The sequence below is a fragment of the Cytobacillus oceanisediminis genome, assembly GCF_022811925.1.
GTDB classification, from domain to species: domain Bacteria; phylum Bacillota; class Bacilli; order Bacillales; family Cytobacillaceae; genus Cytobacillus; species Cytobacillus oceanisediminis_D.
On the sequence record NZ_CP065511.1, the window covers coordinates 5,060,331 to 5,175,673 of the forward strand.

Annotated in this window: 99 protein-coding genes, 2 pseudogenes and 1 riboswitch (2 of these 102 cut by a window edge); of the genes and pseudogenes, 24 read left to right on the plus strand and 77 right to left on the minus strand. The window is 39.8% G+C overall.

The window, feature by feature from the left end:
- The 9 genes from IRB79_RS25535 to IRB79_RS25575 all read right to left on the minus strand — a co-directional run.
- A protein-coding gene (locus IRB79_RS25535; RefSeq protein WP_243505933.1) for a glycosyltransferase family 2 protein crosses the window boundary here: on the minus strand, positions 1 to 159 show its beginning. Its footprint begins 555 nt before the window's first position; only the first 159 of its 714 coding nucleotides appear in the window; the start codon lies at positions 157 to 159; its stop codon lies beyond the left edge, outside the window.
- Positions 66 to 1,532 carry a sugar phosphate nucleotidyltransferase gene (locus tag IRB79_RS25540; protein WP_243505934.1) on the minus strand — a complete coding sequence of 489 codons (1,467 nt, stop codon included), beginning with the start codon at positions 1,530 to 1,532 and terminating at the stop codon, positions 66 to 68. Before IRB79_RS25540 ends, IRB79_RS25535 begins: the two co-directional genes overlap by 94 nt.
- A gap of 706 nt (positions 1,533 to 2,238) precedes the next feature.
- Positions 2,239 to 3,432, minus strand: coding sequence for a PDZ domain-containing protein (locus IRB79_RS25545; protein WP_243505935.1), 1,194 nt, complete (start codon positions 3,430 to 3,432; stop codon positions 2,239 to 2,241).
- Positions 3,433 to 3,608: 176 nt separating this feature from the next.
- The gene (locus IRB79_RS25550) at positions 3,609 to 5,060 is read right to left on the minus strand and encodes a S41 family peptidase (RefSeq protein WP_243505936.1); all 1,452 of its coding nucleotides are present in this window, start codon (positions 5,058 to 5,060) and stop codon (positions 3,609 to 3,611) included.
- A 271-nt stretch (positions 5,061 to 5,331) separates the two neighbouring features.
- Positions 5,332 to 6,672 (minus strand): murein hydrolase activator EnvC family protein, encoded by a 1,341-nt coding sequence (locus tag IRB79_RS25555; RefSeq protein WP_243505937.1) that lies wholly within the window; start codon positions 6,670 to 6,672, stop codon positions 5,332 to 5,334.
- 157 nt (positions 6,673 to 6,829) lie between these two features.
- On the minus strand, positions 6,830 to 7,723 hold the full coding sequence (gene ftsX / locus IRB79_RS25560) for a permease-like cell division protein FtsX (RefSeq protein WP_243505938.1): 894 nt from the start codon (positions 7,721 to 7,723) through the stop codon (positions 6,830 to 6,832).
- Positions 7,713 to 8,399, minus strand: coding sequence for a cell division ATP-binding protein FtsE (gene ftsE, locus IRB79_RS25565; protein ID WP_009331896.1), 687 nt, complete (start codon positions 8,397 to 8,399; stop codon positions 7,713 to 7,715). Before ftsE ends, ftsX begins: the two co-directional genes overlap by 11 nt.
- Positions 8,400 to 9,009: 610 nt before the next feature.
- A complete protein-coding gene (gene cccB, locus IRB79_RS25570) occupies positions 9,010 to 9,363 on the minus strand; it encodes a cytochrome c551 (RefSeq protein WP_019383351.1) in 354 nt (117 codons plus the stop codon).
- Between the two features lie 52 nt (positions 9,364 to 9,415).
- Entirely contained in the window at positions 9,416 to 10,282 is an 867-nt protein-coding gene (locus IRB79_RS25575; protein WP_243505939.1) for a YitT family protein, read from the minus strand.
- 294 nt (positions 10,283 to 10,576) lie between these two features.
- On the opposite strand from IRB79_RS25575, the gene IRB79_RS25580 reads away from it, so the two are divergent.
- Positions 10,577 to 11,011, plus strand: a complete 435-nt coding sequence (locus tag IRB79_RS25580) for a hypothetical protein (RefSeq protein WP_243505940.1) — start codon at positions 10,577 to 10,579, stop codon at positions 11,009 to 11,011.
- Between the two features lie 93 nt (positions 11,012 to 11,104).
- Here IRB79_RS25580 and prfB read toward each other — a convergent pair.
- The 7 genes from prfB to IRB79_RS25615 form a co-directional block, all read right to left on the minus strand.
- Positions 11,105 to 12,218, minus strand: a protein-coding gene (gene prfB, locus IRB79_RS25585; RefSeq protein ID WP_243505941.1) for a peptide chain release factor 2 whose coding sequence is annotated in 2 segments (ribosomal slippage) — positions 11,105 to 12,145 and positions 12,147 to 12,218 — 1,113 coding nt in all. Because the reading frame shifts where the segments join, the coding sequence is not laid out codon by codon here.
- Positions 12,219 to 12,343: 125 nt separating this feature from the next.
- The gene (gene secA, locus IRB79_RS25590; protein ID WP_243505942.1) at positions 12,344 to 14,857 is read right to left on the minus strand and encodes a preprotein translocase subunit SecA; all 2,514 of its coding nucleotides are present in this window, start codon (positions 14,855 to 14,857) and stop codon (positions 12,344 to 12,346) included.
- A gap of 212 nt (positions 14,858 to 15,069) precedes the next feature.
- On the minus strand, positions 15,070 to 16,062 hold the full coding sequence (locus IRB79_RS25595) for a nuclease-related domain-containing protein (protein ID WP_243505943.1): 993 nt from the start codon (positions 16,060 to 16,062) through the stop codon (positions 15,070 to 15,072).
- Between the two features lie 261 nt (positions 16,063 to 16,323).
- Positions 16,324 to 17,379 (minus strand): YecA family protein, encoded by a 1,056-nt coding sequence (locus IRB79_RS25600; protein WP_243505944.1) that lies wholly within the window; start codon positions 17,377 to 17,379, stop codon positions 16,324 to 16,326.
- A gap of 252 nt (positions 17,380 to 17,631) precedes the next feature.
- Positions 17,632 to 18,162 (minus strand): chromate transporter, encoded by a 531-nt coding sequence (locus IRB79_RS25605; protein WP_243505945.1) that lies wholly within the window; start codon positions 18,160 to 18,162, stop codon positions 17,632 to 17,634.
- Positions 18,159 to 18,734 (minus strand): chromate transporter, encoded by a 576-nt coding sequence (locus IRB79_RS25610; protein WP_243509662.1) that lies wholly within the window; start codon positions 18,732 to 18,734, stop codon positions 18,159 to 18,161. Before IRB79_RS25610 ends, IRB79_RS25605 begins: the two co-directional genes overlap by 4 nt.
- 137 nt (positions 18,735 to 18,871) lie before the next feature.
- A complete protein-coding gene (locus IRB79_RS25615; RefSeq protein ID WP_243505946.1) occupies positions 18,872 to 20,482 on the minus strand; it encodes a gamma-glutamyltransferase family protein in 1,611 nt (536 codons plus the stop codon).
- Between the two features lie 487 nt (positions 20,483 to 20,969).
- Between IRB79_RS25615 and IRB79_RS25620 the strand changes: the two genes are divergently transcribed.
- Both IRB79_RS25620 and IRB79_RS25625 read left to right on the plus strand, forming a co-directional pair.
- Positions 20,970 to 21,359: a sporulation protein gene (locus IRB79_RS25620; protein WP_197205092.1), complete on the plus strand. Its 390-nt coding sequence runs from the start codon at positions 20,970 to 20,972 to the stop codon at positions 21,357 to 21,359.
- Positions 21,360 to 21,593: 234 nt separating this feature from the next.
- Positions 21,594 to 21,872 carry a YkvA family protein gene (locus IRB79_RS25625; protein ID WP_243505947.1) on the plus strand — a complete coding sequence of 93 codons (279 nt, stop codon included), beginning with the start codon at positions 21,594 to 21,596 and terminating at the stop codon, positions 21,870 to 21,872.
- Between the two features lie 175 nt (positions 21,873 to 22,047).
- Here the strand turns inward: IRB79_RS25625 and IRB79_RS25630 are convergent, their stop codons facing one another.
- Both IRB79_RS25630 and IRB79_RS25635 read right to left on the minus strand, forming a co-directional pair.
- A complete protein-coding gene (locus IRB79_RS25630) occupies positions 22,048 to 22,983 on the minus strand; it encodes a response regulator (RefSeq protein WP_243505948.1) in 936 nt (311 codons plus the stop codon).
- Between the two features lie 5 nt (positions 22,984 to 22,988).
- Positions 22,989 to 24,242 (minus strand): sensor histidine kinase, encoded by a 1,254-nt coding sequence (locus IRB79_RS25635; RefSeq protein WP_279401067.1) that lies wholly within the window; start codon positions 24,240 to 24,242, stop codon positions 22,989 to 22,991.
- A gap of 420 nt (positions 24,243 to 24,662) precedes the next feature.
- Here IRB79_RS25635 and IRB79_RS25640 point away from each other — a divergent pair, with 420 nt between their 5' ends.
- From IRB79_RS25640 to IRB79_RS25655, 5 genes are all read left to right on the plus strand, one after another.
- Positions 24,663 to 25,640: a glutaminase gene (locus tag IRB79_RS25640; protein ID WP_431833454.1), complete on the plus strand. Its 978-nt coding sequence runs from the start codon at positions 24,663 to 24,665 to the stop codon at positions 25,638 to 25,640.
- A 137-nt stretch (positions 25,641 to 25,777) separates the two neighbouring features.
- Positions 25,778 to 27,205 carry an alanine/glycine:cation symporter family protein gene (locus IRB79_RS25645; protein ID WP_243505949.1) on the plus strand — a complete coding sequence of 476 codons (1,428 nt, stop codon included), beginning with the start codon at positions 25,778 to 25,780 and terminating at the stop codon, positions 27,203 to 27,205.
- Between the two features lie 72 nt (positions 27,206 to 27,277).
- Entirely contained in the window at positions 27,278 to 27,400 is a 123-nt protein-coding gene (locus IRB79_RS28100; protein WP_279401041.1) for a hypothetical protein, read from the plus strand.
- A gap of 302 nt (positions 27,401 to 27,702) precedes the next feature.
- Positions 27,703 to 28,677 carry a BMP family lipoprotein gene (locus IRB79_RS25650; RefSeq protein ID WP_243505950.1) on the plus strand — a complete coding sequence of 325 codons (975 nt, stop codon included), beginning with the start codon at positions 27,703 to 27,705 and terminating at the stop codon, positions 28,675 to 28,677.
- Between the two features lie 13 nt (positions 28,678 to 28,690).
- Positions 28,691 to 30,352, plus strand: a complete 1,662-nt coding sequence (locus IRB79_RS25655) for a methyl-accepting chemotaxis protein (RefSeq protein WP_243505951.1) — start codon at positions 28,691 to 28,693, stop codon at positions 30,350 to 30,352.
- 60 nt (positions 30,353 to 30,412) lie between these two features.
- On the opposite strand, the gene hpf is transcribed toward IRB79_RS25655, so the two are convergent.
- The 22 genes and pseudogenes from hpf to IRB79_RS25760 all read right to left on the minus strand — a co-directional run bounded on the left by hpf (position 30,413) and on the right by IRB79_RS25760 (position 48,579).
- On the minus strand, positions 30,413 to 30,970 hold the full coding sequence (hpf, locus tag IRB79_RS25660) for a ribosome hibernation-promoting factor, HPF/YfiA family (protein ID WP_243505952.1): 558 nt from the start codon (positions 30,968 to 30,970) through the stop codon (positions 30,413 to 30,415).
- A 240-nt stretch (positions 30,971 to 31,210) separates the two neighbouring features.
- On the minus strand, positions 31,211 to 31,399 hold the full coding sequence (locus IRB79_RS25665) for a YjfB family protein (protein WP_243505953.1): 189 nt from the start codon (positions 31,397 to 31,399) through the stop codon (positions 31,211 to 31,213).
- Positions 31,400 to 31,434: 35 nt separating this feature from the next.
- A complete protein-coding gene (locus IRB79_RS25670) occupies positions 31,435 to 31,821 on the minus strand; it encodes a DUF8042 domain-containing protein (protein WP_243505954.1) in 387 nt (128 codons plus the stop codon).
- A 10-nt stretch (positions 31,822 to 31,831) separates the two neighbouring features.
- Positions 31,832 to 32,176 (minus strand): flagellar protein FliT, encoded by a 345-nt coding sequence (locus tag IRB79_RS25675; protein WP_243505955.1) that lies wholly within the window; start codon positions 32,174 to 32,176, stop codon positions 31,832 to 31,834.
- Complete coding sequence (fliS, locus tag IRB79_RS25680; protein WP_243505956.1) at positions 32,176 to 32,577, minus strand: flagellar export chaperone FliS; 402 nt, start codon at positions 32,575 to 32,577, stop codon at positions 32,176 to 32,178. The genes IRB79_RS25675 and fliS overlap by 1 nt, the downstream gene beginning before the upstream one ends.
- Before the next feature lie 18 nt (positions 32,578 to 32,595).
- On the minus strand, positions 32,596 to 34,716 hold the full coding sequence (fliD, locus tag IRB79_RS25685) for a flagellar filament capping protein FliD (protein ID WP_243505957.1): 2,121 nt from the start codon (positions 34,714 to 34,716) through the stop codon (positions 32,596 to 32,598).
- A 14-nt stretch (positions 34,717 to 34,730) separates the two neighbouring features.
- A complete protein-coding gene (flaG, locus tag IRB79_RS25690) occupies positions 34,731 to 35,090 on the minus strand; it encodes a flagellar protein FlaG (RefSeq protein ID WP_243505958.1) in 360 nt (119 codons plus the stop codon).
- Between the two features lie 310 nt (positions 35,091 to 35,400).
- Positions 35,401 to 35,631 carry a hypothetical protein gene (locus tag IRB79_RS25695; RefSeq protein ID WP_243505959.1) on the minus strand — a complete coding sequence of 77 codons (231 nt, stop codon included), beginning with the start codon at positions 35,629 to 35,631 and terminating at the stop codon, positions 35,401 to 35,403.
- A gap of 468 nt (positions 35,632 to 36,099) precedes the next feature.
- Positions 36,100 to 37,233 (minus strand): flagellin N-terminal helical domain-containing protein, encoded by a 1,134-nt coding sequence (locus IRB79_RS25700; RefSeq protein ID WP_243505960.1) that lies wholly within the window; start codon positions 37,231 to 37,233, stop codon positions 36,100 to 36,102.
- A 146-nt stretch (positions 37,234 to 37,379) separates the two neighbouring features.
- Positions 37,380 to 37,610, minus strand: a complete 231-nt coding sequence (csrA, locus tag IRB79_RS25705; protein WP_243505961.1) for a carbon storage regulator CsrA — start codon at positions 37,608 to 37,610, stop codon at positions 37,380 to 37,382.
- A complete protein-coding gene (gene fliW / locus IRB79_RS25710) occupies positions 37,610 to 38,050 on the minus strand; it encodes a flagellar assembly protein FliW (protein WP_243505962.1) in 441 nt (146 codons plus the stop codon). The genes csrA and fliW overlap by 1 nt, the downstream gene beginning before the upstream one ends.
- A 15-nt stretch (positions 38,051 to 38,065) precedes the next feature.
- Complete coding sequence (locus tag IRB79_RS25715) at positions 38,066 to 38,629, minus strand: DUF6470 family protein (RefSeq protein ID WP_243505963.1); 564 nt, start codon at positions 38,627 to 38,629, stop codon at positions 38,066 to 38,068.
- Positions 38,630 to 38,684: 55 nt separating this feature from the next.
- Complete coding sequence (gene flgL / locus IRB79_RS25720) at positions 38,685 to 39,545, minus strand: flagellar hook-associated protein FlgL (protein ID WP_243505964.1); 861 nt, start codon at positions 39,543 to 39,545, stop codon at positions 38,685 to 38,687.
- A 13-nt stretch (positions 39,546 to 39,558) separates the two neighbouring features.
- Positions 39,559 to 41,121, minus strand: a complete 1,563-nt coding sequence (flgK, locus tag IRB79_RS25725) for a flagellar hook-associated protein FlgK (protein ID WP_243505965.1) — start codon at positions 41,119 to 41,121, stop codon at positions 39,559 to 39,561.
- Positions 41,122 to 41,139: 18 nt separating this feature from the next.
- Positions 41,140 to 41,619, minus strand: coding sequence for a flagellar protein FlgN (locus IRB79_RS25730; protein WP_243505966.1), 480 nt, complete (start codon positions 41,617 to 41,619; stop codon positions 41,140 to 41,142).
- Positions 41,620 to 41,634: 15 nt separating this feature from the next.
- The gene (gene flgM, locus IRB79_RS25735) at positions 41,635 to 41,901 is read right to left on the minus strand and encodes a flagellar biosynthesis anti-sigma factor FlgM (RefSeq protein WP_243505967.1); all 267 of its coding nucleotides are present in this window, start codon (positions 41,899 to 41,901) and stop codon (positions 41,635 to 41,637) included.
- 143 nt (positions 41,902 to 42,044) lie between these two features.
- Positions 42,045 to 42,476: a TIGR03826 family flagellar region protein gene (locus IRB79_RS25740; protein WP_243505968.1), complete on the minus strand. Its 432-nt coding sequence runs from the start codon at positions 42,474 to 42,476 to the stop codon at positions 42,045 to 42,047.
- 70 nt (positions 42,477 to 42,546) lie between these two features.
- Complete coding sequence (locus IRB79_RS25745) at positions 42,547 to 45,132, minus strand: EAL domain-containing protein (protein ID WP_243505969.1); 2,586 nt, start codon at positions 45,130 to 45,132, stop codon at positions 42,547 to 42,549.
- Positions 45,133 to 45,181: 49 nt separating this feature from the next.
- A riboswitch (cyclic di-GMP riboswitch) is annotated at positions 45,182 to 45,268 on the minus strand.
- A gap of 73 nt (positions 45,269 to 45,341) precedes the next feature.
- Complete coding sequence (locus IRB79_RS28190; protein ID WP_347815343.1) at positions 45,342 to 45,572, minus strand: ComF family protein; 231 nt, start codon at positions 45,570 to 45,572, stop codon at positions 45,342 to 45,344.
- A gap of 324 nt (positions 45,573 to 45,896) precedes the next feature.
- Positions 45,897 to 46,040: pseudogene (locus IRB79_RS28195) on the minus strand (ComF family protein); the annotation flags it as partial.
- Positions 46,036 to 47,508: an ATP-dependent helicase ComFA gene (locus IRB79_RS25755; RefSeq protein ID WP_243509670.1), complete on the minus strand. Its 1,473-nt coding sequence runs from the start codon at positions 47,506 to 47,508 to the stop codon at positions 46,036 to 46,038. The gene IRB79_RS25755 and the pseudogene IRB79_RS28195, both read right to left, overlap by 5 nt.
- A 231-nt stretch (positions 47,509 to 47,739) precedes the next feature.
- A complete protein-coding gene (locus tag IRB79_RS25760; RefSeq protein ID WP_243505970.1) occupies positions 47,740 to 48,579 on the minus strand; it encodes a DegV family protein in 840 nt (279 codons plus the stop codon).
- Between the two features lie 221 nt (positions 48,580 to 48,800).
- Here IRB79_RS25760 and IRB79_RS25765 point away from each other — a divergent pair, with 221 nt between their 5' ends.
- On the plus strand, positions 48,801 to 49,079 hold the full coding sequence (locus IRB79_RS25765; protein WP_243505971.1) for a hypothetical protein: 279 nt from the start codon (positions 48,801 to 48,803) through the stop codon (positions 49,077 to 49,079).
- Positions 49,080 to 49,365: 286 nt separating this feature from the next.
- Here IRB79_RS25765 and IRB79_RS25770 read toward each other — a convergent pair whose 3' ends face one another.
- Together IRB79_RS25770 and IRB79_RS25775 are read right to left on the minus strand one after the other, a co-directional pair.
- A complete protein-coding gene (locus IRB79_RS25770; protein ID WP_221879617.1) occupies positions 49,366 to 50,046 on the minus strand; it encodes a response regulator in 681 nt (226 codons plus the stop codon).
- A gap of 56 nt (positions 50,047 to 50,102) precedes the next feature.
- Complete coding sequence (locus tag IRB79_RS25775) at positions 50,103 to 51,242, minus strand: sensor histidine kinase (RefSeq protein WP_221879618.1); 1,140 nt, start codon at positions 51,240 to 51,242, stop codon at positions 50,103 to 50,105.
- Between the two features lie 412 nt (positions 51,243 to 51,654).
- Here IRB79_RS25775 and IRB79_RS25780 point away from each other — a divergent pair, with 412 nt between their 5' ends.
- From IRB79_RS25780 to IRB79_RS25800, 5 genes are all read left to right on the plus strand, one after another.
- The gene (locus tag IRB79_RS25780) at positions 51,655 to 52,287 is read left to right on the plus strand and encodes a YigZ family protein (protein WP_243505972.1); all 633 of its coding nucleotides are present in this window, start codon (positions 51,655 to 51,657) and stop codon (positions 52,285 to 52,287) included.
- A 77-nt stretch (positions 52,288 to 52,364) separates the two neighbouring features.
- Positions 52,365 to 53,504: an LCP family protein gene (locus IRB79_RS25785; RefSeq protein ID WP_243505973.1), complete on the plus strand. Its 1,140-nt coding sequence runs from the start codon at positions 52,365 to 52,367 to the stop codon at positions 53,502 to 53,504.
- Between the two features lie 152 nt (positions 53,505 to 53,656).
- Entirely contained in the window at positions 53,657 to 56,512 is a 2,856-nt protein-coding gene (locus tag IRB79_RS25790; protein WP_243505974.1) for an N-acetylmuramoyl-L-alanine amidase family protein, read from the plus strand.
- Between the two features lie 92 nt (positions 56,513 to 56,604).
- Positions 56,605 to 57,306: an SH3 domain-containing protein gene (locus IRB79_RS25795; protein WP_243505975.1), complete on the plus strand. Its 702-nt coding sequence runs from the start codon at positions 56,605 to 56,607 to the stop codon at positions 57,304 to 57,306.
- A gap of 1 nt (position 57,307) precedes the next feature.
- Complete coding sequence (locus tag IRB79_RS25800; RefSeq protein WP_243505976.1) at positions 57,308 to 58,840, plus strand: SpoIID/LytB domain-containing protein; 1,533 nt, start codon at positions 57,308 to 57,310, stop codon at positions 58,838 to 58,840.
- 27 nt (positions 58,841 to 58,867) lie between these two features.
- On the opposite strand, the gene IRB79_RS25805 is transcribed toward IRB79_RS25800, so the two are convergent.
- From IRB79_RS25805 to IRB79_RS25845, 9 genes are all read right to left on the minus strand, one after another.
- On the minus strand, positions 58,868 to 60,112 hold the full coding sequence (locus tag IRB79_RS25805) for a glycosyltransferase family 4 protein (RefSeq protein WP_243505977.1): 1,245 nt from the start codon (positions 60,110 to 60,112) through the stop codon (positions 58,868 to 58,870).
- A 35-nt stretch (positions 60,113 to 60,147) separates the two neighbouring features.
- The gene (locus IRB79_RS25810) at positions 60,148 to 61,230 is read right to left on the minus strand and encodes a glycosyltransferase (protein ID WP_243505978.1); all 1,083 of its coding nucleotides are present in this window, start codon (positions 61,228 to 61,230) and stop codon (positions 60,148 to 60,150) included.
- Entirely contained in the window at positions 61,227 to 62,339 is a 1,113-nt protein-coding gene (locus IRB79_RS25815) for a glycosyltransferase (RefSeq protein ID WP_243505979.1), read from the minus strand. Before IRB79_RS25815 ends, IRB79_RS25810 begins: the two co-directional genes overlap by 4 nt.
- Before the next feature lie 104 nt (positions 62,340 to 62,443).
- Positions 62,444 to 63,511, minus strand: coding sequence for a non-hydrolyzing UDP-N-acetylglucosamine 2-epimerase (wecB, locus tag IRB79_RS25820; RefSeq protein WP_243505980.1), 1,068 nt, complete (start codon positions 63,509 to 63,511; stop codon positions 62,444 to 62,446).
- A 103-nt stretch (positions 63,512 to 63,614) separates the two neighbouring features.
- Positions 63,615 to 64,346, minus strand: coding sequence for an N-acetyltransferase (locus IRB79_RS25825; protein ID WP_243505981.1), 732 nt, complete (start codon positions 64,344 to 64,346; stop codon positions 63,615 to 63,617).
- A gap of 24 nt (positions 64,347 to 64,370) precedes the next feature.
- On the minus strand, positions 64,371 to 65,684 hold the full coding sequence (locus IRB79_RS25830; RefSeq protein WP_243505982.1) for a nucleotide sugar dehydrogenase: 1,314 nt from the start codon (positions 65,682 to 65,684) through the stop codon (positions 64,371 to 64,373).
- 14 nt (positions 65,685 to 65,698) lie between these two features.
- Positions 65,699 to 66,712: a Gfo/Idh/MocA family protein gene (locus tag IRB79_RS25835; protein ID WP_243505983.1), complete on the minus strand. Its 1,014-nt coding sequence runs from the start codon at positions 66,710 to 66,712 to the stop codon at positions 65,699 to 65,701.
- A 113-nt stretch (positions 66,713 to 66,825) separates the two neighbouring features.
- Positions 66,826 to 67,938 (minus strand): DegT/DnrJ/EryC1/StrS family aminotransferase, encoded by a 1,113-nt coding sequence (locus tag IRB79_RS25840; protein ID WP_243505984.1) that lies wholly within the window; start codon positions 67,936 to 67,938, stop codon positions 66,826 to 66,828.
- 270 nt (positions 67,939 to 68,208) lie between these two features.
- Positions 68,209 to 69,291, minus strand: coding sequence for a glycosyltransferase family 4 protein (locus IRB79_RS25845; RefSeq protein WP_243505985.1), 1,083 nt, complete (start codon positions 69,289 to 69,291; stop codon positions 68,209 to 68,211).
- A 493-nt stretch (positions 69,292 to 69,784) separates the two neighbouring features.
- Here IRB79_RS25845 and IRB79_RS25850 point away from each other — a divergent pair, with 493 nt between their 5' ends.
- Positions 69,785 to 71,656 carry an LTA synthase family protein gene (locus IRB79_RS25850; RefSeq protein WP_243505986.1) on the plus strand — a complete coding sequence of 624 codons (1,872 nt, stop codon included), beginning with the start codon at positions 69,785 to 69,787 and terminating at the stop codon, positions 71,654 to 71,656.
- Between the two features lie 56 nt (positions 71,657 to 71,712).
- Here IRB79_RS25850 and IRB79_RS25855 read toward each other — a convergent pair whose 3' ends face one another.
- Positions 71,713 to 73,110 carry a DUF4179 domain-containing protein gene (locus IRB79_RS25855; protein ID WP_243505987.1) on the minus strand — a complete coding sequence of 466 codons (1,398 nt, stop codon included), beginning with the start codon at positions 73,108 to 73,110 and terminating at the stop codon, positions 71,713 to 71,715.
- Positions 73,103 to 73,654, minus strand: a complete 552-nt coding sequence (locus IRB79_RS25860) for a sigma-70 family RNA polymerase sigma factor (protein WP_243505988.1) — start codon at positions 73,652 to 73,654, stop codon at positions 73,103 to 73,105. Before IRB79_RS25860 ends, IRB79_RS25855 begins: the two co-directional genes overlap by 8 nt.
- Positions 73,655 to 73,892: 238 nt before the next feature.
- Between IRB79_RS25860 and IRB79_RS25865 the strand changes: the two genes are divergently transcribed.
- The 4 genes from IRB79_RS25865 (at position 73,893) to IRB79_RS25880 (ending at position 78,465) form a co-directional block, all read left to right on the plus strand.
- Complete coding sequence (locus IRB79_RS25865) at positions 73,893 to 74,636, plus strand: Wzz/FepE/Etk N-terminal domain-containing protein (RefSeq protein WP_243505989.1); 744 nt, start codon at positions 73,893 to 73,895, stop codon at positions 74,634 to 74,636.
- An 84-nt stretch (positions 74,637 to 74,720) separates the two neighbouring features.
- Positions 74,721 to 76,040 carry a flippase gene (locus IRB79_RS25870; RefSeq protein WP_243505990.1) on the plus strand — a complete coding sequence of 440 codons (1,320 nt, stop codon included), beginning with the start codon at positions 74,721 to 74,723 and terminating at the stop codon, positions 76,038 to 76,040.
- A complete protein-coding gene (locus tag IRB79_RS25875; RefSeq protein ID WP_243505991.1) occupies positions 76,037 to 77,185 on the plus strand; it encodes a glycosyltransferase in 1,149 nt (382 codons plus the stop codon). The genes IRB79_RS25870 and IRB79_RS25875 overlap by 4 nt, the downstream gene beginning before the upstream one ends.
- A gap of 11 nt (positions 77,186 to 77,196) precedes the next feature.
- Positions 77,197 to 78,465, plus strand: coding sequence for an O-antigen ligase family protein (locus IRB79_RS25880; RefSeq protein WP_243505992.1), 1,269 nt, complete (start codon positions 77,197 to 77,199; stop codon positions 78,463 to 78,465).
- Between the two features lie 28 nt (positions 78,466 to 78,493).
- Here IRB79_RS25880 and IRB79_RS25885 read toward each other — a convergent pair whose 3' ends face one another.
- Both IRB79_RS25885 and IRB79_RS25890 read right to left on the minus strand, forming a co-directional pair.
- Positions 78,494 to 83,131 (minus strand): cell wall-binding repeat-containing protein, encoded by a 4,638-nt coding sequence (locus IRB79_RS25885; RefSeq protein WP_243505993.1) that lies wholly within the window; start codon positions 83,129 to 83,131, stop codon positions 78,494 to 78,496.
- 246 nt (positions 83,132 to 83,377) lie between these two features.
- Positions 83,378 to 84,490: a heparan-alpha-glucosaminide N-acetyltransferase domain-containing protein gene (locus IRB79_RS25890; protein ID WP_243505994.1), complete on the minus strand. Its 1,113-nt coding sequence runs from the start codon at positions 84,488 to 84,490 to the stop codon at positions 83,378 to 83,380.
- 83 nt (positions 84,491 to 84,573) lie between these two features.
- Between IRB79_RS25890 and IRB79_RS25895 the strand changes: the two genes are divergently transcribed.
- Positions 84,574 to 85,302: a PIG-L deacetylase family protein gene (locus IRB79_RS25895; protein ID WP_243505995.1), complete on the plus strand. Its 729-nt coding sequence runs from the start codon at positions 84,574 to 84,576 to the stop codon at positions 85,300 to 85,302.
- An 87-nt stretch (positions 85,303 to 85,389) separates the two neighbouring features.
- Positions 85,390 to 87,207 carry a cell wall-binding repeat-containing protein gene (locus tag IRB79_RS25900; RefSeq protein ID WP_243505996.1) on the plus strand — a complete coding sequence of 606 codons (1,818 nt, stop codon included), beginning with the start codon at positions 85,390 to 85,392 and terminating at the stop codon, positions 87,205 to 87,207.
- Positions 87,208 to 87,368: 161 nt separating this feature from the next.
- On the opposite strand, the gene IRB79_RS25905 is transcribed toward IRB79_RS25900, so the two are convergent.
- Positions 87,369 to 88,541, minus strand: a complete 1,173-nt coding sequence (locus IRB79_RS25905; protein ID WP_243505997.1) for an FAD-dependent monooxygenase — start codon at positions 88,539 to 88,541, stop codon at positions 87,369 to 87,371.
- A 1,275-nt stretch (positions 88,542 to 89,816) separates the two neighbouring features.
- Here IRB79_RS25905 and IRB79_RS25910 point away from each other — a divergent pair.
- Positions 89,817 to 90,746, plus strand: a complete 930-nt coding sequence (locus IRB79_RS25910; protein ID WP_243505998.1) for a polyisoprenyl-teichoic acid--peptidoglycan teichoic acid transferase TagU — start codon at positions 89,817 to 89,819, stop codon at positions 90,744 to 90,746.
- Between the two features lie 632 nt (positions 90,747 to 91,378).
- Here IRB79_RS25910 and IRB79_RS25915 read toward each other — a convergent pair.
- Entirely contained in the window at positions 91,379 to 96,112 is a 4,734-nt protein-coding gene (locus IRB79_RS25915; RefSeq protein ID WP_243505999.1) for an Ig-like domain-containing protein, read from the minus strand.
- A 174-nt stretch (positions 96,113 to 96,286) separates the two neighbouring features.
- Positions 96,287 to 97,024, minus strand: a complete 738-nt coding sequence (locus tag IRB79_RS25920) for a hypothetical protein (RefSeq protein ID WP_243506000.1) — start codon at positions 97,022 to 97,024, stop codon at positions 96,287 to 96,289.
- A gap of 253 nt (positions 97,025 to 97,277) precedes the next feature.
- On the opposite strand from IRB79_RS25920, the gene IRB79_RS25925 reads away from it, so the two are divergent.
- Both IRB79_RS25925 and IRB79_RS25930 read left to right on the plus strand, forming a co-directional pair.
- Positions 97,278 to 97,835: a sigma-70 family RNA polymerase sigma factor gene (locus tag IRB79_RS25925; RefSeq protein ID WP_243506001.1), complete on the plus strand. Its 558-nt coding sequence runs from the start codon at positions 97,278 to 97,280 to the stop codon at positions 97,833 to 97,835.
- On the plus strand, positions 97,825 to 98,643 hold the full coding sequence (locus IRB79_RS25930) for a hypothetical protein (RefSeq protein ID WP_243506002.1): 819 nt from the start codon (positions 97,825 to 97,827) through the stop codon (positions 98,641 to 98,643). Before IRB79_RS25925 ends, IRB79_RS25930 begins: the two co-directional genes overlap by 11 nt.
- 454 nt (positions 98,644 to 99,097) lie before the next feature.
- Here the strand turns inward: IRB79_RS25930 and IRB79_RS25935 are convergent, their stop codons facing one another.
- From IRB79_RS25935 to pseC, 19 genes and pseudogenes are all read right to left on the minus strand, one after another.
- Entirely contained in the window at positions 99,098 to 99,712 is a 615-nt protein-coding gene (locus IRB79_RS25935; RefSeq protein WP_243506003.1) for a hypothetical protein, read from the minus strand.
- Positions 99,713 to 100,320: 608 nt separating this feature from the next.
- Positions 100,321 to 100,707: an SMU1112c/YaeR family gloxylase I-like metalloprotein gene (gene gloA2 / locus IRB79_RS25940; RefSeq protein ID WP_243506004.1), complete on the minus strand. Its 387-nt coding sequence runs from the start codon at positions 100,705 to 100,707 to the stop codon at positions 100,321 to 100,323.
- A 52-nt stretch (positions 100,708 to 100,759) separates the two neighbouring features.
- Positions 100,760 to 101,731: a UDP-glucose 4-epimerase GalE gene (galE, locus tag IRB79_RS25945; RefSeq protein ID WP_243506005.1), complete on the minus strand. Its 972-nt coding sequence runs from the start codon at positions 101,729 to 101,731 to the stop codon at positions 100,760 to 100,762.
- 73 nt (positions 101,732 to 101,804) lie between these two features.
- Entirely contained in the window at positions 101,805 to 102,716 is a 912-nt protein-coding gene (locus tag IRB79_RS25950; RefSeq protein WP_243506006.1) for a glycosyltransferase family 2 protein, read from the minus strand.
- Positions 102,713 to 103,564, minus strand: coding sequence for a dTDP-4-dehydrorhamnose reductase (gene rfbD / locus IRB79_RS25955; RefSeq protein ID WP_243506007.1), 852 nt, complete (start codon positions 103,562 to 103,564; stop codon positions 102,713 to 102,715). The genes IRB79_RS25950 and rfbD overlap by 4 nt, the downstream gene beginning before the upstream one ends.
- On the minus strand, positions 103,561 to 104,574 hold the full coding sequence (rfbB, locus tag IRB79_RS25960; RefSeq protein WP_243506008.1) for a dTDP-glucose 4,6-dehydratase: 1,014 nt from the start codon (positions 104,572 to 104,574) through the stop codon (positions 103,561 to 103,563). Before rfbB ends, rfbD begins: the two co-directional genes overlap by 4 nt.
- Entirely contained in the window at positions 104,571 to 105,134 is a 564-nt protein-coding gene (rfbC, locus tag IRB79_RS25965; RefSeq protein ID WP_243506009.1) for a dTDP-4-dehydrorhamnose 3,5-epimerase, read from the minus strand. The genes rfbB and rfbC overlap by 4 nt, the downstream gene beginning before the upstream one ends.
- Before the next feature lie 15 nt (positions 105,135 to 105,149).
- Complete coding sequence (rfbA, locus tag IRB79_RS25970; protein ID WP_243506010.1) at positions 105,150 to 106,037, minus strand: glucose-1-phosphate thymidylyltransferase RfbA; 888 nt, start codon at positions 106,035 to 106,037, stop codon at positions 105,150 to 105,152.
- Between the two features lie 27 nt (positions 106,038 to 106,064).
- The gene (locus tag IRB79_RS25975; RefSeq protein WP_243506011.1) at positions 106,065 to 107,165 is read right to left on the minus strand and encodes a glycosyltransferase WbsX family protein; all 1,101 of its coding nucleotides are present in this window, start codon (positions 107,163 to 107,165) and stop codon (positions 106,065 to 106,067) included.
- A gap of 404 nt (positions 107,166 to 107,569) precedes the next feature.
- Complete coding sequence (locus IRB79_RS25980) at positions 107,570 to 108,058, minus strand: hypothetical protein (RefSeq protein ID WP_243506012.1); 489 nt, start codon at positions 108,056 to 108,058, stop codon at positions 107,570 to 107,572.
- Positions 108,059 to 108,786: 728 nt separating this feature from the next.
- Positions 108,787 to 109,481: pseudogene (locus IRB79_RS28260) on the minus strand (DUF6418 domain-containing protein).
- A gap of 651 nt (positions 109,482 to 110,132) precedes the next feature.
- Entirely contained in the window at positions 110,133 to 110,384 is a 252-nt protein-coding gene (locus tag IRB79_RS28265) for a polysaccharide biosynthesis C-terminal domain-containing protein (RefSeq protein ID WP_431833455.1), read from the minus strand.
- Between the two features lie 46 nt (positions 110,385 to 110,430).
- Positions 110,431 to 110,958: a lipopolysaccharide biosynthesis protein gene (locus tag IRB79_RS25990; protein WP_243506014.1), complete on the minus strand. Its 528-nt coding sequence runs from the start codon at positions 110,956 to 110,958 to the stop codon at positions 110,431 to 110,433.
- 1 nt (position 110,959) lies between these two features.
- Complete coding sequence (locus IRB79_RS25995) at positions 110,960 to 111,391, minus strand: hypothetical protein (protein ID WP_243506015.1); 432 nt, start codon at positions 111,389 to 111,391, stop codon at positions 110,960 to 110,962.
- A 21-nt stretch (positions 111,392 to 111,412) separates the two neighbouring features.
- The gene (gene pseI, locus IRB79_RS26000; RefSeq protein WP_243506016.1) at positions 111,413 to 112,465 is read right to left on the minus strand and encodes a pseudaminic acid synthase; all 1,053 of its coding nucleotides are present in this window, start codon (positions 112,463 to 112,465) and stop codon (positions 111,413 to 111,415) included.
- Positions 112,462 to 113,022 (minus strand): UDP-4-amino-4,6-dideoxy-N-acetyl-beta-L-altrosamine N-acetyltransferase, encoded by a 561-nt coding sequence (gene pseH, locus IRB79_RS26005; protein WP_243506017.1) that lies wholly within the window; start codon positions 113,020 to 113,022, stop codon positions 112,462 to 112,464. The genes pseI and pseH overlap by 4 nt, the downstream gene beginning before the upstream one ends.
- Complete coding sequence (gene pseG, locus IRB79_RS26010; RefSeq protein WP_243506018.1) at positions 112,982 to 114,100, minus strand: UDP-2,4-diacetamido-2,4,6-trideoxy-beta-L-altropyranose hydrolase; 1,119 nt, start codon at positions 114,098 to 114,100, stop codon at positions 112,982 to 112,984. Before pseG ends, pseH begins: the two co-directional genes overlap by 41 nt.
- Before the next feature lie 12 nt (positions 114,101 to 114,112).
- Positions 114,113 to 114,844, minus strand: coding sequence for a cytidylyltransferase domain-containing protein (locus IRB79_RS26015; RefSeq protein ID WP_243506019.1), 732 nt, complete (start codon positions 114,842 to 114,844; stop codon positions 114,113 to 114,115).
- A gap of 19 nt (positions 114,845 to 114,863) precedes the next feature.
- A protein-coding gene (gene pseC, locus IRB79_RS26020; RefSeq protein ID WP_243506020.1) for a UDP-4-amino-4,6-dideoxy-N-acetyl-beta-L-altrosamine transaminase crosses the window boundary here: on the minus strand, positions 114,864 to 115,343 show its final stretch. It continues 705 nt past the right edge of the window; 480 of the gene's 1,185 nt are visible here — the last part of the coding sequence; its start codon lies beyond the right edge, outside the window; the stop codon is at positions 114,864 to 114,866.

The window sequence follows — 115,343 nt, forward strand, 5'->3', positions numbered from 1 at the left end:
ATGAGACTCCTTTGCCCTCTTCTGCCATGCGGCTTTATCCATCTCATCATTATTTAAGATAATGATTAATTCTTTTTCCTTCCAAACCTGATTTTCATAGTTTTCAAACACGTTTTCCATATAGTCCTGACGCATTGTACAGCAGATGATAGAGACCATCTTTCCCGCTCCTTTATGATATGCTTAACCGTCTCTTCCCAGGAAGCAGCAATACGAATAATATCCTCTTCCTGCAGTTTTTCGCCCCATTGGACTTCTATAATTTCCAGAGGTGTAATGGCCTTTACAGCATGTTTTGCACCGACCGGAATTTGAAGGACATCTCCTGCTTTAATATAGACAAGGCGGCCATCCAAAATAAACTCCCCTTCTCCAGAGATGATTGTCCAAGTCTCCTGTCTGAACTGATGAGTCTGGTAGCTGATATTTCTGTCTGGTAATATTTTAAGCAGCTTGGAAAGGGACTCCATTCCTTCGCTAGTATAAGAAAAATCTAAAACTTTATAGATGCCCCATCTTTTTTCTTCATACATAAGCCGGGCTGTTTCAGCCATATCCTTTATAGCATTGCTCTTCTGCTTATCGGCAACCAGAATCCCCTCCGGGCTGGCAGCTATGATGCTATTAGAGATTGAAATGGCATGAATCGGAATGGAAAGTTCATTGACAATCTGGGTATTTTTAGAGTCCTTTGATAGCGAACCTTTGCCGGAAACTGGACTCTCAAGCTGGCCGCTTAATGTCTCCCAGCTTCCGAGGTCCTTCCATAAACCAGAATAGGGAATTACAATCGACCTGCTGTTTTTCTCAGCGATCTTATAATCAAAGCTGATTTCAGGCAGAAGATCATAGTTTTTCAGCAGCTGGCTATAAGAAGTGGAAAGACCCATTTTATTTAAATACTCAATAATAAAATTCAGAGAAAATCCAAATACGCCGCAATTCCAGAAAGCATTCTTTTCTATGAGCCGCCGGGCTGTTTCTGTATCTGGTTTTTCTATGAATTGATCTATTGGAAGGCAGCCTATTTCCTCTTTTTGACCCGGCTTAGGGAGGATATATCCAAACTGGTCTGACGGAAACTGCGGCACAGCACCCAGCAGAGCAAGCTCAGCCTGCGATATATGCAGAATATCCGGAATGCTTTGCAGCAGCTTATAAAACAGGGGTTCCACATAGGAATCCACCGGCACCACACAAATGGTTTCCTCAGGACCGGCATAGTAATTGGAATGAAGGTACGCACAAGCTAAAGCAATAGAAGGAAATGTACCTCTTTGACTCGGCTCGCAGATGACGGGGATCTGAGTGTCTATTTGGTTTTTTATAATCTCCAATTGATTCTCACAGGTAATAATATATGTTGATGATAGAAGCCTAGCGTCATCCAGCTGTCCGCAGACCCGCTGAATCATGGATTCAGGCTTCCCATGCTGTGTAGGCAGCAGCTTTAAAAACTGCTTGGCCCTAACTGAATTAGATAAAGGCCAAAGTCTTCGCCCTGAACCTCCTGATAGCAATAGAATTTTCATATCTCAACCCCATTTTTAATTAAATATAAAGCTGGTACTTGTATTCTATGGGGCCTATCCAATAGCGGTATGGTCATATGAATCAAATTATCTTACTTTTTAAGGTTCGTCAGAGCTTTTTATAAATAATACTTTGTTAAATTTGGCTGTTGATTTCAGCACGAGGCATTCAGCGAACGCGGGCCTACCGGGATCCTCCTCGACGCTTTGCACCTGCGGGGTCTCCCTTGGGATGCTACTCCCGCAGGACTTTGATAAGCATCTCCTGAGTAAACACCGCACGAAGGAAACGCGATAGCATTTTCGAGAAGCTCGAGCCTTCCACTCCAATCAACAGGTGCTAAAACAACAATGAGATTTTAACAGAGCTATAAATAAAAAAAATACCTGCATTAATCGCAGGTATTCAGACCAAAGCAGCTCTTTTTTCAATTCCGGGTCTATATTTTTAGTTAATATCCATTCCAGCTAGCTGCATCTGCTAATTTAAGGGCTCTGTTTAAGCCGGATTTCGCGCAGCATGTTTATCTAATAAATCAGGAAGATTATACGAGGAAAATGTGAGCTTTTCTAGCTATAAAACTCCCTGGCAAAAACCAGGATTCAACTTTGCTCTTTCTGGAAAATTACTTCGCAAAAAAGCCGCCTGTATGGTATTGGCGGCTTTTTTCAAAGGTCACTATATTGATTTTTTGTTATACAGAAATCATACCGCTTCACTGTCCCACTTTTTCTCGTCCTGCACAAACAGCAGTCCAAGCTCGTGGTGATCGCCTTCGTACAGAGCCCGCTGGACAAAGCGGACCTGGCTGTTCACATCAAGAACCTCAAGTTTGCAGTGAGCCCCGTTCTTTTGCAGCGCTTCATAGAAGCCTTTTTCATCATGGATCTTCACACCATTGACTTTTGTAACAACCTCTCCCACTTGTAGAGACATTTTATCAGCTGGTGAATCCGGAACTACTCCAAGTACCATGATTCCCTGATTGCGCTTGGAAAAGTAAAACGGTGCCTGATCCTCTGCCATTCTCTGGCGGAGAGAGATGAATTCACGGCCAATTATAGCAAGTGCGGCTGCACCCACAGCAGCAAGCGGATACCAGTAGCCTGCAGATGAAATCAGCAAAAGAAGTACGCCAAACACGCTGATTCTTTGTCCATGCAGTGCTGTTGCCTCTTTAGGAAGCGTGCCCTGGATTCGCTGGTAAAAACCTATCGAAAAAGGGACCAGAATGAGCGAATACGTTTCCCCGCCAATCGGGATCGCTGGCCACCAATCAAATGGCAGCTGCAGTGCCTGACCAGGAATAAGCAGAAACACAGGCACCATCCAGAGTCTTTTTGATTCATGAATGCCGATGGTCTGGCCCCGTTTACTCTTTACAAGCCTGGGAGTTGTGCCTTTCCGTCCGTTTCTTATAATCAGGAAGCCTTCTGCTATAACAAGGAGAGCAAGGAGAACAGCGATGGATGGAAAGATGGAAGAGTCAAGATCTGCTGCCGTCTGGGCGAATGATGGCAATGGCCATTTCTGTTCAGCAGCAAACATTGTTGCGAAAAATGCAAAGCCCAGCGTATAAACAGGCGCCATCCATCTCACTTTTGCCGTAAAGCTCCACAGGAACGTAAGAGCAGCAGTAAAAACAATCGTTTCCACTGGTACGACAAGTCCTGCTCCAACCATCACAACACTCACTAATAGACCTGCCAAGATACCCAGAGGAAGAAGCTGCCTCAGCTCAAAATAAGCATTTTCCGCACGAACTGAAAAGTCTTTGCGCTCACGCTTTACACGGGAAACCCCCAAAAATGCAGCCACAAAAAACAGGTAATAAAATACCGGGTTCAGCAGCAGCTTTCCCGTTCCTTTTAAAAACTCAAAAATCCACTCCTCTATCAAACTTGCCACCAGCCTCTATTAATAAATTCTCATGAATTATGTAACAAACAGAAAACTCTATTACTCTATATTCTACCAAAAGCGCCTGCCAAAACCTATCACAATCTGGCTCAAATACAAAAATAGCAGAAGGAAAATCCCTCCTGCTAATGAAAGTTTACTTTCGACAAAATCCGCTATTTTGCAATATATCTCAGAGCCGTTTGCAGTTGAAGATCATTCTGCTCTTTTTTCATTTCTTCAATGGCGGCTTGTTCGAGCGCTGCTGCTGTTTTCTTGTCTATCCGGCCGGTTGTTTCAAGCTCTTTTTGCTTCTGAAATGCTTTTACAGCCGCTGCAGTGGAATCATTGAAGTAGCCATCTGTCCGTCCTGGAGCATATCCAAGGCCCGCCAGAATTTCCTGTGCATTCTTCACCATTTCATTATTCATATCGGTTGCCAAAGGCTTCTCCACCTGCAAAGGATGTGTTTGGTAGATGTCTGGCTGTTTGACCGCGAGGGTTGGCTTAATTCCCTTGTTATGAATCCAGTTTCCGTCTGGTGTCAGCCATTTAAACAGAGTAAGCTTTATATTGCTGCCATCTCCCATCGGAACTGGCTGCTGAACAGTGCCCTTTCCAAATGAATTTTCACCGATTATGGCATAACCCTGCGCTTCCTTTAAAGCGCCGGCAAGAATCTCCGATGCAGAGGCACTCCCTTTATCTACAAGAACAGCAATCGGATAGCTTTTTGGCTTTTCAAGTGTGGAGAAGTACCTCATTTTTTCCCCATCCCGTTTCTCTATCTGCAAATATGGCTTATCACCCGTAACCAATTCTTTCAGGATTTCCTGTACTGATGTCAGGAGACCTCCGGGATTTCCGCGCACATCAATTACAAGCCCTTCGATTCCTTCTTTCTCCATTTCACTCAGCTGTTTTGCAAATTCCTTCGATGTATCTTCGGAAAAAGAGGTGATTTCCAAATACCCTACATTTTTTCCTCTTTGCTTTTTGATTTCCGAGTAAACTGTAATCTGCGGAATTTCATCTCTTTTTACTTCTACCTTTAAAGGTTCCTTAAGTCCCTGGCGGGCAATTTCAAGTTCTACTTTTGTTCCTTTTTTGCCGCGGATCTTCATGGTAGCTTTATATAAATCAAGACCCTTCACACTTTCCCCATCCACTTTTAAAATTTCATCCTTCGGCTTCAGCCCTGCTTGTTCAGCTGGTGAATCTTTAAATGGTGCAACAATGATTATTTTACCTTCCACCATGCTGACTTCTGCCCCGATTCCTTCAAAAGAAGATTCCAGTGTATCACTGAATTGTTTTGCTGTTTCTTCATCCATATAAACAGAGTATGGGTCTTCTAGGGTTGCAAGCATGCCCTGGATGGCTCCCTCCACGAGCTGCTTTTCCTCTACTTTTTCCACATAGCTATTTAAAATTAGCTGATAGGCCGTTTCCATCTTTTCGATTTTCTCTTTTTCAATTTGTGTTCCGTTCTCCTTAAAATCTATTAATTGATTTCCTGCTCCTGTCTGCGGAGTTTCCTTTGCCAGCCACTGCATGCCTGCATATGTACCGCCAGCTCCTGTCAGCAATGATCCCGTCATCAGCACGGCGATCCATTTTCTGCTCATCTTCATCTCCCTTTCTATTTTGCCGGGATCCTTGTTATATTCAGCGAATACTGTATTATCAGCTGCCTTTTCTCAGTTTTAAATAAATAAAAACAACCCGCAAAGGGACGCGGGTGTCTTCGCTTATTCCATCCTATGTGGGGAATGGACGAGTTATGATTTCTTTTGCTTGAGACGATTTCAAAAACAAATTGTTTTATAGGATTAAAGACCCTCTTCAAGGGTAAAAGAAAAGTGGAAGAAGCTGAGCTCCTTCCACTTTCACTATTTTTTATAGAGGCACAATGCCTACTGGATTTATCGCATTTGATTTTGCTGCATTCCAAGAACCTCTGTGAAGTTCAAAGTGCAGATGCTGGCCATAAGATTGTCCAGTATTACCCATGATACCGATTTGCTGGCCTTTAGAAACAGTCTGGCCAGAGCCTACAGAACGGCTTCTCATATGAGCGTATACGGTTGTGTAAGTTTGTCCGCCAATAGAATGGGCAATAAAAATGGCATTTCCGTAGCTGCTTGAATAGTATGAACGAATTACAACACCATCTGCTGCTGCCACGATCGGTACTGTACCGCCTGATGCAATATCAACACCATAGTGCTCGCCTAATGAACGGCCGCCAAATCCTGAAGAAAGTCTTCCTGCAGCTGGTTTTGTCCAGGCACCGCTTGATACTGAAGGTGCAGAAACCTGCGGGCTGCTTGATGATCCGCTATCAGATGATGAGCTGCTTCCTGCTGATGAAGAGCTGCTCTTTTGAGCTGCTTTCTGTTTTGCCAATTCAGCTTGTCTTGCTGCCTCAGCCTGTCTTGCTGCCTCAGCCTGTCTTTCCTGCTCAAGCTTGATTGCTTTTTGAAGCGCTGCTTCCTGGGCTGCAAGGATTTCATTTTCTTCAGCTAATTCAAGCTTATGAGCATGCATTTCCTCTTCTTCATGCTTTAGGGATGCAAGCAGTTTATCCTTTTCTGCCTTTTGGGCATTTAAGCTCTTTTTCATGCTTTCAAGCTCGGCAAGCATTTTTTCTAAAGATGCAAGCTCTTCTTTTACCTGAGCCTGTTTTTTCTCCAGCTCGTCTTTATCCGCCTGATGCGCTTTTAAAATGTCCTGGTCAGCTTCTACGATCGTAGCAACTGCTCCAACGCGTTCAACAAAATCTCCAAAGCTTTGCGCACCCATTAAAACATCAATATAGCTCACCATTCCGCCAGTTTCCTGGTAGTTGCGCGCACGGTCCTTTAATAGTTCGTTGCGCTTTTTGATGCGCTCTACTAATACTTTAATTTCGCCTTCAAGTTTTTCTATTTCCTTTTTAGTTTCAGAAATTTCGTTGTTCTTTTCTTCAATTTTCGCTAAAGCATCACTGATCGCTTTATCCAGGCGCTCAATTTCACTTTGAACGGACTGCTGCTCGCCCTGGTTTTCGGTAAGCCTCTTATCTGTATCGTTAATCTTTGATTCTACTCCAGAACGCTGTTCATTAATCTTATCTTTTTGGCTGTTTAAATCATTTAATTTATTTGCTGCAGACGCCTTTTCTAGAGGCAGTCCAACTGTTAGGCTGCCAAAACCTAAAACAGCAGCTAATGATAATGTGATGATGGATTTCTTCAATTTTCCGATTTCTCCTTTCAATGAACACCATATGTACAGGTCAATCGTTCTATTTTTTCATCTAAGTCTGAAACATTTAACTCTGCTTAATCGTCTAATATTATGAGGCTTGAAGGCGCCTGGACAGGTTCCCCCCGCAGGGCCTTCTAAGCTGGTTTTATACTTTCAGGAACTTTCTGACTGACATCAAGCTTCCCCATACACCAATGAGTGCACCCATCAGGATAATAAGTCCGGAAATCTGATAGACAAACGGACTAAATTCCAGCAGCTTGACAAAGTGTCCTTCAAGCTTTGGCGCCAAATAATCATAGGCATAATAGTAGGCTGTTGAAACAAGTGCAATCGGAATAATGGATCCAAGCAATCCAAGCCATAAACCTTCCAGGAAGAATGGCCATCTGATGAAGGCGTTGGTCGCTCCTACCAATCTCATAATCTCGATTTCTTTTCTTCGTGACATGATCGTAATTTTAATCGTATTGGAAATCAGGAACATGGCAGTAAATAATAGGCCGATAATCAGCACAAGGCCAACGTTTCTGCCGGCATTGATAAAGTTGAATAGCTTTTCAACCTGCCCCTGCCCATATTTTACTTTTGCCGCATATTCCATTTTTTCAATCTGCTTAGCGGCTTTCATTGTGTCTGTCGGGTTTTTCGTCTTTACGATAAATACATCGTTCAGCGGATTATCCTGTTCGAACAGTTTGAAGGCTTCTCCTTCTTCACCAAGGCTGTCTATTAAACTATCAAGCTCTTTTTCCTTAGTTGAATATTCAACTGTTTTGATTTCGGGTATTCCTTCGATTTTTTGCCGTAAAACTTCCTGATCCTGCTCATTTGCAGCAACATCGATGTGAACGCGGATTTCCACGTCCTCTTCAATGGTAGTAGCCACCTTGTTGAGATTCATCATAATGACGAAAAATACGCCAACTAAAATGAGTGTTACTGTCACAGCACTTGCCGAAGCAAACGTCATCCAGCCGTTTCGCCCGAGGCTCTTGAAGCTTTCGCGGAAGTGCCGGCCCAATGTTCTAGCTTTCATAGCCGTAATCACCTCTTTGCTCGTCACGCACAATCCTTCCGCCTTCTATGGCAATAACGCGGTGCTTAATCGTGTTAACAATTTCTTTATTATGAGTTGCCATGACCACAGTCGTTCCTCTCGTGTTGATTTCATCGAAAATGTTCATGATTTCCCATGAAGTATCCGGGTCAAGGTTTCCTGTAGGCTCGTCCGCTATCACGACCTTTGGAGAATTTACGATGGATCTGGCGATGGAAACACGCTGCTGCTCCCCGCCTGATAATTCGGTCGGAAGCATCCTAGCCTTATGCTTTAAACCTACAAGGTCCAAAGTTTCCATGACTTGTTTTTTAATATTCTTCGGATGCTCTTCAATAACCTCAAGAGCAAAAGCTACATTCTCATAGACAGTTAGTGTCTGAAGAAGCTTAAAGTCCTGGAAAACGACACCGATTTTACGGCGCATAAGCGGCACCTTTGCATTTTTTAATGTAGCCAGATTCACTCCGTCAATGGTTATCGTTCCGCTCGAAGGCTTTTCTTCCCGGTACATCATTTTGATAAAAGTGGATTTACCGGCCCCACTCGGTCCTACTACATAAACAAACTCACCTTGTTTAATATGGACATCAATCCCGCTGGCAGCTGTAACGCCATTGGGGTATCTCTTATATACGTCTTTCATATCGATCATATATATCACCTAGCATCTAGTGTGTATTAAGAATTAAAAAACAGACGGCCTTTTTCGCTAAAAAACGACATCCTTTCGACACAGAGGATGACAAAATACTTGTAAATACTGCCTATTTAGCCATCTAAAATTCTCACACAACCCATTATAACATCATAAGTTGTCAAAATAACGGAAAAAATTATTACAGTTTCTTTTCAATCCCTTAACTATTGTTACTTTTTTCCTGAGTTTCATTAATATTCTAGGGTTTTTAGTCACTTAATCTGCGGATTTTTCCTTCTTTTTGCATATTGCATTCACTCGATATTTGTCATAAATTGTCTTGCCTCAGCACAATCTGTTTTAAAAAATAGCCTCGCATATATTGTTGTTTTTTCACCTTAATGCAGTCCGTTGATTTGCGCTCCAGGATGCCCGCTTTCCGCGGGGCGGGCGCTGAGCCTCCTCGGCACTTCTCGCCTGGGGTCTCATCTGTCCCGCTGCTCCCTGGAGTCTCGCACCTTCCGCTCCAATCAACTCAGCGGTTATTAAACAAATAGCAGAATACCTTACGAAAACAGAAAAAATAAAAACGTCCTGCCGAACAGAACGTTTTCATTTAATCCTATTATTTCTTGCCTGCTAGCCAGGATGCTACAGCAGAAGCTTCTTCTCCCTGAAGCAAGCCTTTAGGCATAGCTCCTTTACCGTTAGCAATTGTGTTTTCAATATCTTCCTGCGATAGGCTGGCACCAATTTTATCTAGTGCAGGCCCTACACCGCCTTCAAGGTTTGCACCGTGGCAGCTTGAACATTTCTGTTCATAAAGCTTTTGTGCGTCACCAGCGTCAGCAGTATCAGTCGTTGTTTCACCGCCGCCGTTTGTAGCAGTGTCCTTGTCTTCAGCAGCATCGTCTCCGCCGCCGCAGGCTGCAAGAACTAAAGATGTACCCATCAGTAATGCCAGTAGCTTCTTTTTCACCTATAATTCCCCCTCAGGAAAAAATACTAAGTACAGCTATATTATACCAACACTATGCTCGTTTGAAACCCTCGCCCAACACCTCGGAAGCATCCGTAACAATGATAAATGCAGTAGGATCAATGGTTTGAACCAGTTGTTTCAATTTTGTGAACTCCGTCTGGTCCACCACACACATAAGAACTGGACGTTCATGGTCGGTATAACCACCGTATGCTGATAGTTTTGTCACACCGCGGTCAATTTTATTCAAAATTCCTTCACGAACTTCACTTTGTTTTTCAGTAATGATTAAAGCCATCTTTGTCCGGCTGAATCCAAGCTGAATAAGATCGATTGTTTTGCTTGTCACATATAAGGCAATTAAGGCATACAGCCCCTGCTCTATGTCAAAAATAATCGCAGCCGACAGTACGATTAATCCATCGATTATCGCTACACAAGTTCCAAGAGACAAACCTGTATACTTGTTAATAATCTGTGCTGCAAGGTCTGTCCCTCCTGTTGATGCTTTACCCCGGAAAACAATACCTAAACCCAGGCCAACGCCAATTCCGCCAAACAGAGAAGCCAGCAGCGGATCTGATGTCCATGGCTCATAATCTTTTGTAAGAAAAACAACAAACGGCAGAAATATTGTCCCAGCCAGAGTTTTCGCCCCAAATTGTTTGCCGAGCAAAAGCACACCTGCAATAAAAAGCGGTATATTAAATGCCCACTGTACATATGCCGGCTCCCAGCCAGCAACCGCATCCAGGATCGTACTGATTCCGCTTACTCCTCCTGACGCAATTCGGTTGGGAAGCAAAAACATATTAAACGCGATAGCCACAATTCCAGAACCTATTAAAACATATAAGTACTCCAGCAATCTCTCCGCTTTTGTACTATAAGTATATCCTCTTCTATTCTTGCCCATTTCTTCTCCCTCCGGTGTCCCGATCTATGCAGAATTAAGTTCATATTCCATTTTTACCGTCAGTGAGTATAGCATGGAGTCTGGAGCATGTAAATGCCATTAAACTGCCGTATTAAAGGACTGTTGTCCCTCGCCTCTGCTTTTCATTATATTGTGATAAAAACAGTCAATTTATCATGCGGATTATATGTGTGAAATGTTTATGAACATTGTCCCAGAATGCTCCGGGGGTACATTATCTTCAGCATGAAATTCAGTGGCATGTGATATAATGTCGAAAAGGAGGTGAGAAAAATGGAGAAGATTCTTAATGAAATTTTAAGTACACTGAAAGAACATTCCAAGAGGTTTGATGAAATTGATGAGAAGTTCGTTTCGATTGATAAGAGATTCGATTCGATTGATCAGAGGTTTGATTCGATTGATCATGAATTTGCTGATGTTAAACACAGGCTCGGGAATGTTGAGAACAGGATTGAAAAAGTTGATAGCAGACTTGGGAATGTTGAAAATAGCGTTGAAAGACTTTCTGAACAGATTGAGAACAATGCCACCGAATTCAGAAGCCATTTTAAGCATATTGAAACGAAGTTAGATCAGCATGAAGAGACTTTCCATGTTATTTCGGATGCTTTGAGGGGTACAAAAATTGATATTGAACACCTTAGTAAAAAAAGCGGAGTCCACGAAACAGAAATTAACCAGCTCAAAAAGCGTATCCACTCCTAGAGCAATCCCCATTCACCGGCTAGCTCAGTTAAAATTCCATTAATAAAAAACAAGCCTATGCCGGTTATATGCCAGCATAGGCTATTTTACGTATTAATCCTGAGGCAAAATCAATTTTGAGCGCAAATATGCATTAATAAACAAATCCAGATCACCGTCCATAACTCCCTGGACGTTACCGACTTCCGTGTTGGTGCGGTGGTCTTTTACCATGGAATATGGATGGAAGACATAGGAGCGGATCTGGCTTCCCCACCCGATGTCTTTTTGTTCACCTCGGATTTCGGCCAATTCTGCTTCCTGCTCTTCGATTTTCTTTTGGTAGAGCTTAGCTTGCAGCATTTTCATGGCACGTTCGCGGTTTTTGATCTGGGAACGCTCTGTCTGGCACGTTACCACGACATTTGTCGGCAAGTGGGTGATACGGACAGCAGAGTCAGTCGTGTTGATATGCTGACCGCCGGCGCCGCTTGCACGGTATGTGTCGATTTTCAGATCTTCTGTACGGATGTCGATTTCAATTTCATCATTGAATTCCGGCATCACTTCACAGGATACGAATGATGTATGACGGCGGCCCGAAGAGTCGAATGGAGAAATCCTTACTAGACGGTGCACGCCTTTTTCAGCCTTCAAGTAGCCGTATGCGTTATGGCCCTTAATGCTAAGGGTAACACTCTTGATACCCGCTTCATCTCCAGGCAGGTAATCAAGTGTTTCAACCTTGAAGCCTTTCTTTTCCGCCCAGCGTGTATACATACGAAGCAGCATGCTGCCCCAGTCCTGTGACTCGGTTCCGCCTGCACCCGGATGCAGTTCAAGAATGGCATTGTTCTTATCATATTCTTCGCTTAAAAGAAGCTGCAGTTCGAAATCGTTCAGGCGCTTCACTAAGTCCTTGAGCTCTTCCTCAAGCTCGGCCTGCAATTCTGCGTCGCTCTCTTCTTTTACTAGCTCATAAGTTAATTCCAGATTCTCAAACGTTTCGTATAAGTTGTGGAATTCAACTACCTGATCTTTCAGTGAGTTTGATTCGCTGATAACAACCTGTGCCGCCTGCTGGTCATCCCAAAATCCAGGCTGCAGCATGACATCATCAAGCTCAGCTATGCGCGCCTCTTTGTTTTCTAAGTCAAAGAGACCCCCTAAAGTCCGCTAAAATCTTAGCTGTTTTTTCAAGTTCATTGCGAATATCTGCTAATTCCATTATGGTCACCTCGTAAATTATTTTCCTGTTATTGTGTGGTTATTTGTAAAAACATATTTCCTATTGAGATTTTTACAACTTATCCCAAAGAGAGAAGCCGGCAAAGCTGTTGCCGGCTCGGGTGTTTATTTCTCTGCACCACAGCAGTTTTTATATTTCTTGCCGCTGCCGCAGATGCATGGGTCGTTTCTTCCAACGTCCATCTGCTTGACGACAGGTTTCTTCTTAACCTTTTCACCGTCTTCTTTCGGGTTGACGGCCTGTCCCTTGGCCACTTCCTGGCGCTCGAGGTTGTTGCGGATTTCGGCCTTCATGATGTACTTCGCAACATCTTCTTCGATGGAAGCGATCATGTTTTCAAACATCGCAAAGCCTTCTCCCTGGTACTCGCGGAGCGGATCTGTCTGGCCATACGCACGCAGGTGGATTCCCTGGCGAAGCTGATCCATTGCGTCAATGTGATCCATCCATTTGGAGTCAACCGCACGAAGCACGATGACTTTTTCAAATTCACGCATTTGCTCAGGGCTAAGCATTTCCTCTTTTTCATTGTAGCGTTCTTTAACCTTGGCAAAAATGGTTTCGGCGATTTCCTCCGTATCCTTGCCGCGGATATCATTTACGGTTAGGTCACCTTCATTTAGAAGGTTTCCATTCACATAGTCAATGATGCCCTGCAGGTTCCAGTTTTCCTCGTCTTCATGTCCAGGTGCATACCCTTCCACATTACGCTGAATGCTGGTCATGATCATCTTTTCAACGATCTCTCTCAAGTTCTCAGACTCCAGAACTTCATTACGCTGACCATAAAGAATCTCACGCTGCTGACGGAGAACATCGTCGTAAGAAAGAAGCTGCTTACGTGCATCAAAGTTATTGCCTTCAACGCGCTTCTGCGCAGATTCAACAGCTCTTGAAACCATTTTACTTTGGATTGGCTGAGTGTCATCCATTCCAAGGCGCTCCATCATCGATTTCATATTGTCAGAACCGAAACGGCGCATTAATTCATCTTCCATGGAAAGATAGAATTGCGTGACACCCGGGTCTCCCTGACGTCCGGAACGTCCGCGGAGCTGGTTATCGATACGTCTGCTTTCATGACGCTCTGTACCAACAACGCATAAGCCGCCAAGCTCCTTTACGCCTTCCCCAAGCTTGATATCCGTACCGCGTCCAGCCATGTTAGTGGCAATTGTCACAGCACCCTGCTTACCGGCATCCAAGATGATTTCCGCTTCACGGCCATGATTTTTCGCGTTTAGAACGTTATGCGGAACGCCTTTTTTGCTCAGGTATTTAGAGATAATTTCAGATGTTTCGATAGCAACAGTACCGACAAGCACAGGCTGTCCTTTTTGGTGGCGATCAGCAATATCTTCTACAACTGCACGGAATTTACCATCCATTGTTGCATAAATTAAATCCGGACGGTCATCACGGGCGATCGGACGGTTTGTCGGAATCACAACAACGTTCATATTGTAGATGTTTCGGAATTCTTCTTCTTCCGTTTTCGCCGTACCGGTCATACCGGCAAGCTTTTCGTACATACGGAAATAGTTCTGGAATGTGATCGTTGCAAGTGTCATGCTTTCGTTCTGGATTTCCAGGCCTTCCTTAGCTTCGATAGCCTGGTGAAGTCCATCGCTGTAGCGGCGGCCCTTCATCAGACGCCCAGTAAATTGGTCAACGATTACAATCTCATCGTCCTGAACGACATAATCTACATCAAGGTGCATACTGGAATGTGCTTTTAATGCCTGTGTAATATGGTGGTTAAGTGCAACATGCGAGATGTCGAAAAGGTTATCGATCCCAAAAGCCTTTTCTGCTTTTGTCATCCCCTCTTCTGTCAGCTGCACACCTTTTGTCTTTTCATCATATGTGAAGTCTTCATCTTTTTTCAGGCGGCTGACAAAGGCATTGGCCTGAATATAAAGCTGAGTGGACTTTTGAGCAGATCCGGAAATGATCAGCGGTGTACGTGCTTCGTCAATGAGGATGGAGTCCACTTCATCAATTACGGCATAGTGCAGCGGGCGCTGAACCTTCTGCTCTTTGTAGAGAACCATGTTATCGCGAAGGTAATCGAACCCAAGCTCGTTGTTTGTGCTGTATGTGATATCAGCAGCATATGCCGCCTGTTTTTCTTCTTTCGAAAGCCCATTTAAGTTTAAGCCGACAGACAGGCCAAGGAATTCGTAAAGCTGGCCCATTTCAGTGGCGTCACGGCTCGCAAGGTATTCGTTGACTGTAACTACGTGGACACCTTTGCCTGTAAGGGCATTGAGATACACTGGCATGGTTGCAGTCAGGGTTTTACCTTCTCCGGTTTTCATCTCTGAAATATTTCCGTCATGAAGGGAAATACCCCCCATTAACTGAACCGGATAAGGATATAAGCCAAGAACGCGCTTTGCTGCTTCGCGGACAACCGCAAAAGCTTCAGTCAGCATATCATCGACGGTTTCGCCCTTTTGGTAGCGGGCTTTGAATTCTTCCGTTTTCTCGCGCAGCTGCTGGTCCGATAATTTTTCCATATCAGATGCAAGTACTTCAATTTGTTCTGCCATTTTGGTGAGACGTTTTATTTCGCGTTTATTTTGATCAAACACTTTATTTAAAATCCCAAGCATAAAAACGCTCCTTTATGTTGGATATGACAGCACAAGTGCCTTGTTGATAGCTCAAGGCGCAGGAACTATGCATATCTAATTTCAAAGTCTATTTAAGCATAGGTAGTTAAAGATTCGCTTCTTTTCGGCGGAATCCTCCCATGAAAATTCACATTATTTCTTATTTATATTACCACTTTGGGAGGGGGGTGACAACTTATGCCACATGCGAGCTATTCCAGATCTTTAATTTGCTGATAGTCTGGTTTCGGTAAATATACTCTACCTTTTTTTGAACCGGAAGTCGGCAGTTTACTTGCTGAGAGAAGTTTTTTTGCTATATCTCCTGAAGAAATGTGAAAAAAACTGCAGATTTGTCCATTATTCAATGGAGAATCATTGTTTAGGAGGAATAAGTCCATAAGGGCTGGAATGTGAGCATTCTTATCTTTGGTTTGGCAATTAGTGCAAAACCATGTTCCATAATGGCGTTTCATTGGATAAAAAGAGCAAACTTTGCAGATAACCCCTGTTTGTATATCAGATTTTGAGATTTCATAATGTTTTAGGATATCAAAATTTTTTTGGGTATGTTCTTTTAGAAGAGAGCGGGAGATTTTCTTCATATCTTTTGGAGATAGGACTTCTTTTTTATGGGCGGACTTTATTTTCTCAATACTTTTCAGAAGGAATTGAACATGAAGAACTCTTTGGAGCATTTTCGCGTGGCCTGGAGCGGTTTTAAGAATGGTAGAGGGTTTGCTGATGATGATGAAAAACTCAATCGGGATATTGATATTGCATTTCAATAGCCATTTTTTCATTTCAGAACATTGTACTCTGGCTTGCTCTATCGGATTTGGATAGCCTTTGACTTCACCCTTGCTATTTGTTTGGATTAGTTGATTGAAGTCAGGATCGAAATATAAGGTTCCGCCATAGTTTTTCACTTCTAAAATTAATGCAAATGCTGAATTTAAGATAAGCGTGTCAATCTGGAAAAAATGTTTTCCGCTTGAGAGACGAAGATCATGGAAGATTAAGAACTCTTTTTCCGGCAGTTTGCTTAAGTGGAAGTCAATTGCCTGCTCACCTTTATAACCTGCTAATCTCCTGGTTTGATCTGATTCGATAACTAACCGCTTTGGATGATTTTTCGCAATTCTCTTCAGCAATGCGTGATTTTTTTGTATTCGGATGGGTATAAATCGTTCTTTTTCAATCAAAAGCAGCACCCCTTTTTAAATTTAAAGATAGAATTCGTTTGCGGATGCAAATTTTCCTGCTTTCTTGATTCATTTTCATTGTCGAAAAGATATATCAGTCACTTTGCCAGGTTTATCGGTCAAAATTTTAATTTATCGGTTACTTTCTTGATATATCGGTCAGTTTTCCGTTTTATCGGTCAGTTTTACAATATATCGGTTAGTCCGCGCCAGATCGACATTCACGCAAAATAAAAATAGAGAGCAAAAATGCTCTCCGTTTTATGAATTCGACGATTCAATCAGTTCACTAATGGTTTTCTCAACTGCGTCATAAATTTCACCATAATAAGTAGAGACACGGTTCGCATTGATGCCGTATATCTCTCCGAATTCCTTCTGAGTGAGATTTTCCTTTGTTGGCGCTATTGTGCTCACAAGGTATCGGAGACCCGCAACATAGTTATCAGGCTTTTTGACCTGTTTGCCGGTTTTCGTCAGATACTCCATCCAGAGTGAGATCCCCATGCCGATCAGCCATGGTTCTTCCCCAGCTTTGATCATGTCGACACGGAACATATCCGCAACCAGCTCTGCACCCTTGCTTGGCCAATCGAAATTATCAATAGTTGGCACTGCTAATGATTTGGGTGTGTCATTCATGAGGTCAACAAAGTATTCAGCCAGGTATTCTTCAGGATCATCGTATTTTGCATCTTCGAAGGAATACTGAATATAGTCTGAAAACTGCGCAGCATTTTCTCCTGGCAGATCGAAAATGGCCGGAAACGCTACATACTCTTCCCCATAAGGAAGAAGCATGGCAAAGGCAAAGTTTCCTTCATTAACCTCCATATTACCAAATAGGGAGATATGGTAAACCTTCCCGGTCAGGCAATCTTTAATGGCTGCTTTATCTTCAGTCACTTCGGTCAGTATTCCAGCTGCCGCTTTGCTGTCTTCCCACGATTTTAAAATGTTTTTTAAGCGCGGACGAGCAACGGCCGGTAATTTCGCATGAATGAACTCATCCATAATGGAGTCCATATCTTCCAGCGTTCCAAAAAGAATGTACCAAAAAGAGTGCACAAATTCATAGAACTCTTTTTCCTCTGGTTCAATGTCTTCAAGGATATCCAGAAGATCCATGAAATCTTCTTTCATGTCATCTGCAAAATGAGTAAGCGCATAGGCCCTTACTTCCTTTTGAAGCTCAAGAACTTCGTGATTTAAAACATCCTTAATTGAAACAGCATCTTTGCTGCCGCAGCACTTTTTATATTTTTTTCCGCTCCCGCATGGGCACGGTTCGTTTCTGCTTACTTTTACTGTTGACATCTTATAAATCTCTCCTACCAAATTCGTTTAACTCTATTATCCTAACATTTATCAGCAGTTTAGGCATTAATCAAGCGGATTTTAACATTGGGCAGGTTAAGGAAGCTGAAATTGCGTGCTTTTTTGAATTGGGTTAGCTGATTTCGGTCACTTCATCAGTTTTATCGGTCAGTTCGCGTACTATCAGCTTCCTGCGGTCTCATAGAAAAAAAAAACGGATAGCCCAATCCCCTCTCCGTTTTTTTCGTTTATTTAACCTAAAACAAGCCCCCCGTAAACGAGCGCTCCTGCGATAACATAAGCCGGATGAACTTTAAGCCTTTCCATTAGGAAAAAGCTAAGCAGTCCGATGAAAAGTGTCTGCCATATTCCGACGCCTTCATAAGCTGAGAAAAAGAAATCATACGTCATGATGCCAAGCAATACGGCGATGACTGGGCGGATATAGGTAGTCATCCGCTTGACGCGCGGTGATTCCTTATACTTCATAAGAAATCCGAGCAGTGTAATCATCAGTATCAGTGATGGAGCTACGGTTGCAAATACCCCCACGATTGCTCCGAGGATTCCTCCCTGTTCATAGCCAATATAGCCGGCCATTTTCGTTGCAATCGGGCCGGGCAGCGCATTGCCCATTGCCAGCATTTCACTGAATTCGTTTGTTGTGAGCCATCCATAATGATCGACCACTTCATTCTCAACTAACGGAATGGATGCTGGTCCCCCGCCGTATCCAAGAATCCCCGGAATGAAGAATGCCAAGAATATCTGAGCGTAGATCATGCGAGATTCCTCTCCTTTTTCGCTTCGTTTTTTTCAGATTTATCCTTTTTCAGGAGAGCGGCTGCCAGCAAAACAAAAATGATGATAGCCGGATGGATATTCACAAATTCCAGAAGTACCAGGCTTGCCGCAACAAAAAGCAATGTCCAGCCCCAGCCGAGTGATGATTTCGTAGACTTTTTAACGAAGTCCCAAGTCAATGTTGCCAGCATCACTGCCACAACTGGAATAACTGCCTGGGTCATGCCTGTTACCCAAGGCTGGTCTTTAAATGTATTTAACGCTGTAAGAAGAATAATCATAATAACAATAGTTGGAACCATCGTTGCCACTAACGCATTAACCATGCCCAGAATGCCGCCAACACGATAGCCGATATAGCCGGCCATTTTTGTTGCAATCGGGCCAGGGAGTGCGTTGCCCAGCGCAAGAACATCACCGAATTCATCCGTATCCATCCATTTATATTTATCAACAACTTCTTTATGGACAAGCGGAATGGATGACGGGCCGCCTCCATATCCCAGAATGCCCACTCGGAAAAAAGCCATAAAGATGTCAGCCTGCTTCATGATGCCATCACCTCTTTTCAATTTAAACGTACTCCACTCTGGCAAAAGCAGGTGAAGGAGCGGCCATTTTTTCCGCTCCTCAGTACCTTTTATATGGTTATTTTACTCTTATATGCGTGCTGCTTCCTCATTTTTTATTACCAGGCGGCGATTGATCCGTCTGTGCGTGCTTCCGTTCCGCCCATAAGCACGCCTGTTTTTGGGTCTCGCCAGATAATCTGACCGCGGCCGAATCCGCCGGTATCAACAGTTACCTCGATTTGATGGCCTTTGCGCACCAAAGCCTGGGCAATATGATTAGGGAAGTGCGGCTCCACCTGGACCTTTTTTCCTTCAATCCATTGCCATCTTGGCGCATCAAGGGCTGCCTGCGGATTCAAATGGAAATCCACTGTATTCATGACCACTTGCATATGCCCCTGCGGCTGCATATAGCCTCCCATCACACCGAACGGTCCAACTGCTTTGCCGTCTTTTGTCAGGAATCCTGGGATAATTGTGTGGTATGTTTTCTTGCCGGGCTTCAGTGCATTATGGTGCTCCGGATCAAGAGAGAAGTCGTGCCCGCGATTCTGAAGGGCAATTCCTGTTCCAGGAACGACGAGACCAGATCCAAAGCCCATATAGTTGCTTTGGATGAAGGAAACCATATTGCCTTCGCTGTCGGCTGTCGCCAGATAAACAGTACCTCCGCGCGGCAGCTGGTAAGGCTCAGGTGTCAGAGCTTCGCCCGCAATCTCGCTGCGGCGGGATTCGCCGTACTCCTCCGAGAGCAATTCTTCAACTGTCACTCTCATTTCCGCAGGATCCGTAATAAATGCCTTGCCATCAGTAAAAGCTAACTTCATCGCTTCAATTTGTTTGTGATATGTATCCACCGTGTCTTTATCGCGGAATTCAAAGCCTTTTGCGATATTTAAGCCTAAAAGAGCGACTAGACCCTGGCCATTCGGCGGGATTTCCCAGACATCATATCCGCGGTAATGAACTTTGATGGGGTCAACCCATTCCGCCTTGTAATCTGCGAGGTCTTCTTTGGATAGAAATGCATTGTATTTTTTTGAAAAAGCATCGATTTTTTCAGCAATTTCCCCGCGGTAAAAGCTTTCGCCGTCTGTTTCGCCAATTCCTCTTAAAGTGGCAGCATGCCCTTCAGAGCGCCAGATCTCGCCAATTTCAGGAGCCTTTCCATCCGGAGCAAAGGTTTCAAACCAATGCTGGAATTCGTCATCCGCCAGACTCTGCTTAAACTTTTTATAAGCATACTGCCAGTACTTGCCGAGTATCGGTGTTAAAGGATATCCTTTTTCAGCGTAATCAATTGCGGGCTGAAGGACATCTTTTAACGGAAGTCTGCCGAAACGTTTGGAAAGCTCAGCCCACGCAGATGGAGCACCAGGCACCGTAACCGGCATCCAGCCGTGCGTTGGCATTTTTTCGATGCCTCTTTCCTTTAATGCTTCTATGGAAATGGACTTGGGAGCAGGGCCGCTTGCATTCAATCCATGCAGTTCCCCTTTCGTCCAGACGAGTGCAAATGCATCGCCGCCGATTCCGTTTGATGTTGGTTCAACCACGGTAAGAGCAGCTGCTGTGGCAATCGCTGCATCAATGGCATTCCCGCCTTTTTTCATCATATCTAATCCAGCCTGTGCTGCAAGCGGCTGGGAAGTAGCCACCATGCCGTTATTCGCCATGACGGTCGTTCTCTGTGATGTGTATGGGTGGTTGTGGAAATCAATGTTCATGAAGTTCACCTCTGTAGTAAAGTGTTAAAATAGTTAATTCTGATTATAACAAATTATTTAAAAATTATGTTAGTGTTTATTTCGGAAAACTAAATGAATGCAAAAATGAATCTTATTGACAAAATCCGAAACATACCATATGATTTACCTATAAATTGAATAGTTTCTCCTAAAGGGGAGTAGCTTTTACAGCAGAGTCGTCATTACGGAGCAAATGCTCTCGGCTTTGTTGGCAATCTAAACAATTGTTAGCAAGACCTTTACCAAATTCGGTAGAGGTTTTTATTTATGGGCCTTTACCACCGCGGTAAAGGCCCTTTTTGTATACAGGCCCGCACCGCCACACGTTTTACTTTATAAAATGGAGGAATAGGTAGAAGGAAAATTACTTGAAACTTTATCATAATTAGCACGTAAAGAAGGAAACAGCAAAACTATGGTGTGAGCGAGCAGCTCCCCCCTATAAAAATTAGAGGAGAGATTTTTGTTGATTTTACGAAAATATATGTCAATGCTTGGAATTGGTTCTGCGAAAATTGATCTGCAGCTGCCAAAGCTTCAATATACGCCGGGAGAAAATGTGAGCGGAATCTTCCTGATTGAAGGAGGAACGATTGATCAGCAGATTAAGCGGATTGAGTGTGACCTGGTCATGGCGTCGCCTGACGAAGAAAAGGAGGAAGTGATCGGAACATCGACCATTCTGTCCACTAAAGTCATTGAATCAGAAGAGACCAACAAAATGGACTTTAACTTCCAATTGCCTGAAGACATTCCCTGCTCTGCACCTGACCGGATTTTTCAATTTAAAACAAGGCTGATTTTTAACGAAGGCGTCAAAAGCGCCGACCTGGATAAAATCACGATTATCCGATAACCAATCCTAAGGAGGAAGAAACGAGTGTAACTATCCCCTCTTAACCTATAAAAATTTTAATAAGAGGAGATTCATACCTAATTGAACACTTTGCAAAAGTGGCTAATTCTATTTACTTTTTGAAGCATACTTGAAACAAGCTATCTATCAGCTGCCACACTTGAGGTGAAAAATCCGCCGCGTATTCAGGTGTCAGCTCCCATTCAACGAATGAACTAGAAAAAGGTGAACTAAATGAAGTTTCTCAAACGCATCAAATTTGTATTAAAATTTTGGAAGTTCCTGCCCTTCCTGAGGGATTACTTTCTCTCACGGGAAGTATCAGCCGGCAAAAAGCTGTTCCCTGTTGCGGCCGGATTTCTTTATATCCTTCTGCCGCTCGACCTTGTGCCAGACTTCCTGTCGATCTTCGGATTTACGGATGATATTGTGATTACATCGTTTGTCCTTCAGCAGATGGTGAAGATGGCTCCGGAGTCATTGAAGGAAAAGTATAAGGTGCTGGAGGAATGAATGGATGACTGCTGCTGCCCGGACTGCGCTTAAGATTGAGAAACCTATTAAAAATTCAAAAACAGTTTGTTTAAAATAAATTCAGTCGAAACCCCCGTCCGCTAAATCGAACGGGGGTTTCTGGTTCATGTCGGCCACCCTGCTTCCAGAGCTTTTCCTGTTTCTGAAAGGGTCCTTAATGCGGCTCCAAATATAGAATTTTTGCTTCAAAATAGAGAACTTGAATGAATTTTTTTGTATTGATTCGAGTTGGGGAGTGTGATGGTTTTGAATCATGCTTTAAATCTGTCATCTTTTGCCTGACACTTGTAAAATCAAAGAATTTGGACGCGTAGCTTTCAAACTTCAGGTTTGAAAAATCGGTAAGACCAAGTGAAGCCAAATGATTCAAGGAGTGGTAAATCGCTCTGCGCACCCGTTGTTCAGATGCTTTGATCTCTTTTTTTAATTCCTGCTCTGTCAGTGATGCGCCTAGTTTTTGTTTTGCAAGATTCAGAAAGATCTCTTTAAGGGGTGGAAATCCTTTTTCAAGCATATGATCCTGTTCATATTGATCTAAAAAATCAAGCATATCCAGTAAATCTTTACTCCCGTTTTCACCCGCTATTCCCAGTTCGGACAAAAGAAACTGACCGGAAACTCTTATATTTTTTTTGTTATGCGGCAGGTCATGCTGCTCCTGAACCTGATCGAAAGACAACACATTATGCAGTGATTTTTGAATATCTTGAATCGATCTTTCTAATCGTATACGTTCAATCACCTTCCTGATGACTGTAATGACCTCAATCCTGTTGATCGGTTTTGTTATATAGTATTCAATGCCCAGTGCATAGGCTTCACCTATTAATTCTTTTGATTCCACTTGTGAAATCATGATCATTTTCCCCTTGAATGTCGGCTTAATTTGACGTATCGTCTCGATTCCGTCCCGAATCGGCATTAACAAATCAATTAATAAAATATCGACGTTTTTCAATGACAGCATCGGCCCATTCAGCAATGACCCGTCTTCAGCTTCCCCGGCTACCTCGCCAAGATCCTCATCTTCAATGATTTGGGAGAGTATTGATCGAACTGCTTCATCATCGTCTGTTATATAAAAAAGCATCACAATCACCCTTTATCAACTAATTGAATAACTGGTAAGCGGATAATAAAAATCAGCCCTCTTCCTCCTGGCCCTTCATGGAAGGTGATGTCCCCATCAAGCTGTTCGACAATTTCCTTTACATAGGAGAGCCCAATCCCCGTTGATGGGTTGCCGGCATGATCATATTTGGTTGTAAATCCTGGCTTGAATAATAAAGATTTATGCTTAGGTGAAATTCCTGGGCCATCATCGCTAATCCAGAATTCAACCGAATGACCATGCCTGCCGATACCAATAGCGATCCTTCCCTTATTTTCAATCGCTTCCGCCGCGTTTGCGACGACATTATTGATAATCGATAGGACGGTGAAAACATGGTAATGAGGATGCGCCTGTTTAACCGTTTTCACGAAAAGAATTTCTTTTCCTAATAAATCAGCATATTTCTCATTTGCCCGCACGATGATATTCACCAGTTCATGCACGTCCATATAATCGGCGATGCTTTTATCCGAAATGAGTTTTGAAAGGCCAGAAAAAATACGCTGGTTATCTTTTTTCACTTCATGTACTTCACCAGCGATTTCCAAAGCTTTTTGGCGATATTCCCCAACCGGGACAGAAACCTGTTTATCAATCCAGTGGTTTAAACTTTTGTATAAATCATATGATTTTTTCGTGATATTCTCAGTATTTTTCAGTGTCTTTTTTAAATAGACCGATTCCTCATAGAGATTGGATATGAGCATCAGCATTTGTTCATTCTGCTTCCGGATTTCCCTTTCCCTAGACTGTGCCTCATACAGACTCAGCATATTGAAAAAGCTTATAACAATAAAGCTGTGCGACACCGCGATGACCATAATTCCGTTAAGCGCCGCTGCTGTTATAGTTGTTTCCAATAGATAATATTGCGCGATCAGTTCCGCCAAGTCGGCCAAGACTTCAATTGGAATACCCAGTAATCCGATGATCAGGGGCCGATTGTAAAAACGTCTGATTTTTGCTGCATAAACGAGACAAGAAAAAATGAAATAAAAGAAAAAACTGGCGATATGGGCTTGAAAGGAGGAGATCCAATCAAAATGATCGAGGACAGTCAAGTCTATTAATATACGAAATCCAACAACCGCGGCAGCAGTCAAAAAACCCGGCAGAACCGCTGGCATTTTTCGGAACAGCAATAAAAAAAAGAAGAAAGCAGGTGCTCCAAAGCTGATCCGAAATGTTTGATTAAAAGGATAAAAGTTCAATTCACCTGCCAATGGCACGATCATCACCATGAGGGCCAGCATATATATTTCATTTTTTACAATAAAACGGCTATTCAAAAATCAACACTTCCCCTTTTCGCTGAAAATCAGTATACATTCCCATCGGCATCTATACAATGTTTTTTTGTATGCAATCTATTTAATTTACAAAATTTAAAGAACTTTTTGTCGTTTATGGTCTGATTCTGTAGTTTGGAATATAACATAATCAGAACAAAGGTGGAAGCGTTTCCAAACATTATAAATTATCAGAACACTAAAAAAAATCTGGTTTTCCATAGTTAATGTAAAGCCAGAGCGGCTACGGCCATTCATATACCAGCAAAAAATAGATAGATTTTTACATGTCATAGCTCTTCCACATCCTTTTCATCGGAACAATATGATAGAAAGAGAGGATAAACCTTGATATTCGAAATGATAATGAATAAGGAAACCCAGCCTCCAGGCAGTCTGCAGATGGATGGCCTCAATGAATGGGTCGCTTATTACCGTTCTTTTGCAGCTGAAGGAAAATGTGCAGCCTATATTCCTGCTCTGGCAAAGACCAATCCGTCAGAGTTGGGCATTTGCATCATCGATCCTGATGGAACGGTTATAAAATTAGGAGATTGGAATGTCTTTTTTACATTACAAAGTATCTCAAAAGTAATTAGTTTTATGGCCGCATGCATTGGCCGCAGTATTTCTTATGTATTAGAAAGAGTGGATGTTGAACCGACTGGAGACCCCTTCAACTCGATTATCCGCTTAGAAATGCATAAACCGGGAAAGCCTTTTAATCCCATGATTAATGCTGGAGCCATTACAGTATCCTCCCTTCTGCCCGGAGAATCGCCGCAGTATAAAATAGATTTTTTAATAAAATTACTGGAAAACATGCTGGGAAAACGGCCGGCAATTAATGAAGAAGTGTTTCGATCCGAATGGAAAACGGCTCATCGGAATCGGGCATTAGCCTATTATTTAAAAGAAACGGGCTTTTTAGAATTAGAGGTCGAGGAAGCTTTAGAGGTTTACTTAAAGCAGTGTTCCATCGAGGTCAACACAGAAGACATCGCTATGATCGGGTTAATTCTGGCCCATGACGGCTTCCATCCAATCCGCAAAGAACAACTGATTCCTAAAGAAGTGGCCCGATTAACCAAAAGCTTAATGCTTACGTGCGGAATGTACAATTCTTCAGGCAAATTTGCCGCATTCGTCGGAATACCGGCAAAGAGCGGCGTTTCCGGAGGCATAATGGCACTCGTCCCTCCAAGAAATCGGCAGGAAGTACCGTTTCAGGCTGGATGTGGAATTGGGATTTACGGTCCGGCTATCGATGAATACGGAAATAGTCTGGCAGGCGTCATGTTATTGAGGCATATGGCTAAAAAATGGGATTTAAGCATTTTTTAAAATGGGACATTTAGCAGCAACATATTTTTCTAGAGCTCTTGGGTACGCTTCGCAGTTTGCTGCTTTTTATGGCAATGAAGCAATTTTATATTTGGCATTAGATAGAAAATATTAAAGGAAATAGGTGGATTAAATTTATGAAGGAACTAATCAACTGGCTGACTGCGGACTTTAGCAATTTTCTTTGGAGTTATGTGCTCATTATCATGCTGATCGGTCTCGGGCTTTATTTTACTGTCCGGACGAAGTTTGTCCAATTTCGCATGATCGGTGAAATGTTCCGGCTATTGGGTGAAGGGGCGGTAAAAAAGAAAGGTATCTCATCCTTCCAGGCATTTTGTATCAGCACCGCTTCCCGTGTAGGCACAGGCAATCTCGCAGGTGTGGCCATAGCGATTTCTCTCGGCGGGCCTGGAGCGGTTTTTTGGATGTGGTTAATTGCCCTTATCGGGTCCGCATCCGCCTTTGTTGAATCGACATTAGCCCAAATTTATAAGGTAAAAGATAAAAAAACAGGGACATTCCGCGGCGGTCCGGCTTATTATATGGAAAAAGCTTTGAATGCCCGCTGGATGGGCGTTCTATTTGCAATTATGGTCAGTGTCACATTCGGACTTGCTTTTAACTCCGTTCAAGCAAATACGATTACTAATGCGTTTCATCATGCGTTTGGTTTTGATATGCATTGGACAGGTCTTGGGATTACAGCCTTTACAGCCTTCATCATTTTCGGCGGGATTAAACGTATTGCCAAAGCAGCTGAATGGATGGTACCCCCCATGGCCGGTATGTACATCCTTTTAGCTGCTTACGTAATGGCCAAGAATTTTGGAGAGCTTCCTCAAGTATTCTCCCTTATTTTCCAAAATGCTTTCGGATTAAATGAAGCGGTTGGCGGCGGAGTCGGAGCGGCCATGATGCTGGGAATCAAAAGGGGCCTCTTTTCAAACGAAGCCGGCATGGGAAGTGCCCCGAATGCTGCAGCCACTGCAGATGTAAGCCATCCTGTAAAGCAGGGCCTCATCCAGTCACTTGGCGTATTCGTTGATACACTGGTCATTTGCAGCTGTACAGCATTTATCATTTTATTATCGGGTGTTTATACATCCGCTGAATCTAACGGCATCGTTCTGACTCAATCCGCTTTAAATGCCGAAATCGGGCCATGGGCAGCGATTTTTATCGCCATTCTTATTTTGATGTTCGCATTTAGTTCAATTGTCGGCAATTACTACTATGGTGAATCAAACATTTCATTTATAAAGTCAGGAAAAGTTTGGCTAAACCTATACCGTCTTGCCGTAATTGGGATGGTAGCGTTTGGTTCTCTGGCTTCACTTGACACAGTATGGAGCCTGGCTGATGTCTTTATGGGCATTATGGCTGTAATTAACCTGGTTGCGATAGCTTTGTTGGGGAAAATCGCTTTTGCTGCTTTAAATGATTATCGGAAGCAGAAACAAGCAGGAAAAAATCCAGTGTTTTCTGTTTCCAATATCGAGGGTCTCAAGAATGTGGAATGCTGGGAAGCAGATGAAGAGCCAGCATTAAAAAAGGAAGCATAAGATATTGCTATCAACAACCAAAATGCACTACATAAAAATGGAAACGATTATCTTGAAAGGTGGAAAATTTCCTTGTGGATCATTACGATTCATTCAAAAAACAACATTAAAATGTATGAGTTTAACAATGAAAAAGAAGCAAAAGAAACATTCGAGAAAATCAAAGGGTGTAAATTCCTAACCGAAGTGATTTAATTTGTCAGGTAGGCAGTCCCGGTTTTCCGCTTATTAAAAGAGACTGGTTCAAAAAGGGCGTTGAATGACGACCTTTTTGAGCCAGCTTTTTATTTTTGAGAGCATTTTTCCCTCGTTTTTGAAGAATTATAATTTTTTATTTTTTCCATTACAAAAAGACGGTGCTTCTAAAGTGATACTTTTTAGGTATCACTTTTTTTATTCCCTTCAATCCCCTCGATTAAGGTCTGACTTCAGACTAAAAACCTCCTCATTTCAGCCGATATAAACTAAGGCTAAATCTTACAACACGGAGGTTCACCTTGAAAAAACTACTATCTATTCTACTTATTCTCACATTGCTTTTATCAGCCTGCTCAGCAGCTGATCAAAGCGGAACGAAAAATAAAGAATATAAAATTGGCATTCTATTATCCGACACAGGACTTGGAGATGAGTCTTTCAACGACTCTGCCTTCCGGGGCCTGGAAAAAGCGCGTGATGAGCTTGGCATTCTGTTTGATTACAAAGAAGCCCCGGACGGAAATTTTGAAAAGCCGCTTGAAGAGCTTGTCAAAGAAGATCATGACCTGATCATCGGACTGGGTTTCACAGCACAGGAAGCACTTGAAAAAACGGCGGAGAAATATCCGGAAAAGCAATTTTTGCTGATTGATGCTGTTTCCGAGCTTGATAATGTGGTCTCACTTACTTTTAAGGAGCATGAAGGCAGCTTCCTTGTCGGGATGCTCGCTGCCATGACAAGCAAAACAGGCAAGCTGGGATTTATCGGCGGTGTTGATGTGCCTGTGATCCACCATTTTGAAAATGGATTTATTCAAGGTGCCAAGCACTTCAATCCGAAAATAAAAGTATTAACAGAATACGCCGGAACTTTTGGGGATGCTGCTCTCGGTGAAAAAATGGCCGAGAAGCAAATTGCTGAAGGTGCTGATTTTATCTACCCAGCTGCCGGATTCACCGGTTTTGGCGCACTGAAAAAAGCGGAAGAAAAAGGCGTGCTTGCCGGCGGTGTCGATTCCGACCAGTATTTTGTTGCGGAAAAAGCCGTTGCCACATCGATGGTCAAAAACATCGATATTGCTGTTTTTAACTTGGCGAAGGAATTGACGGAAAACGAAAAAATCGAAGCTTCCTCCTATGAATGGGGACTGGCAGAAAACGGTGTCGGCCTATCTGAAATCCGGGTCGTTTCCTTAACAGAGGAGCAGCAAGCTGCATTAAAAAAAGCAACTAAAGACATAATCGATGGAAAAATCACAGTAACAGCTGAATAAAGGAGCATCCAAGATGACATTACGAAACCGCCTTATTATTGTCACGCTGATCCCGCTCGTACTGTCGGTCAGCATGATAGGCTTTATCATATACCAGACATTAAACATTCAAAGCTCTGCTAAGAATGATGTGGAACTTCTTCTGAAAGTGAAGGACCTGGAGCAAAGCCTGGTGGTGACAAGCCAGTCGCTTGCCAATTATACCTACAATTCAAGTGACGCCAACAAGGACCAGGCACTAACCATGATGACAGAAGTTCAGGAAAACCTGGCTTCCCTCTCTTCGGTTGCCTCAGTTCCCGGGCATAAAAAAATCATCGGCAGCATTGAAGGAAAATATGCAGAGCTATCAGAAGTTTCAACTGAAGCCTTCAACAAGGGAAACAAAGCCGAAATCAAGCGCCAGAGCATAAGAATATCCGGCATTTTAAATGATATGCACCTTTTAAAAAAGCGCACAAATGAATGGTATGAAGGCATTCTTCAGGAAACCAGCCAGAAAATTGCCTTTATCACGAATTCCTCCCTCATAGGAAGCGTGCTGCTTGTTCTGTTATCGGCTGTATTCTCATGGATGGCTGCCAGAAAGATTACAAAACCAATCAATGCGATTGTTGAAAAAGCAGAGAAAATTTCAGAAGGAGATTTAACAGCAGACTTATCACAGCTTTCATTCAAAGAAAACAGCCGCTATGAAGTGGATAAACTTTCGGAAGCTTTCTCAAAAATGGTTGTGAATCTAAAAGGAACCGTGCAATCCATTGAAGAGGTCAGCCAGAATGTAAAAGGATTTGCCGAGGATGTGGCTTCCTATATGCACAGCTTAAATGAAAGCAGCAGTCAGGTAGCCGTTTCGACGGATGAATTGGCGAGAGGAAGTCAGGCCATCTCTGAAGACGTTCAGGCTACCGCTGAATTAATGAGCGTAATGGGAGAGCAGTTCTCCGCTGTCCATCAGTCCAGTGCACAAAGTGCTACGCAAAGCACCCAGGCATTGGAATCCGTCAATCATGGCAGAGTGTCCTTAGAAAAACAAATGAAACTTGCTGATGAGATCTCCAGTTCGTCTAATCATATTAGAAGTTCAGTCAGTGAATTTGCCCAGTTCACCAAGGAAATTGAAGGGGCAGCTAACACGGTTAAAGATATCGCCGATCAGACCAATCTGCTTGCATTAAACGCAGCAATCGAAGCAGCCCGTGCCGGTGAAGCCGGGAAAGGATTTGCGGTTGTGGCAGAAGAAGTACGGAAGCTCGCCGATTCTTCTTCTAAAGCAACCGATCTGATTGCCTCAATGGTCAGCAATATCCAAAATGGCATCAGCAATATTTACAATGCCACCGAACAGGGACACACCCTTTCAAAAGAGCAATCCCAATCGATGAGCGAGACAGAACAGGTCTTTGAAACCATTTCCGGGCATGTATCCGGTATTCACAGCCATCTGGAAAAATTGGTTGAAGATATGAAGACCTCCAGCGATATGAGTCAGCAGGTCATTAGCGCTGTAGAAAACATTTCAGCGGTAACCGAAGAAACGGCTGCTGGGACTGAGGAAATCTCAGCTTCTACGGAGGAACAGCTTCGCGCGTTTGAGCAGGTTATGGTGAAAGTGGAGCAGCTGAAGGAAATGACTGAGGTTATGGAAAGGGAATTAGAGAAGTTTACGGTTTAGGCGGATGACATGTCCGAACAAACGAAACCCCCGCAATTGATGCGGGGGGTTCCTGTTTTATTATTGCGCTTCAATCAGACCATAGCGGCCGTCTTTACGCTTGTACACTACATTTGTTAAATTAGATTCTGCATTCGTGAACACGTAGAAGCTGTGGCCTAGCATGTTCATCTGCAGGATCGCCTCTTCACTGTCCATTGGCTTCAGATCGAAGCTCTTTTGGCGGACAACTTCAAGGTCGTTATCCTCCTCTTCCACTTCTGGCGCCTCTATCTCATTTTCCAACGCTGCAAACACAGCAGTCAGATTGCCTTTTTCGCGGAATTTGCGGTTCACTTTTGTTTTATGTTTGCGGATTTGACGCTCCAATTTATCTGTAATCAGATCAATCGCTGCATACATATCATCATGATCTTCCTCTGCACGAAGAACCAGGTTCGGCATCGGAATCGTTACTTCCACTTTAGAACGGTTATTGTTATACGTTTTTAAATTTACATGTACATTTGCATCAGGAGTTTCAGTAAAATACCTTTCTAACTTAGCAATTTTCTTCTCTACGTACTCTCTAATTGCTGGAGTTACCTCAATGTTTTCACCACGAATGTTGTAATTCATACGTGAACTCCTCCTTCTCATTATACAATGACAGCCTTTTCATTGACGTTTACTGAAAAAATCAGCAGTGAATATAATTAGCGTCTGAAAAGGAAATGCCTAGTCTTAAAAGTATATTAAGACTATGTATTTATATTTCTATTTTACCCCTAAAAACTCCTCCTGAAACTGATAAAAAGATTGAGAATATTTGTCGAATTGGTGACGTATATAAAAAAAACGAGCAGCTCATTTTGCTGCTCATCCTTTTATATCAATATTGCCGCCCAAATGGGGCTGGAGGGCCTGTATGTGAGACCCGCTCATCATCTTATTAATAAATTCTGCATTTCCCTCCGCTTGATCCATGGCTTTTTTCATGACCGAGATGGATGCCTGCTGCTGGACTTGGCCTTGGGATAAGACCATGGACATTAATGGGATATCCAAGGGAACACCTCCTGACAATTTAAGCCTGATCCTATTTAGGATTGTATATATGGATTTAATTCCTGCTGAATATTTTTATGCCACTGCGCAAATGCGGGATAGAGCTTTTTCGAAATGATCTCCTGTCTAACAGGAAGATCGTCAAAGTTCTGAATAAGGAGTTCAGCCTGATCGGCTACTGCACTAATATCAGCAATAGCTTTCAGCATGGGCTGATTGCCTTGAACAAGATGGCTAAGCTGTTCATGAGCTGAAGCGACTTGAGGGAATGCCTGAAAAACATCACCAAGAAGCCGATTTCCCTCTGTTTTACTGAAATCGCTAAAGCTCTTTACGATATAATCAAAAGCCTCATCAATGGTATATAATAGATCGCTGTATTCCTTCATAAAAATATACTGCTCTTCGGTCAGAGTCAACAAAGTTAGTCACCTATTTTCTTTTATCATAAAACATGCCGTCCGTTGCCATGGATTGATAGGGATTTGCATATTTTCCGGTTAATTCTTTTTTAACGCTTAAGTCTTTGATGTCTTTTTGAATAACTAGCTTTTCCCTTGTCATCAGCTGGGTGACTTTTGCATTGAGGCTGATCAGCCTGGCTCCCAGATCCTTTTCGGTATCTGAATATGGAGGAGCCATACCAGCCATTGCCTGCTGGCGTTTTTCAAGCAGTATTTCGACCTCATTCATTTTCGCATCACGGTCAAGCTTTGTATGTTCCAGAGTTTTGATTAGCTCGAGTGTTAAATCATAAAACCTTTGAACCGAACTCACTACACTGTGCCGCCTTGGGAGAATTGCTTCTGGCGATTGACCTGGATGACTTCCTTCCATGTGTCGCGGAATTCGGATACAAGACCTTCGACTTCATCAAGAATAGCTGCCTCATTCTTGACATTCGCCTCCATCAGCCTCCGGTTCATATAATCATATAAAGACATCATATTTTTAGATACCTCTACATCCATATTTAACGTAACCATCAGCTCTTGAATAATATTTTGCGCCTTCTGGATATTGGTGTTTTTTGCCTCAATGTTATTGTCCATGATGGCTTTTTTCGCCTGATGGATAAACTTCAGGCAGCCGTTATATAGCATCAGTGTCAGCTCTCCAGGTGAAGCTGTATTCACTGAGTTTTGCTGATAAGATTGGTATGGATTGCTTACTGCCATTTGTAACACTCCTTTTTATTACATGCCGCCAAATTGGTTCATGAGGAACATGGACTGCTCATTGGAACGCTGAATCGCTTTTTCCATGGCGGTGAATTGGCGCCAGTAGCGGTCTTCAACCTGCTTTAATTTATCTTCAAAGCTATCAATCCGCTTGCCTACATCATTCAGTTCCCTGCCGATGGTAAATTGCTGATTGGTTGAAAAGCTGTTTCCGGCTTTTGTCTTCAATTTGTCCATAGCAGCGTTTACTGTATCATAAAGCCTGTGGGCAATCCCTCTTTGCCCGTCTGTCTGTCCTTCCCCTCTAAAAAGATTCTCAACAGACACAGGATCATCTTCGATTGCCTTTTTCAGGGCAGCTTCATCAATTTCAAGCTTACCGCCTTCTAAATAATTGCTTGTCGTTTTAATGCCGATACTCGCCAGCTGATTATAAAGCGGAGAAACAAGATCATTCGATACGGGCTGGTAAAAGTTCATCCGCATCCCCGATAAAACAGACTGAAGAGTAGAATCCTTGCGCAAGAGACCGCTTTTAGCTCTCTCTTCCCATTGCTCCTGCTGCTTGTCCGAAAGCTGCTCACGCTGTTCATCGGTTAATGGGGTATAGCTTCTATAGCGTTCTTCACCAGTTTTTTTCTGGATCTTATCAATCATTTCATTGTACTTATCCACAAATGCCTTAATATTATCAAAAACCTTTGTGGAATCATTGCTGACATTGATGCTGACCGGCTGATCTTCAAATGTCTGCTTAAGAGTAAAGGTAACACCGTTAACTTCAAATGTGTTTGAGCTCCGATTGGTAGCCAATCCATTAATCACGAATTCAGCGTTTCTTCCTTCTTCTTTGACCGCAGCCCCTTTAAAGCGCAGAACATCATTCAGAAAGCTTCCGCTTGTAGTGATCTCAGCCCCGCCCTTATTAAAATCACCCGTCTCTGTGCGGGTCATCGTCATTTGGCCTGTAGCACTGTCAAAGAACATATTGACACCAGCACTTGAAGCATTGACTTTACTAATGACATTATTCAGAGACTCACTGCCTGAAATCAGGAAGGAATCATGACGATCTCCTTTAGAGGTTGACGTATCGACTGAAAAAGCAGTGTATTTGTGGTCATACGCAATCTCCAGAGCCATCGTTGTGTCAGATCCATCTGCCGGTTTTTGCATATCCGAATTAAACGTGATTTTCCCTGTTTCGTAGTTAAGGGTGCCTACCACTTTATTGGCATCATCGAGTATTTCTCTTTCTCCATTCACGATATTGCCCATTGAAAAAGTTTTCTCAGTGGTCGTTCCAGACGTTGTTTCCTTTATCTTAATGCTTTTCACTTCGTTCAAGGCACCTTGTGCCAATTGAATGGAGGAAGTGCTGTTTGAAATAACGTGTGAACCCGTGCGTTCAGTAGCCACATAATCAATCTTAATGACACTTCCCTTTGCAGGTTCCTTGCCGAATTGCAGTGTTCCATCTTCTTTTATTAAAACTTCATTCTCTTTTAAGGGACGGTTCGCCGCAGTCAATTCTGCCTCACTCAGCGCATTAAACCCTACTCCATTAACCTTTACACTCCAGGAGCTAAGTTCACTTAGATCCACCTTGGACATATCTCCGAAACTAATGGCAGCTGGATCGATCACATCAATATTTTTACTTAAAACAGCACCATTTTTCCAAGCACTAGCGACAGGGTTTCCAGTTGAATCTATATGATTGCCTTTATACATAAAACTGCTTTCCTGTGCATAAAGGCTTTTGCTTGGGTCGATGGACTTCCCATCTGCAGAAATACTGCCGCCGTTCACTCGAGTCTCAGCACTTGCCAGCTGTGTTACTTTTGAAATTGAGTAAGAAGACTGGCTTGCTGCTCCGCTTGCTGTGGCAGTTACCATCGCTTCATTTGAAGAAGTTGTCAGACGCGAGCGATAACGTGTAGTCAGCTTCATCTGTGTCAATTCACTTCTAAAGTCCAATAGCAAAGAATTCATTGCACGGTAATCATCGCGCTGCCATTCTAATACTTGTTTCTTCTGCTTTAATTTATCAAGAGGCATCCGTTCTGCCTTCATTAGATCTGATACAAGCTGGTCAATATCCATCCCGCTCGCCAGACCTCCGATTCTAACCAATGAGAACCCCTCCTTTAAATCTTCTTATCTACCATCAGCCCAACAAATTCCGTCATTGCGGCATACATATCAAGCATTTTCTTTGATGGGATTTCCTTTACTACTTCCTGAGTTAGGTCATCGACCAATGTCACGTAATATTCATTTAACTCTTCATGAAGGACGAACTTTAATGAGGTATGAGAAGCTTGTAAGAACTCGTTCATGCTATCGACTACTTCTGTTAGCTTATCTTTCTTCAGTGGCTCAACATGTTTACGTGTTGGCTGTTCGAGTATATTAGATTCTTTTTTTGTAAACTCATTATTTACTTCATTTTTATTAGAAAGTCTAGGTGTAAGAGGCATGTATTGAGATGAAAACCGATCGATCATGAAAATCCCCTACCTAATTAAATGTATTTCCTAGTTTTTATATCGGTAGGGGAGCGGAAATGTTAAGAGGAAAATTAGACGGAGAGAATATAGTGATATTGCGGCGGGATCTTTATTAGAACTATTAAAGAGTAGGAACCATTCGCTTGTATTAATTACCGTATGTGGGGACAGGCACCGATTCTTTCTTGGATATAATAAATATCTGAACATTCGGTTATTAATTGCCTTTTCTAGTTGTTTTAGCTATGAACAAATGGGCTTTCGGGGCACATCGAAGCCCCCCATGTGCCCTAAAAGTAAAGAAAATCTACTTAATTTTATAGCCTTTAACTGGTCCCCATTTCCCTTGCACCCATGTATAAACTGTCCCTAATTGTGGTTTTACCCTAACTCTATCCTCGATACCCTTACTATCATAAGCTGTAGAATATAAATCTTCGGCAACCTCTTTTTGAAAGACAAGCTCATAAAACCCTAAATCCTTCTTCAGTACATTTTTAATATCTTCTACTCTCTTTTCTACATACATCTCATTCATTCCCTTCTATCCAATTTCAGAAATTTAGACTATATTTCAGTATACATAAAAAAAGACCCTAGTAAACTAGAGCCTCTGTCAAAACGTCTAAAATTAACGAAGAAGTTGTAATACTCCTTGTGGTTGTTGGTTCGCTTGCTTTGCGACTGCACCTTTCAGTGACAGAATAGACTATATCTTCATCCATGTTTTTACATGGAGCTGGGCACTTCGAACAGCGTTTACTGTCCTACGAGATTCATAGTCATAGCTTTTGCCTTAGACCGTATCCTCTAGTCGTTGAACCTTCTCCAGAGTTTCCTCACAGGAGCTTAGCTGCTGATTATCCATTGTTACATCCTCATCATTTTCATACCGTCACGCATACCGTTTCCAGTTACGTTGTGGTTGATGAAGCTTTAGGAAGTTCCAGCAATTCACCCAGTTATCCTCTAGCTCGTTACCAAGCTAGACGCCCTTCGAATCAAATTAACGAAGAAGTTGTAATACTCCTTGTGGCATTTGATTTGATTGAGCCAACATTGCTTGTGATGCTTGTGCAAGAATAGAATTCTTAGTTTGTTCCATCATTTCTTTCGCCATGTCAACATCACGGATACGAGATTCCGCAGCAGTTAGGTTTTCTGAAGATGTACTTAAGTTATTAATTGTGTGCTCAAGACGGTTTTGGTATGCACCTAATTTTGAACGCTCGGCAGATACTTTACTAATTGCAGCTTTTGTGATATCCATCGCACTTCTAGCATCTGCATCAGTTGCAACACTGATTGCACCAGTATTTAAAGAACTTGCAGTTGTATCCATTTTTCCAATTTGAATACCTAAACGTTCGTCAGTACTTGTATTAGCACCAATTTGAATGTTTACTGCTGTTTGAGCTCCTGTTACAATTTCACCAGCATTACCACCACCAGAAACTGCAGCAAGAACTCCAGCACGTGTTTGTGTTCCATTTAATGAAATTTTAACTCCTAATTGGTCAAAATTTAATGTTCCAGCAGTTCCATCTGCTAATTTTACTGTCTGTTGATTTCCAGATGTGTCAGAAAGTACCCACTCATCAGCTGCAGTACCAGCAGCAATAGTAAAAGTTGTAGATGCCTTCGCACCACTGATATCAATAGCTGTAACACCATTATTACCAATAGACATACCTGTATTTGCAGCATCTAATTGAACACCAAAACTACCATCAAGCAACTTTTTACCATTAAAATTTGTAGAGTTTGCAATACGGTCAATCTCACTGTTTAACTGATTGATTTCATCACTGATAGCAGTTCTATCTTCAGATTGTAGGTTTCCGTTTGCAGCTTGTGTAGCAAGTTCATTCATACGTTGAAGGATATCGTGTGTTTCATTTAAAGCACCTTCAGCCGTTTGAATAAGTGAGATTCCATCTTGAGCATTTGCAGATGCTCTGTCTAAACCACGAATTTGTCCACGCATTTTCTCAGAGATTGCAAGTCCAGCTGCATCATCTCCAGCACGATTAATACGAAGACCTGAAGATAATTTCTCCATTGATTTTGATTGAGCACCTGAAGCACTATTCAACTGACGATAAGTATTCAACGCAGCAATATTATGATTAATTCTCATTATTAACTTCCTCCTTGAGTGTAAGTCCCACATCCATGTGGTTGTTTTACCAAACAGCACAAAAGTCGGCCGCCTTTTTGCTATTTAGCTTTACAATGGTTATATCGACTTATTTTGACAGGTGTTTAATGGTTTGGAAAAAAAATTTATTTCTTTTTAAAAAAATTGCTCAGGCTTTCGATTGAAATTGCTTCTGTTTTAGTTGCACTGCTGTTTTCCTGCTGAATTGATAGGTATATTTCTTTTCTATGTATATCAACATTTTTTGGCGCGCTAATGCCTAGTTTTACTTGGTCACCTTCGATGGAAAGGATTGAGATTTCAATATCGTCACCAATCATGATTGATTCTTTTAGTCTCCTAGTGAGTACAAGCATTATATCTCCCCCTGTTCCTGAGGTGTCATGATTTTATGCTTGGTCTGATAAGGTGTTTGATTAAGTATGACTTGTTTGCCCAGCTTTTTTGTTTGGTTAATGACTAATGGTGCCTGCAAGTTAACAGTTGTTTCTTGGAATGGCTCACTTACTGTTAAAATCGCAAAAGTTACCACATCTTTATTGGATTGGATCTCTAATTTTTCTAATGCCTCTTCTGGCAAATCAAACTCATACTGCGGAAAAAGAACAAATGGATCTGTCACGATAAATGCCACCTCAGTTGTTCTTACTGACTGGAGCACAAATAAGTCTGTCCCTTTAAGAGGAAGAACATAAAACTCCTTCTCCTCTAAAAAACCCGGAATCCCAGATGGAAAATTAATAATGTCATCCTTAATTATTTCCTGCTCACCATGAAACTTTGTTTGGATATTCATCTTTTCACCTCATTGCTATATTGTTAAATTGATAAAATCAATATTCAGGCTGTTTTTCTCAAGAATTTCTGTGCTGACTTTTCCAGGCGTATAAGTATGAACCGGCTTTCGGATCTCAACTTCAATCTTCGGCTTTTGCGGCTGAGCATCAATGCTGACTTTGGCTGGTTCGTATTGAATCTTTACACTATTGTAAGAAGGCAGCCAGCCAATATTGAACTGCTTGGGAGGACCTTCACTGTTTTCTTTGGCCTGATAGGCAATGGGATTGCCGCCGTTTTCAATTTTCATGAGCTCTGTTCCCTGTGCAGCCCTTCTCTCCATCCCTTTTAGCCAATCCTGGTACCCGTTTTGGGCAAACTCTTCTATTCTTCTGCCGACACTTTTAAGGTCCACGTCCTCCCGTGCTTTTGTCTGGTCGATCGTCAGCTTACCGGGGGGTGTTTCAATTTCCAGGATGGCTTTGGGCTGCTGGATGGATTGGATAGCAGGGGGCTGTTCAATTTCCTGCACGGATTTTTCTATCTTTAATCCCATTTTGATAAAATTAGATTCCAGTCTGATTTGCGGCAGGTTCATAATAAACACCTCTCTTATGAAAAAAAGCTATCACTGATGGATAGCTTTTCACTGATTATCTCAAAAAGTCAGTCAGGGTTGGCTGTATGATCCTCGCCCCAACACTTAGTGCTGCACGATGGATGCTTTCCTGGGTTGTTAGCTCGATGATGGCTTTTTCCATATCGATGTCTTCATTATCGGAAAGGATTCTTGTCGAGAAGACCTCCTGCTGGGAAAGGCGGTCCTCCATCAGCTCGACACGATTCTGTTTGGCACCTATTAGTGCACGAGCAGACAAAAATTTGTCTATGTTTTTATCAACTTTCTCTAGCATATCTCCAACGGCAGGATCATTCGTTTCGAGTGCTGTGATTAGCTTTTGGATATCTCCTTCATCGCTAAGCATGTCCTCAAATAAAGCTTTTCCTTCAGTATTTACAGGAATCTTGATGCCTGAAAAAACCTCAAGCTCGATGGTCCCGCTTTGAAATCCTGATTCAGATGGCCGTACATTCGTCTGTTTGCCGTTAAAAATATACTTTCCACCCACTTGTGTATCACCGATATTCTGCAGATGCTCTTTAAGCTGTTTTATCTCTTCCGCAACGGCTTTACGCTGATCTCCTTCCAGCGTGCCATTGCTTGCTTGAAGAGTCAGTTCCCTAATTCGTTGCAGAGCCATCACACCTTTATCCAGGGCATCATCCGTACTGTCAACCCAGTTTCTTACTTCCCCGATGTTGCGGGTAAATTGCTGAATCCGGTTTAAATCCGTACGATAGTTCATCCCCATCATCGCAGCGACTGGATCGTCCGATGGCTTGGTAAATTTCTTTTGAGTCGAAATTTGATCCTGCAGCTTGTCCATTCTGCTGTAGCTGTTGCTTAAATTGCGTAGCATGTTATTTGATAGCATTGATTGTGTTACACGCACTTTATTTCACCCTTTATCTGCCTACGACGCCCATGCCGTTGATAATTTTATCGAGCATTTCATCAACCACAGTTATATTTCTGGCCGAAGCGTTGTATGCATGTTGGAATTTAATCATATTGGTCATTTCTTCATCTAATGAGACTGCACTGACTGATTGCCTGTTCCGGTCTACTGAATCCGCCAGCACGGCAGAGTTTTTTAAATCCTTCTGAGCACTCTGAGAGTCTACTCCTAACCGTCCGATTATTCCTGAATAATAGGAATCAATGCTTCCATTCAGCTTTGATTTTTCATCATCAGTCAATGAAGTATAATCACTAAAGCTTTTCTTTCTTAAATCAGCCAGCAGCTGTGCATTGTGGTTATCTCCAGAAGCACCGCCTTTTTCGGCTGCAGCGGCGATTTTAGAAGAGTCATCAAGCAGTTCTTGATTTACTTTAATGCTTTGTGCGGGATTTCCCTCATCAAACTGGAAAAAGTCTAGACCTGAGATAGCATCCGCACCCAGAGCATACCCGTTTTTATGAATTTCATTGAATTCCTTGGCAAAAGCAGATGTCATTCTATTCAGCTTCTCCAGCATTTCAGGATAAGCACCCTTAGCGGAACCCCCTGCTTCATACCCATAGCTGTTAATTAAACCAGATAGTTCACCGGATAAAGTCTCAAACTGTGTAAATGAAGCGGAACCGATTTTTAATCCTGTTACAAGTCCGCTGTCTTCGCTTTTTTCAAGCTCCACCTTGTTTGTGCCAACAATGCCGCTCTCTTTTGTTGCGGATATGAGGCTGATGGGCGGATTATAGGATTTTCCATCCTTTTGGACAATCTCGATATTATAAAGGCCCGCTGCCATCGGTTTAGCATCCCCATATGTATTAGGGACCACACTGGTCACTTTCACATTAACCAATTGTGAAAGGCTATCTACCAATAAATCTCTCTCGTCATAAAGGTCATTTGGGAGGTATCCGTGCGGCTCAACAGAGGCGATCTGCTTATTCAGATGATCAATCTGCGCAACGATCGCGTTGATTTCATCAACCTTCACATCAACTTGATTGCCAATATCCTCCTGAACCCGTGACAGAGAATTATAGTAATAATTCAGTGTATCGGCAACCATCTGTCCTGTAGCAGCCACTACATCCCTGGCTCCGGTATTTTCGGTGTGGCTTGATAAATCCTGCAGGGCGTTCCAGAACTTTTCCAGGGTACTGTGCAGTCCATTTTCAGACGGCTCATTCATGATTTCTTCCATCTTAGTCAGAGACTCGCTCATGGCTCCATAGTAGCCCATTTTGGTGTTTTCGGTTCTATATTGCAGATCCAGAAACGATTCTCTTATTCTCTGGACGGTTCCCGCCTCGACACCTGTCCCCATTTGTCCGGGTATCTGCGGACGATTCATTCCAACTCCTGGATAAGGCTCGGTTTGCGCGAAATTAATCCGCTGCCTGGTGTATCCCGGCGTATTCGCATTTGAAATATTATGTCCTGTTGTATATAAAGCACTTTGCTGGGTGAACATGCCGCGGCGGGCCGTTTCGAGTCCCATAAAAGTTGAACGCATGATTGTTCCTCCGTTCTGCTACACTTTCGAGTTGAAAATTCCTGGATTCATCTTTTCAGATTTCTTCTTGGCAGGCGGGCCATAATTCATCGTTTCAGGCTGCGGCCTAAAAAGACTCATAGATACATTTACAAACTGAAGGGAATGATGAACAAGCTGCTGGTTTAGGAAATTCTGCTCTTTCAGTTCAAATATCAGCTCAGCAAGCTCATTTGTTATGGCTTCCAGCTTGAGGCGATCAGGCTGCGTGAGAATATTTAAACAATCTGATACTGTAGGGCTTTCCAGCATCGGCGCGATGGAATTTGCTGCCTTTTCCCGCTCGTTTTCCAATCGGCCGATAGCTGCAATATGAGCCTGCTCATCCTTCAGCATCTGATTCAGGGCGTCCATGTCGCCGGTCTTAATAATGTCTGTCTTTTTAACTGCGAGTTCATATAGGCTTTTATGAAGCTTTAGCAGTTTCTCCATCGTTGCAGTTAGTGCTTCGGCTGACATGCCATTCCCTCCTCATTATTTTTTTGAATAAAAATTAGCGATGCTTTTCGCGACTTCTTTCGGATTGATTTTATAGGTGCCGTTCTCTACCTGGATTTTAAGCTCTTCTACTTTTGCTTTACGATTTTCGCTTAGCTGTGATACCTGCTGCATTTCCTTTGCAGTGGAGCTGATTTCAATTTTATCTGATGCCGTTCTGGCTGGTTTTCCTGCATTTTCAAGCTTATTCAATTGGCGTTTGTATGGGTTCACGCCTGAAGGACCAAAATTATTGATTTTCATGTGTACCCCTCACTTTCTTTCCGGTCGATTTAACCTAAGTCTATTATCGGCTAATGTGGCGGTATGTTTAAATGTTAATTTAAGTTTGGCAAAAAATACATCGATAAGCCTATAGAAAAAGCTATGTGAATGAGTCACATAGCTTAGAATCGCTTATTAATTTTTTCATTGACGGCAAAATAAGTGCCATGTTTCTCTCTCTGGACAGCCTCTTTTCTTCGTTCTTCCTCAGCGGTAAACTGCTGAAGATCTTTTCTCAGATTCCCCGCACAGCTGCCGCATAGCTTGCCTTCCCGGATGCTTGTCCCGCATTTCTCACAGGGATACCCCAAATTTGGAAATTGCGCTAATTTTAATCTGCCGGTCTTAATAAACTTTATGATGAGTTCTTCCTCGACTCCGGTCGCCTCGACAACCTCCATCATCTTCGCTGTCCTGTTTTCCCTCTTCCGGATAAACTGGTAAACCGTCTCATAGGCCTTTTCTTCTTCCTTCCAGCAATCCTGGCAGACATCGCGGAATTGGCTTTTGACAAAAATGGCGTCACATTTCGGGCAGTTTGATAACTCAGCCATATGACTCTTCCTCTCTCAGCTTGTGATGAAATTATTATAGCTCGAATAATAGGATAATTATAGAAAAATATTATTCGAAGTATAGCTGGCTGCTGGCTGTTTCTATGAATCGGGATTCGGGAACAGAGGGGCTTTGCTCGAGCTGACTTTGCAGAATATCAAGCATCGCCGCCAATTCATCTCTCGGTCCCTCATCGATAATAAATTGAAATCCATAATTAGTCAGAGCATCTGATATTTCATCTTTTCGGACAATCGTTCCTGTAAAGGAGAGAACCTCTCCTAAAAGCTTGGTTTCAATTAATAGAATGATGTCTTTCCTTACCGGAAGTTTCATCTTTGAAACAAATTTCACTCCGCCTGCACTCATATCTTCAATCAGGATTTTCGTGCTGCCCATTTTGACAGGCTTGCTGTTAAGCTCTAAGATGGTCATTTCCGCCTCCAGCGGATAGGGAAACTCGACTCGAACATACTTGCGCAAACCTTTGAACACATTGTCTTCTTTGATATTCTGCGGCTTCAGGCTGCCAATTAACAGTTTCTGCTCAAAGGTGGAAGGCGGAATTGGCTTGCTGAAAAGATACCCCTGTATTTGGTCACACTCATTTTTTCTTAAGGAATAGAACTGTTCAAAGGTCTCCACGCCTTCTGCTACAACCTTCATATTCAGCCCATGGGCGAGCTGAATCAGATTTGCTGTGATGATAGCATCTTCCGCATTAGTATCCATTGCCTGGATAAAGGTTTTATCGATCTTCAAAATATCGAATTTATACTTTTTCAACTGGGTGATGGATGAATAGCCTGTCCCAAAGTCATCCAGCGCAATTTTCACGCCCAATTCTCCCAATTCTTTAAGCACTGCAATCACGTTATCGGAATAGTTAATTAGGGAAGATTCCGTCAATTCGATTTCAATCAGTGACGCATCAAGGTGATTCTCATCTAATGCTTTTTTTATCATGGAAACAAGACAACTTTTCAAGAAGCTCAACGGAGAGATGTTTACGGATATCGGAACAATCGATAAACCTCTTTCCCTCCAGGAATAAATCTGGCTGCATACTTTCCTGATCACGTATTCTCCTATATTTATAATTAAACCAGTTTCCTCTGCCACTGGTATAAACTCCAGCGGTGAAACTCTGCCCCATTCCGGATGATTCCATCTTAATAAAGCTTCGGCACTTACTATTTTGCCGGTCTTCGTATCAACTCTTGGCTGGTATTCAAGAAAAAACTCATCATTTTGAATGGCTTTTCTCATATCCTGTTCCAGGGTAAAAAGCTTATAAGATTCAATATCCATAGAAGGATGGTAAACCTGAAATCTATTATTCCCTTTCTGCTTGGCATGGTATAGGGAAGATTCCGTATTTCTGACCAATTCATCAGCTGTGCTCCCATTATCCGGATATAAACTAATGCCTATAGACGGGGTAATATTAAGCTCAAAGCTGTTGATATGGAATGGTTCAGAGAAAATTTGATTAATGGAATCTGCTAATTGCGCAGGATCCTCCTTCTCCTGGATATATTCCATAATAACTGCGAATTGATCACCGGAAATTCTTGCTGAAAAACAGACTGAATTTAGCTTCTCCTTAATTCTTTGTGAAACAAGCCTAAGAAGTTCATCTCCTGAAGAGTGTCCAAAGGTATCATTAATCTGCTTTAACCGCTCCAGATCAAAAAACAAGACAGCAATATTCTGTTGTTCATCGTCTTCAATAAGGCTCTGGAGCTTCTGATCAAAGTACCGGCGGTTCGGCAGATCGGTCAAATGATCATAAAAAGCCATACGCCTCATTCTCTTTTCAAGCCATTTTTGTTCTGTTATATCTGTTACAAATCCATCAACCCGGAAAAGTTCGCCTCTTTCATTCAGATATGGGATGCTATGATCATTAACCCATCTAATTTCACCGGATTTATGAACAATTCGATATTGATAGCGGATGCTGTTCCCATTCAAAATGTTCGCCCGCTTCGCTTCTACCTCCTGCAGATCATCCGGAAGGATCACATTGTTCCATAAATCGAAATCGGCAATAAATTCCTCGGCTGTATAGCCGAATATCCCCTCTACTCCCTTGGAAAAATGAAGAACTTTTCTTTCTGCCAGATCTGCGGAATAGACGCCTACATCAAGATTTTCATAAATCTGCCCAATTTTCCGCTCATTTTCGTAAAGCTGTTCTTCCATGCGCCGCTTTTCAGTTATATCCTGAATCGTTGCGATGATTTTAGGTGATCCATCTTCATCTGCAAAATAATCTGCCCGATGGTGAATATACCGTTCTTCGCCATCCTGCCTGATCATCCTGCATACCAGGTCCACACTATCCTTTTCTTTGAGAAGCCTTTTAAACTGCTTTTCAAAGGCCGGGCGGTCATCCTGATGAAGGTAGCTCAAATACATTTGATAGTCTGGGAAAAAATCTTTTTGAGGCTTTAGGCCAAAAATCCGAAACATTTGATCTGACCAAAACCCTTTATCGTTTTCCACATCGTACTCAAGGCTTCCAATATTGGCGATCATCTGAGCCTGGTTGAGGTTATTCTTAATCTTAGTCAATTCCAATTGCTGACTGCTAGAATCAGCAATATCTTTAGTGGTTTTTTCACCATCCTGTGTATTAAATTCGTTCACTTCAAGACATCCTTTCCAATAAAAAAGGCAAACGAAAATAGTTCTTCTTCTGTGCAGCCCGGCTGCCATGGCAGAAACCTGCTTTAGGCCCGCAGCTTTGCGTCCTTTACTTTCGTAAAATTTACCCTGGATTAGAATATTTTAACATAGGATTATTTTCCTAATAACTATCTAGTTCAAAAACATTAATTTGTAATTTATTCCATCCATTATCCTCTTGCTAATGTCAACGAGCATACTGATGCAGCACCCCCTGCTTTCAGTACTTTCGCTGCATGATATAGAGTTGAGCCGGTTGTATAGATATCGTCGATTAGGATAATCTTCTTATTTTCGATATTGAGATTTAGCGGCTGGAAGACCTGATGAAGATGGATTCGGTCAAATCGCGATTTCTTGGATTGCTTTTCTGAGTGAATTCGCTGCAGCAGCTCCGTCACGGTAAAGCCTGCCTCATGGATGAGTGCAGCAGACTGATTAAAGCCTCGTTCATAAAGCCGTTGAGGACTGAGAGGTATTGGAACGAGGTAGTCAAATTTCAGAGCTTTCAGCCTTTCTCTAATAAAAGGAGAGAAAGCTTTCGCAAAAATATAGTCGCCCCGGAATTTATAGCGGGCTAATGTTTCTTTCAGAAAGTCATCGTATAGGAAAAGAGAATCGTTTTTCTCGAGCAGCCCTGACCATTCTGGATCCTGGTTCCACCTTAAACAATCTGCGCATAGATTCCCTTTTCGAAATTGAGGTTCTAAATTGTTGAAGGGCCTGCTGCATTTAGCACATGTCTCGCCCGTAATTAATGGAAGTTTATCGGCACAGCCCTGACATAAATGATTTTCTTTTGGCTTCGACCAGAGAGTCGACCAGCTTACAGCAGAGAGTATTTCTTCGTGGCAAATTAAGCAGTTAATAGTCTATCAATCCTTTCTTTTTGGCTTCAGAGTTCATTTTGAGGATTTGTTTCTGCGCTTTGACCATGCTTTCGGTTTTGCCGTAGTGAAAAAAGGTGATTTCTCCTTTCGGGTATTCAGAGCTTCTTCCAACACGGCCGGCGATCTGGACAAGAGCGCTTTCTGTAAAAATGCGATCTTCTGCTCCGAGTACTGCTACATCAATATTAGGGAAGGTAACTCCTCTTTCCAGAATGGTAGTTGTTAAAAGCATGGAAATCTCTTTATTACGCATCATTTGGACTTTGTCTTTTCGGCCGGGGTCTTCTGCGTGGACAGCTTGGATTTTAGGATAGGTTTTACGAAGGATGGTGAGGACTTTTTCCATTTTATCGATTTTCGGAAGGAAGAGCAGGCACTCCTTGTGGTTATCAAGCCTCTTCTTGATCCATTGTCTAACTGCAGATGGGAGTTTGTCCTTTTTAAGGGATTTCTCCCAATTTCCACACCATTTGAAAGACGGAACAGGCAATGGATGACGATGATATCTAGCCGGGATAGTGACAAATTCTCTTTTTCCGCTCCGGCATTCTCTTTGCCATTTTTGGCTAGGGGTAGCAGTTAAATAGATCATAGAGGAGGTTTCCTTGCGGGACTGTCGGACAGCATACTGAAGGCTTTCGTCTGCTGTATAAGGGAAGGCATCTACTTCATCAAGAATGACTGTGTCAAAAGCATTGTAAAATCGAAGCAGCTGATGTGTGGTTGCGATGGTTAAGGGAGCTTGGAGATGGCGGTCTTCACTGCCGCCGTATAGGACAGCAACCTGGATACCAGGGAAGACTGCTTTAAGCCGCGGACCAAGCTCCAGTACAACATCTGTTCGAGGTGTGGCAATACAGATTCTTTTTCCGGACGCAAGGGCAGCATTGATCCCTTCAAACAGAATTTCCGTTTTTCCCGCACCGCATACTGCCCAAACAAGGAGCTCTTTATTCTCAATCACTGCATGCTTTACCTGTTCGGAGGCATGCTGCTGCCCAGGTGAAAGGGTGCCACTCCATACTAAGGGATTCTCGACAAGTTCCTGGAGTGGTTCAGGTCCACACCAGCTAATCAGAGGTGTACAAGCACTGACCCGTCCCATCATGATGCATTTTCGGCAGTAAACACACTCCTTCTCCCCGCATCGGGCACAGTGAAAACTAGAAAAAAGAGAGCGATCCTTATTGCCGCACCTTGCACAGACAACCTTACTCTTATCTTTAATAATACCTTTTCGGTATAGAATATTTCCGTTTCCGTAATGTGATTGAATTTCTTCGAGGGGAAATGGGAGATCAATAAGTAAAAGCTGCTTACCATGGAGTAGTTGCTGAAGTTCATTATTAAAGAGGTAGCTTTCGTTGAGTGATATAGCCGGAATGGTCTCAATTAAGGAAATCGGGAGGCTGTCTGAAGTGTCTTTGTTTAAATTTGGAATTAACATATTATTTTTAAGGGCAAATCTCAAATAATCACCTCGTTTTTTTAAAATCAATGGGGGGTATTCCTCAAATTTCAGTTTCTATTCCCGAGTTTAAGCAAATCATTCCCCAAATATCTACTTCCTTTCCTCAATTTTGCCATTCCTTTCCCCAATTTTTCAAGTCTATTCCCAAAGTTCACAATTCAGACAAAAAGAAAGTACCATTCCGAACCCAGAATGATACTCACAATACTACTTCTTCACCCAGCCAAACCCCATAGCACCTTCACCCAAATGGGTTCCAATGACCGGGCCAAAGTAGCTGATCATAAACTCAACATTTGGATACTCCACTTCAAGCTCAGCTTTCCACTCGAGGGCTTCTGCTTCGCGATTGGCATGGATAATAACCGCCTGGTAAGGCTCCCCGCTTTTCACATCTTCCCAGAAAAGATCAACCATCCGCTTCATCGCTTTTTTGCGCGTGCGAATCTTTTCAAACGGAACAATTTTCTTATCTTCAAAATGAAGCAGCGGTTTCACCTGCAGCAGGCTGCCGATCAATGCCTGTGCACTTGACAAGCGCCCTCCACGCTGAAGATGCGATAAGTCATCCACCATGAAATAAGCCCGAATGCTCTTCTTCATTTCCTCAAGCCGTTCAACGATTTCCTGTGGTCCCTTACCGGCAGCAGCAAGTTCCGCAGCTTCAATTACATAAAACCCCTGCACCATACAGCTGATTTCCGAGTCAAACGGGAAAACCTGAATATCCTCCACCATGCTCCCAGCAGTAACTGCCCCCTGGAACGTCCCGCTGATGCCGCTCGACAAATGAATCGAAATCACTGCATCATATTCTTTCGATAGTTTCTCAAACAGCTCGGCAAACTCCCCCACCGGCGGCTGTGAAGTAGTCGGAAGATCTTTATGCTTCACTTCTTCATAAAAGTCTGCAGCCGTAATTTCTACTTCTTCCTGGTAGGTCTCACTGCCAAAAATAACACTCAGCGGTATCATATGTATATTTAACTTTTCTCTTATATCTTTAGGAATATATGCTGTACTATCCGTTACAACAGCCGTTTTCATAAATAGAGTTACCATCCTTATCTTTTTTCTCTACTGTATGTCATGTTCCATTTTATATGATACCGGGGAAAATTGCATTAAGTTATAAAGTTGGGAAGTAAATAAACCTATGCCCCATTATACCTACTTTTAAGACCTGGTAATTTTTTACCTTCAAATCCTTCCCAAGCATATGATAAAATGCCTTTTGTGTCTTATTTTTGTAAAGGAGCTGTAACACATTGATTAAAAGCACTTCTTCCACAAATACCCCCGGATCAAATAGATACAGCTTAGATACACTTCATCAAATGCTTAATAATGAATTAAGTAAATATAAGCACATTAAAGTACCAAATATTGACCATTCTATTAGCGGACCAGAACTTGCTTCCTGGCTGATAGACTGTTTGCCTCCAAAAGAAATCGAGGAGCTTGTTTATATAGTGAATCAAGCTAAAAAGAGATCCTCCGATACAAAAGCTATTTTTCAAACAGCTGCAGCCGCACTTATTAAATAAACACGCAAAGGTGATTACTTTCTGCGTGTTTATTTTTGGTTAAAATTTCAAAAATAGTGTATAAATACCTTTAATTCACCTTACCTTTCCGTTATCATTAATATAGAGGAAGCAAATGTTCTTTTAAGACAAAAGAATAGAGGGTAACCATATGGGGCAAGTAACCACAATTATTCTTTCTTCATTTCCCTACTGTTCTTGAAGGTAATTTAAAGAGCTTATTAAGAAAAGGTAAAAACAAAAAAGAAAAAGCCCCTTTAAAAAAGGACTTTTTCTCTCAATAAAATTATCGCACCTCAACCCAGCCATTTTTAATCGCTACAACGACTGCCTGAGTACGGTCATTCACATTCATTTTTTGCAGGATATTGCTCACGTGGTTCTTTACTGTTTTTTCACTTATGTATAAAGCTTCCCCAATTCCGCGGTTACTTTTGCCATCAGCAAGGAGCTGAAGCACTTCGCATTCACGGCGTGTCAGCAAGTGAAGAGGACGGCGGATTTCCACCTGTGAATAAGATGTGGTTCCAGTACCTTCTGCAGCTAGTCTGCGGTATTCATTTACCAGGTTGTGTGTCACCTTCGGATGTAAATAAGATCCTCCATCAGCGACAACCTTTACAGCTTCGACTAATGCATCTGCATCCATTTCTTTTAAAAGGTATCCGCTTGCTCCTGTCTTAAGTGCGTGCGTTACATAATTCTCATCATCATGGATGGAAAGAATGATCACCTTGGATTCAGGATATTTATTAATCAGCTGGCGGGTCGCTTCCACACCGTTTGTATTCGGCATATTGATGTCCATGATGATTACATCTGGATCATTCTCTTCCACAAGAGCCATGGCTTCACTGCCATCATCGCCTTCTGCCACTACATTAAAGCTCTTTTCGAAATCTAAAATGCGTTTTACCCCTTCTCTGAATAATTGATGGTCATCAATTATGACGATCTTTGTATTCAAATGCTTCGCCTCCCAAATCTCCAGTTAGTTTTCTATCTCTATTCTTAAGGTGTTTCTTAATTCAATGGCACTTGGATAATGACAATGGTTCCTTTGCCTATTTTAGAATCTATGGACATCTGGCCATCCAAAAGTTCAAGCCTTTCACCCATTCCCATAATTCCAAAAGAGCCCGGACGCTTCTCACGAAGATTGAAGCCTTTCCCATCGTCTTTGATGACTACTGCTACCCTAGTGCTGTTTATTTCTATTTTCACATGGATTTCTTTAGCTTCTGCATGCTTGAGAGCATTTGTCACAGATTCCTGAATCAGGCGGAACAATGCGACTTCATATTGTGGCGGCAATCGCCTTTCTTCGCCAACATTCGCGAAGTATATCTTGGTACTCCTGTGATACTCTTCGATCGTTGTTAAGTATTTTTTGAGGGTAGGTATTAAACCCAAATCATCAAGAGCCATTGGACGCAAATCATAAATAATCCTTCGAACTTCATATAAAGCATTGCGGACCATTTTTTTCAGGTCTTTTATTTCAGTAATGGCTTCATCAGCACCGCGCTCTTTGTATACCCGTTCAATTAAGTCGGATCTCATCATGACATTCGCCATCATCTGGGCCGGTCCGTCATGGATCTCGCGGGACACTCTTTTCCGCTCTTCTTCCTGTGCTTCGATGATCTTCAGACCAAAATCCTGTTTGAGCTTCGCGTCTTCAATGATTTCTCCCATTTGTTTTAAGTCACTTGTCAGATAATTCATCACGACCGTGATTTGAGAAATAAGGACTTCAGCTCTATCAATAGTGTCGTTAACACCTATAAGCCTTCTTTCAATATCATCACGGCGATCCCTCAGCTGTTTTTCAAGCTGGCGATTCATGGATAAATCCATTTGAAGCTGATGGGCCTTCTCATATGCTTCACGCACTTCAGACTCTGAATAATCCTTAAAATGCATGCTTACTTCAGAAAGGCGCTTTCTTGCAAACCGGGTTTGCACCTCCAGCTTATCCCCTTCTTCAATTACCTTAAGAACCATTTGTTTAACTTCCATAAGTTCATCCGTTAAAGTCTTATGGTCTTTACGGCATTGTTCACCTATACGGAAAATTTCATCTTTACTGGTGCCTACTGTTTGAACCATTTTTTCAAGAATAAGATCCAGAGTCTTGGAATCGAATTTCTTAATACTCATTTACACTCCTCCAAGGGCGTAACCCTTCCGCTATGTACCTTTATTTTAGCGCTAAATGAGCTAAGATACTATCTTTCCAGTCTGAAAATTATACCAAGTTACCTAAAATTCGGTAAAAAGGCTTAGACTTGTGATTTCACCCTATGTCTTATATCCTATATAAAAGCAGGGTAAACATGACTACCAAGCAAAATAATATGTATATTTATACCACTTAAAGATTAAAATCGGCACATTTTTTATTATAGCAGCATAAACATCAGAATTGGTTTCATTATAACATGGGAAAAAATGTTCTATATTAAAGTTTTATTACATTCTGTTGAAAATTATGTGTTTCAAACTTTGTCGATTTATAATGAAATAGGTCAATTTTAATTTGAATTAAGAGAAACAGGAAGGAGCGGTTTACATGCTGCCCCATTACTATACAGTAAAGGGATATGGAGAAAATGAAATAATAATAGATAAATCCCGATTTATTGCACATGTATCCCGAGCACAATCAGAAGAGGAAGCACAGGAATTCATCCTATCTATAAAGAAAAGACATTATAATGCAACACATAATTGTTCTGCCTATTTAATAGGGGAAAATGATCAAATCCAAAAGGCGAATGATGACGGAGAGCCTAGCGGCACGGCTGGCGTTCCAATATTGGAGGTCTTGAAGAAAAAAAAGCTAAAGGATTCCGTTGTAGTCGTAACCCGATACTTTGGCGGTATAAAGTTAGGCGCAGGCGGCCTAATTCGCGCCTATGGGAAAGCAACTTCGGAAGGATTGCAGACAACCGGGATTGTCGAAAGAGAACTTGTAACGATCATGCATACCAAAATAGACTATACCTGGCTTGGAAAAATAGAGAATGAACTCCGGTCCTCCATATATCCAATTAAGGAAATCCACTACCTTGAATCGGTTGAGATAGAAACGTATGTTAAGGACGAACTCATTGACTCTTTCACCAGTTGGATGACTGAATTAACGAATGGCCAAAGCCAAACAATCGCTGGAAATAAACTATACTTGGAAACACAGATTTAGTCGTTTACTATATCGTGAAAATTCGATAAAATTAACTATTGCTAACGATAAATTTTTAAATAAAGTAGGGATAATATATGTCTGGTACTAGAATTGTCAGGCGGAAGAAGAAAAAGCTCAGAATTTGGCGAGTGCTCCTGCTGTTCACACTTATTACAGTTATTGGCGGCGGAACATACTTCGCCTACAACCTTTATTCTCATGCTAAAGGTGCCTCCAGTAAAATTTTTCAGGAATTGGATAGAAGTAAAATTCCGAATCACCGAACAGAGGAAGTCGAAATTACCAAGGATCCTTTCACCGTTCTTGTTGTTGGAATAGAAGACCAAGAAGGCGGAGAACGTTCAGATGTAATGATGCTGGCAACAGTCAATCCAAAAACAGAAGAAGTTTTCCTGCTAAGCATTCCCCGTGACACAAGAACATATATAAAAGAACTCGGCTATAAGACAAAATTAAATCATTCCTATGGCGCCGGCGGTATTGAGACAACCATTGCAACAATCAATGATATGATTGATATTCCAATTGATTATTATATAACCACTAACTTTGAAGGTTTTGAGGATATTGTCGATACATTTGACGGTGTATCCGTCGATGTACCATTTACCTTCGACGCCCAGCTGACAGGCAGCTTAAAATGGAAGACCTATTATGAAGGTAAAATGAACCTAAATGGGAATGAAGCACTTGCTTATGTGAGAATGAGAAAAGCGGATCCACGCGGTGACCATGGAAGAAACGAGCGGCAGCAGCAAGTCATAAAAGCGATCATTGATAAAGGCACTTCGTTCTCTTCCATTACAAAAATTGATGATGTAATGGATGACTTAGGGAAGAATGTAAAAACGAATATCCCGCCATCAAAATTTGCAAGTTTTGTAAAATTATATTCTAAAATCAAAGACACCAAAATCCAGAACCTTACTCTAAATGGTACGGATGAATATATAGACGGTGTATATTATTATATTCCTGATGAAGATTCTCTATTAGAAATTAATAGTACCCTTGAAACAGCACTTGCCATTTCAAAAGGCACATCAATATCCGACTCTGAATTTGGGAACGACTCTAATTCAGAATATGATTTAAACCCTGAATCCGGATATGATTCCAATGAATCGGAAACAGAATATGATTCTGAGGAAAACTCTGAGTATCAATCTGAAAGTGAAACAGATACAGACTATAATTCAGACTCAAATTATTAATATTATCTATTTCTTCGGGAGCTTTCCAAATGGAGAGCTTCCTTTTTGTTATATATTTCCTGTATTTCTACCGAAATCATAGATTGGAACATTTGACATTTTTTGATAGAATATGACATAGGTCGAAAAAACTATTAAAATGGAGGGTTACCGTGAAGAAAATTATTGCTTCTTCTGTTTTGGCTACTGCAGCGTTGCTTCCCAACTTTACATATGCAGAAGAAACAACATATCCTGCCAGTATGACAACGGATTCCGCTGTTGAAATCAGAAAAGGAACAACCACTGATGATCAGGTTGTAACTACCTTAGATGATGGAGAAAGTGTAGTAGTAGTTGATGAATTTACAAATTCATCAGGTGAACTTTGGTACAAGGTTGAAAGTGATGGCATTTCAGGTTGGGGACTCTCTACAGGATTCCAAGAGGCAAACTCTTCTCTTGTTGGCCAAGATGCAGTTTCAACTGGTTCGAATGTAAATGTCAGAAGAGGAGCATCAACCTCTTATGAAGTAATTGGCAAGCTATCTCTTGGGCAAAAAGTAAAAGTGATTGATCAGCATAATAACAGCCAAGGTGAGTTATGGTATAGGATATCTTTTAATGGACAGCTAGGCTGGGTACTAGCAGATTTCATTAAGGCTGACCCAGGATCAACGGAACCACCTCCCTCTGAACCTGCGATTATCCAAAAAACAGTGCAGGTTGACAGCACTGCAGTACGCAGAGGCGCTTCTTCTGATTATCAAGCGGTTGCCACTCTAAGCAAAAATAAGGAAGTTGCGATTATTGCTGAATATAAGAATTCCAAAGGTGAACTTTGGTACCGGGTAGACCTAGGCGATGTCATCGGCTGGGTAATTAGCTCTGCTTTTGTAAAACCAGCTTATACAGTCACCACTAAGACAGTGCAAGTTGAAAAGGCTGACGTCCGCAGGGGCGCTTCCTCTGATTATGAATCTGTGGCAACTTTGAGCAAAAATCAAGGAGTGAAAGTAATTGATGAATATAAAAACTCCAAGGGTGAGCTCTGGTACCGCGTGGATCTTGGCAGCAATATCATCGGCTGGGTGATCAGCTCCGCTTTTGTAGCACCCCCTTACACTGTGACCACTAAAGTGGTCCAAATTGATAAGACTGCCGTACGCAGAGGCGCTTCTTCTGATTATGAATCAGTGGCAACATTGAGCAAAAATCAATCGGTTAAAGTCATCGGGGAACATAAAAACTCTAAAGGCGAGCTTTGGTATCGAGTCGACCTTGGCAGCAATATCATCGGCTGGGTGATCAGCTCCGCTTTTGTAGCACCCCCTTATACTGTGACGACCAAAGTAGTACAGGTTGAGAAGACTGCCGTGCGCAGAGGCGCTTCTTCTGATTACGAGTCAGTGGCTGCATTGAGCAAGAATCAATCAGTTAAAGTCATCGGGGAACATAAAAACTCTAAAGGCGAGCTTTGGTATCGAGTCGACCTTGGCAGCAATATCATCGGCTGGGTAATCAGTTCCGCTTTTGAAGCACCACAATATTCAATCACGACTAAAGTGGTACAAGTTGAAAGTGCTGCTGTACGCAGAGGTGCATCTGCTACTTATGCAGCTGTAGCAGCCGTAAGCAGAAATCAAGAGATTAAAATTATTGACGAATTTACAAATTCAAGCGGCGAGCTCTGGTATAGAGCAGACCTTGGTGATGTCATCGGCTGGATAAACAGCACTGCTTTTGAAAAGCCTGAACCAGGCTCTATTTCGTTAAGTGGAACTTATTATGTTGGCAATCGAAATACAAATCTGTATTCCGGAGCTACATATGATTATAGAGTGGTAGAAAAGCTGAATTTTACAGGAAAAGTGACCGTTTTAAGCGGGTTTATAAACGACTCTTTGCAAACTTGGGCTAGAGTAAGCACCTCCACTGGAAATATTGGATGGGTTCCTTTGAAAGACTTAGTCAAATCAACATCAGAACTAGAATATGTATATGCATTGAGTAACGCAGCATTAAGAAGAGGTGCATCAACCTCATACGGTATAGCTGCTGCACTAAAAGCAGATGAACCTTTGCTGGTTCTCAGCAAATTGAATGGATGGTTAAACGTTGAAACCGCTGCAGGGATACGCGGATGGATTCTAGAGTCCCAAACTTCCGAGGTTTCGTTGAAACGGCTAGCTTCCCCTTCTACTTACACAGAGGGCAATGCAAGCTATCTGGTATGGAAAAAACCAACAAATTTTGACTTTACTTATTCAAAATTATCGGATTATCGCTTAAAGCTGACGCAAGGCATAACAGATGCAGAATTGCCTAATTTTAAAGTAAAGGGAATCAAAACAGTTGAAACTGTACAATCAACATCCACCGAAAAGTCGGTCATTTTAACTTTTGAACCTGGCTATACCTTCACTATTCGAAATTACAGCGATAAAGTTACCATTAAAGTCATCCCTACAGGTTTATTAGGAAAGCAAATCGTCGTCGATGCCGGTCATGGCGGAAAAGATACAGGTGCTATTGGCCCAACTGGTCTATTGGAGAAAGATGTAAATTTAGCAACTGCTTTATTATTAAAATCGGAGCTTGAAAGAAACGGTGCATCTGTTTTATTAACGCGAAGCAGAGACATTTTCCTCGAGCTTGCCGAAAGAACAGCTATTGCTAATTCCAGCACCTATGATGCCTTTATCAGTATTCATGCTGATTCTTTCTCAAGCACATCCAGAGGATCAACAACGTTTTTTAACTCAACGGTAAACTTCAATGGCCCAATTAGCGAGGAATTAGCCGATTCTGTTCAAAAGTATATGGTATCGTCACTCGGCACCTATAATAGAGGTGTTAAGGAACAAGAATTCTATGTTAATAGAATGAATCACCTTCCAAGCATCCTTGTGGAACTAGCTTTTATTTCTAATCCTAACGAAGAAAGTCTGCTTCGTACTACAGCTTTCCGCCAAAAGGCCGCTGAGGGAATCAGGAAAGGTTTCCAGGATTATTACAGTAGTTTCTAAGCTTTTTAAAACTATTTAAGGAATTTAAGGCTTTGGGTAACACTTACCCAAAGCACATTTTTTTAAACACAATTAGGGGGAAATTTCGTAAAATGAATCGTATTAAAAAATTGGTCGCTGCTGGAATTGTAACTGCTGGTATTGGAACTAGTGCTGCTTTGTTTACTCCATCCGGATCTGATGCTGCTTCAAATGTCGTATTAGCAAGCGTGGAATGGGTCAATACAAAGTTAAACCCCATTAATACAAAACTATCTTCTTTAGAAACAAAGATTAGCAGTTTAGAAGCAAAGGTCGCTTCACAGCAGAAAGAGATTGAGGCACTGAAAGCAGATAGCGGGACAACGACTCCGACAACACCACCTCCTAGCGGCTTGCCATCTGCTGTCTACACAACCAAGGATAATGTATCAATCCATTCAGGAGCTTTAAGGACATATAAAGTCGTAGCAACTGTTTCAAAAAGCACTGCTTTAACCGTAGTAGATTCCCATAACTCCAGTTCAGGCCTTTGGTACAGAGTGCAACTATCTCCGTCCTTATTGGGCTGGGTTTATTCCGGTGATGTTTCAACAACTAAGCCAGATACTTTAAAAACTGTTGTAACCACTGCAGATGTCAACATGCGCAGAGGAGCTACAACAGATTATGCTGTAGTAGAATTACTGCCAAAAGGCACTGTTCTAAAATTAGTTCAAACCTATAAGAACTCAAAGGGAGAAACCTGGTATAATGTTGAAACTTCATCAGGCAGCAGAGGATGGATTATCAGCACCTTTGGTGAGGTGAGATAAGTTGAAGAAATTTATCTCAATCATTTTATTTATGGCTTTACTATTTTCAGGGGGTCAATATCCCAGTGCAGCTGAGGTTAAAACGTACCCGAATAGTGTAAATGTATCTGTGCACATAAACAACAGTCTGACTTTAACCCTTAATGGAAGCTATCAGCTTACAAATAGGCAAACTGGCAGCAAGTCCATCATCCCGCCAGGAACAACTATTACGTCATCAAGCAATGGAACAGCCGTAACAGTCTCCTATACCGGATTCAGTCAATCCTCGACTTCAGGCTTTGATGTCCAGGAGCTTGCCGGAACCGCAACATTAGCTGTATTCACAAGCCAGACGGATATGAGACGAGGTGCCGATACCTCCTATTCAAAGATATATACTTTCCAAACAGGAGACAGCGCGAATTACCTTGGTTCCTTCACAAACAAGACAACGGGTGAACTTTGGTATAACGTAACCTTGGGGTCCTATACAGGGTGGGTTCCAGCCAAAAATGCTAAATTAACAGAAGGGGACAAGCTACCTCTCGCGAAAGTAAGCAATGGCCTTACTTATAGAGGCAGCTTCTATTTGAAGAAAAACGGTTCCCAGGTTGAAGTAATCAACATGTTGGATATGGAAGATTATCTTAAGGGAGTTGTCCCTAATGAAATGCCAGCCTCATGGCATAAGGAGTCCCTTAAAGCACAGGCGATCGCAGCCCGAAGCTATGCAGCCAACATGATGCTCCTTACCAGTACAGCTGCAAGCCAAGTATACAGGGGATACACTTCTGAAGATACTCGGGCAAATACCGCAATTAAAGAAACAGAAGGCTTGTTAGTAAAATACAACGGAAAGCCAATCCAAACATTTTTCTTTTCAACGAGCGGAGGCAAAACTGCCAATGTTGGAGATGTTTGGAATTCTAATCAGAGCTCCTTCCCTTACCTGGTTTCAGTCGAGGATAAATACGAAGTATCCCCTTACAGCAATTGGAGTGAAGAATACTCCGCTGCTGCAATTTTAAAGTCATTCGGTTTTGATAGTACAGCAAAACTGCTGGATATTAGCCTTGAAGTAAAAGGGGCGAATGGAGAAGTAGGTGCTGTTACAGTTAAAACCACTAAAGGAGATAAAACGGTAAGCGGAAATGAGTCAGTCATCAGAAGGTTATTCCCTGTCTCAAGCTCTGCACATTATAATCTCCTTTACTCCAACTGGTTTACAATGGAGATAACGAGATCTCAGCCTGCCCTTTCTGTTCAAACGAATAGCGGAATTTTCCCTATCGAAGATATGAAAGGACAAACCGTACAAACACCGAGCGGACAAATGACGCTAACTGAATCACAGGTATCTGTCCAGACTCCGTCTGGGGTCATTACTAGTGAAAGCGGGACAGGTGAGGTACTATCTGTAACCCTTAACGGAAAAGGCTGGGGCCACCGTATTGGCATGAGTCAATATGGAGCAAAGGCCTATGCTGAAAACGGCTGGACAGCCAGCCAGATCATTACACATTACTTCAAAGGAACGACCGTTTCTAAATAAAAGTAAAAGGAGAGAAGACATGAAGGTTTAACCCATGCTTCTCTCCTTTTTATTTTCACCTTCCAGATGGTGAATCAGATCTTCAACAATGCTCTTCCAGGAGTATTGATCGATGGCTAATTTTCGGCCGTTTTGGCACATTTGCTGATAATCCTCACCAGTTATCGCCGCTAATTCTTTAACTGCCGCTGCAATTCCTTCAGGATTTTCCGGAGGTGCGATTCTGCCGCAATTATATTCATTTAAAATCTCGGCACTCTCTCCAACTCCGCAATACAATACCGGCGTTCCAGTTGAGATGGCCGGAAAAATCTTCGAAGGCCGCGCTCCTTTAAACAAATCAATATTTCTAAGAGATACAACGCTAAAATCAGATACAGAAAAAATCTTTGGCATTTCTTCTAATGGAACCGAACCATAAAAAGTGACGTTTGTCAGCTGCAGCTCTTCTTTTAAGGCGAGCAGCTTATCCTTCTCCTGTCCATCCCCTACAAATAAAAAGTGGACATCCGGATGGGAATCCTTAACCAGGGCAGCTGCCTGCAAAACGGAATCAAGGCCCTGTGCATAACCAAAATTGCCGGCATAAGTGAACACCTTTTTACCTTCCAGCCCGGCTTTTTTTATGATGGCCTGGTCTTTATCTAACGGCTTAAAGTAATCAGTATTTACGCCATTGGGCAAAAGGAAAACATCCTCGCTTGATTTCCCCTTCTTGACATAATAGCTGCATATCCCTTCTGTTGCACCTGCTATTTTCCAGGCATTGCGGTATAGGAAATTCTCCAGTTTTTCAGCCATTCTGATAAAGGTTTTATTCTTAACCAATCCCAGCTCAACAGCAGATTCCGGCCAAATATCCGCCACATTAAATACAAATTTGGCCCTCTTTAATTTAGCGCCCACCCAGCCCGTTATGCCAAGAAATAATGGAGGCGAATTGCAAATGATGACATCTGTAGGCTTTGCTTTTGCCAGAGAATAAAAAGCACTAAACGTAAAAGAAAAATAGGAAGCAAGCCTCTTCCAAAAGCTTCCTTTCGGTGATGGATAGATCCATGAACGATGGACAGGAATTCCATCCCAATGTTCAAATTGATAAAACCTGCCTTTATATTCATCCGGAATAATGCCATGCGGATGATGAGGAAAAGCTGTTAATACTTCCACCTGATGTCCTCTATTCATGAGTTCCTTGCTCACTTCATACACTCGTATTTGAGGAGCACCTGTTTCAGGGGGAAAATGCTGACATAAATAGATTACTCTCATTTTCCCAACTCCAATATGTCTTAATTTATCGTATATTATTTATCGTTTCGTTTTCCGGAATTAGCTATAGAAGCCCTATAAAGCTTTAGCATCCGGCCGGCATTTTCCTGCCAATCGTAATGATCACGGACATGCTTGACTCCGTTTTGTCCCAGAATAGCGCGGAGACCTTCATCGTTCAGCAATTCCGCCACAGCCTTTGCAAGCATGTCAGAGTTTCCTTTAGAGACAATCAGCCCTGTTTCCCGATTCTTTACAACTTCTTTTAAACCATCTGCATCCGATACAACAACTGGGACTCCACAAGCCATAGCCTCTACTGCTGTTACTCCAAAGCTTTCTTCAAGGGAAGGCATCACAACAACAGCCATTTCACGAAGATAGTTCGGCACCAGATGGTTGGGCACCCGGCCAATAAAGTGGACAGCATCTGCTATTCCCAGTGATCGGCAGAGCTCTTGATACTCTTCCCTCATAGGTCCGTCGCCAACGATCATAAGCTCCAGATCCTGAAAAGAGGAGCGTAAAATGACGAATGCCTGAAATAAATCACGGAAACCGTAGACATCATCCAGCCCTTTGGCAATCCCGATTTTCAAGCTTGTCCCCTCTTCTTTCTTCTTAGGACAAAAAAGGGAAAGGTCAACGCCAAACGGAGTTACTTCTATTTCCTTATCTGTATACTTGCTTGTTTCCTTAGCCATGATATGGCTTGTAGAACAGATCACATCCGCTTTCCCTAATGTGTATTCCACGATCCTGCGATTAACAGTGTTCTTTAATGGGAATTGGTAAATATCTGTACCCCACACGGAAACATAAAATGGATGAAATTGAGTTAAAGCGCCTACTAATCCATAGCTTGAAACAAAGTGGGCATGCAGGATATCTGGCTTTAATTCCTTTAATAGCTTGCGCAAATGAGAAACAGCAAATAAGTAGGAAAGCTTGCCCGGCAAGAGCTTAGGCAGAACAACGGTATGAACCTCTTTAGCGTTTTCCTCAGAGTAATGGTCCTTAAAGGTCATAACCGTAACCTCAATTCCCTGTTGCTTATAAAAAAGCGCCCATTTATGAGTATGTGATGATTTACTCGGCGAAAGCAGCACTACTTTCATGACTGTTCCCCTGTCAGCGAAGCTTTAACTTTTTCCACTCTTGCTACCCATGAATGATTTCTTAGGAATGTAGCTTCAATATTTGCCTGATATTGCTCAAGGGACTCTGCCATTTCTTTTATTGCTTCAGCCATGGAAGAAGAATTATCTTTACAGATAACACCATACCTATTGCTTTCAAGAAAACGCTTTTGTGCATCACATGCGGTTGCTATAATCGGCAAACCGTTGGATAAATACTCAACAAGCTTTACAGGCATTGAAAAGTTCTGATACTCTGTACATTTTCGCGGGATAAAAGCAAAATCCATCTCCTCATATAGTGAATCAAGCTCACTTCCGCTAATATGCCGTACGTCAATATCCAGCTCTTTAATTTTCTCTTTATTCGCTTTATCTGCAGCCTCGTATTCCCCTTGTCTGCACACAATCGTCAGCTTACAGATCTCTGACTCCTTATTTGCTTCCATTAAAGCATCGAGCATTAAAGATAAACCATAATCTTCCCCATTTATGGCACCAACATAAATGGCCCTGAAAGGCCCATCATGCTTTTCCCTGGCAGATATAGGCCGCTCTTTTCCGCCCGGAGGCAAGTCAGCCATTTTTCGGTCAATGTCTACATATTGTCCCATCTCCAGGCTAGGGAGAAAAATCACATCGCAATATTTTTCATAAAATTTCTCTTCAATCCTGTAGATGGACTGCATGATTTTCTTTTTTGCTCCTGTTAACGGATAGATATGATCAAATTTCCAATACACATCCCGATAAAAAACCCCTACTGGCACATTTTGCTGCTTGAGGTAACGCAGGATTTTCCGATCTATAAATGGCCTTTTGGGTTTGTGCCCTGGATCTGTAAGCCAAAGGGGAATGGTCTGATTCTCCATATAGCAGAACCATAGGTTATCCAGCTTCCCCGACGAAAGGAGCTGCTGAAACTGCTGATCCCGCTGATCGGAAGTTCCGGATATCACGATGATATTAACCACATTTTCAGTTCCCCAAGTATGAAAAGCCTTTTTCATTTCAAGCGGGCGAAGCTTGGATCCGCTATTGGCATTCTCCGATAATGGGAAAGGGTAATAAACTAAAACTGATTTCATGCTAATACTCCTTTATTCATGCATTAACTAACATGCTTGCCCACTTAACTGCACAAGTTAAACTTTGGTAACGGATAGCACTGCTGGTAAAAGGACTAAACCGTTTACGCCTTTAACCCCTGTTCAAGCACTTCAACAATTTTGCTGGCAGCTTCTCCGTTTCCGAATAATTGCTTATATTCAGGCTTTACCTCTTTATTAATGGCTTCAGTCATTTTTGTCTGATCTGTCCCTACAAGGATATTGGCCTCTCCTTCAAGGGTTTCCACCCATTCTGTCTGCTCTCTAACCGTAACACATGGAACCTCCATGAAATAAGCTTCCTTCTGCACACCGCCAGAATCTGTTACAATCTTTCGTGCATTTGCCTCAAGCGTTAACATATCAAGATACCCTACTGGATCAATGATTTTCAGATTAGGGATTTCCTCCACATTTAGACCGTAATCAGCAAGCTTGTGTTTTGTACGCGGGTGAATAGGCCAAACCTTGGTTTCTTCTGTGCTTGAAAATGCCTGAAGAATGCCTTTCATTTTTTCCGGATCATCCGTATTTTCAGCACGGTGAATCGTGATGAGCAGATAATCTCCCTTGTTTAGCTGTGCGTCTTCAAGAATACGCGACTTTTCCTTTGCAAGCTCACGATTATACAAAACGGCGTCATACATGACGTCCCCGATATTGATGACGTTTCTTGTAATATTTTCATTCTTTAGATTTTCAACCGCTGTATCCGTCGGGCAGAAAAGGTACTCTGAAATATGGTCAGTCAAGATCCGGTTCACTTCTTCAGGCATAAGCTTATTAAAGCTTCTTAATCCTGCTTCAATATGAATGACAGGGATATGAAGCTTTGCAGCAACCAATGAGCCTGCAAGAGTTGAATTTGTATCTCCGTAAACAAGTACATAATCCGGTTTTTCTTTTAGAACAATTTCTTCAATTTTAGCCATCATTTCGCCAGTCTGCTTCCCATGGTTTCCGGAACCTACCGCTAAATGATAATCAGGCTTTGGAATATTTAACTCTTCAAAGAAGATATCCGACATATTGGCATCATAGTGCTGTCCTGTATGTACAATAATTTCCTGATGGTTTTGCCTTAAAGCACGTGAGACTGGAGCAGCCTTTATAAATTGAGGGCGTGCGCCTAGAACTGTTACGATTTTCATAAACCGAAACCTCCATGTTTTCTAAGTTCGGGAATTGATAATGACAATTATAAAAGCGTAAAGGAGCGATACCGCCCCTATACGTTTAAAAATTTATTAGCTGCTATAATAATTCTCTTTCATCAACCATTCTAAGGAACTTCGCAGGAATTCCTTTAACTACTGTTTTCTCTTCGGTATCTTTTGTTACTAAAGCCCCGGCAGCTACAAAAGTTTCTTCTGCGACTGTTATACCCGGGAGAATGATGGAAGCACCGCCAACCCTTGCGCCGCGTTTAACGATTGCTCCTTTGATCTTATCGAATCTTTCTTCTGTTCTTCCCATAAAGTTATCATTAGTAGTCGTAACACACGGAGCAATAAATACCTGCTCTTCGAGAGTCGTATAAGCCGTAATATAGGAATTGGATTGAATCTTTGTCCGGCTGCCAATCTTCACATAGTTTTCAACTGTGACACCGCGCCCTACAATGACATAATCCCCAATCTCCACGTTTTCCCTTACGCTGGCAAGGTCCGCTATAAGCGTGTTTGAACCAATTGCTGCTCCACGGTAGATCACACAATTAGCACCGATCGTGACATCTTCCCCAACCTCAAGCGCCGGAATGGAGTCAGAAAGCTTAACCGTACTCGTTTTTGCCGGTTTTGGCGGTTTTCCTACAACAGCACCGTCAGCAATCGTTGTATTGTCGCCAATAACCGTATCCTCATGGATCGTAACTCGATTCCCGATGACTACGTTCTGGCCAATCTTTGCGCCTTTTTCAATGACACTAAAATATCCTACTTTTGCTGAAGAATCTACTGCTGCGGAAGGATCGATAAAGTTCATTTTGAGCTCTCCCTTATATAACAATTATAGTTTGTTGTATTTATTAGGTTTTGCAACGTCTTTCATTGCGTTTCTTGTATCAAAAATGGACTTGCTTTCTCGTGCGATCATTTCATAGTCGAAATCGGAGTGGTCTGTCGTCAAAAGAACCAAGTCAGATTCATTTAATAGTTCCTTCGTTAATTCAACCGTTTCAACTCGTGTATTACATGACTTGAATGATTTAACATAAGGATCTACAACTGTGTAATCAGCACCCTGAGCATCTAATAGTTCAATAATTTTAAGGACAGGAGATTCACGCACATCTTCAATATCCTTTTTATAAGCAACACCCAATAGTGTAACTTTAGCTCCTCTTAGTGCCTTTCCATCTTCATTTAGAAGGTGCATAGCACGGTTAACAACAAACTCAGGCATTGAGTTGTTAATTTCTCCGGCTAATTCGATAAGTCTAGTATGATAGTTATATTCTCTGGCTTTCCATGTTAAATAGAATGGATCGATTGGAATACAGTGGCCGCCAAGACCAGGACCCGGATAGAAAGCCATGAAGCCATAAGGCTTTGTTTTAGCTGCATCAATTACTTCCCATACATCAATTCCCATTCTGTCACACAGAATAGCCATTTCGTTGGCTAGGGCAATATTAATATGGCGGAATGTATTTTCGAAAATTTTCTCCATTTCAGCAATAGCCGGGCTTGATACTTCGAAAACATCTCCTTCGAGTACATTGCGGTATAAAGCAGCAGCTACTTCCGTACAGTTGGCTGTAATACCGCCAACAACTTTAGGCGTGTTCTTCGTTTTGAATTGCTTATTGCCTGGGTCAACACGTTCAGGCGAGTAGGCAACAAATACAGTTTCACCTGTTTTAAGGCCTTTTTCCTCCAGGGCAGGTTTAACGATTTCTTCAGTTGTGCCAGGGTATGTTGTTGACTCAAGAACAACAAGCATGCCTTCATGAGCATATTTGGCAATTTCCTTAGCAGAAGATTCTACATATGAAGTGTCAGGCTGCTGATAAACGTCAAGAGGGGTTGGGACACAAATCGCCACAGCATCAACTTCCTGGATGCGCTGATAATCAGTTGTCGCTTCCAACTTTCCGCCTTTAACCATATCCTTAAGGTCTTCATCCACAACATCGCCAATATAGTTAATACCCATGTTTACTTCTTCTACTCTTGCTGCCTGCACATCAAAGCCAATAACTTTAAAGCCTGCTTTTGCTTTTTCAACTGCAAGAGGCAGTCCTACATAACCTAACCCAACTACTCCAATGACAGCTTCTTTATTATTAATTTTTTCTAATAGTGTTTTATGGTGGCTCATTTTCTTCTACTCCTTTATTGGATAAAGACTTTTTTTCCAGTTTCTGCGGATTCCAAAATGGATAAAATCAGTTTAACGGGAGCGATCCCGTCTTCACCTGTAACAATAGGGTCACGATCTTCTTTAACAGCATACACCATGTCTTCAATAATGCACTGATGCCCTGGCGTGCCAAATGGATCTTTACTCACTTCTTCCTTAACGGAGGCTGCTTCTTCCTCTGAGACGCCTTCGATATCCCACGTTTCAATATAATTTGCTGTACGGCCGCTGATTTTCACCGAAGCCGTTTCACCGAAGACGGAGATAGATTCTTCAAGGTTTTTAGGGTAGATCGTCGTTGCTGCTTCAATAACACCTAAAGCCCCACTCTTGAATTGCACGACTGCAGCTGCAACATCCTCTGTTTCAATTTTGCGGAGGCGGGTAGCAGCCATAGCCTGTACCGATTCAACAGGGCCCATCAGCCAAAGCATCAAATCCAGATCATGTATAGCCTGATTCATCAATACTCCGCCATCAAATTCTTTCGTGCCGCGCCAGTCAGCTTGATCATAGTATGCTTGGCCGCGATTCCATCTAACCGTTGCATTGGCATGGCTTAATTTGCCGAAAGAGCCTTTTTCAAGCTCCGCCTTAAGCTTTTGAACACCAGGCCGGAATCGGTTTGGATGGACAACCGCAAGCTTCACATTATTTTCTTTTGCCACTTTAATCATTTCTACTGAATCCTCAAGCTTCAAAGACATTGGCTTTTCAACGATGATATGCCGCTTATGGTCAGCAACCACTTTCGTAAGCCTTGCATGCAGCCCGGATGGTACGCATATATTGACTACATGGATGTCTTTGTTTTCAGTAAGCATTTCATTTAAATCAGTATATTTTTTCACACCCGGCAAATCAAGTTCGAGCCTTTCAGGGTTTGTATCACATATTGCAAAGAGGTTAGCCCCCTCAACTTTTTGAATGGATTCAATATGCTTATTCGCAATATGCCCCATGCCTACAATAGCAAAATTTATCATGCTTCTATCTCCTTCCAAAAGCCTTTTGAAGTTCAAAAAACCTGCAGATGATACTGAATTTTAATCAAGTAAAGAAAACGCCCCCTTATTAATCGGCGACGTCTCCTAAAAAATTATTTTCCGTAGAATTCGGCTATTTTCGCCACAACATATTCTTGCTGCTCTAATTTTAGTTCAGGGAACATTGGCAATGATAATGCTTCTTTAGCCGCCTTCTCCGTAACAGGGAAGTCCCCTTCTTTATATCCAAGCTCCTTGAATACAGGCTGAACATGAAGAGGAAGCGGGTAGTAAATCATTGTAGCTACTCCCTGTTCTTTCAGATATTCCTGAAGCTCATCACGCTTTTCCACTCTAATTGTATACTGATGGAAAACGTGATAGTTCCCTTCTTTCTCCACTGGTGTAGCAACTGTGTCGCCTAGAGCCTCTTTAAGAAGCTTAGTGTAATTTTCCGCCTTTTCGCGTCTAAGCTCACTCCAATGATCCAAATGCGGGAATTTAACATTTAAAACGGCAGCTTGAAGTTCATCCAAACGGCTGTTATAGCCTAGAACATGATGATAATATTTAGGCTTGCTTCCATGCACACGGATAACACGGCTTTGTTCAGCAACCTCATCATCATTTGTTACAACCATTCCACCGTCTCCATAGGCACCCAGATTTTTAGTTGGGAAGAAGCTATAAGTAGCAGCAGTTCCAAGTTCACCAACTGTCTTTCCATTATGCTTCGCGCCTATCGCTTGAGCAGCATCTTCAACAACGGCAAGATTATGTTTCTTCGCGATTTCAGCAATTTTCTCCATATCAGCCATTTGCCCGTATAAATGCACAGGAATAATTGCTTTTGTTTTTTCTGTGATAGCTTCTTCAATCTTGTTCGGATCAATGTTAAATGTAACAGGGTCAATATCTACGTAAACCGGTGTCGCACCTGCTCTTGCAATAGCTCCACCCGTTGCAAAGAATGTGAAAGGAGTCGTGATAACTTCATCGCCTTCACTCACACCTAAAGCCTGTAAAGCAATATGTATGGCATCGCTTCCGTTGCCGCAGCCAATTCCATGGGCAACATTACTGTATTTAGCAACATCTTGTTCAAGCTTTTTTACATTATCTCCTAATATAAAACGTGAAGAGCTCATTACGCCATCAAGCACTTCCAAAACTTCACTTCTTAAGGATTGGTATTGTTCACTAAGGTCAAGCATAGGAACTTTCATTTTTTTTACCTCCGAAAATGTAAAATATCAACATGTTTAAAAACATGTTTAGTTTATCACAAATCATAGTATTTATATGATTTTTTTGTGTCTAAAAACGTATAACAAGCAAATAGTCTGGAATAAATAGGATTTAAATCTATTTTTATCAATTATGTGAAAAAAATGCATAAACGAACTATTTCATGCCAATACTTTTATATAACAACATTTCTTAAAAAAACCGTTTGTCACTTTGCAGCTAACAAACGGTTTATGAATTATTTGATTTTACTTATTTCCTGTTCTCCCTAATGAGCGGGTTCCTGTAATCTTTTTATACAAATTGATGATAGGCCTGTACCGATCAGAAACTAATCCGATAAGCTCAGCAATTATTTCCGTCACCACAAGCAGGCCAAAAATAATAAAGATTGTGCCCCATAAAGTCGATTCAGACACTAATACAGCACTGATGCTAAATAAAATACCAAAGGCATAAATGGCCAAAACGGTATTTCGATGTGACAATCCCAACGCTAACAGCCTGTGATGCAAATGCGATTTATCTGGAGCAGATATCGGCCTGTTATTCACGAGTCTGCGCAAGATGGCAAAGGTTGTATCAAAAACCGGCACACCTAAAATAATTATCGGAACCAAGAAGCTAAATAAGGTCACACTTTTATACAGCCCTAATAGGGATAGAATCGAAATGGAATACCCCAGGAATAGTGCACCTGTATCCCCCATGAATATTTTGGCAGGATAAAAGTTGTAATATAAAAACCCTAATATGCTTCCTAGCAGTATGGCGGAGAAGGTAAAGATGAGCATGGCTCCAGAAAGGCCCGCCATAATGGCGATGGTTGCTATTCCGATAGCAGAGATTCCTGCCGATAATCCATCTAAACCATCTATCAGATTGATCGCATTTGTGATGGCTACGATCCAAAAAATAGTAACAGGATAGCTCCACCATCCCAATTCAAAATCACCAATATAGGGAATGGTTAAGAGATCTACTGTCAGACCGCTTGCCACTATTAATGAAGCAACAAGGATTTGCCCAGCAAATTTGATTTTCGCTGATAATTCGTATTTATCGTCAAGTATGCCGATAATTACGATTAAAATAGCACCGACACTTATCGCAGTAACTTTTTGATTATAAACACCGCCTGCAAAGTAGCCGGCAATAACCCCAATAAAAATAGCTAGACCACCTAAACGAGGCATGAGCTTTTGGTGAACTTTTCTATGGTTTGGCTTATCTACAGCACCAATTTTTAGTGCGAATCTTTGTACAAAAGGCGTGGCAATCAGAACAGTAACTAAGGATACTAAAAAAGCTATACCAGCTTGAATATACATGTGTCATCACCTTTATTGGAGGTTTGTTTTAGTTTTACTCACTATCCCTAATCGTATCACATTTCTTTAAAACCGCAATCTTTTTTTATTGCCATGAATAAAAGATACTTTCCAGTAAAATATAGATTTAAGAGTACACTTCCCCACTTGAAACTTCTTAAAACTCCTCACACTATGTCTGACGAACATTATCGAAAAAAGTTTCATCTAAGATTTTTTTTCGGTGAGTTAGTAACTCTTGTCCAATTTTAGTGAATTAATTGGCATAAGTCTATTTCAGAAAGATTAAAAATGATAAAACATCCTTTTATATTACAATTCAGTTACTTATATCTGAAAACTCCTTTTATATCTCATATCCAATGATATCCATTCTTTTCTCCAATATTAAAATGTTAAATTTCTGTATAAATTCCTTTAAATTACTATATTTATTTGTTAATATTTGTTATACAAATTCTTCTAGCAAACTAGTAATTTAAGGATGTGAAATATGAAGCAGCATATAAAAAGACCTTATTGGTATTTACCTATATTATTGATAGGACTGGTCACAGCATTCTGGTTTTTTAAAACCCTTTATTTTATAGAGGAGCTTGATCTAAGTCCTCATAAAAAATTGATTCTTCTTTCTTCAGCAGGGTTTGGGCTGGTCATTGCCTCCATGTTTTTCGCCAGGAGGTCTTTAATAGGAAGCTTGGCGGCTTTTTTGGTCTACTCCCTCATGTCTTTTCTTTTATACGCGGATGTTGTCTACGAAAGGTACTATGATGCAATTCTCCACATAGAATTAGCAGGACAGGCAAACCAGCTGGGAGAAATTGCAGATTCAGTTGTCTCATTAATGTACAAGTCTGATCTGCTTTATTGGGCCGACCTTCCTTTGCTGGCAATCTCCTTTTATTTCATGCACAAAAAGAACGATTCTGCCGGTAACCGCCTTAAGCAAGCTGCTTCAGCCGGGGGAATTGGAATGGCCGCCATATTGATTGCTTCGTTTCTCCCTTTACAGCCTGAACATACAGATCAGTACAAAGTATCCTTAACAGGCATAATCCCTGCACATATTTATGACATTGCCCAAAGTTACCGCGAAAAGGCTTTGGCAGAGGAATATGCCAAGCAGCAAAAAAAACAGCTGGCAAAACTAAAGCAAAAATTTGAAGATAAATTTGAGACACCAGCAGAGTCTGCAATCTTTGGAAAATATAAAGGGAAAAACCTGATTATGGTTCAGGCAGAATCTCTTAACACCTTTCCCATCGGTATGAACATTAATGGGCAAGACATTACACCCAATATCGATCAATTAATAGCTTCAAGCAGCTATTACCCAAATACTTATCTGCAGATCGGGCGTGGAAACACCTCAGATGCAGAGTTTGTTGCCAATAATTCAATGTATCCGATTGCCGCTAAAGGGATCTATCAAACATATCCTGATAACCACTTTCTGTCTCTGCCTGTGGCCCTAAATAAAATGGGGTACACAACGAGTGCCACTCATGGAAACAGCCCGGATTTTTGGAACCGGCAGGAAGCATACCGCCAGCAAGGTTATGATCATTTTTACCATATTAATCATCCCAAAATTGACCGAAGTGAAATTATTGGAATGGGAATCTCGGATGAAAGCATTTTTAATCAAATGGCAAGCCTATATAAAGAAATGGAAAAACCATTTTATAACTTTATTATTACGCTATCTGTCCATAGACCATTTGAATTGCCAATAGAACATCAATACCTGGATCTGCCGGCTGAGTTCAAAGATACACCCACAGGAAATTACCTTCAAAGCGTCCATTATTTTGATCAGGCCTTAGGAAACTTTATTAAGGAACTTAAGAAGGACAATTTATGGGATGATACCATATTCGTTATGTATGGTGATCACTATGGATTGGTTCCAAAGAATGAAGCTGAAATAAAGAAGCTTCTCGATATCAAGTTCGATGAAAAAGAACGCTTCAGGGTACCGCTGATCATCCATCATCCAGGCCAGGTAAAAGGGCAAGTGAGTACCATTACGACAAGCCAGATGGATATCTACCCGACCATTTCTACTCTTTTAGGTATTCAAGGGCCTCTCATTCAATTTGGTGAATCTCTTGACTTAAAAAAAGAAGGGTTTGCGGGATTTGCCTATGAAACAACCAGGTACACCTATTTTACCGATGATTATGATTATATGGCCTCACATGATGGGAAATTTGAATCGGGAACCTGTGTAGACAATCGAACAGGCAAAAAAGCAGATATTGAGGCTTGCAGAGGTGTTTATAATAAGTTAAGGAATGACGTTCAAGATTCGAAGTTTTTATTGGAAAACAATATGGTTAGAAAAGTATTTGAAATGGAATAAGGCGGGCCTCTATGCCCGCCTTTTACTATAATGCTTACTCTTTAGGATTGTGCACTTTACTCCTTGCTCAGCTGATCCTTATCTATAGGAATCTTTAATTCCCAGCCTTTGACCCATTCAGGTATATAATTCGTTGTACGGAAATATAAATCATCATTATATTGAGTTTTGAATTTTATTAATTGATTTTTACGCTTTTTATTGTCTAGATCCCCTTCGCTATCGATTCTGCTTGCCGGGGTCATTGCCTTGCCCTTTTGTAAGGAAAGATCGTATTTTCTCTCTTCAGCAAAGTCACCCTCTACATGGAAATACACCCAGACTTCATTTGGCTTTTTTTCGACTTTCTTCACAACAATACCTCCGCCTTCCCCTTGGGGCAAATAAAGAGGCAGTTTCTCAGAAATGGTTGTTGTATATTCCTTTATTTGATCCGGCTCGAAAAATCTATAATACGATTTGAGGGTAATCGATTCCGGTATGTCTTCAACTGGAGTGTAGATCCTCTTCCCTTTCCCTGTTCCAAATCCGGATTTATATCTAAACGTATCACTTGTGCCCCCTATTTGCTTTAATTCATTTCCGTCTTCATCCAGCAGCTTGTAATCGATTACTTTCCCGTTATTGATTAGCTCTGTTTTTTGTTTGCGTTCTATCTCCACGAGAACACCACTTGGAGCAAATGCGATTTTATTTACTTTTATTTCACCTAATTCGGTAGTCTTTGAGGCATTTGGATTTAGCGTATATATTTTACCAATCCTCTTGATAGGGAAGGAAAACTCCCATTCGCCCTTGATGAATTGCGACTCCATATTATCAGGACTGGAGGCGATCAATTCTTGAATATTAAAATCTAGGGTGAATTGGTTTGGCAGATTCTTTTCGATCTCTAAATTTTGTACTTTAATAATCTTATTCCCCTGCTTTTTCTCCCCCCCGCCTGATAATCCATATTCACTTACTTTCTCACCATCAACACTTATATTAAATAGAAAAATATCAAGAAGGTTTTCTTTCAATTTATCATCCTCAGGCTCAAGTGAATATGATATAGAAATTCGTGCTCCATCATATAGCACTTCATGAATGGTAATTCTGACCCCTTCACTTACAACTGATTGATTAATAACCTGCACTTTGTTTTCTTTAACCGCTTCCTTTTGCCCTTCATCCCCATATTTGGATAGGAAGGTTTCAAGAAACGGCAATGCTGTAACCACCTCCTGCTTCAATGGAGTTTGCAGCAGGACAGCTAATGTTATAATGGCAAGTGCAACAGGTGCAAGGACATATGCAGCAGCCGTTTGAACTATATTTCCTTTCCTTTTAGGCGGTTCCTTATTTTCTTGTATTTTTCTAAAAACAGCTTTACGGTCATCTGCTGTAAATTTCAATTTCTCTTTTTCTTCTTCAGTCAGCATTTTATGTAAATGGTTAAAAGGACTATTCATTTGAAAATACCTCCTTTTCCAATAAAGGTGCCAGCTGCTTCTTGGCCCGGCGAAGCCTTGTATTTACTGTTGCTTCTGGAAGATTTAGTATAGTAGAGATTTCCTTTATGGTTAAATCCTGATAATATCTCATCAAAATGACTTCCCTGTACTTTAGCCTTAATGTGAAAACTGCTTTTTTAATTACCTTGGAAGCTTCCTGCTCCAAATAGTTTTCATCAATAGGAGATTCCTTTTTGTTTGTTTCAGGGCTGGTACCTAAGAGGATCACTCGCTTGAACAAAGAGCTTTTTAAATGATCCTTGCATTTATTTATCGTAATCCGATAAAGCCAGGTTTTTATAGAACTATCACCTCTAAATGCTGCCAAGTGCTGAAAGGCAGCTACGAACACGTTCTGTACAATGTCTTTTGCCTCCTCAGTATTTTTTACGTAAGAATAGGCAAGAAAGGTTAGTTCATTTCCATGCTCAATCATAAGTTCTTCTATTATTTGTTCTATGTTATGGTTGAGATTGACTTTTTCTATTTTTTCGGCATTCATCTTCATCCCCCTTTCAATAGTTAGACGAGCATGCAAGGAATATTTGTTCAAGTTATAAGAAAAATGATTTAACTATGTAATCACTCAATGTTTAGCCGTTGCCTCTCATAGATTGACACTTACTTCATAAAAAGTAAATCTGAACCATTATATCAATATGCCGCAGGTGGAATTATTTAAGGCATCTATGGTAAGATAAAAATGTTTTTATTTTGATAATTTTAAGGAGAATTATTACATGGAGAAGATAAAATATCCGGTTTACGACTATATGAAGTTCATTTGGAAAAAGAAGCTTTTGTTGATCGGTTTTACTATTTTGTGCATGGTGATTGGTGCGGGGCTTAGTTATACAAAGCAGACTGTGTATACTTCGACTGCAAATGTTTTCACCGGAAACGCGGAAAATGATTTACTATCAAAACCAGAATTGATCACACCTATCTATAAAGAGGAACTTCCGGATGGGATAAGTGATTCCCTAAATATCAAAATTGTTGGACCGTTCCATATTTCATTAAGTTTAAGCGGACCGAACAAAGAAGCAGTAGAAAGCAATACAAAAAAAGTAGCTGAGCAATATACACAGGACCTGACAGAGCGATTTAATGAACAGTATGAGGCTCAGAAAAATTACAAGAATGCTCTTGAAGGATTAATGGAAGAAACAAAAGAGACTATTTCACAATATAATCAGCTGAAGCAGGAAACCTCAGACGAAAACAAGCTATTTAACTTTACTGAGGCATTGATCAATAAAAGGTATTGGGAGTATACAACAGACTTTCGTGATGCCGACTTAGATTTATCTATGGCAGAACCTCCTAGGTTAATACCGGGCATTTCAACAACCCAAACATCAAATAACCTTCTTAGAAATACTATACTTGCTGGTGCCTTTGGCTTCCAACTAATGCTGGTCCTTCTAGTGCTTTGGAAATATATCATTAACGCTCGCCGCGCATTATCGGAGCGAAAATAGTTTTATAATATTGAAACCCTTAAAATCCTTGATGCCATTGGTGTTTTAAGGGTTTTGCCGGTTAAAAAAACAGAAGGTGTTTATATGAGCAATTCATTTGTAAAAAATACGATCATGACGTTAAGCAGGCAAATCTCCGGTATTTTACTTGGCCTTTTGGCTTCCATTATTATTGCAAGATCATTAGGCCCTGAAGGAAATGGCTTGTACCAGCTGATTGTCCTGCTTCCTACTACCCTTATGACCCTGCTTAATTTGGGTGTAGGTACCTCCAGTGTGTATTACGTTGGACAGAAGAAATATGACATAAAGGATATTATCAAGACGAATACTGCTTCAGGCGCTGTTTTAAGTCTAGCAGCTGTCATTATTGGCCTTATAGGCGTTATGTTTTTTTCGGACAAGTTCTTTGAAGGAGTGCCGCCAAATTACCTTTACTTCATTCTGCTGATTATGCCGCTGCTAATGCTTAATGATTTTTATCTGGTTATTTTTCAGGGAGTCCAGGATTTTAAATCCTTTAATTCACTGGCTCTATTAAGACAGCTGGCCGCATTGATTACTCTGGTTATATTTATTTTTGTGCTCAAGATCGGTCTTGTCGGAACAGTCATTGCTTTTATTGCAGGGGTTGTAACGCAATTTATAGTAACGCTGATTCTGCTGAATAAAAATCTAAAAACCAATTTGTTCTCAGGGAGCTTTTCTAAGGCTTATTTTAAGGAATCCTTTTCATTCGGCTTTAAAGCCCACTTCAGCAATGTATTGTCATTCATCAATTACAGAGCTGATATCTACCTTATTTCAATGTTCCTTAATCCAGCGGCGGTTGGTTTATACGGAGTGGCTGTCAGTATCGCAGAAAGATTATGGATTGTTTCTCAATCCATTTCTTCGGTTTTATACCCAGCCATCTCTTCTTCAAGTGATGTTGATAGTAAAAATAAACTAACAAGCGTAATAAGCAGAAACGTTTTATTCTTTTCTATAATAGCCGGTATCGTTTTTTACTTTGCCAGCGATATCATTTTCAGATTGCTATTTGGAGAGGCATATGCAGACAGTTCCGATATTTTAAAAATGCTGCTGCCTGGAATTATCTTATTCTCTGTTGATCGAATACTTTCCAATGATCTAGCAGGGAGAGGAAAGCCCGAGCTAAATATGTACACTTCTATTTTCACAGTAGCTTCTAATATTATTTTAAATATCCTGCTCATTCCCAAAGTTGGAATAGCTGGGGCTGCTATAAGTACCTCAGTCACTTATAGTTTAAGTACACTGGTAAAAATGATTTTATTCAAAAGGGAAACAGGCGTATCTTATTCAAAGATGGTTCTATTGCAAAAAGAGGATCTTATCCTTTTCAAACGACTAATCAATAAGGCGGTAAAAAGATCATGAAAGTCCTAATCATCCCTTCATGGTACCCTATTAAAGAAAATCCGATTTTAGGCATATTCTTCAAGGAGCAGGCAAAAGCTATCCAAAAAAGCGGATGTGACGTTACTGTTATCTATCCTGAAATAAAAACGATGCGTTTCTATAATGCCAATTGGAAAAAAGGGATCAAAGCCGAGGATGAGGAAGGTATAAAAACATACCGCTACAGAGGGTATAACCCCTTCCCTGCCAGAATCCCTTATGCTACAGGATATATCTATTATTTAAGATTGAAAACGCTATACAGCCAAATGGTTAAAGCAGAAGGGAAGCCAGATATTATCCATGCCCACTCATGTCTTTGGGGAGGCTGGGCAGCAGCAAAAATAGCGGCGGAAGAAAAGATTCCTCTTGTTGTTACCGAACATTCGAGCAAACTAGTTAGAGGCCTGCTTAAGCCATATGAAGAGAAAGAAATCACTAAAACGCTGAGGCAAACAGACAGAATTATATCAGTAGGGCCAAGTTTAAAAAAAGCGCTAGCACATTATACGGACAAAGAAATTGTTGAAATCCCCAACATAGTAGATTTCAAAAGCTTTCAGAATGCAGACCTTGTTGAGGCCAGCAAAACGAATAACTTCAGATTCTTCTCGTTAGCTTTATTAACGCCCAATAAAGGGATGGACTTACTGATCAGAAGTTTTGCCAGTGGCTTTAAAGACCAGGAAGCTGAACTATTTATCGGTGGAGACGGCGCCCAAAAAGAAGAATTAATGAACCTGGCCAAAACATTGGGTGTTGATAAGCAAGTAATATTTCTGGGTGCGATAAACCGGGAAGAAGTAATACAGCAGATGAATGCGTGTGATACTTTTGTACTTGCCAGTAAATTTGAAACATTCGGGGTTGTGCTAATTGAGGCCCTAGCCTGCGGAAAGCCGGTGATTTCAACAGACTCGGGAGGACCTGGTTCCATCGTTAATGAAAAGAACGGAATTATTGTTCCTGTTGATAACGAAGAAAAGCTCCGCCAAGCGATGGAAAAGGTCTACCATAACTATTCAGATTATGACTCAAAAGAAATACGCGAAGATTGTTCGGCAAGATTCAGTGAAGAAGTGATTATGGAACAAATTTTAAGAATATATCAAACTCTAGTTTAGAGGTACTCAACATGAATTGGAAAGCCACAGCTTATATAGTTGTATTTGCTCTGATTTTTTTAGACTCGTTTTTCTTTAATGTTCCCATTGGCCCCTTACGAATAACACTATTAAGGCTGGTTATCGGAGTGCTATTCATTATTATGCTTGATCAGATTTTTCTTAAGAGAAATCCTTTGATTACTGATCATATTAAATTCCCGCTGGCCTTTCTGGGAATTTGGTTTTACTATGGCGCCCTTTCGCTAGTATGGACAAGCAATAAAGGGACAGCAGTGAAGGAGCTTTATTACTTTGCCGTCTTCTTATTGTTAATTATTGTTTTGATATTTTTACTGCAGCACCTTAAGAGCAGCTTGATAACGAAAACATTTTGGATTAGCGGCTTTGTATTGGTCCTGATCTCTGTTTTGGAGTTTAAATTTAATATCCATTTGCCTACCTCCCGTTTCGTCATTGAAGCAGAAAGATTTACGGATGCCACAGCGAGTCGGGCTACAGGCTTCTTTTACAATGAAAATGACTTTGCTTTATACTTAGTCATGATCATTCCATTCTATTTAGCGGGACTGCTAAAAAAGCCGATATTATTCAAATTAGTAAATACCGGTTTGATTATAGCCATCTTTATAATTACGTATTTAAATGATGCCCGATTAAGTGTAATGGCTATAGTCCTGCAAGTACTGCTATTTACATTGCTATCATTTAGACGTTTCATTAAACATAGCGCACGCCTGTTTCTGTTATTCAGTCCACTCCTATTCCTAGCAGCAGCTGGCATTTTCTATTACCTTTCAAACGCTTCTTTATTTGAAGGGATCAAAGCCGGCCAGGGATCTGGATTTATTCGGATGAACTTATACTTAAGCGGCCTATACGCATCCTTTAAGTCCTTTATGTTAGGAGTAGGTCCAGGAAACTTCCAGCATCATATTTATTTTAATACACTTGGATTTACGAATCCCCATAACTGGTGGCTAGAGATCCTCACTAACTATGGCCTCTTCATTTTTGCAGGTTATTGCATATTCTTTGGCTATATCTTAATCCAGTTATATTTGATTTACTGGTCGGATAAAAAGAATAATAAACTGGCTTTGACTCTTTTCCTAAGCTTTATCGGCTTTGCGATAGCATGCCTGGGGCCAAGCAGCTTATTTTACTTCTGGCCGATGTGGCTGCTGTATGGCGTAACCCTTGGATATATTGTTCAAAAAAGAAAATATTTAAAAAGGGAACGCACTCCTGATCATTCTCTAGAAAGTAAAGAAGGCTGACTCAAATGAGTCAGCCTTCTTTTTTCAATTACTTAAATAGATTTTTCAACTTAGTGAATACAGTCTCGCTTACAGCACCTTTTCCACCAAGAACCGTTACTTTTTCCACGGATTCTTCAGCAAGGAAAGCTTCTGTCTCTGCCGGCAAGTTAGCATCAGTTAACAAAATGCCTGTATCATTCTTAGCAGCTAAAGCGGCACCCGCAAGAGCATCGGCAAATTGCTTTCCAGTTGCTACATAGTACTCGTAAGCACCGTTATCAAAATGCTTTGCAACATTTAAAGAAGTTTCATAACGAGTCTTCCCGCCAATACGGTAAGGGTTAGGCAATTCACTTGCTACTGAGAAAGATACAACTCCAGTTCCGCCAATTACCAGTGACTTGGAAGCACCTAAATCTCTGATAGCAGTGCTTGTTACAGATGGAAGGCTATACATTTCAGTTAATAGAATCGGCATTCCATTTGAAGCCGCATAGGCAGCAGCAGATAGAGCATCTGGGAAGTCCTTGCCTCTAACTACAACAACTTCTTCTGCCCCATTAGGAGCTACCTCATATGCAATGGCTGCAGCTGTTGCAAAACGGTCTTTGCCGGATAAACGATCAACATTCAATCCAGAGTCTTCCAGGTCTTGAGCAATTGCTTCACTTACAGCACCTTTTCCTCCGAGAATAATTACATTTTTGGCACCTAAACGCTCAATTTCAGCCTTTGTTGCATCCGAAAGACTGTTCGGTTTTGTTAATAGCAATGGAGCATCATTCTTCTTAGCTAACGGGATACCCGCAAGAGCATCGGCATAGTTATCACCGCGTGCCAATACGACAGTATCAGCTTCAGTCCAGCCTTTTTTGCTGATTTCGACTGCAGTTACATAGCGGTCAGAACCAGAAAGGCGATTTACACGCTCTGCGTCTTCATTGCGGTAAATGTCTACTACCTGTTCAGTGGTATTTCCTGCACCATCTACAAGAGTTAATGTGAAGGAGTTATCCCCTTCTTTTACAGGAACAGTAACTTCCGTAGTTGCAGTATCAGGCTCAGCCAATTCTTCCATCTGCTGAACGAATACCTTTTCCCCATCTAATAATAATGTAAAGGCATTGAAGTTATCTTCAATATCAACATTAAATGTAACTTCTTCAACTTCTTTATCAACAAATCTAGGAGCATCCGTGTTTAACACAGGGCTTGTTGTATCAATCATGATTTTGCGGGCAAATGAAAACTCTTTTCCGGAAACGTCTGTTGCTACGATTTGGACATCATATTTTCCATCCTGTTCAAACGTAACAGTTGCAGTAAATTCATATTCCCCTTTGTCGTTTTGCTTGAAAGAAACATCCTTGCCATTTACAGTTAAAGACTTAAGGGCGATATCCTCATGTACCAGTCCAGAGAATGTAATGGAACGAGTATTGTAATGTCCAAATGGAACGAGCTCATCAGTAGAGACATCAATAATCGGAAGTCCAGAATCCCCTACGGCTACTTCATCGAAGGACACATTATAAACCTTATCGACAGCAGCTACTTCAACAACAGCTTTTTCAGGAATGGAATCAAGAACAACACTTGTTTTATCTGCAGCTGCATCAGCTACTTTCACTCCATTTACAAACACAGCATAAGCCGCAATACCAACACCTGCATCAGAAGCTTTCCAGCTTACTGTTTTGGTTTCAGCATCATATTCTGCCTCAAGTTTAGGAGCTGTATTATCTACGTATACAGGCACTTTCTTCGTTTGCCATTCAGCACCCTCGTAATGAACTTTTCCTTTTAGCTCATAGTAATATAAGCCATCTTCCGCCGCTTTTCCTTTAATTTTTCCATCCCAGGCGCGTTCAGGGTTGAAGTCATAAGGATTGGTATCACCGGAATCAAACCAATTCTTTCTGACATTTGATTCAAGGTTTACTCTTGCTACCTGCTTGCCATCTTTATCAAGGATATTCGTCTGCAATTCCTTGGCATTACGAAGCATAGCTGGAAGAGCATTAATATCGTCAAGGTTGCCATCGCCATTCGGTGAAAATGCGTATACATCCTTGCCATCTACTTTTAGCATATCTGCGAAATAATCACCATTTTCGACTAGCATATCTGTAGGGAACGCATCATAGAATCTATTTTCCCCCAGAGTCTTAAAGCCATCGAAGATTTCAGGGCGGTCCCACTCACCATAGAAGCCCAGGTAAGGTACAGTTAGTGTTGGGTTTACACTATCTTTCTTGGCATCTTCTAAATGCACAAAACCTTCTACGAAGATATCTTCTTTAAGGTAAAGGGAAATTGGCTTTCCATCCTTATCCAACCCTGGAAGTTTTGCTTTAGAGATATCAACTGTGACTGTGAACTCTACAGTTTCACCTGGAGCCACTGTCACTGTCTCAGGACCATCAACTTCAACACCAGCAAGGTCCCCGGCAATTAGAGCATTGCGGTCTTCTTCGCCTTCAACCTGCTGAATTGTATCAGCTAGTACACGTGTTTTTACGTTATAAGTAACTTCTTCTGAATCAGAAATATTGGTAACCGCTAAAGGCAGTTCAAATTTTGTTTCTTTAAAGTCAAAGAGTTCTACTTTCGCTTCCCCTGTTGACTGATCAGTTAAAATAGCTGGCGAAGAAACGGCACTAAATGTTTGCATCATGCCAGCACCCTGACGGCGAGGTGAGAAAGGCTGGCCATGAACATCATCAATTGTTTTCGCTGTATTAACTAATAGCACCTTCGCCAATCGTGTACGCTGTTCAAAATCCAGATCAGAGAATCGGTCATCCTCTTGCAGAAATTGCTGAACCAATGCAGATCCGCCGGCAACATGAGGAGCTGCCATGGAAGTTCCGCTCATAACCGTATATTTATCATCATTTACTGTAGAATAGATATTTCCACCAGGAGCTGTGATTTCCGGCTTCAATCTTAAATCAGGCGTAACACCCCAAGAAGTGAAGTCAGTCATACGGCCCATTACCGGATCTTCTTTTTTGCTAGTTTGGGCAACAGAAGCAGTTGCATCACCATTCGCAATCGCTTTTTCCAATTCTTCTCCATCGCCTGCTGAAATCATCATAAACGGCACATCCCAGCCGCCCTGGTTTTCATAGAATGTTCCTGCTCCTGAATCATATACAATAATTCCTGCAGCACCTGCTTCTGCAGCGTTTACTGTTTTATCAAAGAATGATAGAGTTCCCCGCTTAACAACGACAATCTTGCCTTCTACATCGACACCTTCGTAATCAGAAGGGTTTCCGCAAACTTTACAAGCCTTTCCGCTTTCTTCCGTCACACCATTTGCCTGAGATAAGCTTACAAGCTCTAAACCAGAAGCAGCAAGACTGGACCAATCATCCACTCCATATCCAGTAAATGTCTTTCCGCCTACTGTTGCTTGATGCTGGTATAAATAGGCTACGTTACCTGAAGCAGCAACCTGCAGAGTATCCGGATTTAATCCCGGGGATCCAACTACCCCAATATCCGGGTTCTTAGCATATGGCGCATCCCAACCGCTTCCCAGATGTGCAGAGTTACCCGCAGAGACAGCGCAAACAATTCCGTTCTCTACCGCTCTAGTAATGGCAATATCCTCAGCGCCCTGCTCTTCATAGAATGCAGCAGTTGATCCTAAGCTCATATTTAATACATCAGCACCGAGTTTAATAGAATCATCAATGGCTGCTAAATAAACATCAGACCATGTTGACGGAAAATTCGGATCATTACTGAATACTTTCATTCCAAGAACCTGTGCTTCAGGAGCGACACCCTTGATTCCTCCAGTTTTTTCATCCCCATTTGCTGCGACTGTACCGGCAACGTGCATACCATGCATGGAGGCAGCAGGTCCAAGGTCTAAAATAGTGTCATTGCTGTCATAGTAGTTATAGCCATAAGGTACTTTACCTGAATAATATTTACCTTTTAGGCCATCTTCTTTAACAAGAGCATCTACTTCGCTCTTTTCCAGATCAGCATTGGTTTTATCAATATTCTGGAAATCTTTATGGGAAGGATCGACACCTGTGTCAATTACTGAAACAATCATGCCTTCCCCTTTATATCCGGCATCTCCCCAAGTGGCAGCTGATTGGATAAAACTGTGGCTTGTCTTCATGTTAGGCTCTACTTCTGGACGGTTGTAAGCATTGGCTAAATAAACTGCTTTTACACCAGATAAACCTTCAATTTTAGCGACTTCCCCGTATTTTACTTCACCGCTGAATCCATTAAAAGCGGTAGAGAAGTTTTTAAGATATTCAAATTTTACGCCCTTTGATTTAATCTCACTTTTCACCGAACTTTGCTGTTTTAACACTTTTGAAGCCAGTGATTTTTTTGTCGATTCTGATAATTCTTTGTAAAGTTTGCCTTCTTCAGTTGCAGTCTCTAAAGGGGTTTTTCCGTCAAGTTCAACAATTACGCGAACTTTATCAGAAGCTTTTAATTCGGATTTAAGAGTCTTATCTTTAAGTTCTGTTTTCTTTAATGTCTCTGCTTTTAATTCTTTAATTTGGCTAATTTTTTGGTCGTAGAAGTCATTTGAACTTTTGGTGGTTGCAGAAGCTGTGTAGCTGAAGCTTGATAGAACTAATGCAGAAGTAAGGGCATATGAAGCTATTTTACCGGCCTTTTTCCTATTTTGTTTTTTCAACTTTTTTCTTCCCCCATTATCCTTTGAATTATAAGAATGCTATGTACAATTGACCTTAGTACAATATTCCTAAGACAAGACCTGCCTCCTTTTACAAAATTGGTATTAATAGTTATATTTTACAAATTGCTAGATTGTTAGTCAATCAATATTTAGACAGTTCTAAATATTGAACCTATTACTTTCGATACAAAAAAAAGGAGACACTAATAACAAGGTCTCCTTTTCTCCTATTTTTTATAGTCATTAAGCCTTCACATACCACTTTTTCAAGTGGAGAATAATAGCAACAGCAGACCAGGCTAAAAGCATCACGCCGGCATAGGCAAGCTGCGGATATTGGGTGATCAGGTCCATTTTACTTAATAGCCAGGCCGAAAAAGACACCTCTTCCCCTCCAGCATTGATCATTATGCGGGCCAGGAAGGAATAAACGATAAACTTGCCAAAATAAATGAGGAAGCTATTTCGGCCGAACGCTTCTATATACCATGAAAATATAGTTTTTCTCGTATTTCTTAGCTGATCAAAAATCAGATGGATAAAAGCGAATACAATGATTACGCTGCCCGCTGTGAGCATCGCAAATGAAGGAGTCCAGATTTTTTTATTGAAGGGCAAGAAGTTTGAAGCTGCGTAAGAAAGAAGCAATACTGCAGCTCCAAAAAGAATTAATTCTTTCCAGGCCCCTTTATCCCGCTTTTCCAACAAAATTTTTCCCGCTATCATGCCCAGGAGCACATTCGAGAGAGCACCTATTACCGTCATAAAACCTTCAGGATCATAGCCCATTGTCCCCTGATGATACAAATGCTCAGCTCCGAATACGGCGACATCAATGATGCCTGACGGATTGCAGTCCGGCTGCAAAAGCCCATCCGTACAGCTTTGGCTAAATGAAAATAACATATATCCATGAATAAGCAGGATAAAAGCAACAACAGGGATAAGCAATCGCCATGATTTTACGAGAGTGGATATAATAACCGCGAGCAGCCCAATAACTCCATATAACTGAAGAACCCCTGTAATGCGTATAGTGGAAAAATCAATTTTCCAATCGACAATCATATTAAAGAGTAATCCATAGATAATTAACCGAATGGTCCTCTTAATCAGCTTGCTCCAGTTCACGCCGCGTTGATAGGCAAAAGCCATCCCTACTCCGAAAACCGTTATAAATCCAGGCAATATATAGTCCATGATTGTAATATCGTACCACCTGGCATGGCGGAGATACTCGTATCCTCCAGCCGGAATATGAAATAAAAACACAGACAGCAATACAATCAGTCCTCTTGTAATATCAAGGGAGCGAAACCTTCTCTTTTTCGGTGCTTCTTTTAATGCACGTTCCATAAACAATGTCCTTTCTAGCAAATGTCATTACTGTTATATGATATAATACTTCATGGAAAAAAACGCAGAAAAGAGGACTTTTCTTGAAACGATTGATAGGTTTATTTTTAATCATAGCGTTATTTATTGGCGGATATTTCTTGTTAAAAGAAGAAACAGTTATATTTTATTCTCCCCATGCAGATGACGAAGTATTAAGCATGGGAGGTTCGATTATAAAGGCAGTGGAAGAAGATAAAAATGTCATAGTTATATTGCTGTCCAAAGGCCTTGCTAGCAGTGCCTATCATAAGGTGAATACCAAGCTTCAGGAAGAAGGCTATGATAACATATCCCCTCAGGAATTTGGAGAGGCAAGGATTAAGGAGTTTAAAAAATCCGTTGAGACAATGGGTGTGAAACCTGAAAATATTCTTATTTATGATTTGCCGGATGCTGCATTCACACCTGATATGGTAAAAGAAATCATGATTGATATGGAAAAGGACTACCCTGGTGCAACCCATCATGTGATGACAGATCATGACCCTCATCCAGACCATGCTTCAACAGGTAAGGCTTTAAAAGCCCTGCAAAAAGAAGGGACAATTAAAAAGGCTGGTTATTACCATATCCCCATTCAGGAATTCGAAAATTTATCCTATACAGGCAAAGATGAAATAAGTGAGGAACATGCGGAGAAGTACCAAAACGCTTTGGATGCTTATGGCGAATGGGCCCCTGAAGAAGATAAATTTCAGATCGGGCAAATCTCGGTTACAGACTACTTTGAGAATGCGATTAAATACCTGGAAAGCAGATGGCATCAATAAAAAGGATAAATTTGTAATGTTATTGTAGATTTTGGTTTTAAAAGAATGTTAGGATTCAATAGAGAGATTATTGAAAGGCGGAGGAGAATGTTTAAAAAAGCTTTATCCTTTTTACTTGTATTTAGCCTGTTTTTGGGATTCTTCAGCCCTGCGACAAGCATGGCTGAAGAAACTTATGAAATTCCCACATACTATGAGACTAACAAGCTGCTAACAGAAGCGGCACTGGCAAAGAATATCCCGCCAGAAATTGCTAAAACACTCGCTTACCAGGAAAGCGGCTGGAACCAATTTAAGGATGGTAAACCATATGTAGCGCCTGATGGCGGAATCGGCATTATGCAGGTAACAAATGATGACAGATTTGATGAAGACCTATTGAAGACTGACATCGAATACAATATTAATGCCGGTTTGCAAAAGCTTGATGAGAAATTTCGCGGTGTTGATGGCAAACTGCCAACCTTAAATAATAATGACCGTGACATTCTCGAAAGCTGGTATTTTGCTATTTTAGCTTATAACGGCAGAGTTGAGGAAAATAGCCCATTAAAATTAACAACAGATGGAAGCAGAAATGAAGATGCTTATCAGGAAAAGTTCTTTAGGTTAATGAACGATTCCTTTTATATCGGAATGGATATACACCCGATTCCATTTGACTTTAAGCCTGAAGATTTTACGTATAGCGGTGCACCGAATCACCTCTTAAGCTTTAATAAAGATAATTATGAAATTCCCGGGCATCTGTTGCATGAGACAGAGCATAAATTTACGCAAAATGATATCTTGCTTTCCGCGGATAGCGCGAACTTCCGTGAGGCTCCCTCCAGCTTATCAAAATCGCTGAAGGATCTTCCATCAGGTGAAAGAGAAGCTGTGAGAGTACTGGATAAATCATTTGTTTATGATCAATCAAACAAATACGGATTAGCGGATGACAAGATGCGGTTTAGACAATACGTCTGGTATAAAGTAGAGATGCAGGATGGCAGAATGGCTTATACCGCCTCAAGTGACCTTAAGCATCTTGGCAAAAGATTATACGGAAAGACCCGTTATGATACAGCAGTTTCCATCTCCCAGGAAGGCTGGAAGGATGGTGCAGGCACAGTAGTGCTTGCCTATGGAGAAGATTTTCCTGATGCACTAGCCGGGACTCCATTAGCCTATCAGCTGGATGCCCCAATGCTATTAACTAAGGTTAATAGCTTACCAGATTCAACAAAAGCCGAGATTAGAAGATTGAAACCAAAAGCAGCATATATCCTTGGCGGTACTGGTGCTGTTAGCAAAAATGTAGAAGCTGAACTTAAGCAACTAGGAATTATGGAAATTAGCCGTCTCGGCGGCAAAACCAGATTTGAAACGGCAAATGAAATTGCTATGCATATGCCTAATAAGGGAGATAAGGCCGTCCTTGCATATGGACGCAACTTCCCAGACGCACTGGCGATTGCTCCTTATGCAGCCAGGAATGGATATCCTATTCTTTTAACTGAGACGAATAAAATTCCTGCCGCGACAGCGACTATCCTGAAAGGCTTTAGCGAAACGCTTGTTGCTGGCGGCTATGGTGTTATCAGTGAAAACGCGATCGCCAACCTAAACACTGTCCGTTTTAGAGGAACAGATCGTTTTGGAACAAACGCCGATATTGTAAGGAAGTTAGAAATGGGAAGTGAACAAGCCTTTGTAGCCACCGGCTATAATTTTGCAGATGCTTTAACAGGAGCAGTTCTAGTTGCTAAAAAGAACTCACACCTTCTGTTAACACCGCCAGCTTCCATTAAAGATCCTATTAAAACGACCATTCTAGAGAAAAAGTACGATCACTTCCAATTCCTTGGCGGTAAGTCAGTGGTTGGTATTGAGAATGAGCTTGGAAAAATGATAGAAAGATAGAGATGGCTTTAAGCATTTCTGAGACCGAACAACCCCCACTTTTGTGAAAGTGGGGGTTGGCACATTTTAATAGCCATCTTACCTCGAAAAAAAGGAACAAAATTTAAGAGTTGCAGATGAACACATATATAAACCGTATCTTCCGCAATTATCAAACTTTCTTACACCTCATACCCAATCAACCATGCTAAACGCTTAATTTGAATTGACCCAGGCATTGTACTCAGCAGGAGGTTTCTGAGTTGGATTGCTGCAGGGTTCTCAAGCTGCATAAATCTGCCCATAAATCTAGATCCCCTTACAATTTGTGTGGTTCGCGGAATTCTCATTTTTTCATAATCCCTAAAAGCTTGTTGCATATTTTCTGGATGTTTCTCAAGGCACCGAGATAATATTATAGCATCTTCTATAGCCTGGGCTCCCCCTTGTCCCAAATTGGGCAGCATCGGATGAGCCGCGTCCCCAAGTAAAATAGCCCTGCCTTGACTCCATGATTTAATCGGTTTTCTATCAAAAATTTCATGGGTGAGGATATTCGTTTCCTTAGTTGACTCAATGACAGCTTCTATCGGTCCCCACCATCCCCTAAAATGCTCCAAAGCAGTTTTTTTCCTGTTCTGCGCTGTCTTCAATGTTCCCTCTGGGGTATTGATAGCTGCAAACCAATAAATTCGGCCTTTCCCCAAATGAGAGAATCCGAACCTTTTACCGGGACCCCAAGCCTCAAAGCCACCTCCCAGTTCAATAGGAAAGCGCACATCATTAAAATGAGAGATGCCGCGAATAGCAGTAAACCCAGAATAACGAAGAGGTGTAGAGCCAACTAACAATCTCCTTACTTGGGAATGAACTCCGTCGGCACCGATTAAAAGATCGCCTTCGACAACCTCCTCTTTCTCAAATTTCGCGCTGATTTTCGATGCATCCTTTTCTATGCTAATAAGCTTTTTCCCCAAAATAACAGTACCCGGCTTTAAATTTTGATATAAAATGCTTTGTAAGTCTGCTCGATGAATTAAATAACTGTATGTCCCATATTGTTTTGCTTGTACATGAACCGGTAAATCCACCAGCAGCTTTCCATCCCAAGTCCTTATTTCTGCTTTTTTAACGGATGATCCCATTCTGCGAACCTGTTCGCCTATACCCAGCTTGTCCAATGCCTTCATAGCATTTGCAGCCAAAACAATTCCTGCACCAAATTCCTTAAGTTCCGCAGCTTTCTCGTATACAGAAACGTCCAGGCCTAACTGCTGCAATGCATTTGCAGCTGAAAGTCCACCTAACCCGCCACCAATAACGATTGTTTTGGGGAGAGCAGCTGGTATTCCCATATTGATCACCCTTTCATGCAATGCTTACTATTTAAGATACTACCAAAATCATTTCCTCACCGCCTCAAAAGCTTGGAATTTCTTGTGTTTCCAATCGGGTGTTTGGTATAATTTAGAAAAATACAAGGTGTGATAAAGGTGTCACTTTCCTATTTGTTAACTGTTATCCCTCTTTTAATTCTTCGCACATTTTTTTTAAGCAATGAAAATCTCCCCGTCTATTCAAAGTCCATTCTTCCCCTATTATTAATAATTTCAATTTATTACTTAATTACTTTTATTCCTGGAACTAATCGCAGAATTAAGAAAAGATATGGTGTTCCATTAATAGGTTTGATGGTTGTATTTTTTTATTCCTATAAAACTAAACATTTCTTATGTTTAGAGATTATTATTAATTAAAAATAAAAAGTGTGGGTCTATTTTGATTATTAATAAAAATATAATTCCTAATTTTACAGGTGCTGTTGTTCTATTCATTGTTTTTGTTTCTTTAATACCTGCAACAATAAAATGGGTATTGCTCTATTTTTAATTTCATTTTTAATACCTAACTTCCGAGAGATCATGTTCGAAAATAAGTTGAGAAAGTTTAAAGTAGCATTTTATACATCAATCATTTTCACATTAGGATTTACCATTTTCCTGGAGCCTTCGTTGTTAATTTCCTTTGATTTTTCCAATTTATTTTGGTTTCTTCTTATCTTTTTTTATTGCTCAATAGGCATTTTTAGTTATGGAATACCCGCTTCTATCATTGCTGAATTTGTTTCAAGAAGATCCATGAGATTCCGTACCTTGATATCAGGGATAATTCACATTGGAATGGGTCTCTTTACTGGTGTTATTGGAATTTATTCAGATATGATAGAGCCCGGCTTTTATGTCCTATCAACGATATGTTCCGTAATTTTCTTCCTTCTTGATGAATTTACAAGAAGGAAGATTTAAAATAACAGAATACAAATTTTGTTTATTATAGCGACAGCAGCTTATGTTCGTTAAACTCCTGTAAATAATCTGATTACTTCCCTCAAGTTCCAGCACAAAATCATTATAAATGAGATTGGTTGGCTGATAGCCTTGAGCCATGTCTATTTTTTTGTAACTAAACACCCATGCCTTTCGTCTATTATTAACGGGGATATTTACTAAGACTTTTCTACTGAATAATTTTCTTTACAGACTGAAATTTCAGTATCAAAATGGATGAAATTCTGTTATTCTTTATTTTATGATGTAACTTTTTGTCAATTTATGTGGAGGGAAACAACAATGAGGTCAGAGAATAAAAAGAAGAAACGAACCTGGCTCCGTGTGACCGGTATTTTGGTTTTGTTAATATTAATCGGCACAGGAGTATATGGTTATACCGTATATAAATCATTAACAAGCGCAGTAGAAACAATGCATGAACCGATAGAAAGAGAGAAGTCCGAAAAGCGGACAGAGCAAATTACGCTGGAGAAGAAGGAACCTTTTTCGGTATTGATGCTTGGTGTCGATGAGCGTGAGGGAGACCGCGGCCGTTCGGATTCCATGATTGTTCTTTCTGTTAACCCAAACCAAAACTCAGTTAAAATGCTTAGTATTCCGCGTGATACAAGGACAGAAATTATTGGAAAAGGTTTTGACGATAAGATTAACCATGCCTATGCATTCGGCGGCGTTGAGATGTCCATGAATACTGTAGAGAATTTCCTTGACATCCCTATTGATTACTATATGCAAATCAACATGGAAGGCTTTAAGGATATTGTTGATGCCGTTGGCGGAGTAACAGTGAATAATGATTTAGATTTCACTTATGAAGGTGTTCATTTTACAAAAGGACAATTAACTTTAAATGGAGAAAAGGCATTAAAGTTCTCCAGAATGAGATATGACGACCCGAGAGGCGACTTTGGCCGCCAGCTTCGGCAGCGTGAGGTGATCCAAGGTGTGCTGAAAGAAGGTGCAAGCTTATCTTCTTTAACAAACTATGATGAAATATTCACAGCTCTCGGCAATAATATTAAAACCAACATGAAATTCAATGAAATGGTGGGTATTCAGAAAAACTATCGGGCTGCCGCCACATCAGTTGAACAAATGTCTATTAAAGGGTCGGGAACAAAAATTGATAAAGTCTATTACTTAATGGTTCCGGATGAGGAAAAACAGCGCGTTCAGAACGAATTGAAAACTCATTTAGAGCTTAATTAAGGAGAATCCTCTTTCACTTAAAGTGAAGGAGGATTTTTATAAAACTAACTGGTAAAATAATTCTCAAACTTTATTATTTCAAATATCGTATATATTTAAAAGGACGATCTGGGGTCGGTTTAAGTGACTAAACGAAAATATAATAAAGAACGGTACGATTTAGGAATTAAGATCCTTTATATTCTAAACTTTGGAATAGTCATATTTTTAGGGTTGGCTATTTTGCTCATAGAATATTATCCAGGGTTTCTTAAGGTATTTAAATAAACCATCTCATTTAAGAGATGGCCTTTTTATTTCGTATTTTTAAATTTAATACTTCTATGATAAATAAAGTTCCCCATAAAATAATCCTAAGGAAATTAAACTTACCTTTTTACCTTCCATACTACTTCCTCCTAAAATGATTCTTGGAAACTATTACATAATAAAGGGTAATATAAATATTTACCATATTTCAGAACTAACAATTACAATATTTTTTACAATCAAACGTTTGATTGAAGTCTAAAATAACAAAGTTCCTGCGGCATCTTATATAATTATATGATGACAAATGCTAAGAAAAAAGAGAGGGATTAATGATCGCTCGGCAATCATTAATCCCCTCCTTAAATACTCTTAAAATACTTTTAATTCATTAAATCCACTACTTGTTTTAACACAGGTTCTCCAATGCCCCCGCCAATTTGGTGCACATCATTCGCATGTTTCCCTTGAATCACATTAACCTGTGAAGAATCCAGCTTATTGGATACCAATAAAACAGGTACATTGTATTTAGCCGCCAAGGGCCCTGCAGCTAAAGCGTCTACTAATTTGGATGTACTTGCATGGGCTACCATAATCGTTGGCATTTCTTCTTGTTTGTAGAAGGTTTTAATGACTTTAGCATTGGTCTCCTGGCGATTAACACCGCTTAACCGATTATTTACTACACTTTTTGCAGTGATGATGTTCATCTCAGTTATGATAGCCGGGTAGATAACACCTTTACCCCCAATAAAGTAGGAAGTTTGAAGACCTTCACCCTTTAGCCATTGATACGTATTGGCTGGTACAGCTTTTTTCTCTGTTAAGATAATTGGCTGTTTGGTTTGACCGGATTGAGCTGCGATCGACAAAGCATCAGGTTCCCCGTGGCCATAAGCCATATAAACCGTATGGACATCGACCAGTTTATCAAGCTCCTGTGCGATCTTAAGTGACGTTTCATATCTTGTTTTTCCGCCAATTCGTGATACTGAGTATCCTTGAGAGGATAGGTTATTCTTTACTCCATCCGAAATGACACCTGATCCCCCAATTAACACAATATTTTTTGCTTTAAGCCGCTTGATTTCTGCCATGGTCTCTTCAGACAAACTATTAGCACCTGCTAAAAGAATCGGAGCATTCTTAGCTGAAGCCAATGGTGTAGCCGTTAATCCATCAGCGATCGCCCAGCCATTTACCAGGAAGACTGTATCAGATGCAGACCAGCCCTTTTTTGAAATTTCTACAGCTGTAATATAGCGGGTTTTACCGACTAATTTGCTAAGCTGCGTATTCCCTTTAATGACTTTTACTTTTGTTGGATTGCTTGCATTTCCCTCCTTATCAAATGCAATGATGACAAGTTCTGTTCCGGCATTCGGATGAGCAGGGATTTCAACAGCAAAGAAGCCGTTCGCTCCTGTTTCACCCTTTCCAATTTCGGAGTTGCCTATTCTGACAGAGATGGTTGAACCAGACTCTGCTGTTCCAAATATTTTCAGGTTCCGATCAGATACCGTATTTACTACTGGGGCAGATGGAGGAGTACCGTCAGCAATAGTGACCTTTGCAGCAGAACTCACATTCCCGGCTGTATCTTTTGCAGTAACTTCAACGATCGTACCTGCTTTTTGTTTTGGAATCGTGATTGAGAATTTGCCTTCTGTATCAGCCATCCCTTTCCAGCTTCCCGTTCCAATTTTGACGGTAACTTCAGCACCTCTTTCTGCACTCCCCGTTACTGCTGTTGATTGATCAGTAACTTTATTGACCGTTGGCGCTGCTGGAGCTGTTTCATCCATTACCGTTACTTTGGCTGCTTCACTTACATTACCTGCTTCGTCTTTCGCTGTCACTTCAATAACAGTGCCTGCTTTTTGCTTTGGAATTTCTATTGAAAATTGACCTTCTGTATTGGCTGTGCCTTTCCAGCTTCCTGTACCAATTTTAACAGTCACTTCGGCACCTTTTTCAGCACTTCCGGTGACTGCTGTCGCTTGATCGGTAACTTTATTGACCGTTGGCGCTGCTGGAGCTGTTTCATCCACTACTGTTACTTTGGTTGCTTCACTTCTATTGCCTGCTGCATCCTTCGCAGACACTTCTATGAGCGTGCCTGCTTTTTGTTTCGGTATGGTGATTAAAAATTGACCCTCAGAATTGGCCAATACTTCCCAGATTCCTGTCCCTATCACAACCAACACTTCAGACCCCTTTTCGGTACTTCCGGTAACTGCTGTTGATTGGTCGGTTACTTTATCCACCATTGGAGCTGGTGGAGCTGTTTCATCCACTACTGTTACTTTGGCTGCTGCACTTACATTGCCGGCTGCATCTTTCGCCGATACCTCAATGATGGTGCCAGCTTTTTGTTTTGGAATCGTGATGGAGAACTGGCCTTCTGTATTCGCCATCCCTTTCCAGCTTTCCGTTCCAATTTTAACAGTCACTTCTGAGCCTTTTTCCGCTGCCCCTGTTACAGCAGCAGCTTGATCATTTACTTTGTTTACCGTCGGTGCTGCCGGGGGAGTCCCATCCACCACTGTTACTTTTGCAGACGGACTTACGTTGCCTTCTCTGTCTGTTGCTGTTACTTCAATAATAGTTCCAATTTTTTGCTTTGGAATCGCAACTAAAAATATGCCTTCAGCATCTGTGATGCCTTTCCAGCTTGCTGTTCCGATCTTCACATTTATTTCAGTATCTACTTCTGCATTTCCGGTGACTGCAGTGGATTGGTCGGTTACTTTACGGACGATTGGAGCTGCCGGGATATCTCCATCCACTACTGTTACCTTTACAGCCTGACTGACATTTCCAGCCGCGTCTTTTGCCGTTACTTCAATTAGCGTCCCTGCAGATTGTTTCGGAATGCTAACCGAAAACTCACCTTCTAAGCTGGAAGTACCTTTCCAGCTTCCTATTCCAATTTTGACAGTTACTTCTGAACCCTTTTCAGCTGTTCCTGTTACAGCTAAGTCCTGATCTGTCACTTTATTTACTTGTGGACCACCAGGTGCTGTAACATCTTCTACTGTCACTATTGCAGGTTCACTTACATTTCCGGATTGATCCATAGCATATACTTCAATATTTGTCCCTGCTGTCTTTGGTGAAATAGATAGCTGAAAATCTCCTGCTTGGTTTGCTGTGTCTCTTCCAATTTCAATTCCTTCAGCAATAGCATAGATTGTGGCATTAGCTTCAGCTTTACCTGTGATAATCGAATCCGCGTCTCCAACCTGAATCACGACAGGACTGGACGGCGCTGTGATATCCGGTTCTCCCGAATTCATGTCCAGAATGGTATAAGTAATATCTGCCCCTTTTCCAGCAGGCTCTTCAAAACCTTCCTCCGAATTAAATGCTGTTACAACCGAACCTCCGCCACGGAGATTGATTGAATTGCCGCTGAAGATTTTTTCATTTAGCGAATCGAAGAATGGGTCACCCATAAATCCATGTATGCCATTGCGTTCTTTTAATAAAAGTGCAATTCTAAAATTGGTCATTAGCTTTCCGAATGTCATATTCGGATCAATATATTTCTTTGCAGCGTTTTCAACTGCTACATAGTCATTATTGGGGTCCTGAAGAATTTCTTTAAAAATGTTATCGCCTATCCCAGCTTGAATTTTTATATACTGACCAAACAGATAAGACAAGGAATAATTGGACAATGTATCCCCATAACGATCCCAATAAAGCAAAGAATGGCCATTCTGGATGGCAGTCGATACATTATAGTAATTCACTCTGTCTTCAAGACCGTAGCCTGTATAAATTTGTTCTGCCGCCATGGATAAAGACTCATTCAGCCAGGTGTCCATGCTTCCTCCACCCTCTATCAGGGCATTGCGATTAAAATTCACCATATGCTGAAACTCATGTGCCAATGTTTCATATGAACTGGTCACATCTTTAACTGACCCCATTCCCATAGCCGGATATGTGTCAATATAAAAAATTTCTGACATGTTTGAACCAGAGACATTATACAAATCCCCCGCCCAGAAATAACCTGCTACATATCCGCCGCTTCCGGAAAATCCATCCTGAATGTCATAGGTTAATATATTTATTTTTCCATCAGAATTAACATCTGACTCCGGTCCAAAATGATTAGTAACGGAGGAATGAATTTTACTATCAAACTCAATACCTAATTTTTCAGCATCTGAATCTGTGATTTCATTATTGTGAACCCACACATTTGCCTTTGTTCCGCTGTATGCCAATCTGGCATTTATTTGTTCATTAGCATTGGTCGTCAAATTGGATACCCAAAAATACTTATAATCCCCAACGCTGTATGAGCTGTTAATGGACTTTGTATTTTTCTCAAGGAGTTTCCCTTTATTGCTGGAACTGTCAAAAGGCTTATCGTAATCAACTTTATAAGCACTCGGTTTTAAACTGCTGTCTATTGTATATTTCATATCTTTAACATCAAATGTTCCAGAAGACTGCGCTGTCTCTGCATCAACGGATTCATTGCTTATGACCGCATATTGATCAGGCGGTAAAGATGGATTCACTGAAGCAAACGGGTTTTCAACCTTAAACAGCGTTACATCTGAGTAGTAAGTATCAGAACTGCTTTGAGATGTACCTATCCTCATATAAATATAACCCTGATCTGCAAAATAACTTTTCTGCAGATCTACGCCAAGGGTAGCTTCAGTAAACCACGCAACTGGGAAGTCACTCCCACCAACGTAAGATAAGGAATTATTAGCTTCCTTATAGAACTCAATGGTAAGCAATCCGTCTTTGGGAGAAGACTGATTCGATCTGTATAGTAAACTGAGTTCCATATACTCTGAGTCATCTGGCGAAGTTGCTAGATGATTAAAATATGTAGAATGATTAACCCCATAACTGTCTATCAGGATATCAATCAATTCCCCATTATTCTTAAGCGGGTAATTAGCTGGATCCTGATAATTAGCTTCTCCTTCAAGTGATAATCTAGGCTTGGAATCAACCGAAAAATCTGCTGATATGGTTTCCCCAGCCTGCTTATTCTCCTTGTCTTCTCCTTGGGCCGATGCTGCTGCCGGGATGAGTAACAACTGTATAACTAGAATAATGGATAATAGTTTCTTCAAGACTTTCCTGCTCCTTTAAAATGTGATATTTTACCTAATGATATTTTACTAGATCGAGCAGAAAGTTACACTAAAATTTGGAATATAATTTTTATGTACAAAGAGAGAAGATCCTCACAAAAAATATACAAAACCGGCTCAGTTCTACCTAAGCCAGTTTTGTATGGAAAATTATTATGATTTCCTTAGCCTTCTTATTGATAAGCAGATGAGTATAATTCCCAAAATGGTTGTCAAAAAGGGATATAAAAGAGGAAAATAGAAAACAGGATAGCCATTCCGGTCATCTGTATAATACCCTGCCCCTCCAAAGTGCATCGGCGGGATCAGCTTTGTCTGTAGTTTGTTTTTATTTTTGTATGTAAATGGTTCTTTCGTTAATGTTCCATCTTCCTCTATGGTAATAGCCATATACTTGAGCTCCTCGATTGGGACAAAACCTTCCATTGTATTGCCAATCATTCTTTCTTTTGCCCCGTTCATCCGGAGAACAACGACTAAGGATTCCTGATCTGTTTTTTTATCCAATACTCTCCAATAAGAAATATAATGAGTATATTGATTTAAGCCTTCCTGTCCGACTTTCACAGGGTAGCCTTTTAGGACTTCCTGTGTTAAGCTATCGACGGTTACATAAATATCTGCCGGGGTAACCAAATCGCCCCATGGATTCTTGTATGACTCGTTTTCTTCCAGTATTCTGTAAATGTCGATCTTTGAACCCCCAAACTCATACTCGGTTGGAGCCCCTTTATACATCTCGTTTAGCTCTGTTATTCTATATTTTTTTTCCATTTCAAAATCATAAAACTTTTCCATGACCATCTCACTGGTAACCGGAATAGATACCACAAATAAAAAGATTCCCAATAATAATGTAATAGCCAGTGTTACTTTTCTAAAGTTCTTCATGTGCTTTCCTTCCGTGAAACAAGATGCCTTTAGTTCTCATTTTACCAATTTCATCTAGTGAAATATATAAAAAATTCCAGATGAGAACCTCATGGAAAACTGTTGTGATTTTCTTCAACGATAGGGTGTTATATTCAAGCGCAGCTGCCAAACCTTGCGGCTAGCTAAAAGGCTTTAAAAAAATTCCAAAAATAGAACCTTACAAAAATACGAATCGTCTAATTACCAAGAAACAAGAATTGTGAGGAGAAAAATGATTAATTTGGCAGATGACTCAAAAGCAGAACCTCTAGATATTTTAGATCGTGAAGAAAAACTTAAGTGGTTAATGAAAGCCTATGGAAATGATGTTATAAGAATTGCTTATACATACCTTAAACAAAAACATTTGGCAGAAGATGTGGCACAAGATGTGTTTATAAAGTGCTACGAGAAAATGGATACATTTAAACATCAATCATCATATAAAACGTGGCTGATTAGAATTACAGTAAACAGATGCAAAGATGTTTTGAAAAGCTGGTCCTTTAAAAATGTACTTATTACTGACTTTTTTAAATTTAAACAATCTCATTCTACTCTTGAACAACAATATTTTAACTCGGACGAAAATGAAACAATTTCTCAGCAAGTCATTACACTGCCAGTGAAATTAAGAGAGGTCATTATTTTATTTTATTATCAGGATTTTTCAATTGAGGAAATAGCGGATTTGTTACAGATTAATCCTAATACAGTGAAAACCAGATTGCATCGGGGACGCCTTAAGTTAAAAGAATCACTGGGAGCGTGGTCATTTCATGCAGAATGAATTGGAAAATTTAAAAGAAAAAATGGAAAAAAGCGTTTTAAAAGATGTGTACTTTGACAATAAACAGTATCAAAAAGTCTTATCCACAATTAATAAATCTAAATCTCAAAAGAAAGTCATTCCGCTAATAAATAAGTTTAATGCTTTGCTCAGCTTTTCGGTTGTTTCTGTACTATTTCTGGGAATCACATATTTTGCTGGAAAACAGATTAATTTATTTGAAACCAACAGAGCTACTGAGCCAAAGGAAAATATACAGGAACCTTTAGACACATTGGATGAAAAAAGTGATAAGGACGATAAGACTACCCTTAAGACTGTTGGTCAAATAATCGAATATAACGGGATGATAAGCGAACTCCTTGTTTTAAAAGAAGCAAACAAAACAATCGATCTAAATCCAATATCTCTTACTATTAACAATATAAAGTTAATAAATATGAAAGTTACTGAAGAATATCCATACGGCTCATCCCAGTCCGAAGGGTTCGGCAGTAAAAATTATAACTACATGCTCATTGATTACTCAGTGGAGAACACCTCTGAAGATAGCCTTAGATTCTACCCCCCTATCGATAAGGTCATATTAAACACGGGTGAAAAAAAAATAGCCGCTAATATCGAGTTTAGGGATAAAAATAATGGGGGGGAATTTGACAGTAAAGAAAGGGATGAATCAAGAATTGGTTTTATAGTGGAACCGGAACCACTGAAAGTAAAAACGGTAAAAATAATAACTAGCAAAGTTACCGATAAAGAGAATAACACAATTGCAGAACCACAAGAAATTACCTTTGAATTAAAATAAAAGGTTGGAGAATGAAATATATAAAATGATTCTTGATGAATATAGTGTTTCCCATCTTTCATGATGCTTTTTACTAATTCCTGATTAAGATAAACATAAATGGTGTTCTTCTCACCCTTAACGATTCTAATTTTGCAATAGCCCACTTAGAGTCATTCAATGAAGAGTCTAAATGGGCTATTATGGAAGAAATAAGTTTTTTTCTAACCGGCCTCTTTATATCTATATACAATGAGTTAAATCACTCTTTTAATTTAATCAAACGTTTGATTAAATGTTAGTTGCAGTTTAATAGAAAACTTGCTATATCAAAATATAAAGACTTTTGTTTATTATTTTACCAGCTAACCGTAATCCATCCATCCTCTTTTTGATCAATTGTATACGCTTTGTGTCGCGTAAATTCAACACTAACCTTTGCCCCTGTTTTTTTTTACAAAATCTATATTTTCAGTCATGCCTTCATATACGAACCCCTCTCCTGTAAACACTTCTTTAAGCAATTCCGAATAGCCAGAAGAAGCAGAGGCATAGCCAGTACTGTACTGCTGGTATAGATCATTTCCCCATTTTTAAACATTGCATAAAGATCAGTGTCCTGCACAACGTATAGCTTTGAACCATATTTGGCTGCAACATTCATAATATGTTTTAATCTATTATTCTCACTAACATCAATGATTTCCACATAAACGAGATCGCCATATTTAATTGTTGTCACCTGTTCCTCTTCATTTTCCTGGGTTTCATTATTGGCATCTTTGTTTTTTTCAGTTATTCTTTCTTTGTTTTCAATCGATTGAACAACTTCTCCAGTCTCCTCCAATTTTTCTGTTGCTTCACTTCCTTTTGTTAGTATCTTGTTTGTAGGGGAAATTTCTTTGGATTCCATAAGTTTTTCTGTGTTACCATCTTTATACTCAGCGTACTTCTGTGATTGTGGAATTTCATTTGATACCAGCTCTTTCTCATTTGCATTCGTTTCTTTAGGTGCACCTCCATAATAAAATGCACCCATTGCAGATAAGGACACCGCAGTAAGGATTATTAACGGAATTTTCCCTTTCATCTCCTCCACACCTCTCCCAGTGGATCTATATTAGTTAGACGTTTAAAGATGAAATGAGTTTCAATATTTACCAATTTTATTTCATTTGTGTTACAAAATCTTCTTGATAAATTTACTCTGTCAATAATCTTTTTTTCAAAACCAAGATATTAACACTAATCTCCATTTGAATAAAAATAAACAGGACAGAATTATTCTGCCCCGCACACTCACAATATATGAAACTGTAATATTAATAACTTAATCCAACCAAATAATGAAATCCAACATATTCCCCCTATACAAGTACCCCAAAGCAAACCATGAACAAAGTTTTCTTCTTTATACATAGCACACCCCTTATTAGGATTCTCTTAAAGTGTTCCAACAATTATTTATAGGATACATTACACTACATGCAAAGGGTGTCGTATAAAGTGAAATTAATTACTTCCAATTTGAAGAAAGTTCGACACTGGGCTCTAAGAAAAAAATCGTGCTGCCTAAACTCGATGATTTGTGTAGGTGAAAGTGGTTAATGATATCTAAAGAAGGAGAGAAAAGCAGGTAATAAAGAAGAAGAAAATTAATATTACAACTCTTCTTCTTTATTAATGTAGAATTGTTTTTTATAACTCGTAAAGCTCAATAGGCAAACCATCTGGATCCGAAAAGAACATGAATTTCTTATCTGTGTATGGATCTATTCGCACTGATTCAACATCAATACTATTTGAAATAAGGTACTCTTTCCATTCCTCAATATTATCTACCTCAAAGGCTAAGTGCCGAAGTCCCGCTGCTTCAGGAAAGCTTGGACGTTCAGGAGGGTTTGGAAACGAGAATAGCTCGATCTGGTAAAGCCCGCTCACTTCCAAGTCCAGTTTGTATGATTGGCGCTCTTCTCGATAGACTTCCCTTAACATTTTTAACCCAAGGATACTCATATAAAAGGTCTTGGATTTTTCATAATCAGAACAAATGATAGCAACATGATGAACACGATTAAGTTTCATATGAGTTCTCCCAACGCAAATATAGCCTCCCTGTACGGGAGGCTCTTAGTTTTTAGTACATTTGATTTTTATGCCAGTTCCATGCACTTTGGATAATTTCCGTTAAATCCCTCTCTGCCTTCCAGCCTAATTCTTCATGAATTTTTTTGGAAGAAGCTATAAGTCTGGCTGGGTCGCCTTCACGTCGATCCCCAATTTCAACTTTTGCCTGTATTCCTGTTACCTTTTCACAAGTCTCAATAACTTCCTTAACTGAATACCCTAATCCGTTCCCTAAATTATAGGTTGCAGTTTTATTTCTACGTTCTAAGAGAGATTCTAAAGCTAATATATGAGCGTTAGCAAGATCAGTTACATGGATATAGTCCCGGATACACGTTCCATCTGGAGTTTCATAATCTGAACCAAAGACAGACACTTTCTCCCTATACCCAGCTAAATGCTGAAGGATAATAGGAATTAAATGTGTTTCAGGATTATGACTTTCACCAATTTCAGCTGTCTCAAATGCACCTGCTGCATTGAAGTAACGCAACACCACATAATTGATATCATAAGCCTTAGCGTAATCTGCAAGAATTTGTTCAATCATTAATTTTGATCTGCCATAAGGGTTAATTGGATTAGTAACTGTCGATTCCCTAATCACGTCTACATTAGGGATTCCATAAGTAGCAGCTGTCGAAGAAAAGATAAAGTTCTCCACACTGTGCTTTAGCATAACCTTTAATAGAGTTAATGTAGCACTAACATTATTCTCATAATATTTCAATGGATCTACAACTGACTCCCCAACTAAACTGTTTGCTGCAAAATGCATAACACCCTTGATAGGATACTTTGAAAAGATAATATTTAATAAATCTTCATTTCTCAAATCACCTTCAACGAAAATAGCCTCTGGATCAATTGCCTTTTGGTGGCCAGTAGATAAGTTATCCAAAACCACAACCGATTCTTTTTTTATTAACTCTTTTACAAGGTGGCTCCCTATATAGCCAGCTCCTCCAATTACTAAAATCATTGAAGAGCCTCCTTTATTTTTCCATTATCGTTCTCTTAAAAAAACAATTTTTTTGTAATATACCAAGTATTTATTAATTGTAATTCCAGTAAGACTTATACATACTAATTTTCTTTACCCAAAAGGCATTTATATTCTTATGTTTTTTACCCAGCTTATATCCAATAAACTTGGCAGCATTCCTTACAATTGATAATGGAATTAGATGAACCAAACCTTGTTGAATCAAGAACTGCCATTCTGACTTTACAAATTTAAACCCTTCGCCTTCTGGTTGAGAGAACTTATTCAATATCCAACTTTCCTTACTGTGAAAAACTCCGATATCAAAATTTCTTTGAAATTCTTCAAGAATTGAATAGTTATGAGAGTGAAAAACTTTCGCCTCCGAAACGTATGCTATCGAATAACCTTCTAAGATTGCTTTGGAAGCAACAAACATATCCTCTCCTAAAATCACATTGTCTGGAAAGCCACCAACCCGTGTTAGGAATTCTTTTCGGTAAGCTGCGAATGAGTTAGATGAGAAAACTGTTTTTAGGCCTAATAATTCTTTATCTCCCAAGGATTTAATGCTAGATTTATCTGGATAATTAAATAATCTTGCAAACGAGCCAAACACTTTAGCATTACTATGGGGAAGTTGCCGTCCATAAGTAATAGCAACTTTTTCATTTTCAAAAGCTTTTACTAGGTTATCAATACTGCTTTCATCATACAAAAGAACATCCTGCGTCAAATATACAAGATAACTTCCTTCAGCTTCTTTTAACGCTAAATTTCTTGTACCACCATGATTGAATTCTTTTCTATTAATCTTAACTACTTTGGCCCCATAAGTAAGTGCAATCTCTCTAGTTTTATCATCTGAAGATGAATCAATCACTATTAGTTCAATATCCTCTCTTTTCGGAATTAAAGGGAGCAAGCTGCTAAGTTCTTGCTCCCCATTTAAAGTAGGAATGATAATCGAAATAGTTTTCATTTTGCATTATCCAATCTATTTAAAAATATATTAAGTGATTTTCGCCAGTCCGGCATTTCATTAAATCCGTTTAATTTCAAACTCATATGCTGTAAAACCGAATAAGCTGGACGAGGAGCAGGTCGTGGAAAATCTTTCGTTGTACAAGGTATTACCTTGGCATCTAGTTTAGCTTTCTCGAAAATTTCTACTGCAAATTCATACCAAGAACAACTTCCAGCATTTGAAATATGATAAACACCATATCTTTCAGTCTGAATTAAATCAATAATACGATCAGCTAAATCAACCGTATAAGTTGGACAACCAACCTGATCAGCTACAACAGAAATTTCTTTCATTTCCTTTCCAAGTTGTAACATAGTATTCACAAAATTATTTCCATGCTTTCCGTATACCCAAGAGGTACGAACAATAAAAAATTTGGAATGAAAATCATGTACAAAATGCTCACCAGCAAGTTTTGATTTTCCATAAATGCCTATAGGGTTTGTTGATTGGAATTCATGAAGGGGTTCTTTTGCAGAACCATCAAATACATAGTCCGTACTTATATAAACTAATTTTGCTCCAACCTTTTCAGCTGCAACAGCAACGTTTCTTGTACCAATCGAATTAATTAAATAGGCCTGATCGGGCTCTGATTCAGCTAAGTCAACTTTCGTATGAGCAGCTGTATGGATCACTACATCTGGCATTATTGATTGAAATATATTTTTAAGCTGATCTTCATTGGTGATATCTAAATCTTGTCTCCCATATCCGTATACGGTATAACCTTTTTCTTGTAATTTTAACACTACATCTGTCCCAAGTTGCCCCTTAGCACCAGTTACAATAATCTTCATTCTTTATCACCGTATTGTTTAGCGTAATACTCCAAATATGAACCTGACTTAATATTTCTCCACCAGCTTTGATTGTCTATATACCATTGGATGGTTTCTATAATGCCTGTATCAAATGTATATATTGGTCTCCATCCGAGTTCATTCATAATTTTTGTAGGATCTATTGCATAACGCTGATCATGACCAAGGCGGTCCTCTACATATTTAATTAAGCCTTTAGAAACTCCAAGTTTTTCTACAATTAATTCAACAATATCATTATTGTTCCGCTCATTATGGCCTCCGACATTGTATACCTCCCCTGGTGTCCCTTTATGAATTACAAGATCAATTGCAGCACAGTGATCATGTACATGAAGCCAGTCACGGATATTTTTTCCATCACCATATATCGGCAATTCCTTACCCTCTAAAGCATTGGTCACCATAAGAGGAATCAGCTTTTCAGGAAAGTGATAAGGGCCGTAATTATTCGAGCAACGTGTTATATTTATGTTCATTCCGTACGTTTCAAAGTAAGATCTGACAATTAAGTCTCCTCCTGCTTTACTTGCAGAATATGGGCTATTAGGAGTAAGTGGGGTTTCTTCAGTAAAATACCCTTCCGATCCGAGTGTTCCATAAACCTCATCAGTCGAAACTTGAACATATTTTTTTAATTGATTTTCTTTAGCCACATCCAATAAGGTTTGTGTGCCTAATATGTTACTTTTAATGAAAATATCAGGGTCTGTAATACTTCGATCCACATGGGACTCTGCTGCAAAGTTTACCATTACATCAATATCATATTTTTTCACCAGGTAATCCACTAGTTCACGATTATTTATATCACCTTTTACAAATAGATGATTTGGATTACTTTCAAGTGATTTTAAATTTTCTAGGTTACCAGCATATGTTAACAAGTCATAGTTTACTACTTTATAATCACTGTATGTTCCTAAAATATAATGAACGAAATTACTCCCAATAAAACCGGCTCCACCTGTTACAAATAAATTCATTTTTTATTCTCCCATTCAAAGTTATTATCTGATTCCGTAAGAATTGGATGGTTTTGATCCTTTTCTGATAAAATCGGGTTAGCGGTTGGCCAGTCAATTGAAAGAAATGGATCATTCCACGCTATTCCTCTGTCATGTGCAGCAGAATATAGTTCATCCACTTTATACTGCACTTCTGTATTTTCAACAAGAGTACAAAAACCATGTGCAAATCCCTTAGGAACTAACAATTGTCGTTTATTTTCAGAAGTCAAAATAAAACCTTGCCATTTCCCATAGGTTGGCGACCCCTTCCGAATATCTAGGATTACATCATAAATTGCTCCTCTAGTAACACGAACTAGCTTTGTTTGAGCTTTTGGTTCCAACTGATAATGGAGTCCACGCAATGTTCCTGAGGGTTGAGATAAAGAATGGTTATCCTGTATAAATTCACTTGTAATACCAAGCTCTTTAAAAACTGAACTATTATAACTTTCCATAAAAAAACCGCGGTGGTCTCCAAATACAACAGGTTCTAGGAGAAACACCCCAGGTAAATTTGTCTTTATTTTTTTCATTGTTAACCTCCTAAGTTATAACTGGTAAATTGGCTGTTTTCGATTTGCCAGTTGAAGTAAATAATCTCCATATTGATTCTTACTTAAGGGTTGGGCAAGTGCAAGCAGCTGCTCTTTATCAATGTAACCTTTTATATAAGCAATCTCTTCTAGACAAGCAATTTTTAAACTTTGTCTCTTCTCAATTGTTTCGATAAATTGCGAAGCTTCTAACAAAGATTCATGGGTTCCTGAATCAAACCAAGAAAATCCACGCCCCAATATCTCAACGTGCAATTCTTCTAATTCTAAATAAGCTTTATTTACATCTGTAATCTCCAACTCCCCCCTTGCAGAAGGAGTAATATTTTTAGCTATATCAACTACTCGATTATCATAGAAATATAGTCCAGTGACAGCATAATTCGATTTCGGCTCTACGGGTTTTTCTTCAATAGATCGAACCTTTCCATTATCATCAAAATCTACTACGCCAAATCTATGTGGATCATTAACATAATAACCAAATACTGTAGCTCCACTTTTCCGATTCACGGCGTTCTTTAAGAGAGATGTTAAACCATGACCGTAATAAAGATTATCTCCCAATATTAAAGCAACTTGGTCATCTCCAATAAATTCCTCCCCAATTATAAATGCTTGTGCTAAACCATCTGGAGAGGATTGTACTGCATAGGATAATGAGATACCTATATTAGATCCATCTCCCAATAACTCTTTAAAGCGAGGAGTATCTTCAGGAGTTGAAATGATTAAAATATCTTTTATTCCTGCTAGCATTAAAACAGAAAGTGGATAGTATATCATGGGCTTATCATACACTGGCAATAACTGCTTTGATATTGATTTAGTTAAAGGATACAGCCGAGTACCGCTTCCCCCTGCAAGTACAATTCCTTTCATAATTAAACCTACCCCTTTTGAAAATAATTAATTGAAAAATAATCCATTTTTTATTAACTCGTTTTTTATTACTTGTAGATATGCATTTCCAAACTTTTTATCCGGCTCTAAATAAGTACCTTCTGCCCATTCGTTCCAGGCATTAATAAATAAGAATTCCTCATTATTATTTAGAGCTTTTTGCAACTGAGCACCAAAGTATTTCTGAAAATCCATGGGATTACTATCATTAATAATAAGTGCTTTAGTTCCTTTTCTCGGTGAATTATCCCACCCAACAAATGCACCTTTATAGATTTTCTTTCCGTTCAGATCATGATTCTGTCTTTCTAAAATTCTATCCCAGACTGTTTTATATTCCAGAATATCTAATGAATTTTTCTCATTAAATTTACTTAGTATTTTTTTCTTAGCAAAACGGACCCCTTGTGTGTGCAGTGGCAAGTAATGTTTTATTGTATACATTGGTTCAAATTCTACAAAACCTGAAATATTTTCACTATTTGCATCTTTATTATCAAAAGATGTTAGCATAGATATAATATGTAGCCCCTCAAACCCCTCTTGTTTCGCCCGATAATTCCAGTATTTTAACATTCCTTCATGGTTCTTTATACTTGATAAGCGATAAATTAGAAATAAGGGTTTATTTCCTTGCTTTATATATCTTTCATCTTTAAAGAAGGGAAGTAAATATTCAAAGTGCTGTTCCCAATCTTCTTCTTCACCATACTCTTGAGGCATAAGAATTTCTTTGTCTTTTCCATCCCAAGCACGTGTCCAAGGTTCGTTTGCCCAGGAAAAGCAAAAAGGAATAGTAATTTTTTTATTATCAAGCATTTGTTCTGCTGGTTTCTCAAGCAACTTTTTACCATTGAACCAATAGTGATAATAGCAAAAGCCCCCCACTCCATTCTTTAAAGCAATTTCTGATTGCCATTCTTGTATATCTTTATCTAAAAGGTTATAGTAATTCTCCTTTTCAGGAATTCTAGGTTGTTGATGATTTTGGAAAAGAGGTACGCTTTTTTTTACATTTGTCCATTCTGTAAAACCTTCTCCCCACCATTTATCATTTTCAGGAATTTGATGAAATTGTGGTAAAAAAAACGCTAATACTTTAGTCATATTTTTGTTTTCACCTTTTTCTATTTTTTCTGGATAAATTTAGCTAATCGATCATTTACATTATTTAATTGACCAAAATAATAATTCACATTTTTCTTTTGTTCAGTAATATAATTGTAATAAAAATCCAAAGATCCATTTGCAGAATCTAATAACTCCTCAAGATTTTTTGGGAATTAACAATATCCGATTTTTCTTTTTGTAACACCTTCATTAAAATTTATACTAAAAGAACCTAGTGCGTGACCTCATATAATAGTGTTGAGTCTTTCCTATTACAAATTTGAAGGATTTGATAATTTCGTATGCATTTAAGTCCTTATAAGAAATAAATTGTTCTTTGTTTAAAAGCCCATTGTCAAAGAATCTCTTAAATTGTTTCAATTTATTTAAGGGATGCATTTTTATAAATAAGTTAATATCTTTTTATTTGTTACCTCTATTATTGATCTTAGATGTTCATAATTTTCTTCTATTCTTGGATCACCAGAAGAAATGTAGACCATATCCTCCTTGTGGGATTTAATAATCGTTTCTTGGTTAATTTTCAAATTACTCAATTTTACGTTTCCAATAACTTCAGTTTTTGGTGGATTTTTAAAAGTCTTTAATATTTCCTCATGATAATTACCCCATAGAATTACATAATCTGCACCAGCAAAGTCATGAAACCCACCTTGTTGAAAAAAACCATGTTGCATTAGTAAGACTTCTATTGATAATTTTTCATTTTTTTGTATTTCCTGGATTGCCGACAATAGACCTGGGTTTGAAATAAAATGAAGACCATATATTACTTTAGGTTTAGTACACTTTAAAATATTATATGCATTACTAAAATCTGTTAAATATTTCTTGTAAAATAATTCAAGAGAATACTTTTTCAATATCATTTTTCTACAATCATAAAAGTAATTTTTGATAAACTTAACATTTTCCTTATATATACATTTTAATTCGCTAATTGAATATTCTTCAAATTGATCTGCATATATTAACTTAAGATTTGGGTGAGAATGAATCCATGATTCCTCAATTTTTTTATCCTTTTAGGCAATACCACTTTTACTGAATTATTAACTGAGAGGGCCTTAGCAATATTTTCAAAAAAGGAGTAATCATTTCTAAAGGGATAAAAGAAAACAAAATGTCAGTTTGACCTAAGTTATTTGTAAAACTAACTCTTTTCTCTTTTGTTTTTGTATTTAAAAACAAAAAGTTTTGGCTTTCTCTTTAAATTTATCTTGCTGTTTAGCAAAATTAATCTATCAATATTCTCCGAGAAATTTTTTGAAAAAAAAGGGAATGCTAAACTATGTGGTATCTTCTTATTCATTAATGCTCCCTCTTTGTATTTATTTATAGTTGACCACTTGATGAAAAACATATTGCCTTTTTGCTTTATTTATTACAGATAATAATGCCAATCACTTCATTTGCGATGTTTTTTTACTTAGCTGCAAAAAAGCGAAAGGTGCAACAGAACGGATCATAGAAATTTTAGAGGAGCCGTTATAAAAGCATCAAGTAATCCAAACAGGGTGGTTTTACCGCTTCCGCCTGGACCGACTAGGGCCACTATAGCTCAGAAGAACTGTTCTGGAAAATATCTCACTGGAAGCTAATAATCAGTTTTGAAGTAATATTTTCTCTTCTGTAACTTCTGTAATAAAAATAAGTAAATCAAAAATAGAAATATAACATAGATGTTTAAATTAAAAAAACTAGATATCCTACCCATGGTAAATAACTGGATAACACCATTAAGATATATATATCCAAAAATACTTATATAAATTAAATTAAGTGAATGGATAGCTCTGTAAAACAAATTAATAAAAATACCAAAAATACACCACTAGCTACCAATACCATGAAAAGTGAAATTGGATTAAACATTATATTTAAAATGGCAGGATATCCCATCGTAAAATTTATCCCACTTTCTATAAAGGTATAAGCTTTATTAGGGGACACCAAAATCATTAAGGATTCTAATCCACTTGTGTATTTACCATTATCTTTAAGTGTGATTACCTCAATTTCATTTTTTATATTTTGGGCCTTTTCCATATTATTTTGTAATCCTGCTAAATAGTCAGTTCCCCACCAGACATGACCTTGAAGACCAAAAACCCTATATAAAACAAAATCAAATGCTTCATTTTCCGACATATATTCTGAGTATTCATCTACTTTTAGATTGATTGTTAGTAATATAAAAACTAATATTAATAATGTAGAAGTAAATAAGTATTTTAAAGTTTTCTTCCTAATCCTTATCTTTACTACAGAGAAGAAAGGAATTAAAAACATTAATAAAATAATATACAACGCTGAAAATTTATTGCCTTGTAATATGGCTCCTACAAAAATAATAAAAGATTTACAAGAATAATAATTTTTATACGTTTATTATTCTTGCATAGTGTAAACACTACCCTAACAAGAAAGCCATAAAAGCAACATTACTAAATACCTTACCTAAAATAGGAATGTTATATAACACTGAGTATTCACTAAAATTAAATCTGGTATAACCATTTCCATATTTTTGAAACACATAGAAAGCATCAATTAAATTTATTACCGTGCAGTAAATATAAAAGTAATTAGCACCTAATAACTATTTCTTTTTATGGATAGGTTTTGAATAGGAAACTTTGAGTTACCACTAGGTAAGAATTTTAATACTATAAGACTTGAACTAAAAATATAATATTTTGAAGTACTAATCTATAAGTAGCACCTGTTTCAAATGAAACTCTCTCTTGTTCAGTGATATAAATTCCTTGTTCTATATAATAAGAAGAAAGGATCGTCCAAAATTGAGCCATATAAAAAGAAATAAAATGGCCAATATCGGTTGTTTTTAAAAATCAAATAACTAAATACCATATAAAATAATATGGCAATTATATTTAGAGTATTAACCAAGATAAAAACTCCTAAAATTTAATCTCTTTATTAATTTTTATACTTAATAGATATCCAAAAGTAAATATTCATTAAGATGGAGTATATAAGATAGGATATACTAGTCCCAATTGCTATCGAAATAATATTATAGTTTATTTTTAGGAGGATGATGCTCAGAAATATATTTATTATTAATGCTATCATTTGTATAGTGATATAAGATTTTTGTTTATTAGTTGAATTGAAATAATTTGCAGAGAAGCCAACTAATGTTACTGGGTATATTCCTAGGATTAAAATTTGTGCACTTTAATACCATTTATATAATCTGGCATTAACCACTTCACTAAAAACGGTAATGAAAAGTACCTATAAAAACAACAAGTCCCATAAATATCGCTAAAATTTTATTAACTTGCAAATAATATTTTTTTATTTCTTTATATTTATTCAGACTTACATTCTCAACAATTTTGGGATATAGAACTTGCCCCACAACTTGTGGTATCAGCATCATAGTGCTAAAAATCAGCATACCCACACCATAGTTTCCTACGTCCTCAGGACTCATTAACAATGAAATGATAAGCCTATCACTTGCAATCATTAAACTCCAAACAACCCCTACCAATAAAATAGGAAATCCAATTTTAATAAGGTGGATGAATTTCTTAATATTGAAAATTAGTTGAATGTTTTTGAAAGAATGACGTCCAAAATAGACTTCAATTATTAATGATAATAATATTCCAATATATAACCCTTCATAACCTACTAAAATAACCAATAATAGAGTTAGAACAGACTGTGAGGTACTCTTTATAAAAATTAGCTTAGACACAATATGAAAATTTTGTACAGATTTGTAGTACATCTCAACATAACCAGATAAAAAGAAGTATCGAAATCAATGCAGTTAAAGAAATACCTGTCTTATATTCAATATCTAAATTTAAAGAAAATAAAGTTACGCTAAATATTACTAAAAATAAAACAAAGAGTAATGGCAGTGTAAATAAAAAGGAGAATGTTAAGTTTCTTACTTCTTTTACCCTTTGAAATTCTTTACGTGCTAAATAAAATGGCACTTCGCGGTTCATACCATTAAGTGTACCAAGTTGCATCATTGGAATGAAGGTGAATGCTATTGAAATAGTCAAATAATAGCCATATTGTTCTGGACCAAGAATATTCCTTGTAGCCACCCCTACCAAAAAGGTAAAGATTGCAGATATCAATGAAGCAGAACCCAAAGATAACAAGCTATTTATAATCTTATATTCAGCTAGTTTTTTCAATATCGACATCTTAATAACTCCACTTAATAATCAAAATATCTCTTTAAATAAAAGTGGCGATCCCGCTTTAATATCTTTACTAGATTTAGTATCAATTAACTGATCATAATACTTTGGCTTAAGTCCATAGCCAGGTCGAACAATTCTAATATTTTCTTTTGTGAACTTCTCTCCAGCTTTTATGTCCTTTGCTACATATATAGATCTTCTAAATTTCAAAGAAGCTCTTTCCATTTTTGTTGGACCATATGTTATTTTTCCTATAGCTTGCCATGCACGTTCTGTTTCTATAACTAGTGACTTCATTTCATCTGGTTCCATAGAAAATGCAGAATCGACACCCCCATCTGCTCGAGATAGGGTAAAATGTTTCTCGATTACTGTTGCGCCCAGTGCTACACTTGCAACAGCTACCCCTGTTCCCATTGTGTGATCCGAAAGACCTACCTGAACATTAAATAGCTCTCTCATATGCGGAATCGTCGAAATGTTCGTATTTTCTGGTGTTGCAGGATAAGTACTTGTACATTTCAGAAGTATTAAATCCTTGCACCCCGCTTCTCCTGCAGCACGAACTAACTCATCCAACTCTGCTACGGTAGCCATACCAGTAGAGACAATCATTGGCTTTCCTGTTGATGCTACTTTTTTAATCAAAGGAATATCAGTATTCTCAAAAGAAGCAATTTTATATAATGGTACCTCCAGCTCTTCAAGAAAGTCTACAGCTGTTTCATCAAATGGGGTGCTAAAAGGAATCATACCTAAATCGCGTGCCCGATCAAATATAGGTTTATGCCACTCCCAAGGGGTGTAAGCTTGTTGGTACAATTGATATAAGTTTTGACCATCCCACAAGCTATTTTCATCGTCAATTTTAAAATCTGGATTCTCAATATTTAAAGTCATTGTATCCGCTGTATAAGTTTGAATTTTCAGTGCATGTGCACCTGACTTAGCAGCCGCTTCAACAATTTCTAAAGCACGATCAAGTGACTGGTTATGATTTCCTGACATTTCTGCAATAATAAATGGTTTATTATCCGATCCAATTTTAATACCTTCTATATTAATTGTTTTCATAAAAAATACCTACCCTCAATTAAACTTCTAATATTTAATGAATTTTTCTCCCACTCTTCTTTGAATAGTCCAAATAAATGAACATCATGAAATCTATCATTTTTAATTACATGTTTGCGAAGCAGCCCTTCTTTACTAAAACCAAGCTTTTGATGAAATGTTACACTTTTATTATTAAAGCTTATAACTTCAGCACATAATTTCCTGATTGACAGTTCTCCAAATATATAATTTAAAGATGTATATCCCAAAAGTGTTCCCATACCCTTTGGAGCATCATTTGCACCGATATAAAAGCCCCACTCACACTTATTATTGGTTCGATCAATTTTATTTATATTTAATATTCCATATGGAACATTATCATAATAAAATACCTTAGATAAACTTGTGTTGCTATCTTTTAATCCTTCATACCAATTAAGATGCTCCTCCAATAAAATAATGTTGCTATTATACATCACTTTTCTAACCGATTCCTTATTACGCCAATCAAGTATTTTTTCCAAATCCTTTTTACAAATATCCTTTAGCTCTGCCTTTGAAATTGATATCATTTTGTATCTCCAAAATTTTTTTGATAAGTAGTCTATCTTTTAAATATTTGGGATTTACGATTTCCCTACTACTTTTAATCATCGCATTCATTTTAGAATTATCGTTACAAAGTTCATTCAATTTTATATTAATATCTTCAGATGATACTTCCTTACTTTCACCTAAACAACAAACTGCACCTTTTTCAGCGATAGCAGTTGATAACTCGCTTTGGTTATCTGCTACCACTATTGTAATTGCCGGTAATCCAAGGAAACATCTTTCCCATGATGTCGTACCACCTGCCCCAATTGCTAGGTCCGCATTCATCATCAGTTCAGCCATATTCTTTACTTGGCAAAAGTATGATACATTTTCCATTGTTTCACATAATTCACTTATCAAGTCTTTCCTTGGATTGTTTAATCCAACAACTACATTAAACTTAATAGCAGAATAAGCTCGCTCTTGAATTGCTTTAATTGTTTTTAATGTTTCTTCAGTAGGATCAGTACCACCAAAAAATATAAGAACATTCTCTATATTCCCATCACGTTTAATTTTACTTTGATCAATAAATAAAAATTCATCGCGTAATAAAACATAGTTAGGCCCTAATAGTTGAATACACGAATCTGGAACTAATCCTTTGTAACGGACATTTAAATTAGGATAATAATTTTGGTCAAGTAGGATATCACAGTCATGAGGTCGATTAGCAAGGTCATCTATCACCATGATATGTTTTACGTCTAATCGTAACTCACTCTCCCATACTGTATCTATCCCATAGTGATCAATGATTAGCAAATCTACTTTTTGGTTTATGCTTTTTAATGCTAACTTTGTTTCTTGTACATCCTTAATCCAATTTTCTCTAATCCATTGCCAATGATTTTGAATTTCATCAGATATGGCAAGAGTAAAAACATCAAAGCCCTGATCAATCAGAAACGGAATACTGTTTCCTGGGAAGTCTCGACAAACAAAAATAATATTTGCTCCTTCTCTCTCTAGCTGTTTTGCCAATGTAACACAACGCATTACATGGCCAGTTCCTATCTGAAGAGAGGAATCAGTTCTAATTACGACATTCATTTTCATCCCAACCTATATCTTCTTTTGTTCGATATGGGCATTAAGATCATTCCATTGAGGATTTATTTTTAATAATTCTATAACATCTTCTAAGGAGAATTTTTCTTTTGTATTGTATAACTCGCCTATAATTCGTTTAATCAATTCAAAGTCTTCCACTGTGTCAACCGTCCAGCGGTAAGAACCGTAATCTCTCTTACTACTTACATTTTCAAGCTTAAAAAGCTTAGGGTTAGAATAAATGTATGCTGTCACATGTTCTCTATCTCTAGGTAGAGTAGCTTCATGATAAGCCCTTTTTAATGATTCGAATGAAAAGACTTCTGTATCAAGTCCTCTTGGATAAGTTCTTTCTAGTGTATTCGAAACATAATCTATAGTACCTTTATTATTTAAATAATGGTTCACCACTTTATCAATCACTGCCGGATCAATGATTGGACAATCAGATGTTAAACGTACAATAATATCGATATCATGATTCCTTGCTGTCTCGTAGTAACGAGATAATACATCTTGTTCAGAACCACGATAATAGTCAACTCCCAGTCTTTCACACACTTCTATAATGGGCTGTTCATTTTCTTTTACAGTAGTTGCTACAATAATTTGATCTATAGTATTAGAAAGTCTTACTCGCTCCAATTGATACTCTAGTAATGGCTTCCCATTAACAGTTTTCAATATTTTCCCTGGCAGTCTTGTAGAGCCCATACGTGCTTGAATGATTGCTGCTACTTTCAATGAAACACCTTCTCTTATTTCATTTTGAATATGTTTTCACAGTTTGCGTGAAAATACTAATTACATCTTCTACATCTTGATCTGTCATTGCTGGGAACAAAGGTAGTGAAATAATTTCTTCATATAACTTTTCAGCATTCGGTAATGAGCCCTTCGAATAACCGAGTCCCTGGTAAAACGGAAGTAAATGTACAGGAATATAATGGACATTTACTCCAACATTTTGCTTCTGCAGTGCTTCAAAAATATCTTTTCTTCCCACAGATAAATCATCTAAATTCAACCGAATAATATATAAATGCCAACTTGAGTCTCCTGACTCATTTTGAAAAGGAGTGATAACCTCAGGAATTTCTTGAAAGGCCTGATTATATTTAGCTACTATTTCTTTACGCTTTTCTACAAACATATCTATCTTATCCATCTGACTACAGCCTAAGGCTGCCTGGAAATCTGTCATTCTATAATTGTAGCCGAGAAATTGCATCTCGTAATACCA

Bases quoted from the DNA above. Each gene is read 5' to 3' on its own strand.
- pseG (WP_243506018.1), bottom strand. From the start codon at position 114,100: ATGAATGTCGTAATTAGAACTGATTCCTCTCTTCAGATAGGAACTGGC.
- IRB79_RS25975 (WP_243506011.1), bottom strand. From the start codon at position 107,165: ATGACTAAAGTATTAGCGTTTTTTTTACCACAATTTCATCAAATTCCT.
- IRB79_RS25605 (WP_243505945.1), bottom strand. From the start codon at position 18,162: ATGATCTACGCTCAGATATTCTTGGCATTCTTCATTCCGGGGATTCTT.
- IRB79_RS25925 (WP_243506001.1), top strand. From the start codon at position 97,278: ATGATTAATTTGGCAGATGACTCAAAAGCAGAACCTCTAGATATTTTA.
- galE (WP_243506005.1), bottom strand. From the start codon at position 101,731: ATGATTTTAGTAATTGGAGGAGCTGGCTATATAGGGAGCCACCTTGTA.
- IRB79_RS25700 (WP_243505960.1), bottom strand. From the start codon at position 37,233: ATGAGAATTAATCATAATATTGCTGCGTTGAATACTTATCGTCAGTTG.
- IRB79_RS25550 (WP_243505936.1), bottom strand. From the start codon at position 5,060: ATGAGCAGAAAATGGATCGCCGTGCTGATGACGGGATCATTGCTGACA.
- fliW (WP_243505962.1), bottom strand. From the start codon at position 38,050: ATGAATATCCAAACAAAGTTTCATGGTGAGCAGGAAATAATTAAGGAT.
- IRB79_RS25825 (WP_243505981.1), bottom strand. From the start codon at position 64,346: ATGAACTTTATCGATCCTTCCGCAGCAGTAGATTCTTCAGCAAAAGTA.
- IRB79_RS25635 (WP_279401067.1), bottom strand. From the start codon at position 24,242: ATGATCGTGCCATTGGCAGGTGAATTGAACTTTTATCCTTTTAATCAA.
- IRB79_RS25890 (WP_243505994.1), bottom strand. From the start codon at position 84,490: ATGGAACGTGCATTAAAAGAAGCACCGAAAAAGAGAAGGTTTCGCTCC.
- IRB79_RS25990 (WP_243506014.1), bottom strand. From the start codon at position 110,958: ATGTACTACAAATCTGTACAAAATTTTCATATTGTGTCTAAGCTAATT.
- IRB79_RS25785 (WP_243505973.1), top strand. From the start codon at position 52,365: ATGTCTGGTACTAGAATTGTCAGGCGGAAGAAGAAAAAGCTCAGAATT.
- pseI (WP_243506016.1), bottom strand. From the start codon at position 112,465: ATGAAAACAATTAATATAGAAGGTATTAAAATTGGATCGGATAATAAA.
- IRB79_RS25850 (WP_243505986.1), top strand. From the start codon at position 69,785: ATGAAGCAGCATATAAAAAGACCTTATTGGTATTTACCTATATTATTG.
- wecB (WP_243505980.1), bottom strand. From the start codon at position 63,511: ATGAAAATCGTAACAGTTCTAGGCGCACGCCCTCAATTTATAAAGGCT.
- IRB79_RS25795 (WP_243505975.1), top strand. From the start codon at position 56,605: ATGAATCGTATTAAAAAATTGGTCGCTGCTGGAATTGTAACTGCTGGT.
- IRB79_RS25830 (WP_243505982.1), bottom strand. From the start codon at position 65,684: ATGAGCCACCATAAAACACTATTAGAAAAAATTAATAATAAAGAAGCT.
- IRB79_RS25815 (WP_243505979.1), bottom strand. From the start codon at position 62,339: ATGAAATCAGTTTTAGTTTATTACCCTTTCCCATTATCGGAGAATGCC.
- IRB79_RS25855 (WP_243505987.1), bottom strand. From the start codon at position 73,110: ATGAATAGTCCTTTTAACCATTTACATAAAATGCTGACTGAAGAAGAA.
- csrA (WP_243505961.1), bottom strand. From the start codon at position 37,610: ATGCTTGTACTCACTAGGAGACTAAAAGAATCAATCATGATTGGTGAC.
- IRB79_RS25780 (WP_243505972.1), top strand. From the start codon at position 51,655: ATGCTGCCCCATTACTATACAGTAAAGGGATATGGAGAAAATGAAATA.
- IRB79_RS25580 (WP_243505940.1), top strand. From the start codon at position 10,577: ATGGAGAAGATTCTTAATGAAATTTTAAGTACACTGAAAGAACATTCC.
- IRB79_RS25930 (WP_243506002.1), top strand. From the start codon at position 97,825: ATGCAGAATGAATTGGAAAATTTAAAAGAAAAAATGGAAAAAAGCGTT.
- gloA2 (WP_243506004.1), bottom strand. From the start codon at position 100,707: ATGAAACTTAATCGTGTTCATCATGTTGCTATCATTTGTTCTGATTAT.
- IRB79_RS25845 (WP_243505985.1), bottom strand. From the start codon at position 69,291: ATGTATATTCAAGCTGGTATAGCTTTTTTAGTATCCTTAGTTACTGTT.
- IRB79_RS25540 (WP_243505934.1), bottom strand. From the start codon at position 1,532: ATGAAAATTCTATTGCTATCAGGAGGTTCAGGGCGAAGACTTTGGCCT.
- IRB79_RS25840 (WP_243505984.1), bottom strand. From the start codon at position 67,938: ATGAAAGTTCCTATGCTTGACCTTAGTGAACAATACCAATCCTTAAGA.
- IRB79_RS25630 (WP_243505948.1), bottom strand. From the start codon at position 22,983: ATGCTTTTTTATATAACAGACGATGATGAAGCAGTTCGATCAATACTC.
- IRB79_RS25910 (WP_243505998.1), top strand. From the start codon at position 89,817: ATGAGGTCAGAGAATAAAAAGAAGAAACGAACCTGGCTCCGTGTGACC.
- IRB79_RS25905 (WP_243505997.1), bottom strand. From the start codon at position 88,541: ATGGGAATACCAGCTGCTCTCCCCAAAACAATCGTTATTGGTGGCGGG.
- IRB79_RS25610 (WP_243509662.1), bottom strand. From the start codon at position 18,734: ATGAAGCAGGCTGACATCTTTATGGCTTTTTTCCGAGTGGGCATTCTG.
- IRB79_RS25645 (WP_243505949.1), top strand. From the start codon at position 25,778: ATGAAGGAACTAATCAACTGGCTGACTGCGGACTTTAGCAATTTTCTT.
- IRB79_RS25835 (WP_243505983.1), bottom strand. From the start codon at position 66,712: ATGATAAATTTTGCTATTGTAGGCATGGGGCATATTGCGAATAAGCAT.
- hpf (WP_243505952.1), bottom strand. From the start codon at position 30,970: ATGAATTACAACATTCGTGGTGAAAACATTGAGGTAACTCCAGCAATT.
- IRB79_RS25740 (WP_243505968.1), bottom strand. From the start codon at position 42,476: ATGGCTGAGTTATCAAACTGCCCGAAATGTGACGCCATTTTTGTCAAA.
- rfbD (WP_243506007.1), bottom strand. From the start codon at position 103,564: ATGAAGATTATTGTAACTGGTGCTAAGGGGCAACTTGGGACAGATGTA.
- ftsE (WP_009331896.1), bottom strand. From the start codon at position 8,399: ATGATCGATATGAAAGACGTATATAAGAGATACCCCAATGGCGTTACA.
- flgK (WP_243505965.1), bottom strand. From the start codon at position 41,121: ATGCGTTCAACTTTTATGGGACTCGAAACGGCCCGCCGCGGCATGTTC.
- IRB79_RS25730 (WP_243505966.1), bottom strand. From the start codon at position 41,619: ATGTCAGCCGAAGCACTAACTGCAACGATGGAGAAACTGCTAAAGCTT.
- flaG (WP_243505958.1), bottom strand. From the start codon at position 35,090: ATGATCGATCGGTTTTCATCTCAATACATGCCTCTTACACCTAGACTT.
- IRB79_RS25875 (WP_243505991.1), top strand. From the start codon at position 76,037: ATGAAAGTCCTAATCATCCCTTCATGGTACCCTATTAAAGAAAATCCG.
- IRB79_RS25655 (WP_243505951.1), top strand. From the start codon at position 28,691: ATGACATTACGAAACCGCCTTATTATTGTCACGCTGATCCCGCTCGTA.
- flgM (WP_243505967.1), bottom strand. From the start codon at position 41,901: ATGAAAATCAATAATTTTGGTCCTTCAGGCGTGAACCCATACAAACGC.
- fliS (WP_243505956.1), bottom strand. From the start codon at position 32,577: ATGGCAGTAAGCAATCCATACCAATCTTATCAGCAAAACTCAGTGAAT.
- IRB79_RS25600 (WP_243505944.1), bottom strand. From the start codon at position 17,379: ATGTCAACAGTAAAAGTAAGCAGAAACGAACCGTGCCCATGCGGGAGC.
- IRB79_RS25980 (WP_243506012.1), bottom strand. From the start codon at position 108,058: ATGATATTGAAAAAGTATTCTCTTGAATTATTTTACAAGAAATATTTA.
- IRB79_RS25995 (WP_243506015.1), bottom strand. From the start codon at position 111,391: ATGTCGATATTGAAAAAACTAGCTGAATATAAGATTATAAATAGCTTG.
- IRB79_RS25805 (WP_243505977.1), bottom strand. From the start codon at position 60,112: ATGAGAGTAATCTATTTATGTCAGCATTTTCCCCCTGAAACAGGTGCT.
- IRB79_RS25870 (WP_243505990.1), top strand. From the start codon at position 74,721: ATGAGCAATTCATTTGTAAAAAATACGATCATGACGTTAAGCAGGCAA.
- IRB79_RS25950 (WP_243506006.1), bottom strand. From the start codon at position 102,716: ATGAAAACTATTTCGATTATCATTCCTACTTTAAATGGGGAGCAAGAA.
- IRB79_RS25775 (WP_221879618.1), bottom strand. From the start codon at position 51,242: ATGAGTATTAAGAAATTCGATTCCAAGACTCTGGATCTTATTCTTGAA.
- ftsX (WP_243505938.1), bottom strand. From the start codon at position 7,723: ATGAAAGCTAGAACATTGGGCCGGCACTTCCGCGAAAGCTTCAAGAGC.
- IRB79_RS25640 (WP_431833454.1), top strand. From the start codon at position 24,663: ATGAATAAGGAAACCCAGCCTCCAGGCAGTCTGCAGATGGATGGCCTC.
- IRB79_RS25760 (WP_243505970.1), bottom strand. From the start codon at position 48,579: ATGAAAACGGCTGTTGTAACGGATAGTACAGCATATATTCCTAAAGAT.
- IRB79_RS25900 (WP_243505996.1), top strand. From the start codon at position 85,390: ATGTTTAAAAAAGCTTTATCCTTTTTACTTGTATTTAGCCTGTTTTTG.
- IRB79_RS25755 (WP_243509670.1), bottom strand. From the start codon at position 47,508: ATGTTAATTCCAAATTTAAACAAAGACACTTCAGACAGCCTCCCGATT.
- rfbA (WP_243506010.1), bottom strand. From the start codon at position 106,037: ATGAAAGGAATTGTACTTGCAGGGGGAAGCGGTACTCGGCTGTATCCT.
- IRB79_RS25625 (WP_243505947.1), top strand. From the start codon at position 21,594: ATGAAGTTTCTCAAACGCATCAAATTTGTATTAAAATTTTGGAAGTTC.
- rfbB (WP_243506008.1), bottom strand. From the start codon at position 104,574: ATGAATTTATTTGTAACAGGTGGAGCCGGTTTTATTGGGAGTAATTTC.
- secA (WP_243505942.1), bottom strand. From the start codon at position 14,857: ATGCTTGGGATTTTAAATAAAGTGTTTGATCAAAATAAACGCGAAATA.
- pseH (WP_243506017.1), bottom strand. From the start codon at position 113,022: ATGATATCAATTTCAAAGGCAGAGCTAAAGGATATTTGTAAAAAGGAT.
- IRB79_RS25880 (WP_243505992.1), top strand. From the start codon at position 77,197: ATGAATTGGAAAGCCACAGCTTATATAGTTGTATTTGCTCTGATTTTT.
- IRB79_RS25615 (WP_243505946.1), bottom strand. From the start codon at position 20,482: ATGAACATTGATTTCCACAACCACCCATACACATCACAGAGAACGACC.
- IRB79_RS25865 (WP_243505989.1), top strand. From the start codon at position 73,893: ATGGAGAAGATAAAATATCCGGTTTACGACTATATGAAGTTCATTTGG.
- IRB79_RS25920 (WP_243506000.1), bottom strand. From the start codon at position 97,024: ATGAAGAACTTTAGAAAAGTAACACTGGCTATTACATTATTATTGGGA.
- IRB79_RS25575 (WP_243505939.1), bottom strand. From the start codon at position 10,282: ATGGGCAAGAATAGAAGAGGATATACTTATAGTACAAAAGCGGAGAGA.
- rfbC (WP_243506009.1), bottom strand. From the start codon at position 105,134: ATGAAAAAAATAAAGACAAATTTACCTGGGGTGTTTCTCCTAGAACCT.
- IRB79_RS25860 (WP_243505988.1), bottom strand. From the start codon at position 73,654: ATGAATGCCGAAAAAATAGAAAAAGTCAATCTCAACCATAACATAGAA.
- IRB79_RS25810 (WP_243505978.1), bottom strand. From the start codon at position 61,230: ATGAAAGTAGTGCTGCTTTCGCCGAGTAAATCATCACATACTCATAAA.
- IRB79_RS25935 (WP_243506003.1), bottom strand. From the start codon at position 99,712: ATGAAAGGGAAAATTCCGTTAATAATCCTTACTGCGGTGTCCTTATCT.
- IRB79_RS25715 (WP_243505963.1), bottom strand. From the start codon at position 38,629: ATGAACCTGCCGCAAATCAGACTGGAATCTAATTTTATCAAAATGGGA.
- IRB79_RS25695 (WP_243505959.1), bottom strand. From the start codon at position 35,631: ATGAATGAGATGTATGTAGAAAAGAGAGTAGAAGATATTAAAAATGTA.